This is a genomic window from Streptomyces durhamensis, from assembly GCF_000725475.1.
GTDB classification, from domain to species: domain Bacteria; phylum Actinomycetota; class Actinomycetes; order Streptomycetales; family Streptomycetaceae; genus Streptomyces; species Streptomyces filipinensis.
On sequence record NZ_JNXR01000024.1, the window covers coordinates 1 to 110565 of the forward strand.

A 110565-nucleotide genomic window follows, 5' to 3' on the forward strand; every position below is an offset into this window, starting at 1 on the left:
GGGCGACGGCACGGGCGAGCGGGGCAGGGCGGGCGGGTGGGAAGGCGTCGTCGGTGACGCCTGGCTCGGTGTGTTCACCTCCGGGACGCTCTCCCTGACCTCCTGGACGGCCCGGTCCCGGGACGGCGGATGGTACGAGAACAGCCCGCTCGCGAACCCGGCCGCCGCCACGAGCGTCATCCCGGCGCCCGTGACGGCCAGCAGGACCGTACGGCGCGACCGCCGGAGGGACGTCCCGTCGGCCGGTGGCTCCGCCGCACCGGGTTCGTCGGCGCCGCCGGCACCCGGCCCGCCCGTCCCGTGCCGCCCGCCGCCCCCGGACGTCCGCGGGCCGGCCGCGCTCGGCCCCGCCACTGGCCCCAGCGGCAGGGTGGCCTCGACAGCCGGCACCGGCCGGGTCTCCGCGTCGGACGGCACACGGGGCGCGCCCGGTACCGGGCGGCCCTCTTCGACCTCCACGTACGGCCGTATCCGCAGCGGGTCGAAGTCCTCCGCCGCTGCCGCCTCGGCCGAGCGGGTCTCGCGCAGGGCCTCGGCGGCGCGTTCGGTGCAGTCGCAGGACGGGCTGTGGTCCCGGCCCCTCGGTGCCCCGCACGCCGGGCAGGTACGACCCCCGGGATCCTCGGAATCAGTCATGTGTTCGCCCCTCCCCTCACGAACCTCCGAGACTATGCGCACGTTCTCCACATCCGTCGCCGGAAACGCGGGACTCAACAGGCCATAAACGGTGACACCGACCACGATGGAAGGTGCACCCGAGCCCCGGGAGGTCTCCATGGCCCTGGACACGCACGGCACGCACAAGGAGGCGGAGGCCGGCGAGCACGTCCCCGGCAATGTGTTCGTCCCGATCGGCGCGCTGCTCCTCGGGCTGCTGCTCGCCGCCCTCGACCAGACGATCGTGTCGACCGCGCTGCCCACCATCGTCAGCGACCTCGGCGGCCTGGAACACCTGTCCTGGGTGGTCACCGCCTATCTGCTGGCCTCGACCGCCGCGACCCCGCTGTGGGGCAAGCTCGGCGACCAGTACGGGCGCAAGAGGCTCTTCCAGACGGCCATCGTCATCTTCCTGATCGGCTCGGCGCTGTGCGGCATGGCGCAGAACATGCCCCAGCTGATCGGCTTCCGCGCGCTGCAGGGACTGGGCGGCGGTGGGCTGCTGGTGCTGTCCATGGCGATCGTCGGCGACCTCGTGCCGCCGCGCGAACGCGGGCGGTACCAGGGGTTGTTCGGGGCCGTGTTCGGGGCGACCAGTGTGCTGGGACCGCTGCTCGGCGGACTGCTCACCGAGCACCTGAGCTGGCGCTGGGTGTTCTACGTCAACCTGCCCGTCGGCGTGGTCGCGCTCGCCGTGATCGCCACCGCCCTGCGGATCCCGCGCCGCACCGCCCACCACGTCATCGACTACCTCGGCACCGCCCTGATCGCCGCCGTCGCCACCTGCCTGGTCCTGGTCGCCTCCCTCGGCGGTACGACCTGGGCCTGGGGCTCGCCCCAGATCATCGGGCTCGCCCTGCTGGGGGTGCTGCTCGCCGTGGCGTTCGTCGCCGTCGAGCGCCGGGCCGCCGAACCGGTGCTGCCGCTGAAGCTGTTCGGCATCCGCACCTTCACCCTCGCCGCCGTCATCAGCTTCATCGTCGGCTTCGCCATGTTCGGCGCGATGACCTATCTGCCGACCTTCCTGCAGGTCGTGCACGGCATCTCACCGACCCTGTCCGGCGTGCACATGCTGCCCATGGTGGCCGGCCTGCTGCTGTCCTCCACGATCTCCGGGCAGATCGTCAGCCGCACCGGCCGCTGGAAGGTCTTCCCGCTCACCGGCACCGCCGTGACCGCCATCGGCCTGCTCCTGCTGCACCGGCTCGACGAGCACAGCTCCACCGCCGGGATGAGCGTCTACTTCTTCGTCTTCGGCCTCGGACTCGGCCTGGTCATGCAGGTGCTCGTCCTCATCGTGCAGAACGCGGTGTCGTACGAGGATCTCGGCGTCGCCACCTCCGGCGCGACCTTCTTCCGCTCCATCGGCGCCTCGTTCGGCGTCGCCATCTTCGGCACGGTCTTCGCCGGCCGCCTCGGCGACAAACTCGCCGCCGCCCTCCGGGGCGTGAGCCTGCCGCCCGGCGTCTCCCCGAACGCCCTCAAGTCCGACCCGCGCGGCATCGCCGCCCTGCCGCCCGCCCTGCGCCCGGCGGCCCTGCACGCGTACGCCTCCGCCATCACCGACGTCTTCCTCTACGCCGCCCCCGTCGCCGTCCTCGGCTTCCTGCTGGCCTGGTTCCTGAAGGAGGACCGGCTGCGCGGCTCGGTCACCGCGCCGGACGTCTCCGAGACCATCCCGCCCAACCCGGTCGCCCGCTCCTCCTACGACGAGTGCTGCCGGGCCCTGTCCCTGCTGGGCACCCGCGAGGGCCGCCGCGAGGTCTACCAGAAGATCGGCGAACGCGCCGGGTACGACCTGCTGCCCGCCGCCAGCTGGATGCTGCTGCGCATCCGCAAGTACGGCTCCGTGGAGCCGGGCGTGCTCGCCGAGCGCAGCCCCGTCCCGCTGGAGGCGGTCCTCGCCGCCGCCCGCCAGGTCGAGGAGCGGCACCTCGCCGAACGCCGGGGCCTGGACCTGTATCTGACCCGGTCCGGCCGCGAGGTCGCCGAACACCTCGCCAAGGCGCGCGAGGAGTCCCTCGCCGAACTACTCGGCGACTGGTGGCAGCCCGGCCGCTCGACCGACCTGACACAGCTCGTCAGGGAACTCACCGGTGAACTGTGCGGCACCGACCGCGAACGCCCGCACAAGGCGGACGCCGCGAAGGTCAGCTGACCGCCAGCTCCTTGCGGAACCAGTGCTCGGCGTAGGCGTCGTCGTTGTGCGGTCCGGTCTCCGTGTAGCCGAGGCGGGCGTACAGGGCGCGGGCCTCGACCAGGTCGCCGCGGGTGTCGAGGACCAGCCGGCGGGCGCCGAGGGCCCGGGCGGCCCGCTCGGCGGCGCCGACGAGGAGGGCGGCGCCGCCCCTGCCGCGCCACTGCTCGTACACGAACACCCGGGTCAGTTCCGCCGTGTCCGGCGCCAGCAGCCGTACGCCCGCCGAACCGGCCGGCTCGCCGCCGTACCGTCCCACCAGCAACTGCCCGGTGGGCGGCGCGAGTTCGGTTCCGGGCAGGGCCGCGATCTCCCGCTCCAGCTCCTCCGGGTCCGTCCGGCGGCCCTCGTGCAGCAGATACCAGCGGTCGCTGACCTCCGTGTAGTACGCCCGCCACAGCGCGGCCGCGACCGGCGAGTCGTACGGTTCCGGGGCGATCGTCCACGTCATGCCGGACATTGTCGGCGGCCGGCGCCGCGCCGCCGAGCGATTTTGCGCAGACTGTCTGCCGTGAACCGCACCGACCGTCTCTACGCCCTCGTCGAGGAGCTGCGCGCCGCCGCTCCCCGCCCCCGCAGCGCCCGCGCGCTCGCCCGGCGCTTCGAGGTCAGCGTCCGCACGATCGAGCGCGACCTGGCCGCGCTGCAGCAGTCCGGGGTGCCCCTGCACGCCGAGCCGGGCCGCACCGGAGGGTACGTCCTCGACCCGGAGCGCACGCTGCCGCCGCTGACCATCACCCCCGCCGAGGCGACCGCCCTCGCCGTAGGCCTGCACGCGCTGGCCGCGACGCCCTTCGCGGCCGACGCCCGCAGCGCGCTGCACAAGGTGCTGGCCGTGATGCCGCGGCGGGAGCGGCGGGCGGCGGCCGAACTGACCGGGCGGGTAAGGCTGCTCGTCCCGGCGGCCCGGCCCGAGCGGCCCGCCGGGCCCGTGGTGCCCGCCGTGCTGCGGGAGGCGCTGACGGCGGGCCGGGTGCTGCGCCTGGAGTACGCCGACGCGGCGGGCCGGATCACCGCCCGGGACGTGGAACCGCTCGGCTTCCTCGGCGGAACGGAGCACTGGTACCTGGCCGGCTGGTGCCGGCTGCGGGACGCGGCGCGTGGCTTCCGCCTGGACCGGGTGCGTGCGGCGACGGCCCTCGACGAGCGGGCCCCGGACCGCGCCGTGGACCTCGCCGCCCTGGACACCCTCGGCTCCGACGTCGTGCCGCTCGACGCGGCGACCGCGATGTGACGGCAATCACCGACAGGGGGGTGTCGCGGGCGGGGCACAGGCTGGGCCCATGACAACGACTTCCCACTCCACCCACAGCACGCTGACCACCGCGACCGGTATCGCCCTGTTCGACCGCTGGACCGCCCTGTGGAACGGCGACCTCAGCGACCCGGAGGCCTTCCTGGCGCCCGGCTTCCGCATCCGCTTCGGCAACGACCCCGAGCGGGGCGCGGTCACCGACGAGGTGCACGGCCCGGCCGGGATCGTCCAGCTGGTCTCCGCCTTCCGCGAGGACCGGCCGGGACTGCGCTACGCCGTGGACGGGACGCCGCTGGTGGACACCACTCTGGGCCGGGTCGCCTGCTGCTGGTACGTCACCCTGGCGGACGGCTTCCAGAAGAGCGGGATCGACCTGCTGGAGGTGGTGGACGGGCGGATCTCGACGGTCTGGTCGGTGACCGGACTGCGCCGCTTCGCCGACTGACCGCCGTTTGTGGCTCCCCTTCCGGGTGACCCGGAAGGGGAGCCGGCCAGTGGGGCCGGCCCGAGCGGAAGGCAACCATGTCCACTGGCATGATCGTGTTGATCGTGATCGTGGCGGTCGTGGTCGTCGGCGCGGCAGCCGCCCTGATCCTGCGCGGCCGCGACCGGCGCGGCGGTCCCGCCCTGAAGCGGCGCTTCGGGCCCGAGTACGAGCGGGCCGTGGCCCTGCACGACGGTGACGCCAAGGCCGCCGAACGGGAACTGACCGAGCGCGTCGAACGCCACGGAGACCTGCGGGAACGGCCGCTGGATCCGGCCGGGCGCGAGCAGTACACGGCCCGCTGGACGGCCGTACAGGAACACTTCGTCGACGCGCCGCGGCAGGCGGTGGCCGAGGCCGACCGGCTGCTCGCGGAACTCGCGGTCGCGCGCGGCTACCCGGACGGCGGGCGCTACGAGGAGCAGCTCGCCGCGCTGTCCGTGCACCACGCCGACCACGTCGACGGCTACCGGCAGGTGCACCGGGTGGCCCGCACCGGGGCGAGCGACGGGGTGACCGAGTCGGGCGCCGGGACCGAGGAGATGCGCACGGCCCTCATCGGCGCCCGCGAACTCTTCGACGACCTGACCCACCCCGACCGGGAGACGGGCCGCCACCGCGCGACCCCCGCCGGCAGCCGCTCACACGCCCCGTGGGTGCTCGACAGAAGCCGTCCGAAGGAGAGCTGAGCGTCATGTCGGACAGGACGAGCGGTACCGGCGGCCGCTTCACTCCGCCACCGGACGAGGACTGGACCCCCGAGGACGACACGGCACCGGGGCGCCACACGGCGCGGGAACCCCGGCCGGAGGAACGGCTGCCCGGCGAGCCGCCGCCCCCGGCGCCGACACCCTCCCGCGGTGCGGGCTCGACCGGCCCCGGACGAGAGGGCCTGACGGCCGACGACCGCACCCCCGAGGACACACCCCCGCGTCCGCCGGGCCCGGCGGGCGCCGGCAGCGGGGGTCGCGGGACGCCTGACGAGGAGACACCGTGGACCGGGCCCGATTCCGGAACCCGGGCCGAGACCGGGTCCGAGGGGCTGCGGCCCGGTACGGAGGACCTGGCGTCCGGGACGGGCGGCGCCGGCGGGATGCCGGGGGAGGGGCGGATGACAGGGGGGAGCGGCACGGTGTCGGAGAGCCGGATGCGAGGGGAGAGCGGCATGCGCGGGCAGAGTCCGGCGAGGCGCGACGACGGGCTGCCCGGCGAGAGCCCCATGCCGGACGACGGGCTGGGCGTTCCCTCCCCTGACGAGAGGGGCGCACGCGAGGCGTCCTCGGCCGAGTCCCCGGCGCCGGACACCTGGCCGACCGCACCGGCACCCGGTGGCCGCTCCGGCGGCGTCGGTGAGACGGCTCCCGCACCCTCCGGTGCCGGTGCCCCCCTCCTGCCGCACGACGAGACCGATCGGTGGGAGCGGCGGATGCGGCAGCTGGCCGCCGGGTTCGTGGACGAGCCCCGGGGCGCGGTCGAGGAGGCCGATCGGGCGCTGGAGGAGATCGTGGCCCGCTTCGGCGACGCCGTGGACCGGCGGCGGCGTACGCTGCGCCGCTCCTGGGAGGCCTCCGAGGACCGCGGCCCGGGCTCCGAGACCGACACCGAGCAGCTCAGGCTGGCCCTGCGCGACTACCGGGAACTGGCCGGGCGCCTGCTACACCTGTGACGACCCCGGCACCCCGCCCTCGGCGGCGGCCCTGAGCCGCCGCCACTCGCGTACGACCTCCTCGACGTCGTACGGCTTCTTCCCCAGCGGGGGGCCGGGCGGCGGCTTGAACATCATGTCCTTGATCTTGACGTTGACGTCCTCGATCAGCTTCCGGGCGATCCGCTCCGAGGGCGCCGCGTAGGCCGCCGCGAGCGCGTCCTCGGCCTCCTTGCGCAGGGCGAGGGCGGGAGGCAGCATCGACAGGCCCTCGCGCGCCATCTTCCGCTTGATCCACCACAGTTCGTCGTAGGTGGAGTCGACTCCGGTGGGCAGTGGCTCGCCCGCGCCCGGCAGTCGCTCGAACTCACCGCGCCCCTGCGCGTCGCGGATCTGTTTGTCGACCCAGGTCTCGAACGGCACGCCCGGTGGCTTTCGTTCGGTCATGAGCCCATTGTGCCGGACGCGGCCCCGCGGAGCGTTCTATCATGCGGCGGCGGCACGACAATCCGGCCGCCGTGCAGGGACGTCACAGGGGGAACGCACGTGCTCGAACTCACCATGGCCACCGTCTCCGGGGCCGACGCGGGCGCCACGGCCGGCATGACGATGGCCGACGCGCCGAGCGAGCCGGGCGCGGTGCTCCGGATCGGCAGGGACGCGTCCGTGTGCCGGCTGGTCACCCCCGAGGACTGGCTGTTCGTCTCCCGGGCGCACCTGGAGTTCCTGTGCGGCCCGGACGGCGGCTGGCAGTTGACCTGGCTGCGCGGTTCCCAGGCGGAGCCCTCCGCCGAAGTGCGGCTGGTGGTCGGGGAGTACGCGCAGACCGTCGGCTACGGCACGACCGTACGGCTGCCGCGCGGCGGGTCCGGCGAGGTCGTCGTCCAGGACCGCACCGCGCCGCGCAGCGTCAACGTCGGCTTCTACCACGAGGTCTGAGCCGCCGCGCCGGATCGCACCGGGCGGCGCTCAGTCCAGTACCCGGGCCACCGCGAACCCGTCGTAGCCCTTGCTGCCGACCGTCTGGATCGCCGTGCCGCTCAGCCGCGGATGCGAGGCGATCAGCTCGATCGCGGCCCGGGTGCCCACGATGTCGGGCTCGGCGCTGCCCGCGTCGAGGACCCGGCCGCCGCGCACCACGTTGTCCAGGACGATCAGGCTGCCGGTGCGGGTCAGTCGCAGCGCCCACTCCACGTAGTGGGCGTTGTTGGCCTTGTCGGCGTCGATGAACACCAGGTCGAAGGGGGCCGGGTTCTCGTCCGCGAGCTTGGGCAGCGACTCCAGGGCCGGGCCCACCCGCACCTCCGCGATCCGGTCCAGACCGGCCCGGGCGATGTTCCGGGTGGCCACCTCGGCGTGCCGGGCGTTGTACTCCAGCGAGATGAGTCTGCCGTCCTCGGGCAGGGCGCGGGCCATCCAGATGGTGCTGTAGCCGCCGAGTGTGCCGATCTCCAGGATGTGCCGCGCGCCCTGCACCTCGGCGAGCAGCTGGAGGAACTTGCCCTGTGCCGCCGTGACGGCGATGTGCGGCAGTCCGGCGGCCTCGTTCTCCCGCAGGGCCGCCCGGAGCGCCTCGTCGTCGGGTGCCAGGTGACCGGTGAAGTACGCGTCGACGTCGTCCCAGAGCTGGGAGTCGCTCATGCTCCTGCTGCCTTTCCCGAGTGTCTGCCCTTCCCCCCGCATCGTCTCAGCCGAGGGGCGCCGACGGGGCGATCGGCGGCGGAGGCTGCACGGGCGGCGGCGGAATCACCGGCCGCCGCGAGCGCCGTACGACGATCAGGGCGACGGCGGTGCCGGCCAGGAGGAGAAAGCCGCCGACCGTGAGCAGCCAGAGCGGGATCCCGGCGACCTCGCGCAGCTCGTCCTCGTACACCACCTGCTGGACCGGGGTGTCGGCGGCGGCGCGGCGCAGCTCGTGGTCGCCGGAGATGCGGGTGGGGTCGGGGAACCGCTGGGTGAGCGCGGTGAGGTACGGCGTCCCGGCGGTCAGCTTGCCCAGGCTGCTGCTGTCGTGTGTGCGCAGGCGGCCGGCGAAGACCACCTCGGGCTCCAGCCCGCCGATCGTCGAGCGCGTCCGCATGCGGTGCGCGGCGAGGACGTACAGGCCGAGGGACTGCGGGAGGCTCGCCAGGCGGGACAGCCGCATCGGGTACACCGGGGCGTTCGCGGCGAAGGTCAGGTGGATCGGGTCCAGCGCGCCGTGCAGCGCGGTGCCGGCCGTGTCCGGGGCGAGCCGCACGGCCACGTACTCCCAGTGCCGGTCGACGTACGGCTGCAGGGCCGTCTTCAGCCGGGCGGGCAGCGAGAAGCCGTGGGCGTGCAGCCAGTCGCCGAGGGCGGCCGGGTCGGTGGCGGTCAGCCGGGCCACGTCGAAGGGGCCGAGCCGCTGCCGGTCGACCACGCCGACGGCGCCGGCGGCGGGCGGTGCGGCGGCGTCGGCGGCGGTGTCGGAGTCGTCGAAGGGCCACTCACCGTTCTCCGGCCAGAAGTGGTACCGGGTGCGGTGGACCGGCTGGATGGCGTGGGCCAGCTGGTCGAAGAGGGCGGGATCACCGAGGCGGACGGCGGCCCGGTGCGGGACGGGCATGATCCAGGCGGCGTGATGCGCGTCGCCGTTCACCGTCAGCCGCATCACGATCTGCTCCTGGCGGCCGTCCCAGCGCAGTACCGACTGCTCCTCGGCGACGGATATCCGCGCCGAGGGGTCCGGCACCATCGCCCCGCAGCCACAGGCGTAGGCCGGGGCGATGAACCAGCTCAGCTGGATGCCCAGGAGGGCGAGGACGAGGGTGAGGATGCGTACGCGCGCGTGTTTCACAGGGCAACAGACGTGCGGCCCGGGTGATCGGTTCCGGCCCCGGCGAGACGCCTCTACGGCGCCTGGCGGCCCTCCACCGACGGCGCGGACCCGGGAAGCGGCCGCCCGGCGCACTCGGACATGCGCCACACCGCGAAACCGCCCACGACAGCGGCGGCCATCATGTAGTACGCGGGCATCATCATGTTCCCCGTCGCCCCGATCAGCGCGGTCACGACGAGCGGAGTCGTCCCGCCGAACAGGGACACGGACACGTTGAACCCGATGGACAGGGACCCGTAGCGCACCCGCGTCGGAAAGAGGGCGGGCAGCGCGGCCGGCATGGCCGCCGTGAAGCAGACCAGCAGCAGCCCCAGCGCGCCCATGCCCAGGGCGACGGCGAGCAGGCTGCCCTGGCGGATCAGGAGCAGGGCCGGGATCGACAGGAACAGGAAGCCCGCGCAGCCCGCCGCGATCACCGGGCGGCGGCCGACACGGTCGGTCAGCGCGCCCGCGAAGGGCTGGACGATCATCATCAGCGCCATCACGCCCAGCACGACCAGCAGGCCGTGCGTCTCGTCGTACTTCAGCTCACTGGTGAGGTAGCTCGGCATGTACGACAGCAGCATGTAGTCGGTGACGTTGAAGACCAGCACCAGACCCATGCACAGCAGCAGCGCCTTCCACTGGCCCGCCACCATCTCGCGCAGCGGTACCTTCGGCCGGGCGGCCTCCGCCTTCTCCACCTCCGCCGCGAACGCCGGGGTCTCCTCCAGCCGCATCCGCAGGTACAGGCCGATGAGGCCCATCGGACCGGCGATCAGGAACGGGATCCGCCAGCCCCAGGAGAGCAGGTCCTCGGAGGACAGCAGGGCGGTCATCACGGTGACCAGACCCGCGCCGCCGATGTAGCCGGCCAGCGTGCCGAACTCCAGCCAGCTGCCGAAGAAGCCGCGCTTCTTGTCCGGGGCGTACTCCGCGATGAAGGTCGAGGCGCCCGCGTACTCACCGCCCGTGGAGAAGCCCTGCACCAGCCGGGCGGCCAGGAGCAGCAGCGGGGCACCCACGCCGATGGACGTGTACGACGGGATCAGACCGATCGCGAACGTGCCCACCGCCATCATGATCATCGTGACGGCGAGGACCTTCTGCCGGCCCACGCGGTCGCCCAGCGGGCCGAAGACCATGCCGCCGAGCGGCCGGACCAGGAAGGCCGCCGCGAAGGCGCCGAACGTCGACAGCAGCTGCGCGGTGGGGTTGCCGGAGGGGAAGAAGACCTTGCCCAGCGTGACGGCGATGTAGCTGTAGACGCCGAAGTCGAACCACTCCATGGCGTTGCCGAGCGCGGCGGCCTTCACGGCCCGCTTGACGAGCGCGGGGTCGGTGACGGTGACGTCGCGGGCCTGGGTGGCGCGGCGGGTCTTCAGGGACGGGGAGACGGCTGTGGCGGTCGCCAAAATGGGGCTCGCCTACCTTTCGACGGGGACAGGGGCGCGGTCCGTGCGGCGGCGCTGCCGGAAAACGGGCCGAAAAGCGACCATAGGCGGCGTTCGGCCCCTTACGTCGCGTACGCGAGTAGCTGCACAGTGCAGCTAAATGGCGTGTACGCAGGTACGTCTGCCCCCTCCTGGCGAGGCATTCCGGTGCCCCGCTGTGATCCTTCTCGCGCTCCGGGCGGGCAACCGGGCGTCCGCACCGCACCGCACCGGGCGGCCGGCTACCGGCGCCCGGCCGCCCTGGAGACCTTCCCGGGCAGGGTGGAGGCCCTGCCCGTCGCCCGGCCGCACCCCGTGGTCACAGCCGCTGGATGATCGTCCCGGTCGCCAGGCCGCCGCCCGCGCACATGGTGACGAGTGCGAACTCCTTGTCCGCGCGCTCCAGCTCGTGCAGGGCGGTGGTGATCAGGCGGGCCCCGGTCGCTCCCACCGGGTGGCCCAGCGCGATCGCGCCGCCGTTGACGTTGACCTTGTCCAGGTCCTGTTCGAAGACCCGGGCCCAGCTCAGCACCACGGACGCGAAGGCCTCGTTGATCTCGACCAGGTCGATGTCCTTCAGGGACATCCCCGCCTTGCCCAGCACCGCGCGCGTGGCGTCGATCGGCCCGTCCAGATGGAAGTGCGGGTCGGCGCCCACCAGCGCCTGCGCCACGATCCGGGCCCTCGGCCGCAGCTTCAGGGCGCGCGCCATCCGCTTCGACGCCCACATGATCGCCGCCGCGCCGTCGGAGATCTGCGAGGAGTTGCCCGCCGTGTGGACCGCCCTCGGCATCACCGGCTTGAGCCCGGCCAGCGCCTGTGCCGACGTGTCGCGCAGGCCCTCGTCCTTGTCGACCAGCCGCCACATGCCCTGCCCGGCGTGCTGCTCCTCCTCGGTGGTCGGGACCTGGACCGCGAACGTCTCGCGTTTGAAGCGCTCCTCGGCCCAGGCGGTCGCGGCCCGCTCCTGCGACCGCAGACCGAGGCCGTCGACGTCCTCGCGGGTCAGTCCCCGGTGCCGGGCGATCCGTTCGGCCGCCTCGAACTGGTTGGGGAGGTCGACGTTCCACTCGTCGGGAAAGGGCTTGCCCGGGCCGTGCTTGGAGCCGGAGCCCAGCGGCACCCGGGACATCGCCTCGACACCACAGCTGATCCCGACGTCGATCACGCCCGCCGCGACCATGTTGGCCACCATGTGCGAGGCCTGCTGCGAGGAGCCGCACTGGCAGTCGACGGTCGTGGCGGCCGTCTCGTACGGCAGCCCCATGGTCAGCCAGGCCGTGCGCGCGGGGTTCATGGACTGCTCGCCGGCGTGGGTGACCGTGCCGCCGACGATCTGCTCGACCGCGTCGGCGGGGATGCCGGTGCGGCCGAGGAGTTCTCGGTAGGTCTCGCCCAGGAGATAGGCGGGATGCAGATTGGCGAGCGCGCCGCCGCGCTTGCCGATCGGGGTGCGGACGGCTTCGACGATCACGGGTTCGGCGGCCATGGGTGCGGGTCCTCTCCGAGAGGGCTCTCCTCCAGAACTAGTACGCGTTCTAGTTCTGTGTGCAGTCTGCTGACGTGATGTCCGTCACCGCAAGGGTCTTGCAGGCGCGGAAGCCGCGATCTGCACGAACTCCGCACGGATTGGCGGTGCCGTACCCCTTGCCACTTCTAGAACCCGTTACTACGTTCACGACAATCGCTGATGGACCGTCAGATGGCTGGGAGTCACCGATGCCCTGTCCAGCGCTGCCCGACGGGTTCGACTTCACCGACCCCGACCTGCTGCACCACCGCGTGCCCCTGCCGGAGTTCGCCGAGCTGCGCCGCGCCGAGCCGGTCCGCTGGATCCCGCAGCCGGACGGCCTCGCGGGCTTCGCCGACGCCGGCTACTGGGCCGTGACCCGGCACGCCGACGTCAGGTACGTCTCCACGCACCCGGAACTCTTCTCCTCCACCCTCAACACGGCGATCATCCGCTTCAACGAGCACATCCAGCGCGACGCGATCGACGCCCAGCGGCTGATCCTGCTCAACATGGATCCCCCGGAACATACGCGGGTGAGGCAGATAGTGCAGCGCGGGTTCACGCCACGCTCCATCCGGGCCCTGGAGGATCGGCTCCGGGCGCGCTCGGAGGCGATCGTGGCGGGTGCCCGCGCCCGCTCGGGCCCCTTCGACTTCGTCACCGAGGTCGCCTGCGAACTGCCCCTGCAGGCCATCGCCGAGCTGATCGGCGTCCCCCAGGAGGACCGGTCCAAGATCTTCGACTGGTCCAACAGGATGATCGCCTACGACGACCCCGAGTACGCCATCACCGAGGAGGTCGGCGCGCAGTCGGCCGCCGAGATCATCGCCTACGCGATGAACATGGCCGCCGAGCGCAAGCAGTGCCCGGCGCGCGACATCGTCACGACCCTCGTCGCGGCGGAGGACGAGGGCAACCTCAACTCCGACGAGTTCGGGTTCTTCGTGCTGATGCTGGCGGTGGCCGGGAACGAGACCACCCGGAACGCCATCACACACGGGATGCACGCCTTCCTGACCCACCCCGCCCAGTGGGAGCTGTTCCGGCGGGAGCGGCCCGGGACGACGGCCGAGGAGATCGTGCGCTGGGCCACTCCGGTCAACGCCTTCCAGCGGACGGCCACCCAGGACACCGACCTGGGCGGGGTCCGGATCAGGAAGGGCGATCGCGTCGGCCTCTTCTACGCCTCCGCCAACCACGACCCCGAGGTCTTCACCGACCCCGACGCCTTCGACATCACCCGCGACCCCAACCCCCACCTGGGCTTCGGCGGGGGCGGCCCGCACTACTGCCTCGGCAAGTCGCTCGCCATCCTGGAGATCGACCTGATCTTCACCGCGATCGCCCGCGCGATGCCGGACCTGCGGCTCGCCGAACCGCCCCGCCGGCTGCGCTCGGCCTGGATCAACGGCGTCAAGGAGCTCCGGGTGACCACCGGCTGACCAGGGCGGTCGGCCCACCCCGAGGGAGGCGGGAGCACCCCTGTCCCGACGCCCCGTTCCCGCCTCCCCCGAGGTCCGGGCCCCCGCGGCTCACTCCCGGCCGGATGCCGCCACCGCCAGCACGCCCGACGCCGCCGCCGCGATCAGCAACGGGATGCCGAGACCGCGGTGGAGGACCAGCCAGGCGCCCAGGCAGGCGCCGGCGAGCATGGCGATCACCGCGGCCGCGCGGCGCGGCGAGCGCCGGCTGGTGGCGTCGCCCAGGCGGGACTCGGCGGCCAGGCCGGTCAGGGTCATGGTCAGCACGGTGGTCGTGGTGAGGTCGGCGACGCCCAGCTTGCGGACGGTGGCGTTGCGCAGGCCCATCGCGAACGCCGTCAGGGCGATCAGGGCGTACCGGGTGCCGGTGGTGTGCGGCCAGGCGAAGGCCACCGCGGCCGAGGCGCCGACCAGGACCGCCTCCGCGGCCAGCGTCAGCCGGGTCCACCGGCGCCGGGAGCCGGCCGCGACATGGGCCGCCACCCGGCCGCCCGCCGCCGCGCCGAGCAGGAAGCAGGCCAGCGAGGTGGCCGTGTGCGGGACGGAGAAGCCGGGCGCGCCGGCCGCGGCGAAGCCCAGGACGACCACGTTGCCGGTCATGTTCGCGGTGAAGACCCGGCCCAGGCCCAGATAGCTGACGGCGTCGATGAGACCGCTCACCACGGTCAGGACCAGCAGCACGACCACCAGCCGCAGCCCCCGCACCTCGGGATCGCGCCTCCCGGCCGCCGATGCCTCCTCCGCTGCGCTCACCGCTCCAGTTGACCATGCGCGGGTGCGGGAACGCCGAAGGCGGCGGCCCGGGATCGGGCCGCCGCCGTCAGGGGCTTTGGGTGTCGGCTCAGTACCAGCCGTTGGCCTGCCAGAAGCTCCAGGCCTTGGCCGGGCTGCCGTAGCGGGAGTTCATGTAGTCCAGGCCCCACTTGATCTGGGTGGCCGGGTTGGTCTTCCAGTCGGCACCGGCGGAGGCCATCTTCGACCCCGGCAGGGCCTGGACCAGGCCGTAGGCGCCGGAGGAGCTGTTGGTGGCGGCCGGGTTCCAGCCGCTCTCCCGCTCGACGATCTTGCTGAACGCGTTGAACTGCGCGGCGTCCGGGATCATCTTGTGCGCGATCGCCTGGGCGGAGGAGGCCGCGGCCGGGGCGGCCTGGGCGGGCGCCGCGGACAGCGCCATACCGGCGGTGGCGGCGGCCACGGCGGCGGCGGTGAGGGCCTTCTTCGGGGAAGCGATGCGGCGGATGAAGGAGACGGACACGGAGAACCTCTTGCGTCGGGGACAGGGGATCGCCCGCATGGGAGGGACCACGTGCTGTGGCCGCATGCGTCGGCGCCGCGGCCCTGAGGGCTCGTGGCGCCTGGCGACGTCATCCAGACAAGCAGCCGCGCAGCCGGTCCGCAATGACCCCTTTTACTAGTTGTGGCCGGATCCGCGGCAATCGTCGGCCCTGTGGCGTGGCTCTCAAAGCCCAGGTCGGAAGGGGTGCACGAAGGGACGTATCGGACATTTGGCACTACGGCCCTGTATCGTAGGTGACGTGCGTCATGTGGGGTGCTTCACCGGCTCCCTCACCCCGCGGACACGACCCCTCACCCACCGCGTTCGTCGAATGTGACCGCGGTCTCGAACGCGGCCCGCCGGGTGGCCCGGCGCAGCGCGCGCAGCACGGCCGGGCCGAGCGCGAGGGTCAGCGCCACCGTGCAGACGGCCCGGCCCAGGTCCCAGCCGAGGGAGGTGGCCAGGCAGTAGGCGACGAAACGGGCCAGGTTGGCCGGGACGGAGGCATGGGCGTCGAAGGAGATGCCCGAGGCGGAGGCGCCCATGAACGGCCAGCCCGCCAGATTCATGACCGTGCCGTAGGCGAAGGCGGCGAGGAAGCCGTAACCGGCCAGCAGCAGCAGTTCACCGCGCCCCCGCAGCCGCACCGGCCCCGGCAGCAGCCCCGCGCCCATGGTGAACCAGCCCATCGACAGCATCTGGAACGGCAGCCACGGCCCGACCCCGCCCGTGAGCAGCGCGGACGCGAACATCGTCACCGAGCCCAGCGTGAAGCCGAAGCCGGGGCCCAGCACCCGCCCGCTGAGCACCATCAGGAAGAACATCGGCTCGATCCCGGCCGTACCCGCGCCGACCGGCCGCAGCGCGGCCCCGGTCGCGGCCAGCACGCCCAGCATGGCCACGGCCTTCGGACCGAGATCCGACTCGGAGATCGTCGCCGCCACGACCGCGACCAGCAGCACCAGCAGACCCGCGAAGAGCCAGGGCGCGTCCTCGGCGTGGGCGCTCAGGCCCGAGCCGGGCGGAGCGAGGAAGGGCCAGCAGAAGGCGACCACACCGACCGCGCTCACCAGCGCCAGCGCGGCGAGCGAGCGGGAGCCGAGACGGACGGCGTGCAGCCGTGCGCCACTCATCCGAGGGCCTCCCGTACCTGGGCCACGGTGAGCCACTGCTGCGGGGCGAGGATCTTCGTCACCTGCGGCGCGAAGGACGGCGAGGAGACGACGATCTGCGCCGTCGGCCCGTCGGCGATCACCTCGCCCTCGGCGAGCAGCACCACCCGGTGGGCGATCTCGGCCGCCAGCTCCACGTCATGCGTGGCCAGCACGATCGCGTGCCCCTCGGCCGCGAGCCCGCGCAGCACCGTCACCAGGCGGGCCTTGGCCGCGTAGTCCAGACCGCGCGTCGGCTCGTCGAGCAGCAGCAGGGGCGGCTGGGCGGTCAGGACGACCGCCAGGGCGAGCGCGAGGCACTGGCCCTCGGACAGGTCGCGGGGGTGGGTGTCGTCCGTGATCCCCGGCAGCAGCCCGGACACCAGGGTCCGGCAGGTGCCGGGCGGGGCTTCCGCGTCCCGGTCGGCCGCCGCGCACTCGTCGGCCACCGTGTCCGCGTACAGCAGATCGCGGGGTTCCTGCGGGACGAGGCCCACGCGGCGGACGAGGTCGCGGGGGGTGGTGCGGTGGGGGGTGGCCCCGCCGACGGTGACGGATCCGGCCGTCGGCGCCACCAGGCCGACGAGCGAGCCGAGAAGGGTGGACTTTCCGGCGCCGTTGCGGCCCATGAGGGCGATGGTCTCGCCCGGGGTGACCGTCAGGTCCACCTGCCGCAGGGCGTCGATGCGGTCGCGGCGGACGGAGAGGGAGTGGACCTCGGCGATGTGCGGGTGCGGCGTCGGTGGGGCGGGCGCGGGGCGGCGGCCGAAGAGGCGCCGGCGGCCCGCGGCCACGGCGGTGGGGGCGGCGTCCGCCACGGGCGCGGAGCCGTAGCGACAGGCGGCTGCGCCGCGGGGCGCGTCCGGCCCCGACGCGACAGAACCGCCCCCAGCGGAGGCGATCAGGCGTTCTCGCAGGTCACCGGCTCTGCGGCGGGCCTCGCGCACGGTCAGGGGGAGCGGGGACCAGCCCGCCAGGCGACCCAGGTCGACCACCGGCGGGAAAACGGGGGAGACGGTCATCACCTCGGCCGGGGTGCCGACGACGGGCGCTTCGCCGGGGCCGGGCAGCAGGACGACCCGGTCGGCGTACTGGATCACGCGCTCCAGCCGGTGCTCGGCCATCAGGACCGTCGTGCCCAGGTCGTGCACCAGGCGCTGGAGCACCGCCAGGACCTCCTCCGCCGCGGCCGGGTCCAGCGCCGAGGTCGGCTCGTCCAGGACCAGCACCTGCGGGTGCGGGGTGAGGACCGAGCCGATCGCCACCCGCTGCCGCTGCCCGCCGGAGAGGGTCGCGATGGGACGACCCCGCAGTCCGGCGAGGCCCAGCAGATCGAGGGTCTCCTCCACCCGGCGCCGCATCACCTGCGGGTCGAGCCCCAACGACTCCATGCCGTAGGCGAGTTCGTCCTCCACCGTGTCGGTCACGAAGTGGGCGAGCGGGTCCTGCCCCACCGTGCCCACGACATCGGCGAGTTCGCGCGGCTTGTGGGTACGGGTGTCCCGGCCGGCCACCGTGACACGGCCGCTCAGGGTGCCGCCGGTGAAGTGCGGCACCAGCCCGCTCACCGCGCCGAGCACGGTCGACTTGCCCACCCCCGACGGGCCGGCGAGCAGCACCAGTTCGCCGTCCGGGACCTCGAAGCCGACACCCCGGACGGTGGGCTCCGCGGCCCCGTCGTACGTCACGCTGACATCCTCGAAGCGGATCACGACGGCTCCTCGGGGGCGGAGGCGGAGACGGGGGGTACGGCGAACGCGGGGACGAGCGCGAGCAGGACGGCCGCGGCCGGCCACAGGGGGAGGGCCGGGGTGACGAGCGGGACGACACCGGGATGCAGGGCCTCCGGGTCGCGGGCCGAGGCGAGCGTCAGCAGCGCGGCCACGGCGGCGCCGGAACCGGCGACCAGCCAGGCCCGCGCGTCCCACGGGTCCGGCCGGTACCGCGTGCGCAGCGAACGCCGGCCGCCGAGCCGTAGCCCCGCGAGCGCGGCGACGACACCGGCGAGCAGCAGCGGGACGCCGTACGTGCCGCCCTCCGCGGTGAGCAGCCCGTAGGTGCCGGCACACACGCCGAGCAGGCCGCCCAGGGTGAGCGCGGCCGTCGTCCGGCGGACGCGGGCGGGGACCTCGGCGGTGCGGCCGTAGCCGCGGGCCTCCATCGCGGCGGCCAGGGCCACGGAGCGTTCCAGCGCGCCTTCCAGCACCGGCAGTGCGACCTGCAGCAGGCCGCGCAGGCCCCGGTCCGGCCGGCCCCGCAGGCGGCGGGCGGCGCGCAGGCGCTGGACGTCGGCGATGAGGTGCGGGGCGAAGGTGAGGGCGACGACCACCGCGACACCGGTCTCGTACAGCGCGCCGGGCAGGGACTTCAGCAGCCGGGTGGGGCCGGCGAGCGCGTTCGCCGCGCCGACGCAGATCAGGAGGGTGGCCAGCTTCAGTCCGTCGTAGGCGGCGAAGACGAGCGCCTCGGCGGTGACCTTTCCGCCCAGGCGGATGCCCTGCGCCCAGTGCGGGAGCGGGACTTCGGGGAGGGTGAGGAGGACGTGGGTGCCGGGGATCGGGGAGCCGAGCGCCACGGCGAAGAGAAGGCGGACGAGGAGGACGGCGAGGGCGAGCCGGGCGAAGGCGGTGTAGGCGTGGGAGGCGGGGGTGGCACCGCGGTGCGTGGCCACGACGTAGGCGGAGGCGGATATGAGGAGGGCGAGGAGGAGGGGGTTGGTGGTGCGGGTGGCGGCGGTACCGAGGGAAAGCGACCACAGCCACCAGGCACCGGGGTGAACGACGGTCCGGTGCGGTGTGCGGGCGGGGGTGGGGCGCCGCGCCGCGCGGCGGTACCGCGGCTCCCCGGGGGCGAGGGGCACCGCGCGGTCGGCTCCCGCCGGACCGCGGTCAGGCGGAGCCATCGCGTCGCCGCCGTGCCTGCCACGCCGCCGCGCCCGCCAGCGCTGCGACCGCTCCCGCGCCGATGGGCAGACCCAGCGAGGGGCCGTCGTCCGAACCGCCGTCGTCCGAACCACCGCTCTTTTCCAGCGACTTCCCGCCCGACGACGCCGACACCTGCTCACCGCACCCCTTCTTCGGGTACCCGGCGATCGCGCACAGCAGCGCGTTGGTGTCGTAGCGCAGGGGTGGGGCGACCGCGGCCAGCGCCTCCGCGCTCGTCGCGTCGGCGGACACCCGCGCGCAGGCCGTGCGGCGCGCCGGTGGTGTCTCGCCGGACGGCGCGTCCGCCGGGGTGCCGAAGTCGAGGACCAGGGCCACCCGCTTCGTACCGGACCGGGCGGGCGTCCCCGCGCAGATGGTGCCGAAGTCCGCCGCGCCGCGCGGCCGGTTCGCGTCCGCCGAGTCCGCGCTCACCGCGAAACGGAAGCCCTCCACGGCGCCGTCGTCGGGGCGGGCCGTCGACGGGCCCTGCGTGGCGTACGTCCAGTGCCCGCCCGTCCGCTCCCAGAAGGACCAGTAGCGGTAGCCGGTGGCGTGCGCCTGTCCGGCCCCGGCCAGCACGACCAGCGTGGCGCACAGCAGACTCGCGGCGCGGCGGACCGCCGTCACGGCTGGCGCTTCTTGCGGCCGCTGAGCAGGAAGCCGACGCCGATGCCGGCGACGAGGCAGACACCGACGAACCACCACACACCGAGACCCGAGCCGGACTTCCCGGAGTCCTCGGACTTCTTGGTCGCCTGTGCGGAGGAGTCCATGCTCGGGGCCGGGCCCAGCTCGTTCAGCGAGCGGACCAGGCTCGTGCCGCCGAAGTCACCCGGCTGCGCGCCGACCGCGTGCGCGGCGAGGATCAGCTGGGCGTACGCCGCCGGACCGCTCTGCACGGCCCACTGGGAGGCGTTCTTCTCCAGCCAGGCGTACGACGCCTTCGCCTGCTCGGTGCGGCCGTCCGCGGCGAGCGCGACGACCGTGTCCGCCGTGTTGCCGAAGTCCGGCTGGTCCTTGGCGCCGGGCAGCGTGGACTGCAGATGGCCGGACTTGGCGACGGTCGCCGCCAGGTACGCGCCGGCGTTGTCCGCGATCTGCGCGGGAGCGGGGTGGGCGGCGTCGGTGCAGGCGGCGTGCGCGGGCGCCTTGCCGGCCTGGGCGACGAACCCCTTGCCGAGCGCGCCGAGCACACCGGCCGCCGAGGCGTCCGCGTTGGCGGCCTTCTCGCCCTTCTTGTCCGGCTGGAAGGCGAGGGCGCCGCCGTCCCGGTCGCAGGACAGGGACATGGCGGCCAGCAGGTCGTAGGGGGACTTGCCGGACGTGCGCACGTCCGCCGGGTCGGTGCCGGCGGCGGCCAGTGCGCCGATGACGACGGAGGTGGAGTTGGTGTCGCTGGCCCCGCCCGGGTAGTAGCCCCAGCCACCGTCCTTGTTCTGCACGGACTTCAGCCAGGCCACCGCCTTGCCGACGGCGGCGTCGTGCCCGCCGGCCGCCTTCAGGGCCTGCGCGGCGCCGGCCGTGCTGTTGGTGTCCACCGTGACCTTGCTGTCGCAGGCCTTCGCGGGAGCGGCGCGGAAGGCGGCGAAGGCGCCGTCGGCACACTGCTGGCCCGCGAGCCAGTCCACGGCCTTCGCGGCCGGCCGGTAGCCGAGGGTCCGCTGGGCGACCAGCGTCAGCGACTGGCGCCACACACCGTCGTACGTCGGGTCGGACGTGCCGTACAGCCCGGACGGGATCGCGACCTTGGGAGACGGGGACGGGCCGGCGGCCGTGGCGGGCGCGGCGGCGGCCAGCACGCCTACGGCGGCGAGAGCCGCGGCACTGCGGCGGACGTTCATGGTCGGCGACTGCCTCTCCTGCGGGGAACCGGCAGCGCACGGGGACCCCCGGGCGGCTCGGCTCCGTAAACCTCGACGGTGCCGTACCCGGCGGACCGCCGGGTACGCGAGCCGGTCAACGTCCCGCCCGGGGCGGTCCGGCTCACCATCCTCGGGATGGTTGACGGTTGCGGGTCAGCGCCGGAATTGCACCGGCTTCCCCCCGTACGGGTGTGATGACGACGCCGCCACTTTACCGGCAGCCCCGAGCGCCCTGAGGAGTGGCTGTGGGCACAGGACGGCGGTGACCGGGGTCACGGTCCCGACGGAGGCGGGCGGCCCGCCGGGCGGCCGGCCGCGCCCTTGCGCCGTGGGCGGCGGAACGTCCCGGGACCGGCGGGCACTTGACGCGGCGAGCGCTCGGGACGAACGGCGGGCCGGCCCGCTCATCGGGCACAGGGCCCTACGATCCGCGGCACCGCTGGTGCTGCGGCCGGAAAGGTTCACCGGCTCGCGACGCCCGGTACGGCACCTCGCCGTGTTGTCGCACCACCCGAGTACATCCGGTACGCGGGCGATGCTCCGCCTTGCGATGCTCCCCCGCAGCCCGAAAGGTGTGGGAGGTGCCCCAGCACCGGACGCCGCGAGCTTTCCGGCAGACCTTTCCGGCCACAGCACTAGGCGGCGGCCCCGGCCACCCCCTCAAGCGCCCGCTCGCACTGATGCGCGTCGTCACCCTCGACCGCCCAGTACCCGCGCCGCCCCGACCCCGCCGGCTCCGCGAAGCGGATCGCCGCCGCCCGCTGCCGGGTGGGCGTCACGTCCGGCACCGTCCCGCACGCGAGTGCCAGGGCCGCCCCCACCAGATCCACCCCCGTCGCCCGTTCCACGAGCCAGGGAATCAGGTCACCCGGCAGATGCGGCGCGACGCCGGTGACCCGCGGCCCCCGCCGGGTCAGCCGCACACCCACGTGCGCGACGGTGTGCGTGAGCCCGAGCGCCCGTACCGTGCGTTCCACGGTCTGCCGGAGGAACCGGTTGTGCAGCAGCCCGTCATGAGCGTGGACCGAGTGGCGCAGCGGGGTCGTACGGGTCAGTGCGGTGATGCGGACCTCGTCGTCCAGGACGACCGTCTCGGCCGACACCAGCGGCCCCTCCGTGTCCTCCGGCCCCGCCGGCAGCACCCGGTGCCGGACCAGCAGCGCCCGTAACGCCGGTGGATCGGCGCAGGCGGCGGCCGTCTCGTACGGCAGACCCGGCAGCCCCAGCCGCCCGGCGACCCGCGCCGCCACGGCCAGGTGCGCCCTGCTCCAGGTCAGGACGCCGGCGACCGGATGACGGGCGGCGTACCGCGCCACCGTCTCGGCCGTCTCCGCCTCCCGCGCGGGGTCAGCGGCGAGAAGGCCGGACAGGAACGGCCGCGCCCAGCCGGGCGCCGACGCGCCGACCAGCACCACCGGGCGTACGGCGGCGATCCGTGCCAGGGGGTAGCCGCCGTGCGCGGCCCGGCCGGCCCCGAGCAGAAGGACGGGCTGCGGCATCGCGCGTCACCCTTCGCGGGAGAGGCGGGACAGAGATCACCCCGGATGCCGCTCCCCCATAGACGGCACCCGGGGCGGGTCTGGACAGCACCCAGGCGGGGTGAATCTTGCTCTCTGTGTCGTGATCCTCACCCGGTCCGCCCTCAACTGTCAACGATTGCTGCCACATTGGGCAGGAAGTATTGTCACGTCTGGTAGGCGAACGAGCGACCGGGTAGCCTCGCCGTCAGCCCAGCCGCCGAACGGACGACACGCCCAGGGGGGACCTCGGTGAGTGACGCCTACGCCTCGCTGGCCGCTGTCCTGGACCAGCTCGGCGAGTTGACCGGCCGGTCCGGCCGGCTGCCGGAAGTCCTCGACGTGGCCGACCTGTCCCATCGCACGGGCATCCCCGTGGGCGTCGTCGTCGAACTGCTCGCCGGCGGCCGGGCCACGGAGACCTGTCTGGCCGAACGGGTGCGCCAGCGGCTGGACTTCATCCGCGAGACCCGGCGCCGGCCCGACGGCAAGCGGTACTCGCTGGACGAGCTGGCGAGGATCGCCGGAACCAGCCGGCAGTGGCTGAGCGAGTGGCGCAAGAGCGGCATGCCGGGCCTGCAGCACACCGACCGGCTGCGCCGCTTCTTCGGCCTGCCCGCCGGGTTCTTCACCGCCGACGAACCGGAAGCGCTGCACGAGGCGTTGCGGCCGGTGCTGCAGGCCCTGGAGGCCAAGGCGGACCCGCTGCTGCGGCTGCGCGAGAGCGGCCTCGTACGACTCGCCGCCCGCGCACCGGAGATGAACGCCCGCCAGCTCGCCACGCTGGCCGACCTCGCCGAGATGATCATCTCCGCGGAGCGCGGGCTGGACTGACCCCCGGGGTGCCACCGCCGAAGGGCAGGTGCAGCGTGCGGGGGCGATCAGCCGGCTGCCGTCGACCCGGCGGAAGGCCCTCGATCCGGCGCCCGTCCCCCGGCGGGGCCACTCCCAGCTGCGCAAGGGGTCCCTAGGCCTGTCCAACAGTCAGGCCCTCTCGGACGCGACGGGATCACACCCCGTACACCGCTTCCACCACTCACACCCCTTCCACCGCTCACACCGCGAGGTAGGCCACCGGCTCGCTCCCCGCCACCGGTTCCGCACGGCCCTGCTCGACCAGGCGGCGCAGATGGGACTCGGCCTCCGAGACCGCGATGTTCCGGGAGCCGTACGGGATCTCGGCCCAGGGGCGGTTCCACTCCATGCGCTCGGCGAGCTGCCAGGGCGTGAGCGGCTCGGCGAGCAGGGCGAGCAGGCCGGCCAGGCGCTCCTCGTGGTGGCCGAGCAGCTCCCGTACCCGGCCGGGGGCGTCGGTGAAGGCGTGCTGGTGCGCGGGGAGCACCTCGGCGGGGGCGAGCCGGCCGATCCGCTCCAGGGAGTCGAGGTAGTCGCCGAGCGGGTCGGTCACGGTCGCGTCGTCGGGATCCTCGTACAGACCGATGTGCGGGGTGATCCGCGGGAGCAGGTGGTCTCCGCTGAACAGGCGGCCGTTGCCCGGGAGCCGGGCGGGGTGCTCCTCCTCCAGGTGCAGACAGACGTGGCCGGGAGTGTGGCCCGGGGTCCAGATCGCGCGCAGCCGGCGGCCGGGCAGGTCGAGGAGGTCACCGGGGACGATCTCCCGGTCCGGCAGGGCGGGGGAGAGGCCGGGCAGGGTACGGGGGGTGCGCAGCGGAGCCAGGTGCTCCGCCGGGGCGCCGGCCGCGGCGAGTTTGGCGCTCATGTAGGTGAACCAGCGCTCGGGCCGGGCCTCCCGGGTGCGCCGTACGACCGCGGTGTCGGCGGCGTGCATCGCCACCCACGCGCCCGAGGCCTCGCGCACCCGGTCCGACAGGCCGTGGTGGTCGGGGTGGTGATGGGTGATCACCACCCCGTGGACCTCATCGGCCGAGGTGCCGCAGGAGCGCAGGCCTGCGGCCAGCGTGTCCCAGGAGTCCGGGTCGTCCCACCCGGTGTCGACCAGCACCGGGCCGCGGTCGGTGTCCACGACGTACACGAGCGTGTGGCCGAGGGGGTTGTCCGGGATGGGAACCGCCACGGACCGCACACCACCGCCGTGATCGAACGCCTCCACCATCGCCCCTCCACCCCTCCACCCGCCGGCCCGCGGCCATTGCCCACTATAACTAGAACTGGTTTCAGTGGATGCTCAAGTCGACTAAAGTGATGGGGCGGCCCGGCCGTTCTCGGTCTCGATGGACTGCGCTGCAGGGGGAGAGGGCGCTTCCGGCGCAACAGGCCTCGCCGAGGTGGCGCCAGACGTCCCTGCCCCTGGCACCTCGTCCACCACGCGGGTTCGCGCCACCGCCAGGAAACCTAAGGGCGTCCTCGCTTCCTCGCCCAACAGCAGCTTGCGTCTTCTCGCTCGAAGCAGACGGTCCACGGCGATACGTGCCGCCGCCATGAAGGCATCGAGGCGATCATCCGGGTGAGAGCGGATCTGGAACCACTCCGCGTCGGGCCCGTGGGGACCTCGGCCGCCCCTTACAACGCGGCCCACAAGGGTGGCTTCACCCATTGCCTCAAGGGGCACACGGCCAGTGAGACCCACGGAGGTACCGAGATGAGCGCCGGAGAACGGGCCAAGGCAAAGGCCGAACAGATCGTCGGAAAGGCCGTGCGGACGGCGGCCCACGCCATGCACAAGGAAACCCTCGCGGCGAAAGGCGCCGCTCTCGAAGCACGAGGCAAGATGCGGGGCACGAAGGAACAGACCAAGGGCTCCTTCAAGCGCTGAGAGCGCTGCGCCGCTTGCTGCCCGATCGGACACGCGAGGGGTACGGGCCGGCCTTGCCTGCCGTGGGGTGATCTATGGCTCACCCCACTCGGGGACGCACATCATGCTGTGAGCCGGCACGACGGGTTCGCTCGGCAGTGGATCGATTCCACGGACCCGTACGGCCACGCCTCATTTCGCGATCACGACCTACCTTCTCGATGCGAACTACAGGCGCGACGGTCGCTGAGGCCAAGCACGCTGGTCACGAGGTCGCCAGCGGTTTGCGTCGATCGGCCGTGGTCGGTGTGGTTGCTGTTACTTCCCTGCTGTCCAGCACAGACCGGCCGCCCACGGTCCCTGCTTACGAGCGAGGTGGGGTGTTCGCCCGGTAGCCCAACTGGTGGGATGCGGCTGTGCCGATCAGCGGTCGACGCGCTCTTCCGTGCTTCCATCGCGTGAGGAGGCGTAGCGCATGAATGATGAGCGACAGCAGGACACCAGCCCCCGACTTACCGCGTCCCGGCGCGGTGTGCTGGCCGCGGTAGCCCTTGCGCCGGCGTTTACCAGCGTGCCAGCCAGGGCCCACGCCCTGTCCTTCGGGCCGAAAGGCCGCGATCTGGTCGAACCGGTGATGACCAAGCTGGCAGACTGGGCGGACGTGGGTAAGGCTCTTGGTCGCCCCGGTGACATGAGGCGGTTCATGTACCACACGGCCTTTCCGCGCCGCGACCTCACTGTCTTTTCCCAAGGCATCCTGATCAAGCCTGCACTCGCCCTGGGCACGCACGTGTCCTTCGTCCGGTACGCAGACCACAGCGCGCTCATGATAGGGGACACTGTCGTCACCGAGCGTGAACTACAGCATTTCTGTGACGTCCTGCAGGGTCGGGGGATCATGCTGACGGCCATCCATAAGCACCTGCTGGCCCAGAGTCCGGATATCTGGTGGGTGCACCTGCATGCTCACGGCCACGATCCGGTCGCCGTTGCTCGCGGTCTGCGCGCGGCATTGGACTGCACCAGCACCCCGCCTGCCGAACCCATCAATCTCTCGCTGTCTGGCGACCTGGACACTGCCTCGATCGATGCCGCCATGGGCGTCAAGGGGGCTGCCAACGACGAGATCTACGCGTGCACCTATGTCCGCCGTGAGACCATTGCCGACGGCAATTTGGCCTTGCCTCCGGGACTGGGTGCCACCACCTCCGTCAACTTTCAGCCGCTCGGTGGCGGAACGGCCGCGGTCAGCGGTGATCTGGTCATGATCGCCGACGAGGTTCAGCCTGTCCTCGTGGCCTTGCGGCGCGGCGGGGTCCAACTCGTCGAGGTGCATCACCACCACCTCAACGACGAACCTCACCTGTTCTTCGTCCACTACTGGGCTGTCGGCGATGCCGTCAGGCTCGCCGAGGCCATTCGCCGGGCCGTGGACGTCACCAACGTTGTGCCGATGTCTGCAATGGGACTCTAGCTTTTGTCTTGACAGACTCGCATAAAGCTCTGTCCCCCTGACGGCCCACACCTTCTGCATCCGCCTCTGATCACCGGGAAACCGCTGGTCAGGGGCATTCTCGTCCTGCCCGTGGACTACTTTAACTAGAACTGGTATCAGTTCTGAGGCTGCGTCAGAAAGTTGCTCTGTGGTGGGAGGCGGTAGGTCATGGCCGAGCTCGTGGAACACGGACAGCTGTTCGTCGGCGGGGAGTTGACCGATCCCCTGGGCAAGGACGTCATCGAGGTGATCTCGCCGCACACCGAGCGGGTCATCGGCCGGGTGCCGCACGCCTCCCGTGGGGACGTGGACCGGGCCGTGGCCGTGGCGCGCCGCGCCTTCGACGAGGGGCCGTGGCCGCGGACGACCCTTGAGGAGCGCATCGAGGTCGTCACCCGGATCAAGGACGGGATCGCCACCCGGCACGAGGAGATCGCCCGGGTGATCTCCTCGCAGAACGGCTCCCCGTACTCCTGGAGCGTCCTCGCCCAGGCGCTCGGCGCGATGATGGTGTGGGACGCGGCGATCAGGGTCGCGCGGGACCACACCTACGAGGAGCGCAGGGACGGCGTCCTCGGTCCGATCCTCGTCCGCCGGGAACCGGTCGGTGTCGTCGCCGCCGTGGTCCCCTGGAACGTTCCGCAGTTCGTCGCCGCCGCCAAGCTCGCCCCCGCGCTGCTGGCCGGCTGCACGGTCGTACTCAAGCCGTCCCCCGAGTCCCCGCTGGACGCCTATCTGCTCGGTGAGATCGCCCGCGAGGCCGGTCTGCCCGAGGGCGTGCTCTCCATCCTGCCCGCCGGCCGCGAGGTCAGCGAGTACTTGGTCGGCCACCCCGGCGTCGACAAGGTCTCCTTCACCGGCTCGGTCGCGGCCGGCAAGCGGGTGATGGAGGTCGCCGCCCGCAACCTCACCCGGGTCACGCTGGAGCTGGGCGGGAAGTCGGCGGCCGTCGTCCTGCCGGACGCGGACGCGGGGACGGCGGTGTCGGGCATCGTCCCGGCGGCCTGGATGAACAACGGGCAGGCCTGCGTGGCCCAGACCCGCATCCTGGTCCCGCGCGCCCGCTACGACGAGTTCGCCGACGCCTTCGTCCAGGCCGCGAGCGCGCTGCGGGTCGGCGACCCGCTGGACCCGGCGACCCAGGTCGGCCCGCTGGTCGCCCGGCGCCAGCAGCAGCGCAACCTCGACTACATCCGCATCGGCCAGGAGGAGGGCGCCAAGATCCTCACCGGTGGCGGCCGGCCGCCGGGTCTGGAGCAGGGCTGGTACGTCGAACCGACCCTCTTCGGCGACGTCACCAACGCCATGCGCATCGCCCGCGAGGAGATCTTCGGCCCGGTCATCTGCCTGCTCCCGTACGGCGACGAGGCCGAGGCCGTGAAGATCGCCAACGACTCCGACTACGGCCTCTCCGGCAGCGTGTGGACCGCGGACGTGGAGCACGGCATCGAGATCGCCCGGCAGGTCCGCACCGGCACCTACTCCGTCAACACCTTCAGCCTGGACATGCTGGGCCCGTTCGGCGGCTACAAGAACTCCGGACTCGGCCGGGAGTTCGGCCCCGAGGGCTTCGGCGAGTACCTCGAACACAAGATGATCCACCTGCCGGCGGGGGCGTGAGCATGGGCGACCGCTGGCACGTCGAGGTCGACCGATCGGTGTGCATCGGCTCGGCCCAGTGCCTCCACCACGCCCCGCGCGCCTTCCGCCTCGACCCGGGCCGCCAGTCCCATCCGGTGGACCCGGACCCCGACGCCGCCGAACCCATCCTCGCGGCGGCCGAGAGCTGCCCGGTGGAGGCGATCCTGATCACCCTGCCGGAGAACGGGGAGGCGGTGTTCCCGCCGGAGGACTGACCGTCCCGCGGGCGGGGAGGACGCGGCCGGAGGCCGTGCTCTTGTGGTCGGCCGTACGGCCGCGTCCGCCCGGGACGCCCAGTCCTTCGTGGCCGGCCGGACACCGGTGCCGTCCTGACCCACCCGCGCCCGGCGCCGTCGAGAGGCCCTACGGACGTGCCCGGCGCGTCCGCACTCACTGCGGTCTGCCCGACTCCGCCGAGAGGCCTACGGCCGCCTGACGCCGTCCCGCCGCCCCTACGATCCGTCCGGCTCCGTCAGGTCGATCAGGCGGCAGACCGTCTCGATGTCGATCTTCACCTGGGCGATGGAGGCGCGGCCCGAGAGCCAGGTGATCAGGGCCGAGTGCCAGGTGTGCTCGATGACCCGGACCGCCGAGAGCTGCTCGGGCGTGGGGTCCTCCAGGCCCATCGCGTCCAGGATGATCAGGGTGGTCTGCCGGGAGACCTGGTCGACCTCGGGCGAGACACTGCGGTCGGCGAAGGTCAGCGCGCGGACCATCGCGTCGGCCAGGTGCGGCTCGCGCTGGAGGGCGCGGAAGGCGCGCATCAGGGTCTCGGCGACCCGCTCGGCGGCCGTGTCGCCGGCCGGGGGCTTCTTGCGCAGTGTGCCGTGCATGTGCTCCAGCTGGTCCTGCATGGTCGCGACCAGCAGATGCACCTTGGAGGGGAAGTAGCGGTAGAGGGTGCCCAGGGCGACCTGGGAGGACTCCGCCACCTCGCGCATCTGTACGGCGTCGAAACCGCCCCGGCTGGCCAGCTGGGCGCTCGCGTGCAGGATCCTGCGGCGGCGGGCCTCCTGGCGCTCGGTGAGCGGAGACGACGGAGACGGCGAAGGCCGGACCGAACTGGCTTCCACCTTGGATTCCGCAGGCATGGGTCCCGTTCCGTGACAGTCGGTGAAGGCGTCTGTGGGGCACGTGATCAGACAGCATGGCAGGACGACTCGCCGTGGCGCGAATCACCTGATCCACTGCTCACAGCGCCCCTACCTGCCGGTAGATTCAGAGCCTCTTGAACGATCAAGTCTGAAACTTGTTCTAGATTACCGTCCCGTCGTAGTCTCGCGGGACAGTGCAGGCAGAAGGGGGCACGGAGTGACCGCTGAGGCCCGGGACGCGGGTGCCCAGGAGGACCCCGCGGCCGACGGCGAGCGACCGCTCGACATCGCGCTCCTCACCTATAAAGGGAACCCGTTCTGCGGCGGCCAGGGCGTCTACGTCCGCCATCTCTCGCGCGAGCTGGCCCGCCTCGGCCACCGCGTCGAGGTCATCGGCTCGCAGCCGTACCCCGTCCTCGACGAGGGATACCCCGGCCTCACCCTCACCGAGCTGCCCAGCCTCGACCTCTACCGCCAGCCCGACCCCTTCCGCACCCCCGGGCGGGACGAGTACCGGGACTGGATCGACGCCCTCGAAGTCGCGACGATGTGGACCGGCGGTTTTCCCGAGCCGCTGACCTTCTCGCTGCGCGCCCGCCGCCATCTGCGGGCCCGGCGCGGCGCGTTCGACGTCGTCCACGACAACCAGACGCTGGGGTACGGCCTGCTCGGCGACATCGGCGCCCCCCTCGTCACCACCATCCACCACCCCATCACCGTCGACCGGCAGCTGGAGCTGGACGCGGCCGAGGGCTGGCAGCGCCGCTACTCGGTGCGCCGCTGGTACGCGTTCACCCGGATGCAGAAGCGCGTCTCGCGCCGGCTGCCCTCGGTCCTCACCGTCTCCGGCAGCTCCCGGCAGGAGATCGTGGACCACCTCGGCGTCCGCGACGACCGCGTCCACGTGGTCCACATCGGCGCCGACACCGATCTGTTCGCGCCGAATCCGGCCGTGCCCGAGGTGCCGGGCCGGATCGTCACCACCTCCAGCGCCGATGTGCCGCTCAAGGGGCTGGTGTTCCTGGTGGAGGCGCTGGCCAAGGTGCGCACCGAGCACCCGGCCGCCCATCTCGTCGTCGTCGGCAAGCGCCCGGCCGAGGGCCCGGTCGCCCAGGCGGTCGAGCGCTACGGCCTCGAAGACGCCGTCGAGTTCGTCAAGGGCATCTCCGACGCCGAGCTGGTCGACCTGATCCGTTCGGCCGAGGTCGCCTGCGTGCCCTCGCTGTACGAGGGCTTCTCGCTGCCCGCCGCCGAGGCCATGGCCACCGGCACCCCGCTGGTCGCCACGACCGGCGGCGCGATCCCCGAGGTCGCCGGACGCGACGGCGAGACCTGCCTGGCCGTACCGCCGGGCGACGCGGGCGCGCTGTCCGCCGGGCTCGGCCGGCTGCTCGGCGACCCCGAGCTGCGGGCGCGGCTCGGCCGGGCCGGCCGGGAGCGGGTGCTGCGGAAGTTCACCTGGGCCCGCGCCGCCGAAGGCACCGTGACCCACTACCGCGAGGCCATCGCCCGCTCCGCGGGTCCCCGCCGCCCCGCGGCCCAGGTTCCCGGCCGCTCCGCGGTCCCGGCAAGTGTTGCAGGCGTCTCTTCCGAAAGCAGGGCCACGTGCTGACCGTCGACTTCTCCCGGTTCCCGCTCGCCCCGGGCGACCGAGTCCTGGACCTCGGCTGCGGGGCCGGCCGGCACGCCTTCGAGTGCTACCGGCGCGGCGCCCAGGTCGTGGCCCTCGACCAGAACGCCGAGGAGATCCGCGAGGTCGCCAAGTGGTTCGCGGCGATGAAGGAGGCCGGGGAGGCACCCGAGGGCGCCACCGCCACGGCCATGGAGGGCGACGCGCTGGCCCTGCCCTTCCCGGACGAGTCCTTCGACGTCGTCATCATCTCCGAGGTGATGGAGCACATCCCGGACGACAAGGGCGTGCTCGCCGAGATGGTCCGCGTGCTCAGGCCGGGCGGACGCATCGCCGTCACCGTGCCGCGCTACGGCCCCGAGAAGGTCTGCTGGGCGCTGTCCGACGCCTACCACGAGGTCGAGGGCGGCCACATCCGCATCTACAAGGCCGACGAGCTGGTCGCGAAGATCCGCGAAGCCGGCCTGAGGCCGTACGGCAGCCATCACGCGCACGCCCTGCACTCGCCGTACTGGTGGCTGAAGTGCGCGTTCGGCGTCGACAACGACAAGGCGCTGCCCGTGCGGGCGTACCACAAGCTGCTGGTCTGGGACATCATGAAGAAGCCGCTCGCCACGCGGGTCGCCGAGCAGGCGCTGAACCCGCTGATCGGTAAGAGCTTCGTGGTCTACGCGACCAAGCCGCACCTGCCGCGTCTCGCCGAGACGGAGACCGCGACCGGGACCGGGACCGGGACGGCGACCGTGACCTCCGAGGCGGCCGACCGGTGACCACTCCCCGGACAGAACACCTCGTCCTGCCCGGGGTCCTCACCGCCGAGCAGGCCGTCGCGACCGTCCGCGGCATCCTCGCCGTGCAGCGGGAGGACGGTGCGATCCCGTGGTTCCGCGGGCACCACCTGGACCCCTGGGACCACACCGAGGCCGCGATGGCCCTGGACGCGGCCGGCGAACACGAGGCAGCCGAGCGGGCTTACGACTGGCTGGCCCGGCACCAGAACGAGGACGGCTCCTGGTACGCGGCCTACGCCGACGGCGCCCACGACGACGTCACGGACCGCGCCCGCGAGTCGAACTTCGTCGCCTACATAGCCGTCGGCGTCTGGCACCACTACCTGTCCACCGGCGACGACACCTTCCTGGACCGCATGTGGCCGACCGTCTACGCCGCCATGGAGTGGGTGCTGGCACTGCAGCAGCCCGGCGGCCAGATCGGCTGGCGCCGTGAGGACGACGGCACACCCACCGCGGACGCCCTGCTCACCGGCAGCTCCTCCGTCCACCACGCGCTGCGCTGCGCGCTCGCCATCGCCGAGCAGCGCGAAGAGCCGCAGCCGGACTGGGAGTTGGCCCTCGGTGGGCTCCGGCACGCGATCCGCCGGCACCCCGAGCGCTTCCTCGACAAGGACCGCTACTCGATGGACTGGTACTACCCGGTCCTCGGCGGCGCGCTGACGGGCGAGGAGGCCAGGTCCCGCATCGAGGAGTCCTGGGACCGCTTCGTCGTGCCCGGTCTCGGAGTGCGCTGCGTGGTGCCCAACCCCTGGGTCACCGGCGGCGAGTCCAGTGAACTGGCCCTGGCCCTGTGGGCGGTGGGGGAGTCGGACCGCGCCCTGACGATCCTGCAGTCCATCCAGCATCTGCGCGACCCCGGGAGCGGCCTGTACTGGACGGGCTACGTCTTCGAGGACGACGCGGTCTGGCCCCGGGAACTCACCTCCTGGACGGCCGGCTCCCTCCTCCTCGCCGTCGCCGCGCTCGGCGGCCACGAGGCCACGTGCGCGGTCTTCGGCGGCGAACACCTGCCGACCGGCCTGGCGCCCGACTGCTGCTGAGCGCTGCGGGGCACTGACGCGCTCCCGTGGGGCGCGTCAGTGGCGGTGCATGCGGTTGGCGATGGCGTGGCCGACGAACAGGTAGACCACCGCGGCCAGGCCGTAGCCGGCCACGACCCGGGCCCAGGCCCTGTCGAAGGTGAACAGATCGTGCGACCAGCCGGCGAGCCATGCGGCGGCGTCGTGGACGAACTGGACCAGGCTGTTGGCCCGGTTCGCGTCCAGCAGGTACATCAGGATCCACAGGCCGAGGATCAGGGCCATGATGTCGGCGACGACCGCGATGACCGTCCCGGCCTGATTCGCACCGTTGCGATATCGAGGGGACATACCTTTCGGATTGCCGGGCGACGCCCGGTGAAACCCGGACGGCGTCCCCCGAGTGGCGGAACCGGCCCTCACGGGTGAGGCTGCCGGAGGAAGCAGATCGCTCGGGGAGGACATGTCCGGAGGACTTCCGTGCCCGTACCGATACGGCGCCTGTGCGTGGCGCTCACGCTGTGCTGCGCCCTGCTGGCCGGCTCCACCGCCTGCGGCAGCGGCGAGAAGGCCGGCGAGAAGAGCAGTACGAAGGACACCACCGCGGTCCAGGCCGTCCCCGCCGCCGGGACCCCCACCCCGACCACCTCCGCGGAACGGCGCAAGTTCGCCAAGACCCGTTTCGTGCTCGACGCCGGTCTCGCGGCCGGCGCCACCTACCAGTGGATCGTCAAACCCTGGAAGGCCGGCAAGTTCAAGAAGGGCGCCAAGGGCCGCAAGACGGCTCTGGTGAAGGCCGGTCTGGCCGGCGCCTTCGCCTACAACCGGCTCAAGGCGGCCCAGAAGAACGCACAGGGCGACCCGACGCTCGCCAAGGCCCTCGCGCCGCTCACCGCCGGCATCGCCGCCCTGAAGAACCTGCCGTCCAAGCTGCGCCAGGGTGACACCGGCGCGGCCTCCGCCTTCGACGACGTCATCAACAACGTCAAGGACGCGGGCGCGAGCGCCGGCGCACCGGTCAAGAACCAGGTGCCCTCGGCGTCCCAGCTGGCCAAGGGCAGCTAGGAGTTCAGCTCCGCCAGCACCCTGAGGGTGTGCGGGTCCGGTGACAGGGCCAGCAGGTCCGTCACCGGGCCCGCCCGCCACAACTCGAGCCGCTCGGCGATGCGTTCGCGCGGGCCTACCAGAGAGATCTCGTCGGCGAAGGCGTCCGGCACTGCCAGCACGGCCTCCTGTCGCCGCCCCGCGAGGAACAGCTCCTGGATCCGCCGCGCCTCCTCCTCGTACCCCATGCGCGCCATGAGGTCGGCGTGGAAGTTGCGGGCGGCGTGCCCCATCCCGCCGATGTAGAACCCGAGCATCGCCTTGACCGGCAGCAGCCCCTCGGCGACGTCGTCGCACACCTTGACCCGCGCCATCGGAGCCACCCGGAACCCCTCCGGCACCTTGCGCACCGCCTCCCCGTACACCTCGGGCCGGCTCGGCGCCCAGTACAGCGGCAGCCAGCCGTCGGCGATCCGGACCGTCTGCGCGACGTTCTTCGGCCCCTCGGCCCCGAGCAGGAGGGGCAGGCCGGGTCGCAGCGGATGCGTGATCGGCTTCAGCGGCTTGCCGAGCCCCGTGCCGTCCGGCCCCCGGTAGGGCAGCGGATGGAACCGCCCGTCCACCTCCACCGGCGCCTCACGCCGCAGCACCTGCCGTACGACGTCCACGTACTCCCGGGTCGCGGTCAGCGGCGACTTCGGGAACGGGCGGCCGTACCACCCCTCCACCACCTGCGGCCCGGACAGGCCGAGCCCGAGCATCATCCGCCCGCCGGAGAGGTGGTCCAGGGTGAGCGCGTGCATCGCGGTGGTGGTCGGCGAACGGGCGGCCATCTGGGCAACCGCGGTACCCAGCCTGATCGTCGACGTCCGCGCGGCGATCCAGGTGAGCGGTGTGAAGACGTCCGACCCCCAGGACTCCGCCGTCCACACGGAGGCGTAGCCGAGCCGCTCCGCCTCCTGGGCGAGCGGCACGTGACCGGCGTCCGGACCGCGTCCCCAGTACCCGAGTGCGAGACCGAGCCGCATGTGCCTGCCTCCTGACGCTCCGTCAGTTCACCGGTGGGAGGCGACTGTACGACAACGGCCCCCCGCCCGGAAGGGCGAGGGGCCGGGGTACGGCAGGTGCGGGCTCAGCCGCGCTGGATGCCGGAGGTGTCCTGGAGCACGCCACGGCGGCCGTCCTGGGTCTGCGCGACCAGCGCGGCACCGCGCTGCTCGACGGCCAGGTACCAGGTGCCCGGCGCCAGTTCGGCGATCGGGGCCGGCGAGCCGTCCTCCGCGAACAGCGGCCGGGCGACCGGGACGGCGAACCAGAACGGCGAGAAGTCCGCGGCAGCCGGGGCCGGTTGTGCGGCCGGAGCGCCCTGCGGCTGCTGCCCGAACGGCTGACCCGGCTGCGGCTGGGCACCGTACGGCTGCGCCGGGGCACCCGGGTAGCCGTAACCACCCTGCGGCTGAGCCCCGTAGGGCTGCGGGGCGACCGGCTTGGGGGCCGGGAGCAGGGCGACCTGCAGCGGCGGGGAGAGCGGGGTGGCGATGGCCGCGCCCGCGAGAACCAGGGCGGCGATGAGACCGAGGATGAGACCGGCGCCGGCGTCCGCACCGTCAGGCGTGTCGATCAGCGTCCACAGCAGCGTCCAGGCAGTCAGGACCGGGAAGGCCGTGCCGACCTGGCCGAGGTCGAGCCCGAGCACCTTGCGCTGCTGCGGCAGGGAGCGGTTGACGACGATGAGGACGGCACCGATCACCGCGCCCATGTAAACACCCAGGCCCATGCCCAGGTTGTCCCACGCGTTCCCGCTGGCCGAGGCGAACAGGACGGTGTAGCTCTGGAAAGTGAGGAACGACGCGATGAACAGCACCACCGCTGCCACGATCACCACGCCATCGCCTCTAGTGAGGGAGCGGATATTCACTTCAGGTCCTTCGTAAGTCGTCTCGTCGTCGGTAGACACTACCGTCCGCAAGATCCGGCTGTCCGGCCGGTTCCGCCCGCCGGTCACGACTCGCGCAGGAAACTCACGATTCCCTCAGAGATCCCTTGCGCCGCCTTCTGCCGCCATGCGCCGCTGGTCAGTAGTGCCGCGTCCTTGCTATCGCGCATGTTGCCGCACTCGATGAACACCTTGGGAACCGTTGACAGATTGAGACCGCCCAGGTCCGTACGTGTGACGAGACCGGTACCTTCGCCCAGGTAGTTGGACGGCGGCTCGCCGGTGTCGCGCAGGAAGGTGCCGGCGATGCGCGTACCGAGGTCGTGCGAGGGGTCGACGATCGGGCGGGTGTCGGCGGCACCGGCGTGCACCGACCCCGGCAGGATCACATGGAAGCCGCGGTTGCCCTCGGCGGAGCCGTCGGCGTGGATCGAGATGGCCGCGTCGGCGTGCGCGGCGTTGCCGATCCGGGCCCGCTCGTCCACACACGGCCCCCAGGCGGGGCTGTCGCCGTCACGGGTCAGCTTCACCGTGGCGCCCTGCGCCTCCAGCAGCGTGCGCAGCCGGTGGGCGACGTCGAGCGTGAACCGGGCCTCCGTGTAACCGTCGTTGGTGGACGTCCCGGTGGTGTCGCACTCCTTCCAGTTGGTCCCGATGTCCACCTTCTGGTTGATCTCGGTCGTGTGCTGGAAGTTGCCCGGGTTGTGGCCGGGGTCGACGACGACGACCTTGCCCTGCAGCGAACCGGCCGCGGGCGTGGCCCCCGAGTGCTGTTCGCCGTCGTCCGCGGGGGAGGCGGAGCGGGTCGAGGGCGCGGGGGAGGCGGCGGAGCCGCGCGGGGCCGGGGCGGCGGAGGCCCCGTCACCGCCGCCCACCGTCTGGTACACCACCCAGCCGAGCAGCGCGCCGGGCACCAGTGCGGCGAGCGCCACGGTCAGGGGGCCGCGCCGGGGACGGCGGGGCTGCGGGGGATCGAAGTCCGGGCCTACGTACGACACGTCTGTGACTCTAACCGGGGCGTCAGGTCCCGGCGCCGGTTCGCCGCAGGACACGCAGGGAGCCGGTCACCGAGACCTCCGTGAACGCCCCGGACGCGAGAGCCCGCAGGTACACGCGGTACGGCGCCTGACCGGTGAACTCGTCCTCGGGGTCCGGGAACACGTCGTGGATGACGAGGAGGCCCCCCTCGGCCACGTGCGGCGCCCAGCCCTCGTAGTCGGCGGTGGCGTGCTCGTCCGTATGGCCGCCGTCGACGAACACGAGACCGAGCGGCGAGCCCCAGACGGCCGCGATCTGCGGCGAGCGCCCCACAAGGGCGACCACGTGCTCCTCCAGCCCCGCCCGGAACAGCGTGCGGCGGAAGGCCGGCAGGGTGTCCATCAGCCCGATCTCCGGGTCGACCGTCTCCGGGTCGTGGTAGTCCCAGCCCGGCTGCTGCTCCTCGCTGCCCCGGTGGTGGTCGACGGTCAGCGCGCTGACCCCGGCCGCCCGGGCCGCGTCGGCGAGCAGCACGGTGGAGCGTCCGCAGTAGGTCCCGACCTCCAGCAACGGCAGCCCCAGCCCGCCGGCCTCCACCGCGGCCGCGTACAGCGCCAGCCCCTCGTCCACGGGCATGAACCCCTTGGCCGCCTCGAACGCGGCCAGGATCTCGGGCTGGGGGGCGGGGACGGGCATGGGGCGCCTTCCGGTCGTACGGCTGTTCAGGTGCCCCATGCTGCCGCACCCCCCGCCACGGGTGTGACAGGGGGTGCGGACGGCGCCCGAGGTGCTCCGGGGCTCCGGGCCTTAAGCGCTCACCGTCTCGCCGGGCAGGGAGAGGTCCAGTTCGACCGCCCGCTCCTCACCGGAATGCGTGGCGGAGGAGGCGAGCGGACCATGGCCGGAGGCCTTCGCGGCGAGCACGTACGCCCCCTGTGCCGGCACGGCGAGCGCATAGCCGCCGTCCTCGCCGGAGACGGTCGCCCCCGCCTGCCGCCCCCGCCGGTCGATCAGCGTCACCTTGGCCCGGGCGACCGGCGCACCGCCGGCGTCCAGGACCCGTCCCCGGAAGCCGCGCAGGACCTCCTCGGCCCGCTCCAGCACGGCGTCCTCCTCGCTGCTCGCGCGCAGCCGGGTGTGCTGCTCCTGAGCCGGGCGGCCGGCCTTCGGCAGGAACAGGGCCAGCAGCAGGCCCACCGCCACCGCGGCCGTGGCGATCAGGAAGGACACCCGGAAGCCGTGCATGGTCGGGATCTCGATGCCGCCCACGTCGTTCGCCGTGTTGGCCAGCACCATGCCGATGACGGCGCTGGACACCGAGGTGCCGATGGACCGCATCAGCGTGTTGAGGCCGTTGGCCGCGCCGGTCTCCGAGGCCGGGACCGCGCCGACGATCAGGGCGGGCAGCGAGGAGTAGGCGAGACCGATGCCGGCGCCGAGCACCACGGACGTGACGATCGTCTGCCAGGCCGCGTCCATCAGGCCGAGGCCGCCGCCGTAGCCGAGGGCGATGATCAGCAGGCCGATGATGAGGGTGGTCTTGGGGCCGTACCTGGCGGACAGGCGGGCGTAGACCGGTGCGGTGAACATCATCGTCAGGCCCAGCGGGGCCACGCACAGACCGGCGACGACCATGGACTGGCCGAGGCCGTAGCCGGTCGCCTTCGGCAGCTGGAGCAGCTGGGGCAGGACGAGCGAGACGACGTAGAACGCCACCCCGACCATGATCGACGCGAGGTTGGTGAAGAGGACGGCCGGGCGGGCGGTGGTGCGCAGGTCGACCAGAGGCGCCTGGACGCGCAGCTCGTACAGGCCCCACAGCGCGAGGACCGCGACCGACGCGGCGAACAGACCGAGCGTGGTCCCCGACGACCAGCCCCAGTCGCTGCCCTTGGTGATGGGCAGCAGGAGCAGGACCAGGCCGGTGGACAGGCCGAGCGCGCCGAGCAGGTCGAAGGAGCCCTCCGCCCGCATCGGGGACTCGGGCACCACGAGGAGGGTCAGGACGATGGACAGCGCGCCGAGGCCGGCGGCGCCGTAGAACAGGGCGTGCCAGTTCGTGTGCTGCGCGACCAGGGCCGCGGCGGGCAGGGCGAGGCCGCCACCCACGCCGATCGAGGAGCTCATCAGTGCCATGGCCGAGCCGAGCCGCTCGCGCGGCAGCATGTCGCGCATCAGGCCGATGCCCAGGGGGATCGCGCCCATCGCGAAGCCCTGCAGGGTACGGCCGGCGATCATGGTGAGCAGCTGGCTGGTGACCGCGCTGACCAGGGCGCCGACCACCATCACGGCCAGGCTGAGTATGAGCATCCGCCGCTTGCCGTACAGGTCGCCGAGCCGGCCCATGATCGGGGTGGCGACGGCGCCGGACAGCAGGGTCGAGGTCAGTACCCAGGTGGCGTTGGAGGGCGTGGTGTCCAGCAGCTGCGGCAGGTCCTTGATGACCGGCACGAGCAGGGTCTGCATCACCGCGACCACGATGCCCGCGAAGGCGAGCACCGGGACCACGGCGCCGGCGGCCCTCCGGCCGGGCTGGTCGGTCGTCGTGTGGGTCATGAAGTCCAGGCCTCCCCGTAGTGATAAGTGCCAGGTAAACCTCGTATGCACAGGCAACTATTCCGTTGCTTCAGGCCTCTAATGAATCCTTGACCAGTTCATGGGATTCTGATCGCCCGTCACGGGCTGGTGGATTTATGGAACAGGTTCTACTCTGCGCGCCATGAAGGCCTATGTCGCCGGGGTCGGGATGACCAGGTTCGAGAAGCCCGAGACCCGTTCATGGCAGTACTGGGACATGGTGCGGGAGGCGGGTGGCGAGGCTCTGGCGGACGCGGGCGTCGCCTACACCGACGTGGAACAGGTTCCTGTCGGCTACTGCTTCCAGCCCTCGACCGCCGGCCAGCGCGCCGCCTACGAGCTGGGGCTCACCGGCGTCCCCGTCTACAACGTCAACAACAACTGCGCGACCGGCTCGACCGCGCTGATGCTCGCCCGGCAGCTCGTGCAGGGCGGCGCCGCCGACTGCGTACTGGCGCTGGGCTTCGAGAAGATGAAGAAGGGCGCGCTGGGCGGAGGGGCCGACGGCGGCGACTTCGCCACGTCTCCGGTCGCCCGGCACTACGGCGTCATGGCCGCCCGGCACGGCTTCGAGCAGACCCCGCCCACCGCGCAGATCTTCGGCGGCGCGGCCCGCGAGCACATGGAGAGGTACGGCACGACCGAGGCGCAGCTCGCCGCGGTCGCCGCCAAGAACCACCGGCACTCCGCGCACAATCCCCGCGCCCAGTTCCGGGACGTGTACGACGTCGCCGGCGTCCTCGCCTCCCGCATGGTCCACCGGCCGCTGACCAAGCTCCAGTGCTCGCCGACCTCGGACGGCGCGGCGGCGGCCGTGGTGGTGTCGGAGCGGTTCGCCTCCCGGCGCGGGCTCACCGGTCTCGTGGAGATCGCCGGGCAGGCCATGACCACCGACACCGAGGAGTCCTTCGCGTCCGGCTCCTGCATCGACGTCGTCGGGCAGCCCATGTCCCGGGACGCGGCCCGGCAGGCGTACGAACGCGCCGGGCTCGGCATCGACGACGTCGACGTGATCGAGCTGCACGACTGCTTCTCGGTCAACGAACTGCTGACGTACGAGGCCCTCGGCATGTGCGCCCCGGGGGAGTCCGGGAAGCTGGTCGAGTCGGGCGCGACGACGTACGGCGGCCGGTGGGTCGTGAACCCGTCGGGCGGCCTGATCTCCAAGGGGCATCCGCTGGGCGCGACCGGGCTGGCCCAGACGGCCGAGCTGGTGTGGCAGCTGCGCGGCCGGGCGGGGAAGCGGCAGGTGCCGCGGGCGCGGGTCGGACTCGCGCACAACATCGGGCTGGGCGGGGCGGCGGTGGTGACCGTACTGCGCGCGGTGTAGGCCGCGCCGTGCGGCGGCCTGGGCCGCGGGACCTAGGACCGGTGGGCCGCACCGGTGGTCCGAAATGATGATGCAAGGACCGTAACCCGGTTGAGAGCATGACACCCATGCTGGAAGCCGCCGACACCACACCCCTCATATCCCGCCGTACGACCACGCCGACCTGGCTGGTGGTGGCGCTCGCCTGCGCCGGACAGTTCCTGGTCGTCCTCGACGTGTCGGTCGTGAACGTCGCCCTGCCGTCCATGCGCGGCGGTCTCGGCCTCACGCCGTCCGGCCTGCAGTGGGTGGTGAACGCCTACGCCATCGCCTTCGCCGGGTTCATGCTGCTCGGCGGCCGGGCCGGCGACCTGTACGGGCGCAAGCGGATGTTCCTGGTCGGCCTCGGCCTGTTCACGCTGGCCTCGCTGGGCGGCGGCCTCGCCCAGGAGGGCTGGCAGCTGCTGCTGGCCCGGGCCGTGCAGGGACTGGGCGCGGCCGTGCTGGCCCCCTCGACGCTGACCCTGCTGACCTCCGCGGTGCCGGAGGGGGCGGCGCGGGCGCGCGCGATCGCCACCTGGTCCGCGGTCGGTGCCGGTGGCGGGGCCGCGGGCGGGCTCGTCGGCGGGGCGCTCGTGGACCTGCTGTCCTGGCGCTGGGTGCTGCTGATCAACGTGCCGGTGGGCGCGCTGGTGCTGGCCGGCTCGATGCGCTGGCTCACCGAGAGCCGGGCCGGTGACGGCCGGCGCCTGGACCTGCCCGGCGCGCTGCTGGTGACGGCGGGCCTGGCGACCCTGGCGTATGGCATCTCGCAGACCGAGGCGGAGGGCTGGACGGCCGCCGCCACCCTGCTGCCGCTGCTCGCCGGGCTGCTGCTGACCGGCCTGTTCCTGCTGGTCGAGGCGCGTACGGCGGCGCCGCTGATGCCGCTCGGGCTGCTCCGGCTGCGCTCGGTCGCCTCGGCGAACGCCGCGATGTTCGTCTCCGGCTCGGCCATGTTCTGCATGTGGTACTTCATGACGCTCTACGCCCAGAACGTCCTCGGCTACTCGCCGCTCCAGGCCGGAGTCGCCCTCGTGCCCAGCTCCCTGGCGGTGGTCGTCGGCTCCAAGCTGGCGCCGCGCCTGATGCGGGCCGCCGGCGCGCGGACCACGGCGACGCTGGGCACGCTGGTGGCCGCGGCGGGCTTCGGCTGGCAGTCGACGATGAGCGCCCACGAGGCGTACCTCACCGCGATCATGATCCCGGGGATCCTGATGATGCTGGGCGCGGGCCTGGCGGTGACCCCGCTCGCCTCCCTCGCCACGTCGGGGACGGCGCCGGGCGAGGCCGGGGTGGTGTCGGGGCTGGTCAACACCTCGCGCACCATGGGCGGTTCGCTGGGCCTCGCCGTGATGTCCACCGTCGCCGCGGCCGGCACGGGCGGCGGCCACGGCCCGCAGGCGCTGACGGACGGCTACGCGCTGGCCTTCCGGGCCAGTACGGCGGTGCTGCTGGGCGGCGCGCTGCTGATGCTGGTGTGGCTGCCGCGAGGAAATTCCGCGACTTCCCGGGGATGAGGCAACGGTCCGGGCGCCCCGTGGACTCCTTCTGACATCAAGGGAGGTGCCCATGGGGGACGGGAAGAACGCTCGGAACGACGAGTTCCAGAGCTTCATGGTCGGCCGCTGGCCGCGCCTGATGCGTACGGCGTTTCTCCTCACAGGGGAGCAGCACGCCGCCGAGGACCTGGTCCAGTCCACGCTTGAGCGGGTCTACGTGGCCTGGCGGAAGGTCGGTGCGGCCGACGACCCCGAGGCCTATGTACGGCGCGTGATGATCAATCTGCATGCCCGCAGACACAGAAGAAGGCTCAAGGAGTTCCTGGCGCCGAAGGACGACTCGGGCCTGGTGCGCGAGGTGGCCGACGCGGGGGACCGGATCGCGCAGGCCGACGACCGCAGCGCGCTGCTCACGGCGCTCGCCCGGCTGCCCGCGCGGCAGCGGGAGGCGGTGGTCCTGCGCTACTGGGAGGACCTGACGGAGACCCAGGCGGCGGAGGCGATGGGCTGCTCGGTCGGCACGGTGAAGAGCAACGCGGCCAAGGGCATCGCGAAACTCCGGGCCGTACCGGGGCTGGCCGACATGGTGACGTACGGAGGGCGGAAGTGATGGGCGCGGAGCGGGAGAACCACGACATGACGCAGACGGACATCGCCCTCCTCCTCGCGGACGCCGCGGACGAGGTCGAGATCGGTACAGCCCCCGTCCAGGCGGTCATCCGGGGCGGCCGGCGCCGCAGAGCCCGCCGGTGGGCGGTCGTGACGGCGACGGCCGTGGTGCTGACGGGGTCGACGGGGGCGACGCTGGCGGTGACGGGCCTGCCGGGCGGCGGCCACGGGGACCGGCACGGAAACATGACGACGGAACCGACCTCGCCCGAGGACCGGCATGTGTACGAGCCCCAGCAGACCGAGCTGTCCCGCGGCCTGTACAAGGGCACGTCCTGGTACGTCGACCTCCAGGTGTGGGGAGCGCCGCGGAACAGGACCGAGGCGGACCGGCAGTACGTCGCCATGCAGGAGCTGAACCTGATGCCCGCCGTGGACAAGCCCACCGACCTGATCGGCAAGACCTCCTACTTCGTGACCCGGAAGTTCGGCGACCAGCCCCCGCGGCAGGTCATGTTCGACGCCAGGCGGAAGCTGGAGCGGCTCACGGGCAGGGACATGCAGTCGGCCAGCAACCCCCTGGACGACACGAGCGCGACATGGGACCACCTGGTGGTCGGGAAAGTCGCCGAGACCGCCCGGGAGGTCACCTGCACCTGGAAGGACGGCACGACCGCCAAGGCCAGGAGCGGCCCGGTCGTCTACGAGCACAACCTGCCCCGTCCGGCGATCGTGCCGGCCGCGGGCTATCCCGGGGCGAAGTGGTTCGTGTGCGTCGCGCCCGAGGGCACGGCGTTCAAGGACGCCGAAGTGACGCGATGACACCGCAGCCGGCAGGGGGGCCAGGAGGCCCGGTCACAGCCACCCCTGTTGCCGGGCCTCCCTTACCGCCTCCGCCCGGTTGCGGGTGCCCGTCTTGCCGATCGCCGAGGACAGGTAGTTGCGCACGGTGGACTCGGACAGATGCAGCTTGCCGGCGATGTCGGCGACCGTCGCCCCGTCCACCGACGCCTTCAGCACCTCGCACTCACGGGCCGTCAGCGGATTGGGCCCGGCGCTGAGGGCGGCGGCGGCCAGCGCCGGGTCGACGACGGTCTCCCCGGTGAGCACCCGCCGGATCGCCGCGGCCAGTTCCTCCACGGGGCCGTCCTTGACGAGGAAACCGGCCGCTTTGGCCTCCATGGCCCGGCGCAGATAGCCGGGCCGGCCGAACGTGGTGAGGATCAGCACCCGGCAGTCGGGCGCCTGCACCCGCAGCTCGGCCGCCGCGTCCAGTCCGCTGACGCCCGGCAGTTCGATGTCCAGCAGGGCCACGTCCGGCCGGTGGGTGAGCACGGCGTCGACGATGCCGTCGCCCGAGCCCAGCTGGGACACCACCTCGATGTCCTCCTCCATGCCGAGCAGCAGAGCGAGCGCGCCGCGCATCATGCCCTGGTCCTCGGCGAGCAGCACCCGAATGGACTTCGTGGTCCGGTGCTCCCGGGGCATCTCGTTCATGGAGTCAGGTTACGGCGGACCCGCCGGTGCGGAACGGCGCTGATCCCGGGCGCGTGCGCCCCCGCACCGGGCGGGGGTGGGTACGGCCGGCTGTCGATTAAAGACTTGGCATGGTCCGGTGCAGCGGGGGTTGACGCTCCGAGACGGTAATCAAACAATCGCCCCTGCATTTCCAGGAATCCATGCCATTTCCGCCGTCGAATAGGTTCGGTATTTCGATCGAACGGCGTCCGAGATATCGACCAACGGAGTCGACCAGAGAATCCGAGGTGCACCGTGCTCACGAGATCCCCCCACATCCGCCCCGGGCGGCTGAGAAGCGCCGCCCTGTCCGTCCTCGCGGTCTGCGCGACCCTCGCCGCGCTGCTGCTCGGCACCGGTGCGCCCCAGGCCGCCGCGGCGGGTTCGCTGCCCTGTGACATCTACGCCGCCGCGGGCACCCCCTGCGTCGCCGCGCACAGCCTGGTCCGGGCGCTGTACGGGTCGTACGACGGCCCGCTCTACCAGGTGCAGCGCGCCTCGGACGGGGCGAAGAGGAACATCGGGCTGCTGTCCGCCGGCGGCTACGCCGACGCGGCGGCCCAGGACTCCTTCTGTTCCGGCACGACCTGCGTCATCACCGAGATCTACGACCAGTCCACCCGGCACAACGACCTCACCGTCGAGGGCGCCGGCGGCGCCGGAGCGGCCGATGTCGGGGCACCCGCCGACGCCCTCCCGGTGACCGCCGGCGGCCATCAGGTCTACGGCCTGGAGATCTCCGCCGGCATGGGCTACCGGGACAACTCCACCTCGGGCGTCGCCGTGAACGGGCAGGCCGAGGGGATGTACATGGTGACCTCCGGCACCCACGTCAACAACCGCTGCTGCTTCGACTACGGCAACGCCGAGACCAACAACAAGGACACCGGCAACGGCCACATGGACGCCATCAACTTCGGCACCGAGTGCTGGTTCGCGCCGTGCTACGGACAGGGTCCCTGGGTGCAGGCCGACCTGGAGAACGGCCTGTTCCAGTCGGATGCCGGATACAGCAAGAACACGTCCGACACGGGCACCGGACCGCTGCCGTTCGTGACCGCGCTGCTGAAGAACAACGGGCAGAATCATTTCGCGCTGAAATACGGCAATGCGCAATCGGGTGGGCTGACCACCACCTATTCCGGGGGTGAGCCGACCACGAGCGGCTACTCGCCGATGCACCAGGAGGGCGCGATCGTCCTCGGCACCGGCGGTGACAACAGCAACGGCTCCATCGGCTCCTTCTTCGAGGGCGTGATGACCTCCGGCATCCCGACCGACGCCGCCGACACCGCCGTCCAGGCCGACATCGTCTCCGTCGGCTACGGCGGCGCGAGCGGCAGCGCCGGCACCCTGAACCCCGGTGCGGAGATCTCGCTGCGCGCCACCACCTCCTGCTGCACCACCGACTACGTCCGACACCAGAACAACGCCGGCGTGCTCTCCTCGATCACCTCGGGCAGCTCCGCCCTGGACAGGAACGACGCGACCTGGATCGTCCGCCGCGGCCTCGCGAGCAGCTCCTGCGTCTCCTTCGAGTCACGCAACTACCCCGGCGACTTCCTGCGCCACTACGACTACAGGCTCTACCGCCAGCCCATGGACGGCACCGCCCAGTTCCGGGCCGACGCCACCTTCTGCCCGCAGACCGGCAAGAACGGCACCGGCACCTCGTTCGCCTCGTACAACTACCCGACGAGGTACCTGCGCCACTACGCGTACAACCTCTACGCAGCGAGCGACGGCGGCTCCCACGACTTCGACAGCAGCACGTCCTGGACCGACGACGTCAGCTGGGCGGTCAGCCCGCCCTGGGCGCCGTAGCCGCCGCGTCCGCGAACTCCGCCGACACCACCGGGAGTTCGGCGGTCACCGTGAAGCCGCCGCGCGGCGACGGGCCGGCCGTGAGCGAGCCGCCCGCCGCCGCGAGGCGTTCGGTCAGGCCCTTCAGTCCCGTGCCGCCGATGCCCTGCTCGGGCCGGCTCACGGGCCTGCCGCTGCCGTTGTCGGTGACGGTGAGCCGGGCCTGCTCGGCGCCGCTCTCGACGGTGATCTCGCAGCGGCCGGCATCGCTGTGCCGGACCACATTGGTGACCGCCTCGCGTACCACCCAGCTCAGCAGCGCCTCCGTCTGCGGTTCGAGCGGCACGCCGCACTGGCGCACCACCGGCTCCACGCTCCCCGCGGACAGCGCCGAACGGGCCCGGGTCAGCTCGGTGGCGAGGCTGCCCTCCCGGTAGCCGGTCACCGCCTCACGGATCTCGGTGAGCGCCTGCCGGCCCACCGACTCGATGTCCGCGATCTGGCCCAGCGCCGCGTCCATGTCGCGCGGGGCCAGCCGCCGGGCCGCCTCCGACTTCACCACGATCACCGACAGCGTGTGTCCGAGCAGGTCGTGCAGGTCCCGCGAGAAGCGCAGCCGCTCCTTCTCCACCGCGCGCCGGGCCAGCTCCTCGCGGGCGGCGCGCAGTTCCCGCACGGCCTCGGACAGACCGAGGATCGCCGCGGTCACCATGCTGGAGATGAAGGTGGCGTAGCCGATGGTGGACGCGTCCCCCCAGCCGCCGCGGACGTACGAGACGGCGCCCGCGTACACCGAGAGCAGCAGGCCCGTCCGGCCCAGCCACGGACCGCGCAGGGACGCGCCGGTCGCGAGTCCGAGCAGCGGGAAGAAGGTCAGCCAGTCACCGCCGTAGCCGAGTGCCAGGCCCGTGGTCACCAGGGCCATGGTCAGCAGCGCCACCCGGGTGGAGGGCGCCTCCCGCCTGTCCCGTTCGAAGGAGCGGAAGGTGACGTAGATGTAGAGCGAGTTGAAGGCCAGCAGGCCCAGGCCGCCGACCCACGGGTTCGGGGTCCTGCCCTGGAGGAGGTTGGAGAGGGACCCCATCCCCATCAGCAGCCAGGGCAGCAGGGCGAAGCCGGTGGGCGGCGGGCCCGGATGGTCGACGTCCGGATCCTTGCCCTGTTCGCGGGCGGCGCGCTGCGCGGCCTTGAAGCGCTCGTGCGCGGCCCGCCACTGGTGCCGTTCGGCCTGCAGGGCCTGTATCCGGCACTGAACTCCCCGAACCCATGTCATCTGTGTTTCCCCCGGTCAGATGGTCCCCGCCCGACGGCGGTACGACAGCACAGCGTACGAACCGAACACAACGAGCCAGGCCGTCAGGACGATGATGGCACCGGCGCCCGGCGCCTGACCCTCTGCTACGGCGGTACCCAGCTGCGCGAACCGGTGGGTGGGCGTGTACGCCGACAGACCGCGCAGCCAGCCGGGGAACAGGCTGACCGGGAACCACAGTCCGCCGAGCACCGCGAGCCCCAGGTTGCACGCCATGTTCGCGACGCCGGTGGCGGGCCCGGTCAGCCGGTAGCCGTTGCCGAGGCCGAGCAGGGTGAACGGGATCGAGCCGAGCCACAGCAGCAGCGCGATCGCCGGCCACCGCCAGGCCGCCAGCCGCACCCCGTCGACCAGCCCGCCCGCCGCCAGTACCGCGACGATCGACGGCAGCACGGTCACCGTGCCCGTCAGGACCCGCCCTGTCACCACCTCGCGCGGGGTCATCGGGGTCACGCGCAGCTGCCGCAGCCAGCCGACGGCGCGGTCCTCGGCGACGGCGCCCCCGGCGTTCAGGGCGGATCCCACGGCGCCGTAGGCGGCCATGCCGATCATCGCCGCGGTCCGCCAACCCCCGTCGTCCTCCCCGAGGTTCGTGAACAGCAGGTACATCAGCACGGGCATCGCGACGCCGCCGGCCACGAAACCGGCGTCGCGCAGGGTGCGGCGGACTTCCAGGCGTACATAGGCGAGCATCACACGGCCGTCCTTCGGGTGCGGGTCGTCCGCGACCGGTCGCGCCCGTCCGGCGGCAGCCGCGGACCGGACACGGACCCGCGCCCCGCCGCGGCGCCCCCTGCGGCGGTGATCGCCAGGAAGGCGTCGTCCAGGGACGCCGGAGCCACCTCCAGCCCCCTGATCGCGCCCAGCCCGGCCAGCGCGATCACCGTCGCGTCGGAGTCGTCCGTACGGAGCCGGGCCCGGTCGCCGGCCACCTCGACCGACCGGACGCCCGGCAGCGGGGCCAGGTCCTTCGGCTCCCGGCCTGCCAGGTCCACGGTGACCAGGTTGCCGCCCGCCCGGCGCCGCAGCTCGTCGCCCGTGCCGTCGGCGACGATCCGGCCCCGGTCGATGACCACGATCCGGTCGGCGTACGCGTCCGCCTCCTCCAGGTAGTGCGTGGAGAACAGGACGGTGTGGCCCCGGCGGGCATAGGTGCGCATCGACGCCCAGAAGGCGTGCCGGGCCTCCACGTCCAGCGCCGCCGTCGGCTCGTCCAGCACCAGCAGCGCCGGGTCCCCGGCCAGCGCGAGGGCGAAGCGCACCCGCTGCACCTGCCCGCCGGACAGCCGGTCCACCCGCCGCCCGGCCAGGTCCCTGATCCCGGCCAGCTCCAGGGCCCGCGCCACCGGCATCGGGGCCGGATAGCGGGAGGCCATGAAGGTGACCAGCTCGCCGACCGTGACCCGGGGCACCGGCCGTGCCTCCTGGAGCATCGCGCCCACCCGCCCCGCGCGCACCGACCGCTCGGGCGTCGCGCCGAACAGCCGCACGGCGCCGGCATCGGGCTCGCACAACCCCAGTAGCAGCCCGATCGTGGTCGACTTGCCGGCGCCGTTGCGGCCCAGCAGCGCCACGGTCTCGCCGTGCCCGATCTCCAGGTCCACCCCGTCCACCGCGCGTACCGCACCGTATGTCCTGACCGCCCCCGAGAAGGAGACGGCGCTTCCCCGTTGCGTCATGCTCACGACGCTAAGGGGCCCGGTCCCCCCGCCGGCAGATGCGCATGTACGGACCCGGGCAGTACAAATGTCACCGCGCCAGCGGAACTGACACGGCGTCAGGAGCCTTCACATGTGGGGGGCGCTGGGCTATACAGAGGGCGCCGGACTGGAACGCGTTCTAGATCGGCCCGTAGCGACCTCGGTGCGGCCGACGGTGCGGACGTCCGCACCGGGGTCTTGAACCGCCAGTGTCAGGAGCCGTATGCCCATCGACGCAGCGAAAGCCCTCGCGGCCGGACCCCGGACCGGCGAGATCTCCTGGACCACCAAGGACGTCCAGCTCTACCACCTCGGCATCGGCGCCGGTCTGCCCGCCACCGACCCCGACGAGCTGCGCTACACCCTGGAGTCCCGGCTGCACGTCCTGCCGAGCTTCGCCACCGTCGCGGGCTCCGGCGCGCCGGGCGTGATCGGCGGGCTGTCCCTGCCCGGTGTGGAGGTCGAGCTCGCCAAGGTCCTGCACGGCGGGCAGACGCTGGAGATCCACCGGCCCATCCCGGCCCAGGGCACGGCGACCGCGACCCGCCGGCTCGCCGCCGTCCACGACAAGGGCAAGGCCGCCGTCCTGGTGCTGCGCACCGAGGTCACCGACGACGACGGCCCGCTGTGGACCGACGACGCGCAGATCTTCGTCCGGGGCGAGGGCGGCTTCGGCGGCGACCGCGGCCCGTCCCGCCGCCTCGACCCGCCCGCCGGCGAACCCGACCGGACCGTCGAACGCCCCGTCCGCGAGGACCAGGCTCTGCTCTACCGCCTCTGCGGCGACTGGAACCCGCTGCACGCCGACCCCGAGTTCGCCAAGCTCGCCGGGTACGAGCGGCCCATCCTGCACGGCCTGTGCACCTACGGCATCACGCTCAAGGCGGTCGTGGACACACTGCTCGGCGGCGATGTCACCCGCGTCCGCGGCTACAGCACGCGGTTCGCCGGGGTGATGTATCCCGGCGAGACCCTGCGCATCCGCATGTGGCGGGAGCGGGGCCGCGTCCGGGTGGCCGTGAGCGCGGTGGAGCGCGGCGACGCGCCCGTCCTCACCGACACCGTCGTCCACCACTCCTGAGCCAGCCCGCCTTCGAGGGGAGAGCCGCACCATGCGCGCAGCCGTACTGCACGAGATCGGCCAGGAAAAGCTGGAGGTCCTCGACGACGTCGAGGCCGTGGGGTTCGGCCCCGGCCGGGTCAGGGTCCGGGTGCGGGCCACCGGGCTGTGCCACTCGGACCTGTCCGCGATGAACGGGGTGCTGCCCCAGCCCGCGCCGTTCGTGCCGGGCCACGAGGGCGCGGGCGAGATCCTCGAAGTGGGGGAGGGCGTACGGCACCTGAAGCCGGGCGACCGGGTCGTCATCTGCTGGCTGCCCGCCTGCGGCGCGTGTCCGGCCTGCGGACGCGGCCAGAGCGAACTGTGCCTGGCCGGCTTCATGAACGCGGGCACCCCGAACTTCAGGCGCTCCGGCACGGACGTCTTCGGCTTCGCCGGCACGGGCACCTTCGCCGAGGAGGTCGTGGTCGACGCCGGCTGTGCCGTGCCGATCCCCGAGGACGTGCCCTTCGACATCGCCGCGCTGATCGGCTGCGGGGTCACCACCGGGCTCGGCGCCGCCCTCAACACCGCCGACGTCCAGGCCGGTTCGTCGGTCGCCGTCATCGGCTGCGGAGGCGTCGGCGTCTCGGCGGTGCAGGGGGCGCGGCTGAAGGGCGCCGCCGAGATCGTCGCCGTCGACCCGGTCGCCTCCCGGCGCGAGTCGGCGCTCAGGTTCGGTGCCACGAAGGCCGTCCCGCCCGAGGAGCTGGCCGACGCCAGGCAGCAGGTCACCGGCGGCGAGGGCTTCGACTACGTCTTCGAGGTCGTCGGCCGGTCCGCCACCGCCCGCACCGCCTACGAGAACACCCGGCGCGGCGGCACCCTCGTCGTGGTCGGCGCCGGCGCCATGGACGACTTCCTGCAGCTCAACATGTTCGAGCTGTTCTTCGACGAGAAGCGGATCCTGCCGTCCATGTACGGCGGCGGGGACGTGCTGCGCTCCTACGAGCGCACCATCGCCCTGTGGCGGGCGGGCCGCGTCGACCTGGCCGGGCTGATCACCCACCGGGTGCCGCTGGCCGGGATCAACGAGGCACTGGACCAGATGCGTACCGGGACGGCCCTGCGTACGTGCATCGAGATCTGAGGGCGGGGACCGGCATGGCACTGCCGCAGGAGGGGGCACCGGAGCGGCCGCTGGAAGGGCTGGCCGCCGTCGTCACCGGCGCCGGACGCGGCCTCGGCCGGGCCGAGGCCCTGGAACTCGCCCGGCTGGGCGCGGCCGTCGTCGTCAACGACTACGGGCGGCCCGGGCGGGACGGTTCCGGCGCGGCCTCGGCGGGACCCGCCGAGGAGGTCGCCGCGGAGATCCGCGACCGAGGCGGCCGGGCGGTCGCACACACCGCCGACGTCTCCGACTTCCGGCAGGCGCGGGAGCTCGTGCGGTCGGCGGTCGAGGAGTTCGGCAAGCTGGACATCCTCGTCAACAACGCGGGCATCCTGCGCGACCGCATGGTCTTCTCCATGACCGAGGACGAGTGGGACTCGGTGATCCGCGTCCACCTCAAGGGCCACTTCAACACCACGCACTTCGCCGCCGCGCACTGGCGGGAGCGGTCCAAGGCGGCCGGCGGGGCGAAGGTGTACGGGCGGATCGTGAACACCTCGTCGGAGGCCTTCCTCGCCGGATCCGCGGGACAGCCCAACTACGCGGCCGCGAAAGGCGGAATCGTCGGGCTCACCACCTCCACGGCCCTCGCCCTCGCCAAGTACGGCGTGACCGCCAACGTCATCTGCCCGCGCGCCCGCACCCGGATGACCGAGGACGTCTTCGCCGGCTTCCAGCGGCCGGACCAGGGCCTGGACCCGCTGGCCCCCGAGCACGTCGCCCCGCTCGTCGGCTACCTGGCCGCACCGGCCGCAGCCCGGGTCAACGGCCAACTGCTCGTCGTCCACGGCGGCATGGTCGCGATCGTCGAACGGCCCCGGGTGCAGGCCAAGTTCGACAGCAAGCAGGAGACGTTCACCTACGACGAACTCGACGCGCTGCTCACCCCGCACTACGCGGACCGGCCCGCGGGGGAGACCTTCGCGGCGGCGGAGGTCCTGGGGCTCACCCGCGGATAGGGCGGCGGACAGCACAAAGGGGCGCTCGCCGAAGCGAGCGCCCCTCTTGTTCTACGACCTTCGGGCAGCCGCCTCGGTGGTCTCCTCGGCGGGCTTGCGGTGCCGGCCGTGCGGAACCGCCTCGCTCTCCTGGGCCGAGACCGGCCCCCGGTGCCTGCCGTGGCCGGCAGCCTCCAGGGAGTCGGCGGACAGCTGCTCCATCGTGCTGGTGTCGCTCATCGGACGTCTTCACCCCGTCATATGATCTTTCGTACAGCCGGGCGAGTGTAACCGGCGCAGCACGGACCGAATCCAGGCGCACACGCCAACCGGCACTACTTCGTTACAAGACGTCCCAGAGGCGCCTGCTGCAACGGCACCGGACGTGCCACCACCGGCTGCCCGGCCCCGGGTTCCGCGGACTCCGGAGGGTCCGGTTCCGCCGGCGGCCGCGGCGCCTCGGGCACCCCGGCCGCCGTGCCGTCCCGGACCGGACCCTCCGGGCCCTCGCCCCCCGGCCCCCCGCATCCCCCCGAAGGCCCGGCGAAGCCGCTCCCCGCGACCACCGTGCCTCCGGTCCGCCCCCAGGGCGCCGTCAGCTCCGCCACCCCGCACGGCGTCTCCCGCGTGGCGTACGGCAGCCGCAGCACCCCGTCCCGTGTCCACAGCCCCGCTCCGGCCAGCCAGCCCTGCGGCGCCGGGAGATGGCTCACCTGCCGCCCGGCCGGCCGCCAGGTGCTCACCCAGCTGCCGAACGGCCCGTCGACGCGCAGCGCCACCGCGCAGTTCTCCGGCATCAGCACCTGTCCCGGCTGGATCGCGAACGGCGTCACCGAACAGTCCGGCATCCGCAGGCTCTCCGGGAAGCGCACCGGCAGCGTGCTGCCGAGCACCCCCCAGCCCAGCCGTGCCTCCCCCGGCGAGGGGGCGTCGGAGGAGATGAGCAGCAGCCCGCTGTCGGGATCGGCGAGCAGCAGCCGGTCGTCGCTCGTCGCCGCGATCTGCAGCAGCGGCGACACCTCGGCGCGCTCCAGGTCCACCACGACCGTCTTGACCGGCCCGCCCCGTTCCCGGTCCAGCGCCAGCATCCGCCCGGCGCGGTCCAGCCAGACCCCGCCCGAACAGCGCCCCGGCACCTCGACGAGCCGCTCGGGCCCGAAGGCACCGCCCGCCACCAGCCACACCGCGCTGGAATGCGGACCGACGGCGAGGGCGCAGGCCCGCCGGCCGTCCGGCGCCGGCGGCAGCAGCGTGAGCCGGGAGCCGGGCTCGGGGCACTCCACCGCGCCCAGCGGCAGCTCACCGGTGCCGGGGCCGGTCGGGTACAGCAGCGAGAAGGCGTGCCGGTGCTCGACCAGCCGGTGGATCAGCACCCGGCCGTCCGCCAGGGGCTGCACCTCGGTGCCGGGCTCCTCCGGCTGGTTGCCGGGCAGCGGCACCGCGTACGGCTCCGGGCCGTCCAGCGTCCAGCGCTCCGGGAACCACGACTCGCCGTCCCGCGCGAGCCGCGCCGCGTACGCGCCGTCCGCCGTGATGGCGCACCCCGTCCCGCCGTCCCCCGCACCGGTCGACGGGGGTTCGATCGCACAGGCCGTCATCGTTCGGTCACCTCCGGCGACGAAGCTAGTTTTCGCACGCACAGGCGGGGGACCGGCCGCCATCCGCTTCACACATACGGGTGGCGCAGAAGCGATTCACCTGAGGAAAGCGGGGCCTTTGTGCTGAGCGGGGCCAGACCGGACGGATGCGGTACGGCCGCGCAGGCCAGCCAGGTAGCCTTTGCTTCGTGCCCCGTCTGTCTGAAGTCATCGCCGCGCTGGAGAACCTGTGGCCCGCCGAGCGGGCCGAGTCCTGGGACGCGGTCGGCACGGTCGTGGGCGACCCCGGCCAGGAGGTCACCCGGGTCCTGTTCGCCGTCGACCCCGTGCAGGAGATCGTCGACGAGGCGGTGAAGCTCGGCGCCGACCTGCTGGTCACCCACCACCCGCTCTATCTGCGGGGTACGACCACGGTCGCGGCGACCCACTTCAAGGGCCGGGTCGTGCACACCCTCATCAAGAACGACATCGCGCTGCACGTCGCCCACACCAACGCCGACACCGCCGACCCGGGCGTCTCGGACGCCCTCGCCGGCGCGCTCGACCTGCGTGTCGTACGCCCCCTCGTCCCGGACCCCACCGACCCGCAGGGCTGCCGGGGCCTCGGCCGCGTCTGCGAACTCGACCACCCGGTGACCGTCCGCGAACTGGCCGCGCGCGCCGCCGCACGGCTGCCCGCCACCGCGCAGGGCATCCGCGTGGCCGGCGACCCCGACGCCGTCGTCCGCACGGTCGCCGTCAGCGGCGGCTCGGGCGACAGCCTCTTCGACCAGGTCCGCGCGGCCGGCGTCGACGCCTTCCTCACCGCCGACCTGCGCCACCACCCGGCCTCCGAGGCGGTGGCCCACAGTCCCCTGGCGCTGCTCGACGCGGCCCACTGGGCCACCGAGTGGCCCTGGTGCGAGCTGGCCGCAGCCCAGCTCGACGAGATCTCCGACCGCCACGGCTGGGACCTCCGGGTCCATGTCTCCAAGACGGTCACCGACCCCTGGACCGCCCACGCGGCGTCCACCACCACGACGAACCACATGGGAGCCCCCAACTGAACGCCGCGCCCGCCGACCAGATCCGACTCCTCGACGTCCAGGGCCTCGACGTCCGCCTGCAGCAGCTGGCGCACAAGCGGAAGTCGCTGCCCGAGCACGTCGAGATCGAGTCGCTGAACAAGGACCTCACGCAGCTGCGGGACCTGCTCGTCGCCGCGCAGACCGAGGAGAGCGACACGGCCCGCGAGCAGACCAAGGCCGAGCAGGACGTGGACCAGGTGCGCCAGCGCGCCGCCCGCGACCAGCAGCGCCTGGACTCCGGCGCGGTCACCTCGCCGAAGGACCTGTCCAGCCTCCAGCACGAGATCGCCTCCCTCGCCAAGCGGCAGGGCGACCTGGAGGACGTGGTCCTGGAGGTCATGGAGCGCCGCGAGGCCGCGCAGGAGCGGGTGACCGAACTGACCGAGCGGGTCGCCTCCGTCCAGTCGAAGATCGACGACGCGACCGGGCGCCGGGACGCCGCGTTCGAGGAGATCGACGGCGAGACCGCCTCGGTGACGAAGGAGCGCGAGGTCGTCGCGGCCGCCATCCCCGCCGACCTGCTCAAGCTCTACGACAAGCTGCGTGCGCAGCAGGGCGGCATCGGCGCGGCGAAGCTGTACGCCCGCACCTGCCAGGGCTGCCGGCAGGAGCTGGCGATCACCGAGCTGAGCGAGATCCGCGCGGCGGCGCCGGACGCCGTGGTGCGCTGCGAGAACTGCAGCCGCATCCTGGTGCGCACGGCCGAGTCGGGTCTGTAAGAGTCGGTAAGGGGCTGGCGGGGTGCGGGAGTTCATCGTCGAGGCGGACGGCGGGTCGCGGGGCAACCCGGGGCCCGCGGGCTACGGGGCGGTCGTCCTCGACGGGGCCACGGGCGAGCCCCTGACGGAGGCGGCGGAGTACATCGGCGTCGCCACCAACAACGTGGCCGAGTACCGCGGCCTCCTGGCCGGCCTGCGCGCCGCCCACGCCCTCGACCCCTCGGCCCGGGTCCACGTCCGCATGGACTCCAAGCTGGTCGTCGAGCAGATGTCGGGCCGCTGGAAGATCAAGCACCCCGACATGAAGCCCCTGGCGGCCCAGGCGAGGGCGGTCTTCCCCCCGGCCCAGGTCATCTACGAGTGGATCCCCCGCGAACAGAACAAGTACGCGGACCGCTTGGCGAACGAGGCGATGGACGCCGGTGCCAAGGGCCGGCAGTGGTCCCCGTCGGAGTCGAGGGCGGCCCTGGACACCCCGCCCGCCGTTCCCGAGCCGTCGGGCCCGCCGGGCGACGCGGCGGCGGGCGCGGCCCGGGCGCGTGCCGCGCTGGCGCAGGGGCGGACGGCCGAACCGGCCGCCGCGACTGCGGACGGTCGGGCCGCCGGGGCGGCCCGGGCGGGCGAGGGGGCTGCCCCCGCGGTGGGGGAGAAGCCGGGCGCAGAGCAGGCACCTGCCGGTGAGCGGCGGCCCGCCGCTCCCGCCGAGGAGCGCCGCTCGACGCCGGGCTGGAGCAGCGCCCCCGACCTCGGCGTCCCCGCCACCTTCGTCCTCCTGCGTCACGGCGAGACCCCCCTCACGCCCCAGAAACGCTTCTCCGGCAGCGGCGGCACCGACCCCGCCCTCTCCGAGGTGGGCCGCGAACAGGCCCGCCGGGTCGCCGAGGCACTCGCCAGGCGCGGCACCATCCAGACCGTCCTGGCCTCCCCGCTCACCCGTACCCGCGAGACCGCCGCCGTGGTCGCCGCCCGCCTCGGCCTCGACGTGACGATCGAGGACGGCCTGCGCGAAACGGACTTCGGCGCCTGGGAGGGGCTGACCTTCGGCGAGGTCCGCGAGCGCTACCCGGACGACCTGAACGCCTGGCTCGCCGACCCGGAGGCCCACCCCACCGGCGGCGGCGAGAGCTTCGCCGAGACGGCCACCCGGATCGCCGCCACCCGCGACAAGCTCGTCGCGGCCCACGCGGGCCGGACAGTCCTGCTGGTCACCCACGTCACCCCGATCAAGACCCTCGTCCGCCTCGCCCTCGGCGCCCCGCCCGAGTCCCTGTTCCGCATGGAGCTGTCGGCGGCCTCCCTGTCGGCGGTGGCGTACTACGCGGACGGCAACGCGAGCGTGCGGCTCTTCAACGACACGTCTCCTCTGCGTTCCTGACCCCGGCGCCCCCGCCGAGCGCCGCCGCACCCCGCGCCAGCTCCTCGATCCGCGCCCAGTCGCCGGCGGCCACCGCGTCCGCCGGGACCATCCAACTGCCGCCCACGCAGCCCACGTTGGGCAGGGCCAGATACTCCGGCGCGGTCGCCGGCCCGATCCCGCCGGTCGGGCAGAAGCGGGCCTGCGGCAACGGCCCGGCCAGCGACTTCAGAAAGGCCGTACCGCCCGCCGCCTGTGCCGGGAAGAACTTCATCTCCCGCACCCCGCGCTCCAGCAGCGCCACGACCTCCGAGGTGGTCGACACCCCGGGCAGGAACGGCACCCCGGCCCCGCGCATCGCCACCAGCAGCGCCTCCGTCCACCCCGGGCTGACCAGGAACCCCGCCCCCGCCGCCGTACCCGCGGCCACCTGCTCCGGCGTGATCACCGTGCCCGCGCCGACCAGGGCCCGCGGCACCTCGGCGGCGATCGCGCGGATCGCGTCCAGTGCCGCCGGCGTCCGGAGCGTCACCTCGATCGCCGGCAGCCCGCCCGCCACCAGCGCCCGCGCCAGCGGTACGGCGTCGACGGCGTCGGCGACGACCACCACGGGCACGACGGGCGCGAGATCCAGCACGGAGGCGGCCGAGGAGGAGGGCAGCGGTGAGGTCATGCTCCACATCGTGCCCACGGGGTGCAACATGCGCAAAAAGCGTTGCGTATGTTGCAATGGGCTCGCCGGTGGGCGGCGACGCCTAGTGGATCTCCTCCACCAGCACATCCAGCGCCCACGGCTTCCCGGCCTTCACCGGCGCCTGGGCCTCCACCTCGTACCCGAGCCCCCGCAGCGCCTCCACCAGCTCGGCCGGGTCCCTCGGCGCCGCACCGGCCGTCAGCAGGCTCCGTACCATCCGGCCCTTGGTCGCCTTGTTGAAGTGGCTGACGACCTTCCGGGTCGGCGCGTGCAGCACCCGTACGGTCGCCGTCCGCCCCGCGACCTCCCCCTTCGGCCTCCAGGCCGCCGCGTAGGCGGAGGAGCGCAGGTCCAGCACCAGCCCGTCCCCGGCCGCCTCCGGCAGCACCTCGGCCATCGGCGCCCGCCAGTGCCCGGCCAGCGCGCCGAGCGCCGGCAGCTTCACACCCATCGAGCAGCGGTAGGAGGGGATGCGGTCCGTCACCCGCACCGCCCCCCACAGGCCGGAGAACACCAGCAGCGAGTCCGCCGCGCGCCGCCGCGCCGCCGCGTCCAGCGTGGCCAGGCCGAGGGCGTCGTAGAGCACCCCGGTGTAGATCTCCCCGGCGGGGCGGGCGCCGGCCGTACGCAGCCGGGCGTTCTTCGCGACCTCGCCGCGCAGTCCCTCGCTCAGCCCGAGCACCTCGCGCGCCTTCTCGTTCTGGTCAAGGTCCCCGGCGCACAGCTCGACCAGCTCGGTGAGCACGGCCTCGCGCGCGGCGGTCAGCCCCGGCAGGGACAGCGCCGCGAGCTCCAGCGGGGCTCCTTCACCCGAGTTCGCCTTGCCTTCCGAGGGCGGCAGCAGGACCAGCAACACGTACTCCTCACGTAGACCTCCGCGACAGCGTACGGCGTGCCGCCCACCCGTCCGCGCCCTACGCTCGCTGTATGCCCCGCCGCAAGATCCGCGTGACCGGCGCCCCCGAGGCCCCGTTGCGGGCCGCCCTCGCCGCACTGCGCGCCGAGCTCGGCCTCCCGGCGGACTTCCCGCCCAAGGCCCGGGACGAGGCCGAGCGCGCGGCGAAGGCACCCGCCCTGCCGTCGTACGACGCCACGGACATCCCCTTCTTCACCCTCGACCCGCCGGCCTCCCTGGACCTCGACCAGGCCACCCACCTGTCCCGGCGGGGCACCGGTTACCGGGTCCGGTACGCCATCGCCGATGTCGCCGCCTTCGTCGTACCCGGCAAGGAGCTGGACGCACAGGCGCACCGGCGGGTGAACACCCTGTACTTCCCGGACGCGAGGATCCCGCTGCACCCGGCCGTGCTCGGCGAGGGCGCGGCCAGCCTGCTGCCGGACCAGGTCCGGCCCGCCGCCCTCTGGACGATCGACCTGGACGCGGAGGGCCGGACCGTCGCCGTCGACGTGCGCCGTGCCCTGGTCCGCAGCCGCGCCAGGCTCGACTACGCGCAGGCGCAGAAGCAGATCGACGCCGGCACCGCCGAGGAACCCCTCGCGCTGCTCAAGGAGATCGGCGAGGCCCGGGAACGGCAGGAGACCGAGCGCGGCGGCATCTCCCTGAACGTGCCCGAGCAGGAGATCACCGAGCAGGACCACACCTATGTCCTGGGCTACCGGTCACCGCTGCCCGCCGAGGGCTGGAACGCGCAGCTCTCGCTGCTCACCGGCATGGCCGCCGCCGAGCTGATGCTCGCCCACGGCACCGGTGTCCTGCGCACCCTCCCGGCCGCCCCCGACGGCGCCGTCGCCCGGCTGCGCCGCACCGCGACCGCCCTGCGCGTCGACTGGCCGCACCATGTCTCCTACGCCGCGCTGATCCGCACCCTCGACCCGCACGACACCCGTCACGCGGCCTTCCTCCAGGAATGCACGACTCTGCTGCGCGGTGCCGGCTACACGGTGTTCCGTGACGGGGTCCTCCCCGCGATCACCACCCATGCCGCGGTCGCCGCCCCCTACACGCACTGCACGGCCCCCCTGCGCCGGCTCGCCGACCGCTACGCGTCGGAGATCTGTCTGGCCGCCGTCGCCGGCCTGCCGCCGCCCGACTGGGTGCTCGCCGCGCTCGACGCGCTGCCCCGGCGCATGGCCGACGGCTCCCGCATCGCCGGCACGGTCGAGCGTGAGTGCGTGGACATCGTGGAGGCGGCCCTGCTCAAGGACCGGGTCGGGGAGGTCTTCGACGGCTGTGTGGTGGAGGTCGACGAACGCCGGCCCACGGTGGGGACCGTGCAGGTGGACTCGCCCGCGGTCATCGGCCGGATCGAGGGCGACCGGCTGCCGCTCGGCGAACGCCTGCGGGTACGGCTCAGCCGGGCTGACCCGGGCACGACGAAGATCGTCTTCACCGTGGCGTGAGGGCCCGGACGAGGCCGCCGGGGTCGTCGGCGTGCAGCCGCACCACGCTCACCTGCCGGGACCCGCCGAAGAACGACCGGTGTGCGACGGGCGCGGTCAGCTCCAGCTCGACCGACGTCTGTGAACCGACCGCGAGGTCGAGCACGCCGTCCGCCGGCTCGTGCGTCATCCGCGTACGGCGGCGTACGGCGGCGATCGCGTCCAGCGGGATCCGCAGGTCCACATGGGCGCCGTACCGCACCCGCAGGGCCTTGTCGGTCAGCACGTGCGGGCGGACCACACAGGCCGCGTGCAGGCCGACGACGAACAGCACGGTGTAGACGTCCAGCACCAGCAGGACGTCGTGCGCGGTGGGCATGTCGCGGAGCATCACCGACACGCCGGCCGTCTCGACGACGCACACGAAGACCAGCCCCGCCATCGTGGCGCCCTGCCCGCGCGTGTACCCGAACGCCCGCCCACCGGCGGTGCCCTCGGTGCGCCGGGCCAGCCACAGCACCAGGCCGGCGAAGAGACGGGCCTCGTGCCGCGCCAGACGCCCCACTGTCCTCAGCATCCTCATCGCCCCTCCTCCGCAACGATGTTGAGCGCACGGCGGATCACCTCGGCCTGGGCGGGCGCGAAGTCCGCGTACAGGGCGCGCAGGACGGCGTGGTCGGGGTGGACCGGACCGGCGGGCAGCAGTCCCGCGGGAATGCAGCCGGCCAGGGTCCGTGCGGCCACCGCCGCGCGCGGGTCGTCCGGTCCGGCGTCCGCGAGCGCGTCGAGCAGCGCGTACGCCTCGCGGATCCGCGCCGGCGTGTCCGGGTCCTCCAGGACGCCGCGCAGCGCGGACAGCAGCCGCTCCCGCTCCTCGGGCGGTGCCCCGGTGTCGATCAGGGCGAGGAGCTCGCGGTCCTTGGCGGCCGTGGGCGAGTCGCCACCGGACAACGAGCCGAACAGCTCGGCCAGTTGTGGCGAGACGGGCCCCTCGGCGGGCAGTTCCCCGGCGTCCAGCAGCGTCCGCAGCCGCTGCCGGCGCTCCCGGATCTCCGCCTCCTGCCGGGCCAGGTCCTCGTCCAGCTCGGTGAGCACCTCGACCAGGTCCTTCCCGGCGTCGTCGGCGAGCACGTCCCGCACCTCGGCGAGACCCAGTCCCAGCTCGGTCAGTCGCCGGATCCGGGCGAGGACGACGGCGTGCCGGAGGGTGTAGTGCCGGTAGCCGTTGGGCCTGCGCTCGGGTTCGGGCAGCAGGCCCAGGTGGTGGTAGTGCCGCACGGTGCGCGTCGTGACGCCGACGGCGGCGGCGAGTTCTCCGATCCGCATGGGATCAGTACAGACGTTGACGTCGCGGCAGGGTCAAGCGCAGACCGCCGGGGCGCCGAGCCAGCGCTCCAGGGACTCCGGCAGGCCCTTGCCGCCCTCGTCCTCGGCGGCCCAGGCCACGAACCCGTCCGGCCGCGCGAACAGCGCCCTGAGGCCGGACCGGTCCGGACAGGCGAGCGTACGGACCTCCAGCCGGTCGCCGTACCCCTCGGCGCGGGCGCGCAGTCCGGCGTCGTCGGCGAGGTCGAGCAGCAGGGCGCGGCCGGAGTGCAGGTGGTCGCCGAGCCGGGTGCCGTCGGCCAGCACCAGGTCGGGGGCGCTGGCGCCGGTCAGCGGGTGGTCGCCGGGCAGGTCGTAGCGCTGCCATATGCCGGAGATCCGCGTGACGAGGTACGTCGTGCCGGTGGTGGTCAGCGCCAGGTCGGTGACCACCCGGCGCAGGGCGCGGGCGTGCCGGTCCGGGCGCATCACCGCGATCTGGGCGCGGGTCCAGTCGAGCACCCAGGCGCCGATCGGATGCCGCTCGGCGGTGTAGCTGTCCAGCAGGGACTCGGGTGCCGTGCCGCGTACGACGGCGGCCAGCTTCCACCCCAGGTTCATCGCGTCCCCGATGCCCAGGTTGAGCCCCTGCCCGCCGAACGGCGAGTGCACATGCGCGGCGTCGCCCGCGAGCAGCACCCGCCCCTTGCGGTAGTCGGTGGCCTGGCGGGCGTTGTCGGTGAAGCGGGTGGCGCTGACCACCTTGTCGACCGTGACCTCCGGCACGCCCGTGACCCGGCGCAGGCCGGCCTGCAGTTCCTCGGCGGTGATGGGCGCCGAGCGGTCGGCCGGGGGCCTGTCGAACTCCACGGTGAGGATCCGGCCCGGGAAGGGTCCGTGCGCATAGGTGCCCACGTCGGTCGTGTTCCAGCCGGTGCCCAGCCGTTCGGCGCCGGTCAGCTCCACCACCGCCTGGTAGGCGGTGATCTCCGGGTCCGTGCCCGGGAAGTCGAAGCCGGCGAGCTTGCGGACGGTGCTGCGGCCGCCGTCGCAGCCGACCAGCCAGCCGGCGCGGACCGTTCCCTCGCCGGTGTGGACGGCGACCCCGTCCGCGTCGGCGTCGAAGCCGGTGAGCTCCACGCCCCGGCGCACCTCCACCCCGAGCCGCGCGGCCCGCCGGCCCAGGATCCGCTCCAGCTCGGCCTGGGGCACACCGAGCCCCAGGTCGGCCGCCGGGCCGGCGTCCGCCCAGGCCGGGTCCGAGCCGTCGAAGAGATCGGAGTCCATGGGGATCCCGGCGAAGTGCCCGGCGAACTTGGGCGGGAGCTTGTCCCAGCGCTGCGGCCCGCCGCTTCCCCGGAAGGCCCGCAGCCGCTCCCGCGCCGCCTCCCACACCGCCGCCAGCTCGGGCAGCATTCCCCGGCGGTAGAAGGCGATCGCGCTCGGGATGTTGATCGCGCCCGCCTTGATCGTCTCGTCCACCTCGGTCAGCCGCTCCACCACCAGCACCCGCGCACCGCCGAGCCCCAGCTCACAGCCGAGGAAGAGCCCCACGGGCCCGGCACCCGCCACCACCACGTCGTACTCGGTCGTCGTCGTCATGGCTGCTCACTATAGTCACTAAAAATTTTGAGCGGCTATAGTTTTCTCATGTATGAGGAACTCTCGCTGAGGGAGCGCAAGAAGCGCGAGACGCGGCAGCGGATCTCGGACGTCGCCACGGGCCTGTTCGTGGAGCGCGGCTTCGACGCGGTGACGGTCGCGGAGGTGGCGCGGGCGGCCGGGGTCTCCGCGATGACGGTCTTCAACTACTTCCCGCGCAAGGAGGACCTCTTCCTCGACCGTATCCCGCAGGCCGCCGAACTCCTCGCCTCGGCGGTGCGCGACCGCGCCCCCGGCGAGCCCCCGCTCGCCGCCCTGCGCCGCCTCGCGCTGCGCCTGCTCGACGAGCGGCACCCGCTCGGCGGGGTGGGGGAGACCTTCGCCCCCTTCTGGCGGATCGTCGTCGACTCGCCGGCGCTGCGCGCCCGCGCCCGCGAGGGTGCCGAGGAGGTGGAGCGGGCCCTGGCCGCCGCCCTCGCCGGGACCGCCGCGCCCGACCCCCGCCTGCTCGCGGCGCTGGTCGTGGCGGCCTACCGGACGGTCTTCACCGCCTCTGTGCGGCGGCTGATGGCGGATGACGCGGTGGCGGAGGTGGCCCGGGACCACCGGGCGGCCCTGGAGGCGGCCTTCGCCGCACTCCAGCGCACGGGCCTTGACGGCTAACGGTGTTAGCCGTACGGTCGGAATGTGGCTAACGGCGTTAGCCGCATCCTCGCCCGAGACCGCCGTACGACACCGGAGGCAGCCATGACCGCAGCGGCCGGCATCACCCGCGCGCCCCGCTCCGCCCGCACCGTCCTGCGCCGCACCGCCTGGCTGGCGCTCGCCCTGTTCTGGTCGGCCTTCGCGGTGCTGGAGGGCGTCAACCACGGCTGGCTCGCCGGCACCCTGGCCCTGGCCCTCCTCGTCCTGCCGGACCTGACCTTCCTGGTCGCCCTCGGCGACGCGCCCCGCATGGCCAAGGGGCAGCTGCCGCCGCGCGCGGTGCCGTACTACAACGCGATGCACCGCGCCCTGGTCCCGCTCGCACTGATGGTCGCCTACAGCGTCCTGCCCGTCTCCTGGCCGCCCGCCTTCGCGGCCCTGTGCGGCTGGCTCGCCCACATCTCGTACGATCGCGCCTCCGGCTACGGACTGCGCACGAAGGAGGGCTTCCAGCGTGCCTGAGCGTCCCCCCGCCACCGACCGGCTCACCCCCCGCGCCCGCGAGATCGTGGCGGCCGCCCGGGACCTCCTGGAGGAGTCCGGGCCCGCTCTGCTCACCATGCGCACCCTCGCCGACCGCCTCGGCATCAGGGCGCCGTCCCTCTACAAGCACTTTCCCGACAAGCACGCCGTGGAGGTCGAACTGACCGCGCGGATGCTCCAGGAGTCGGCCGAGGCCCTGGAGGCGGCCGAGACCCGCGCGCCCGGCTCCCTCGCAGCGCTCGCCGAGGCCTACCGCGCCTACGCCCTCGCCCACCCGCACCTGTACTGCCTGGCCACCGAACGCCCGCTGCCCCGCGCCGAACTCCCCGCGGGGCTGGAGGACCGGGCCGCCCTGCCGCTGCTGCGCGCCTGCGGCGGCGACCTCGACCTGGCCCGCGCGACCTGGGCCTTCGCCCACGGCATGGTCGTCCTGGAGATCCACGGCCGCTTTCCCGCCGACGCCGACCTGGACGCGGCATGGAAGCGGGGCCTGAAAGCGTTGCACCCCTAGGTGAACGGGGTGGAGGGCGAATGGCTGAACAGGCGCTGTGGACGCGGGCCCGGCTGGGCCACGGCGGGCCGCCGCTCGACCTCCTGACGGCGGACTTCCGCCGGCACACCTACGCTCCGCACGCCCACGAGGAGTACACCGTCGGCGTCTGCGTCGGCGGCTGCGAGGTGATCGACTACCGGGGCGGCCACATCCGCACCGGACCGGGCACCATCGTGGTCCTCGACCCCGGCGAGATGCACACCGGCGGCCCCGGCAGCGCCACCGACGGCTACGCCTACCGCGCCCTGTACGCCGAGCCGTCGCTGCTGACCGACGGCATCCTCGGCGGGCTGCCGTACTTCCGCGAACCGCTCCTCGACGACCCCGAGCTGGCCATGGCGCTCCGCCGCTCCCACACCGAGCTCACCACCTGCCCGGACCCGCTGGAGGCCGAGTCCGTCCTGCCGTGGCTGCTGACTGCCCTGGCCCGCCGCCACTCCACGGCCCGGCCCACGTCCGACGTGATCCCCGGCGCCGGCGCGATCGCGCTGACGGTCCGCGACCGACTCGCCGACGAACTCACGGCACCGCCCCCGCTCGCCGGCCTCGCCGCCGACCTCGGGCTGTCCCGCTACCAGCTGCTGCGGGCCTTCCGCACGACCATGGGCATACCGCCCTACGCCTGGCTCGCCCAGTACCGGGTGACCCGGGCCCGTGCGCTGCTCGCCTCCGGACTGCGCCCCGCCGAGGTGGCCCCGCTCGTCGGCTTCGCCGACCAGGCGCATCTGACCCGCTGGTTCCGCCGCGTGCTCGGGGTGACGCCGGCGCAGTACCGCAACAGCGTTCAAGACACCCCGTGAGGACACGGCCGAGACTCACGGCATGACTGCACGTGGCTGGTTCCTGTTCTCCCTCATGGGAGTGATCTGGGGCGTTCCCTATCTGATGATCAAGGTGGCGGTGGACGAGGTGTCCCCGCCCGTGGTCGTGTTCACCCGCTGTGCGCTCGGCGCGGTGCTGCTGCTCCCCTTCGCCCTGCGCCAGGGCGGCCTGCCCCGGACCGTGCGCACCCACTGGCGCCCCCTGCTGGCCTTCGCGTGCCTGGAGATCATCGTCCCCTGGTTCACGCTCACCGACGCCGAACGGCACCTGTCCAGCTCGACGGCCGGTCTGCTGATCGCGGGCGTGCCGATCGTGGGACTGGTCGCCGCCCGCACGCTGGGTGACACGGAACATCTCGGAGCCCGCCGCATCACCGGCCTCGCCCTGGGCCTGGGCGGCGTGACGGTCCTGACCCTTCCCCACCTGACCGGCGGCGACGCCCGCTCCCTGGCCGAGGTCCTGCTGACGGTCCTGGGCTACGCCACCGCCCCGGTGATAGCCGCGCGCCGGCTGAAGGAGGTCCCGTCCCTGCACCTGACGGCGGCCTGTCTGACCCTGGCGGCCGTCGTCTACGCCCCGGTGGCGATCGTGGCTCGGCCGGCGTCCGTCCCCTCGTCCACCGTCCTGGCGGCCCTGGCCGGCCTGGGCGTGCTCTGCACGGCGGTGGCGTTCGTGGCGTTCCTGGAGCTGATCAAGGAAGCGGGCCCGACGCGGGCGACGGTGATCACCTACGTCAACCCGGCGGTGGCCGTGGCCGCGGGCGCGGTCTTCCTGCACGAGCCGCTGACCCCCACCATCCTGGTGGCCTTCGCCCTCATCCTGGCGGGCTCGGTCCTGGCCACGGCCGCCGGTCCGCGCCGGCCCCGGCGCCCGGTACCATGGTCGACACGGCAGACGAGCCGGGCGGGCGGCCGCGTGGAGTCCCCCTAGGGGGCTTCCCGAGGAACGTCCGGGCTCCACAGGGCAGGGTGGTGGCTAACGGCCACCCGGGGTGACCCGCGGGACAGTGCCACAGAAAGCAGACCGCCGGGGATCTCGTCCTCGGTAAGGGTGAAACGGTGGTGTAAGAGACCACCAGTGCCCAGGGTGACCTGGGCAGCTAGGTAAACCCCACCCGGAGCAAGGTCAAAAGGAGGCACCTCGGTGTCTCTGCGCGGACGTTCGAGGGCTGCCCGCCCGAGTCCGCGGGTAGACCGCACGAGGCCGGTGGCAACACCGGCCCTAGATGGATGGCCGTCGCCCCGGCGCCCGCGAGGGCACCGGGGAACAGAACCCGGCGTACAGCCCGACTCGTCTGCCCCACCCCCCGGGCGGGCCGCTCAGCGGCGGGCGGCCACGCGGGCCAGATGACGGGTGAACACCTCCCGCGCGTCCGGTGTCAGCGTCCGCAGGGCCACCAGCGCCGTGATCGCCACATCGCACAGCTCCCCCTGTACGTCCTCCCAGGTGTGGGTGACGCCCTTGCGCGGGTTCTGGCCGGTCGTACCGATGACCGCCTCCGCGACCTCGCCGACCTCCTCGGAGAGCTTGAGGACGCGCAGCAGGAGCCCCTCGGTCCCGGTGTGCGTGCGGGCGGACTCCAGGCGGGTCCAGAGGTCGTCGACGGTCGGCCACAGAGCGGCGGGGGTGTCCGGATCGGTCATACCGGCCAGCGTCCCACGCCGCCCGGACCGGCCGTCGGCCACTCTCGCGAAGACCACCCCCGTTCCTCGCCACCCTCTCCCTACTCCTCGAACAGCACCTCCTGCTCGCCCTCCCGCCGCGCCCGCACCCGCTGGGTGCGCAGGCCCACGACCAGCGCCGTCGCCGCGGCCGTGGCGCCGAGGGCCGCCGGGACCATCCAGCCGCGGTCGAAGACATGGCCGAGGGCGTGGTCCAGGGAGATCCGGCCGGGGCCCGTGACCGCCAGGCCCGCTGCGGCGAGACCCAGGCTCGCCGCGTGCTCGTAGCCGCCCTCCTGGACGAAGAAGCCGTTGGGCAGGTGGACCGCCGCCGCCCCCGCCATCGCGCCGGCCGCCGCCGCGCCCGCCGCCGGGGTCGCCAGGCCCAGGGCGAGCAGGGTGCCGCCGCCGGCCTCCGCCAGCCCGGCCGCCGTCGCGCTCGCCTTGCCGGGCGCGTAGCCGACGGACTCCATGAACTGGCCGGTGCCCTCCAGACCGTGCCCGCCGAACCAGCCGAACAGCTTCTGCGCGCCGTGCGCGGCCAGCACCCCGCCGGTCCCCAGCCGGAGCAGCAGCAGGCCCAGATCACGTCGGTCGTAACAGCTCACGGTGACTCCCATGCAGACAGGCGGACGGGTTCCTCCCGTGTTTCCACCGTCGCAGCTCGCACACCGGCGGGCCCGCCGTGGCGGGCGTTCGGGTGGCGGGTCCGGGACGGCGATGTGAACCTGGCGCCATGACGATTCAGCCAGCCAAGCTCAGCGATCCGGCCGTCCGGGCCTTCGTGAACGCCGTCAACTCCCATGACAGGGAAGGCTTCATGGCGTTGCTCGCGCCGGACGCGACCATGGCGGACGACGGCTCCGACCGCGATCTCGCCGACTGGATCGACCGGGAGATCTTCACCTCCCACGGCCACCTGGAGGTCGACAACGAGTCCGCCGGCGGCCGCGCCCTGCTCGCCCGCTACCGCAACGACACCTGGGGCGAGATGCGCACCAGGTGGACCTTCACCGTCGAGGACGACGGACGGATCTCCCGCTTCGAGACCGGGCAGGCCTAGCCGGACGGGAGAAGCGGCCTCGGTCCACGTCGACCTGCACGGTTCCACGACCGGACGCCGCCCCGGTGCGGGCCGCCGAGATGTGCAAGACCCGGAAAACCAGGGGAGCTCATCGGATTTTCATAACGCGGCAAATTCCGCGCCGTACCGGTCGCCCTGAAGGAATCCCCTGCTGGGCGCGGTGTACGGTCCCCGGGTGCGTGAATGTTCCCGGCTCAGCCGGCGTGCCGTCCTCGGGCTGACGGCCGCTGCCCTTCCCGTGTCCACGGCCACCGCGGCCGCCGCCGTCGATTCCACTGTCATCGGGGGCGAGCAACTGGCCCGCTCCGGCGTCCAGGTGCGCGGCGCCTCGGGCCTGCCCAAGAAAATCACCGCCCGCTCCTGGCTGATCGCCGACCAGGACAGCGGAGAGGTGCTCGCCTCGTTCAATGCGCATCAGCGGCTCGCGCCCGCGTCCACACTGAAGATGCTGTTCGCGGACACGGTGCTGAAGAAGTTCGACCGCACCGAGCGGTACACGGTCAAGGACGCCGATGTCGCCGACGTCCCGGCCGGCTCCAGCCTGGTCGGCATCAAGCCCGGCATCACCTACAGCGTCGACCAGCTGTGGCAGGGCGTGTTCCTGCGCTCCGGCAACGACGCCGTTCACGTGCTCTCCCACATGAACGGCGGGATCGCCAGGACCGTCGCCGAGATGCAGGCCAAGGCCGAGGACCTGCAGGCCCTGGACACCCATGTGGTCAGCCCCGACGGCTTCGACCACCCCGGCCAGATGTCCTCGGCGTACGACCTCACGCTGTTCGCCCGGTACGGTCTGAAGGACGCCGACTTCCGCGGCTACTGCGGCACGCGGACCGCCGACTTCCCGGCGGGCGGCAAGAAGACCTTCCAGATCCAGAACACCGACCGCCTGCTGACCGGGGCATGGGGCCTGAGGACGTACGACGGCCTGATCGGCGTCAAGAACGGCTACACCAGCCACGCCGGCAACACCTTCACCGGCGCGGCCACCCGCGGCGGGCGCACCCTGCTGGTGACGGTCATGCACCCCGCCGAGGGCAGCAACGCCGTGTACGAGCAGACCGCCGCGCTGCTCGACTGGGGCTTCGGCGGCGGGCGTTCGGCGCAGGCCGTGGGCACGCTGGTGGATCCGCTCAGCGAGGGCGGGGCGAGCGCGGGTCCGGCGCCCGCGGGCAAAGCGGCCCGGGCGGCGGCCGGCGCGCCCGGGCGGGGCCCCGCCAAACCGTCCACCGGACGGCTGGTGGAGGGCGCGGCCGGTACGGCGCTGCTGCTGACGGCGGCGACGGCGCTGGTGATGAAACGGCGCCGCAGGGCCGTCGCCGCGGCCGCGACGGCCGAGGTGTCCCAGGAGGCCGTTCAGGTGGCGGAGCCGGGCGGCCGGCACCGGCGCTGAAGCATGCGGCGGCCGTTCCACCGACCGGTGCGCACCCCGCGTCCCGCGGGGTCCACCCCCAACTCCGGCCCGGTGGAACGGCCGCCGCCTCCCCCCTCTGATGTGGCCATGGAATCCACGTGCTCCAACTGTGAAGCTATCGTGGAGGAAAGTTGAGCATATGCGCTCGACCGGCCGCAATACCACGGATGTTCAAATTCCGTTTGTGGTAATGAGGTGGGCCCCGTCCCGGATCCGTCCTCAGCCCCGGCCGATGTACGGCATCGCCGTCGCCAGAACCGTCGCGAACTGCACGTTCGCCGCCAGCGGCAGCTCGGCCATGTGCCGCACCGTGCGCGCCACATCGGCCACGTCCATCACCGGCTCCGGGACCACCTCGCCGTTCGCCTGGAGCGCGCCCGTCTCCATCCGGGCCGTCATGTCGGTGGCGGCGTTGCCGATGTCGATCTGCCCGACCGCGATGCCGTACCGCCGCCCGTCCAGCGACAGCGACTTGGTCAGGCCGGTCAGCGCGTGCTTGGTCGCGGTGTAGGCGACCGAGTGCGGGCGGGGTGTGTGGGCCGAGATGGAGCCGTTGTTGATGATCCGGCCGCCCCGCGGATCCTGCTCCTTCATCCGCCGGTACGCCGCCTGCGCGCACAGGAACGCCCCGTTGAGGTTGGTGTCCACCACGTGCCGCCAGGCGTCGTAGGACAGCTCCTCGACCGGGACCCCGCCGGGCCCGAAGGTCCCCGCGTTGTTGAACAGCAGGTCCACCCGCCCGAACCGGTCCGTCGTCGCCACGAACAGCGCGTCCACGTCCTCGGGGCGGGACACGTCGGTGCGCACGGTGAGCGCGGCGGCCTCCGGGGCCAGTGCCGCCGTCGCCTCCAGCGGCTCGGTGCGCCGGCCGGCCAGCGCCACCGACCAGCCGGCCCGCAGCAGCTCCACGGCGACGGCCCGCCCGATGCCGGAACCGGCGCCCGTCACCACCGCGATCTTCGATTGCCTGTCAGTCATGGCTCCGCAGCGTAGGCGGAACATCCGTCATGCGGAATCGGCTGTCCGCCATACGGTTCGGCGGGGATGGCGGCCGGGCCGACCGGCCTCCGCCGTCACCCCGCCCTCGCTCGTGTGCCCCGGCAGTCTGTGCGAGCTGAGAACATGGGGGCCGGCCGTTTCACCAGCCGGCCGCTTCACCCAGCCGGTCGGTGCACCAGCCGGTCGGTCCACGAGCCGGTCGGTCCATCAAGGGAGGGGACAGATGCCCGAGCACGCGGCGGCGCCGACACCGGACACCCACCACTCGCCCACCCCGGACCGGACCTCCACCGCCACCCGCCGCACCGGCCTGCTCGTCACCCTCGTCCTCGGCGGCCTCACCGCGACACCCCCGCTCGCGATGGACATGTACCTCCCGTCCCTGCCCGAGGTCACCACCTCCCTGCACGCGCCCGCCGCCACCGTCCAGCTCACGCTCACCGCCTGCCTGCTGGGCATGGCGCTCGGGCAGCTGGTCGTCGGCCCGATGAGCGACCGCTGGGGCCGCCGCCGCCCGCTGCTCACCGGCCTCGCCGTCTACATCCTCGCGACCGCCCTGTGCGCGGTGGCCCCGGACGTCGCGACGCTGGTCGCCTTCCGGCTCGCCCAGGGCCTCGCGGGCGCGGCCGGGATCGTCATCGCCCGCGCCGTCGTACGCGACCTGTACGACGGGGTGGCCATGGCCCGCTTCTTCTCCACCCTGATGCTGGTCTCCGGGGTCGCGCCGGTCGTGGCACCCCTGATCGGCGGGCAGATCCTGCGGGTGACGGACTGGCGGGGCGTGTTCGTGGTCCTCACGGCCGTCGGCGTGCTGCTCGCCGCGCTCGTCTGGCTGCGGCTGCCCGAGACCCTGCCGCCCGCCGAACGGCACGGCGGGGGAGCCGGCGAGGCGCTGCGGGCGATGCGCCAACTGCTCGCCGACCCGCCCTTCACCGGCTACATGCTGGCCGGCGGCTTCGCCTTCGCCGCCCTGTTCGCCTACATATCCGCGTCCCCCTTCGTCGTCCAGGAGATCTACGGCGCCTCCCCGCAGACGTTCAGTCTGCTGTTCGGCCTCAACTCGGTCGGCCTGGTGGTCGCCGGACAGGTCAACGGCAAGCTGCTGGTCGGCCGGGTCGCCCTGGACAAGGTCCTCGCCACCGGCCTGACGGTGATCGTGCTCGCCGCGACCGCCCTGCTGCTGATGTCCACCGGCGCCCTCGGCGAGGTCGGGCTCGCCCCCGTCGCCGCCGCGCTCTTCGTCCTCATGTCCGCCATGGGCATCACGCTCCCCAACGCCCAGTCCCTGGCCCTGCTGCGCACCCGGCACTCCGCCGGCTCCGCCTCCGCGCTGCTCGGCACCTCCTCCTTCCTCGTCGGCGCGGTCGCCTCACCGCTCGTCGGAGTCGCCGGAGAGCACACCGCCGTGCCGATGGCCCTGGTCCAACTGGCGGGGGCACTGGTCGCGGCGGCCTGCTTCGTGGGAATGTGCCGTCCTTGGGGCACACGTGGAACAGACGTGCGGCACACCTGTGCGGGGCCGGAGGGAGAGCGGAACTGAGCGCACCCAGACTGCGCGCCGACACGCCTGAACGGGCCGGGCTCGACCCCGTCGAGCTCGGGCACCTGGTCGGCGCGGTGCACGCCCTCACCGCAGGCGACCGCCCCTGGGCGGCCGGCGCCGTCGTGCTGGCCGGCCGCGGCCCCGTGATCGCCGTGGCCGAGGCGTCGGGCTGGGCGGTCCGCTACGCCTCCTACGACCCCGAGACCGACACCGGCGTGGAACTGCCGCCCGCCGCCCGGGTCCCGGCCACCGTCGGCACGCCCTTCGACCTGGCCTCCCTCACCAAGCTGTTCACCTCCGTCGCCGCCGTGCAGCAGATCGAGCGCGGCACCCTCGGCATGGACGCCCGGGTCGGCGACTACCTGCCCGACTTCCACGCCGCGGCCGCCCACGGCACCACCGTGCGGCAGCTGCTCACCCACACCTCCGGGCTGCGCCCCGAGCTGCCGCTGTACGACTGCCCGGACGACGCCGCCCGGCTGGCCCTGCTGCGCGCCGAGGCCCCGACCGGCGAGCCGGGCCGCTACCGGTACTCCGACCTGAACATGCTCCTGCTCCAGGCCGTCCTGGAACGCCTCACCGGCCGTGCCCTCGACGTCCTCGTCCAGGACGGCATCACCCGCCCCCTCGGCATGACGGCCACCGGCTTCGCGCCCTGCCCCGGCGCGGCCGCCACCGAGGACCAGCGGCGACCGTGGGCCAAGGCGGACCGCGGGATGCTGCGGGGCGTGGTCCACGACGAGAACGCCTGGGCGCTCGGCGGCGTCGCCGGGCACGCGGGCCTGTTCTCCACCGCCCGCGACCTGGCGGTCTTCTGCCGGACCCTGCTCGCCGGCGGCTCCTACGGGCCCGCCCGCATCCTCGGCCCCGACTTCGTGGAACTGCTGCTGACCCCGCCGGGGCTGGGCTTCGCCGTCGACCAGCCGTGGTTCATGGGCGAACTGGCGGGCCACGGGGCGGCGGGCCACACCGGCTTCACCGGCACCTCGCTGGTCCTCGATCCCAGGACGGACACGTTCCTGGTGCTGCTGGCCAACACGGTGCATCCCCGGCGCAGGGCACCGGACAGCAGACCGAGGGCGGCCCTGGCGACCCTGCTGGCGAGAGCGGTGGTCTGAGGGCCGTCCCAGCACACCGGGCGCCTTAGAATCACCGGGTGAACGACCCCGTATCCCCGGCGGAAACCCTGCGCAGGAGCCTCGCCGAGCTGCTCGACGGACTCCCGCCCAGGCAAGCCGCCGGAGCGGTCGAACGGCTGATCGCCAACTACCGGGGGCAGACCCCCACCCACGCCCCGATCCTGCGCGACCGCGCCGACGTGGCCGCCTACGCCGCCTACCGCATGCCGGCCACCTTCGAAGCGGTCCGCTCGGCGCTGGAGGCGTTCGCGGCGACCGCGCCCGACTTCACGCCCCGCAGCCATGTCGACGTCGGCGGCGGTACCGGCGCCGCCACCTGGGCCGTCACCGCCACCTGGCCCGGCGAGCGCGGCGTCACCGTGCTGGACTGGGCCGAGCCCGCGCTCGCCCTCGGCCGGGAGATCGCCGCCGCCAACCCCGCCCTGCGCGACGCCCGCTGGCAGCGCGCCCGGATCGGCGCCGACCTCACCCTGGCGGACACCGACCTCGTCACGGTGTCGTACGTCCTCAACGAGCTGTCCGAGCCCGACCGCGCCGCGCTCGTGGACGCCGCCGCGGCCGCCGCGCAGGCCGTGGTGATCGTGGAGGCCGGCACCCCGGCCGGTTACGCCCGCGTCATCGAGGCCCGCGACCGCCTCGTCCGCGCCGGACTCCACGTCGTCGCCCCCTGTCCGCACAGCGCCGCCTGTCCCATCGAGCCCGGCAAGGACTGGTGCCACTTCTCCGCCCGGGTCAGCCGCTCCTCCCTGCACCGCCAGGTCAAGGGCGGCACCCTGCCGTACGAGGACGAGAAGTTCTCGTACGTCGTCGCCACCCGCCTGCCCGCCGGGCCGGCCCCCTCCCGGGTGGTCCGCCGCCCGCAGATCCGCAAGGGCCAGGTGCTGCTGGACCTGTGCGAGGCCGACGAACGGCTGTCGCGCACGACGGTCACCAAACGCCACGGCTCCCTGTACAAGGCGGCCCGGGACACCGAGTGGGGCGACACGTGGCCGCCCGGGGAGCCGTCCGCGTAGGCGCTCCGCCCCTGGGGGCACGGCCGTGCTTGTTAACGTCTGGGCATGGTCAGCAAGCCGCCCCCCGACGCCACCCGCCGCAGCGAGAAGTCCCGCAGAGCGATCTACGCCGCCGCCCTCTCGCTCGTCGGCGAGGCCGGGTATCCCAGGACCACCGTCGAGGGGATCGCCGCCCGGGCCGGCGTCGGCAAGCAGACGATCTACCGCTGGTGGCCGTCCAAGGCGGACGTCCTGCTGGAGGCGTTCCTCGACCTCTCCCGGCAGGCGGCACAGGAAGCGGGCCAGGAGCCGTACGCCATCCCGGACACCGGGGACCTCGCCGCCGACCTCAAGGCCGTGCTGCGGCTCACGGTGGACCAGCTGCTCGACCCGCGCTTCGCGGCGCCCTCCCGGGCGCTGGCCGCCGAGGGCCTCGTCAACGAGCCGCTCGGCCGCGAGTTCGTCACCAAACTCCTCGAACCCCAGCTCCAGCTGTACGTCGACCGGTTGCGCGCCGCGCAGGACGCCGGGGAGGTACGGGCCGGCGTCGACTGCCGTATCGCCCTGGAACTGTTCGTCTCACCGCTCGCGCAGCGCTGGCTGCAGCACACGGGGCCGATCTCGTACGACTACACGGACACCCTCGTCGAGTACGCGTTGCACGGAATCGCATCCCAGCCACCCCGAAGCGCATGAAGATGGGACGATAAGGCACACTGTCCGCACACCAGCGAGGCGACCACCAGACTGCGGGGATAGATGAGCGCGACGTTCGGCGGCCGGTCGGGCCGGCAGGGCAAACTCTCCCAGTGGCTGCTCGGACGGCGCCCGAAGGAGGCCGCCGACGACGGCGGACGGGAGACCCTGCTGCTCGCCGCCGCCGCGGCGGGACTGCCGCTCGCCCCCGCCGCGCACCCCGCCCCCGGCTACCGCTGCTCCTGCGACCGCGTCGGCTGCCCCACCCCGGCCCGGCACCCGGTGTCGTTCGCGTGGCAGACCCAGTCCACCACCGACCGCGCCCAGATCGAGCGGTGGGCCCGGCACCAGCCGCAGGCCAACTTCATCACCGCCACCGGCATGGTCCACGACGTGCTCGACGTCCCGCTGGAAGCCGGGCGGGAGGCCCTGGAGCGGCTGCTCTCCTCCGGTGTCGAGGTCGGTCCGGTCGCCGAGAGCGACGACGGCCGCATGCTGTTCTTCACCCTCACCCGCGGCACCCCCGACGACGAGGACGAGTGGTGGCCGTGCGAGCTGGACTGCCATCCCGAGACCATGGACGAGCACCCCGGGCTGCGCTGGCACTGCCGCGGGTCGTACGTGCTCGTGCCGCCCGCGCGGCTGCCCGGTGACGATCAGCGGGTGCGCTGGGCGCGGGGGCCGGAGCACCCGCTGCCGGACCCCCTGAGCCTGCTGGAGGTGCTCACCGACGCCTGTGCGCGCTTCTCCGGCGCCGAGGGCGTGGCCTGGCCGTTGCGGCACTGAGCGCGGCACGGGACGGCGGGGAAGGGCCGTGTGGCGGCTGCGGGTTCGTGATGGCTGCTCGCGCGGTTCCCCGCGCCCCGAGGGGCGCGGCTCACTCCCCTTGTGCCGAAGTGAGCCCCGGCACCCGGCCCAGCAGTGACACCCTGCCGCTCCCCGCCGGGTCCAGGGCGATCTCCGCCGACATGAACTCCAGGGTCAGCGACTGCTTCACCTCGCCCTCGGTCAGGGCCCGTACGTCCTTGTTCGGGATCGGCACGGTGGTGCCCGGGGCGGAGGTCTGCTTCTCGTAGTGGTGCGTGGTGAAGAACACCAGCGCTCCGCCGTCCGCCGTGCGCAGCGCCAGCGGGGCGTAGTCGCCGCTGGTCAGCGGGCGGTCGATGAACTGCGTGACCAGGCCCGGCTTGCGGGCCCGCCCGGCGCGGTCCGCGCGTTCGCCGCTGGTGTACCGGCCGTCGGCGAAGGTCTTCCCGCCCTTCTTCAGGTACGCCGCGTAGTCCGCACTGAGCTTTCCGGGCGCGACGGCGAGCTGCGCGGAGTCGGCCGGTACCGCCTCGGCCCAGCCGTCGTCGTCCGTCCTGAACTCGGGTACGGCACCGGGCGCCACGAGGGTGACGTACGCCACCCGCCAGTGCTCGCCGAGGCCGTTGCGGGTGAACACCATCAGCCAGCGTTGCCTGCCGGTCTTGTTGCCCTGGGCGTCGGCGACGAACCAGCGCGGCCAGCCGGCCTTCTGGGGGATCGTGATCTTCACGTCCGACAGCTTCAGCGGCACGTACCGCGGGTTGCCGGACGGGCTGTTGGCGTGCCCGGCCTTCAGCCGTGCGGCGGTGATGTCGCCGAACGGGCCGGTGAGATAGGGCGCGTCCAGGGAGCTGTCGTAGGCCTTGTCGGCCTTGTTGTACGCGGTGGTGAACGCGGTGAGCGCCTTGGCGGCCTCGGCGCGGGTGGCGGCGGGGAGCACCTCGCGCTCCCCGTGCACCACCACGCATCCGCTCGCCGTCAGCGACAAAGCGGTCAGCGAGGCCGCTATGAGTGCGTTCCGGTCACGCCTGCGGAGCCTGCGCGGGCTGCGATCCCTGCTCATCGGGTCCCTTCACCTTCCCCTTTCCGGAGGCGAACCCTACCGGGGCGAGGAAGATCGTGAGCGTCGGGATCAGGTACAGCAGCCACACCGTGACCTGGAGGACCGTCGGGTCGGGCTGGAAGTTGAGGACGCCCTTGAGCAGCGTGCCGTACCAGCTGTCCGGCGGGATGGTGTCGCTGATGTCGAAGGCCAGGTGCGTCAGCCCGGGCAGCCAGTCCGCCTCCTGCAGGTCGTGGAAGCCGTACGCCAGCACGCCCGCCGCGACGACGACCAGCATGCCGCCGGTCCAGGTGAAGAACTTCGCCAGGTTGATCTTCAGGGCGCCCCGGTAGAACAGCCAGCCGAGCAGGACGGCCGTGGCGAGGCCGAGGGCGACCCCGACCAGCGGACGCGGGGTGCCGTCGCTCGCCGCGTGCACCGACGCCCACACGAACAGCGCGGTCTCCAGGCCCTCCCGGCCGACGGCCAGGAACGCGGTGGCGACCAGCGCGCCCGTGCCCAGGGCGAGGGCCGCGTCCAGCTTGCCGTGCAGCTCCGACTTCAGGTGCCGGGCGGTGCGCCGCATCCAGAACACCATCCAGGTCACCAGGCCGACGGCGACGACGGACAGCGAGCCGCCGAGCGCCTCCTGCGCCTCGAACGTCAGCTCCTGGGAGCCGAACTGGAGGGCGCAGCCGAAGCCCATCGCGATGGCGATCGCGGTGCCGATCCCCATCCAGACCGGCTTCAGGGCGTCCCTGCGTCCCGTCTTGACCAGATAGGCGATCAGGATGCAGACGACGAGCGACGCCTCCAGGCCCTCGCGCAGGGCGATGAGGTAGTTGGAGAACACGGGCTACGCCTCCTTCGAGAACAGCGTGCGGCCCCACCAGTCGCCGGCGTCCCGGACGCCGGGCGGTACCGCGAAGACCGCCGAACCCACGTGCTGGATGTACTCGTTGAGCGCGTCGTGGGCGGACAGCCTGCGCTGCAGCGGGATGAACCCCTGGCGCACGTCCCGCTGGTAGGCCAGGAAGAACAGGCCGGCGTCCAGGCGCCCGAGGCCGTCGGTGCCGTCGGTGAAGGAGTAGCCGCGACGCAGGATGGTGATGCCGTCGTTGGAATCGGGATGCGCGAGCCGGACGTGCGCGTCGGGCTTCATCGCCTTCAGGAACGGCTTGTCGTGCTCCTTGGCCTTGCCGACCGGCGCTCCCTCGCGCTTGTCGCGCCCGAACACGTCCTCCTGCTCCTGCAGGGAGGTGCGGTCCCAGGTCTCGATGTTCATCCGGATGCGCCGGGCGACCAGGTAGGACCCTCCGGTCATCCAGTGCGGCCCGTCCCCGTCGGCGGCCCACACGAACTTCTTCAGCCGGTCGGTCTCGGTGCCCGCGATGTTGCGGGTGCCGTCCTTGAAGCCCATGAGGTTGCGCGGGGTCTGCGCGTCCGGTGTGGTCGACGAGGTCTTGCCGAAGCCGAGCTGCGACCAGCGGATGGCGACCTTGCCGAAGCCGATGCGGGCGAGGTTGCGGATGGCGTGCACGGCCACCTGCGGGTCGTCCGCGCAGGCCTGGACGCACAGGTCGCCGCCGGTGCGGGCCGCGTCCAGGTTGTCACCGGGGAACTTGGGCAGGTCGACCAGGGCCGCCGGCCGCTCGTCCTTCAGGCCGAACCTTTCGAACAGCGAAGGCCCGAACCCGATCGTCAGCGTCAGCCGGGACGGCTTGAGCCCGAGCGCCTCGCCGGTGTCGTCCGGCGGGGCCTCGGCGAGCCCGCCGTACGCGCCCTCGCCGACCGGCTTGCCCGCGGTCATCCGCCGGGCCGCCGCCGTCCAGTCCTTCAGCATCTGCACGAACTCGGCGCGGTCGTCGGTCTTCACGTCGAACGCGGCGAAGTGCAGCCGGTCCTGCACCGGGGTGGCGATGCCGGCCTGGTGGGCGCCGTGGAACTCCACCGCGCCGCCCGCCTCGGCGGCCACCGGGTCCACGTCGTCGCCCGCTTTGGCCATGGCCACCGCGCCCCCGGCCGCCGCGGCCCCGAGCGCGAGCCCGGCACCGCCCCAGCCGATCAGCGCCCGGCGCGAGGGACTGCTGCTGCCGTTGGTGTCGGTCATGGTCACTTCACCACCGCGGCGGCGAGCTTGGACAGCGGCTCGGCGAGCGCGTTCACCGCGTCCGACAGCTCCTTGCGCTGGTCCTTGGTGACCTTGTCGTAGGAGACGAAGTCGTAACCCGTCTTGTCCGAGCGGTACTTGTCGAGCAGCGTGTCCAGCGCGGCGAACTGCTTGTCCAGTTCCGCGGTCAGCGCCGGGTCGTTCTTCGCGGCGACCGGCTTCAGCAGCTCGTACGCCTTCTGCGCGCCCTCGACGTTGCCCTTGAAGTCGACCAGGTCGGTGTGCGCGTAGCGGTCCTCCTCACCGGTGACCTTGCCGGTGGCGACCTCGTCCAGCAGCTCCTTGGCGCCGTTGGCCATGGAGGTCGGGGTGATCTCGGCCTTGCCGACCCGGCCCTGCCAGTCCTTGAGGTCCTTCACCAGCTGGTCGGCGAGGCCCTTCTCCGCGGCGCCGATCTTCTTGTCCTGCCAGAGGGCCTTCTCCAGCCGGTGCCAGCCGGTCCACTTCTGGCCGTCGTCCAGGCCGTCCTCGCGGACGTCGACCTTCGGGTCGATGTCACCGAACGACTCGGCGACCGGCTCGGTGCGCTCCCAGCCGAGGCGGGAGAGCCCGTAGGCCTTCTTCGCGGCCTCCAGGTCGCCGTCCTTCACCGCCTTCACGAAGGTCTCGACCCGCGGCAGCGTCTCGTCGGCCTGGTCCTGGGCGTACTGCCGGTACCGGGCGACGGCCTGGTCCAGCCTCGGGTCGCGCTGGGACGCCGCGGTGCCGGAGCCGGTCACGGTCAGCTTCTGCCGGACGCCGTGGCCCTTCATGCCGGGGCGGCAGGCGATCTCGTACGATCCCGCCTTCACCTCGGCGGTCAGCGTGTACCGGGTGCCGGGCCCGATGTTCTCCTTCTCGGAGACGATCCGGTCGTCCGGGAAGAGGATCTCGACCTCGGTGGCCTTGGCGCCCTTGTTCTCTATCTTCAGCGTGACCTGGCCGGCCGGGACCGACGTGGCGGAGGTGTCGCACTTCGAGTCGGCGGCGGTGACCCGGATGGCGTCGCCGTCCTTGGCGTCGCTCTTCGCGGTGCAGGCCGAGAGGGCGGTCAGGGCCGCCACGGTCGTGGCGGCGGTGACGGTCAGTCGGGCGGCTCGCATGCGGGCTCCTGGCGGATCTGGTGTGGTGAGGCTGGCCTAACTTACCTGAGGCTTACCTCACCCATACCCCCCGGGGTGGTGATTCAGATCTCAAAAGAGTTCGCGGGGCGGCGGGCGGCGATGGGAGGGTGACCGGCATGGGGAACGCGCGCAGGGAGTTGCTGGGAGCCGGCCGGCTGGTGCTGGACGTCCAGGGCCGCCCGGGCCCGCCGCCGCTCCGCTTCGAGACGGCGGACGGCGGCAGGCTGCTGCTGCGCCAGGACGGACGACCGCTGATGCTCGGCCGGTCGGTGGGCACCTGCTGCCCCGACCTGCACCTGCACCGCCTCGACGGCTACCGCTCGCCGCTGCCGCCCCCGCGTGCCGCACGGCAGCGGTCGGCCGTCAACTGGCCGCACGAGTACGCGCGCAGGCTGGAGGAGGCGACCGGGACCCCGCTCGCCGACGGGCGCTGGGAGCTGGCCCTGTGCACCGGCTTCCCGCCCGGCATCTGGGACGAGGACTTCGTGCGCGAGTGGCCGGGCGGCAGCCTCGGGCTGTACTGCGGCGGCGGCTGGCACGGAGTCGTCCCGCTGCGCCCGCTGTCGCCGCCGGACTCCGGCCGGGTCAAGGCCTACCGCAGACTCGTCCGTGAGCGCACGATCGCCCCGGTCCTGCTGTGGTGGGTGAGCTTCCTCGACGGCTGGCTCCTCCTCGACGGCCACGACCGGGCGGTGGCGGCACTGGCGGAGGGGCGGACGCCGGAGTGCGTCCAGCTGACGCGGCTGCCCGACGCCGACACGCTGGGGCGGAGCGCCGAAACGGTCGTCCAGGCGCACGAACACCACATGGAGCGGCTCGCGGCGCGCCCCCCGGGGCCGGGTGTCGAGCGCCAGCGGGCCACCCTGGAGAAGGCCCATGGCGACACCCTCGCCGAACTCCCGTACGCCGTCGTGCCGACCGGCACCCACCCCCTTGCCGGCGGCGCCCCCGCCTGGGACGCGCTCGCCGCCGCCGCGGTGTTTCAATTCCCCTGTGACTGACTACGACGTACTCCGTGTCTTCTGCGGACCGAACGGCGGTTACGGCAACGAACTCGGTGTCGTCCGCGACGGCTCGGTACTGCCCGAGCAGGCCGAGCGGCAGGCGCTGGCGGCCAAACTGGGCTTCAGCGAGACCGTGTTCGTGGACGACCCCGAGCGCGGTGTGATCGACATCTACACACCCACCCTGCGGCTGCCCTTCGCCGGTCACCCCTGCGTCGGCACCGCCTGGCTGCTCGACGTGCCCGAGCTGGTCACCCCCGCCGGAGTGGCCGGCGCCCGTCTGGACGGCGAGTTCAGCTGGATCGAGGCGCGTGCGGAGTGGGCACCGCCGCGCACCCTGCGCCGGTACGCCACCGCCGCCGAGGTCGACGCGCTCGACGTGCCGCCGCCGGGGGAGTGGCTCTACGCCTGGGCCTGGGAGGACGAGGCGGCCGGCCGGATCCGCGCCCGCGCCTTCCCCGGACGCGACGACGGCATCGACGAGGACGAGGCCAGCGGCGCCGCCGCGCTGCTCCTCACCGACCAGCTGGGCCGCGCCCTGAACATCACCCAGGGCAAGGGCTCCCAGATCCTGACCGCCCCGCAGCCGCACGGCTGGGTGGAGATCGGCGGCCGGGTGTTCCTGGAGCGCTGAGCGCGGCCTCGCGCCCCTCGGCCGGGTGCGCGCGTCAGGCGCTCAGCGGGAACTCCTCGCCCAGGGCCCGGAAGACGGCGGTGTTCAGGGCGAACGCCCGCGTGCACTCCGCCGCGACCCGCTGTTTCTCCAGGTCGTCCGCCCGTATCGCGTCCAGCAGCTCCCGGTAACCCCGCTTGAACGCGGCGGGGTTGGAGATGTCCTCGAAGACGTAGAAGCGGACGCCGTCGCCCTTCTTCGGCAGGCCCCAGGCCCGCTCGGCCCGGTCCCGGATGACCTGCCCGCCGGACAGGTCGCCCAGGTAGCGGGTGTAGTGGTGGGCGACGTATCCGCCGGGCCAGCGCTCGGCGCACTCCCGGATCCGGTCCGCGTACGCCCGCGTGGCCGGCAGCGCGCCCAGTCCCTCCCGCCACGCGGGACCCCGCAGATGCGCCAGGTCCCGCTCCAGCGCGCCCAGCCGGAACAGCTCGGGCCGGACGAACGGCCCCGCCACCGGGTCCGCCGCCAGCCGCCCGGCGCCGCTCTCCAGCGCCTCGTACACGAACCACAGCTGCTCGGTGTAGCGCGCGTAGGCGGCCACGCCCAGCCGGCCACCGAGCAGGTCGCTCATGAACGACGAGCTCTCCGCCTCCCGGTGCGCCTCGTGGGACGCGGTGCGGATGAGGGTCGAGAACGACTCCATGGCCACTCCTCGGTTTTCCGACGTCCTGTCGGTAAGTTTACCGACAGGACGTCGGAAAAAACGTCAGGAGGGCGAGAGCGCAGCGAAAAGCCCGCCCTCCGAAGAGAGCGGGCCGGGCCGGGCGCGGCGTCAGGGCAGGGTCAGGATCTCCGCGCCGGTCTCCGTCACCACCAGCGTGTGCTCGAACTGCGCGGTCCGCCTGCGGTCCTTGGTCACGACCGTCCAGCCGTCCTCCCACATGTCGTACTCGTGGGTGCCCAGCGTCAGCATCGGCTCGATCGTGAACGTCATGCCCGGCTGCATGACCGTCGTCGCGTGCGGGCTGTCGTAGTGCGGGATGATCAGGCCCGAGTGGAACGCCGAGCTGATGCCGTGGCCGGTGAAGTCCCGCACCACCCCGTAGCCGAACCGCTTGGCGTACGACTCGATGACCCGGCCGATGACATTGATCTGACGGCCCGGCTTGACCGCCTTGATCGCGCGGGTGAGGGACTCCCGGGTCCGCTCCACCAGCAGCCGCGACTCCTCGTCCACGTCGCCGACCAGGTAGGTCGCGTTGTTGTCGCCGTGCACCCCGCCGATGTACGCGGTCACGTCCAGATTGACGATGTCACCGTCCCTGAGGACCGTCGAGTCCGGGATGCCGTGGCAGATGACCTCGTTCACCGACGTGCACAGCGACTTCGGGAACCCGCGGTAGCCGAGCGTGGACGGGTAGGCGCCGTGGTCGCACATGTACGCGTGCGCGACCTTGTCCAACTGGTCCGTGGTCACGCCGGGCGCGATGGCCTTCGCGGCCTCCTCCATCGCCTGTGCGGCGATGCGGCCGGCGATCCGCATCGCCTCGATGGTCTCCGGGGTCTGCACCTCCGGCCCGGTGTACGGCGCCGGCGCGGGCTTGCCGACGTACTCGGGGCGGCGGATGTTTCCGGGTACCGGACGGGTGGGGGACAGCTCCCCTGGTACGAGCAGCGACTGGCCAGACATGCCAGTGAGTCTATCGAGCGGACATGGGGGAACATGTCGGTGGCGAGAGGAGCTGTCCATGGCCCTGTTCAAGAAGCGCACCGTCGGCAAGCCGGGCGAGTGGTACTACTGCCTGGAGCACAAGAAGGTCGAGGAAGGCCCGGACTGCCCGGGCAAGGACCGCTTCGGGCCGTACACCTCCCCGGAGGAGGCCCAGCGCGCGATGGAGACCGCCGCCGAGCGCAACCTCCAGTGGGAGAACGACCCGCGCTGGCACGACGCCGCCGCGGGAGGCGACACCGACGACGAGTGAGGCCGCGTCGCCCACCCGAGGGATCACGCCCGGACGGTGGCGCGCCGCTCGCGCATCCGTACCGCGTGCTCGTTGGTCCGGGCGTCGTACGCCATCAGCCCCGGCAGGCACAGCGCGAGCAGGCCCATCGCGCCCGCGCACGCCAGCCCGCCGGCGGCGACGGAGGTCCGTACGCCCGCCCAGGCGGCCAGGCCGCCCGCCCGGACCTGGCCCAGCTGCGGGCCGACCGAGTAGGACAGCAACTCGATCCCGGCGAGCCGGCCGCGCAGCTCGTCCGGGATCGTCTGGTTCCACATGGCGGCCCGGAAGATCCCGCTGACCATGTCGAAGCCGCCGCCGACGGTCAGGAGGACGAGGACCAGCCACACGTTCCCGCAGACGCCGGCCGCCGCGACCGCCAGGCCCCAGCCCGTGGCCGACAGCAGCACCATCAGCCCGTGCCGGTGCACCCGGGAGGTCCAGCCGCCGGTCAGGCTCACCAGCATGGCCCCGGCCGGCACGCCGGCGTACATCAGGCCCAGCGCCCAGTCGGCGTGCAGTTCGTCGGCGAGGAACGGCAGGATCGCGAGCGGCATGGCCAGGAACATCGCGGCGAGGTCGACGACGTAGGTGCCGAGGAGTTCCTTGCGGCTCCAGGCGTACCGGGCGCCTTCCAGGACCGCGCCCAGCGACGGCTTCGACGCCTCGCGGGAGGCGGGGGAGGGGGCGATCCGCACGATGTACGCCAGCGAGACGGCGAAGGTCAGCAGGTCGGCGGCGTACGCCCAGCCCAGGCCCGCGTAGGCGACGACCACGCCCGCGACCGCCGGTCCCGCGACTCCGCCGACGGTCCAGCGCAGCGAGTTCAGCGAGGCCGCGGCGGGCATGTCGTCGTGGGCGACGATCCGGGGCCACAGGGAGTCGAGCGCGGGGCGCTGGACGGAGACCAGGGCGGAGGAGAGCGCGGCGACGGCGTACAGCGGCCACACCACCGGGTGCGGGAGCAGCGCGTCGAGCAACAGGACCGCGCTCAGCAGCCCTTGGCCCGCCTCCGTCCACACGATGAGCCGCCGCTTGTCCAGGGCGTCCGCGAGGGCCCCGCCGTACAGGCCGCAGACGATGAGCGGCAGCAGCTCCACGGCCCCGATCGCGCCCACGGCCGCCGCCGAGCCGGTGAGGTCCTTCAGCTGGACCGGCAGCGCGACGAAGGTGAGGAAGCTGCCGAAGTTGCTGATCAGACCTGATGTCCACAGCCGTCGGAAGTCTGCGGAGGCTTTCCAGGCGGCCAGGTCGGGGAGGAGTGCGCGGGTCACTGAGGCATGTTCGGCCGCGGCGCGGGGCGGGGCAACCGCTTTTCCCCTCCCCTGCGTTCCCCGGCCACGTCACCAAGGGGCGGGCGGCGGTGCCGTCAGGATCTCCGTCAGCCGTGCCAGCCTGTCCCTGAATCCCCGCCGCGCCCGCGGAGAGCCGCCGTTCTCGCCCGCCGCCGCGCTGACCAGGTGCTGGACGGTGTCCAGGTCCAGCTCCGCACCCTTCGGCACCGCCAGCGTGTCGTGCGCCATGGCGGCGAGCTCGCCGGCGCCCGCGCCGAGCGCCAGCACCGTCACCCCGGCCCGGCGGGCGTCGTGGACCCGCTCCAGCAGCGGTGTGGGCTCCTCGGGGGCCACGACCAGCAGGGTCTCACCGCGTCGCGCCGCCTCGATCCGGCCCGGTCCGACGGCCAGGTGAGGCGGGTCGCAGGGGCGGATGTGATGCCGTACCAGGGTCGGGGCCAGTTCGGGAGTCCCGGACCACGCGGCCTCGTCCACCAGGTGCGCGGCCAGATGCCACGGCTCGTACGCCGGCGTGCCCACCAGCAGCAGCCCGCCCCCGTGCGCCACCACCGACCCGCGCAGCACCCCCGCGAATCTCCGCGTCGCCCCCAGCCACTCGGTCCCGGCGAGCACTTCGCGCAGCAGCGCGACCCGTACGGCGTCCATGCGCCCGCATCCTGCCGCAACCGGCCACTCGTGACGCGGAGTTCACCCGGAATTCGCCCGCTCCGGGGACATACACCACCTCACCGTCCCCCCGCCCACCCAGGGAGCCGCCCGATGACCGACGTCACCGTCCCCTTCCGCGCCGGACACGAGAGCTACGCGTGCTTCCGGATCCCGGCCGCCGTGTGCACGCACCAGGGCACCCTGCTCGCCTTCTGCGAGGGCCGGGCGGACTCCGCCGCCGACCACGGGCGGATCGACATCGTGCTCAAGCGGTCCCCGGACGGCGGCCGTACCTGGGGGCCGCTGCGGGTCGCCGCGCGGGGCGGCCGGAACCTCGCCGGAAACCCCGCCCCCGTCGTCCTCGACACCGGCCGGATCCTGCTCGTGCACATCCGGGCCGCCGCCACCGCCACCGAGGACGCCATCCTGCGCGGCACGGTCAAGGCCGCCGACGGACGGCGCGTATGGGTCCAGCACAGTGACGACGACGGCGTGACCTGGTCCGCGCCGAGGGAGATCACCGCGCAGGTGAGGAAACCCGGCTGGCGCTGGTACGCCACCACCCCCGGGCACGCCCTCCAGCTCAGCGGCGGACACGGCGGCCGTGTCCTCGTCCCCGCCAACCACACCCTCCCGCCCGCCGGCACCGACACCGGCGCCGAGCCGCGCTACAACAGCGGCCACTGCCTGCTCAGCGACGACCGGGGCGAGAGCTGGTACCTCGGCTATCTGGACGAGAACACCGACGGGTACATCAACGTCAACGAGACCACCGCGGCCGAACTCCCAGACGGCCGCGTCTACTTCAACACCCGCAACGACTCACCCTCGCCCGGCAACCGGGCCGACGCCCACTCGGCGGACGGCGGGAGGAGCCTGGTCAAGCCGTTCCGGCCGCAGGCCGGGCTGACCGCCCCCGTCTGCGAGGGCTCCCTCCTCCAGCTCCGCGACCCGGATCTGCTGCTCTTCTCCGCCCCGGCCGACCCCGCCTTCCGCGCCGTGATGACGATCCGCGCCTCCGCCGACGGCGGCGCCACCTGGCGCACCGCGCACACCGTCGACGGACTGCCCGCCGCCTACTCCGACCTGGTCCGCGTCGACCGCGACACGGTGGGACTGCTGTACGAGACCGGTGACTTCGGCGCCTACGAGACGATCACCTTCCGCCGGGTACCCGTGGACCGGCTCACCTGAGCCGGTGGCGCCCGCACCACGCACGTAGAGTCGCCCCATGACCTCTACCGACAGCGCACAGACCCCCGCCAAGGCCCCGGCCAAGGACCCCTGGGACCTGCCCGACGTCTCCGGGTACGTCGTCGGCGTGCTCGGCGGCACCGGACCGCAGGGCAAGGGCCTGGCCCACCGGCTCGCCCGGGCCGGCCAGAAGGTGATCATCGGCTCCCGTGCCGCCGAGCGCGCGCGGGCCGCCGCCGAGGAGCTCGGCCACGGCGTCGAGGGCGCCGACAACGCCGAGACCGCGCGCCGCAGCGACATCGTGATCGTCGCCGTACCGTGGGACGGCCACGGCGACACGCTGAGGTCCCTGCGCGAGGAGCTGGCCGGCAAGCTCGTCGTGGACTGCGTCAACCCGCTCGGCTTCGACAAGCAGGGCGCCTACGCCCTCAGGCCGCAGGAGGGCAGCGCCGCCGAGCAGGCCGCCGCCCTGCTGCCGGACTCCCGCGTGACCGCCGCCTTCCACCACCTGTCGGCCGTCCTGCTCCAGGACCCGGAGATCGAGCGGATCGACACCGATGTGATGGTGCTGGGCGAGGAGCGGGCCGACGTCGAGATCGTGCAGGCCCTCGCCGGGCGCGTCCCCGGGATGCGCGGCGTCTTCGCCGGGCGGCTGCGCAACGCCCACCAGGTCGAGTCGCTGGTCGCCAACCTGATCTCCGTCAACCGCCGCTACAAGGCCCACGCCGGGCTCCGCGTCACGGACGTATGACCCCATGGGGGACACTGGTGACCTCAGCAGTGTCCCCCGACAGGATCCGGAGCCGACCCCATGCCCCGCATCGCCCTCTACGCCCTCGTCGTCTGCGTCCTCTCCGTGGCCGCCGCCGTCGTCTCCTTCGTCCAGGGCAGCTGGCTGGGCCTCGTCTGGGTGCTGCTGGCGGGCCTGACGTCCAACATGACCTGGTACTACCTCAAGCGCGGCCGGGCCGCCGCGCGGGGCGGGTCCGTCACGGGGTGACCTGGCAGATGTCGGGCGTGCCCTGCCAGAAGCGGTACAGCTCCTGGCCGCAGTAGCGCGGGAAGTCGCCCACGCCCAGGTGCTTCAGGAGGGCGTCGATGACGTCGAAGAACACGCTGTTGACCGACGGCACCCACAGCAGCGCGAACACGAACAGCAGGCCGAACGGCGCGAACGGCTCCACCTGGCGCTTCACCTTGTACGACAGCCACGGCTCGATGACGCCGTAGCCGTCCAGGCCCGGCACGGGCAGGAAGTTCAGGATCGCCGCCGTCACCTGGAGCAGGGCCAGGAACGCCAGCGCGTACTGGAAGTCCGCGGGCACGCCGTCCAGCGCGTGCAGCCAGAACGGCGCGGTGCACACGGCCGCGAACAGCACGTTCGTCAGCGGGCCCGCCGCCGAGACCAGGCTGTGCCGCCAGCGGCCCCGGATCCGGCCGCGCTCGATGAACACCGCGCCGCCCGGCAGACCGATCCCGCCCATGATCACGAAGAGCACCGGGAGCACGATGCTCAGCAGCGCGTGCGTGTACTTCAGCGGGTTCAGCGTGAGATACCCCTTGGCGCCGACCGTGATGTCGCCGCTGTGCAGGGCGGTGCGCGCGTGCGCGTACTCGTGCAGGCACAGCGAGACGATCCAGGCCGCCGTCACGAACAGGAACACCGCGACGCCCGGCTGCGCCGCGTACCCGGTCCAGGTGGCCCAGCCCGTCACCGCCGTCACGGCCAGGATCCCGACGAACACCGGGCTGACTCGGCGTTCGCCGCGGCGGGTGGTGGCGGTGGTCATCGGCGGCTCCTGTGCGGACGAGGACGGTCAGGTGTGCGACCGTACCGGCCGCGCACTCCTGGGGGAAACGTCTCGCGCTCGCCGTCCGGTTCCTGGAAACCTGGGGGGATGCCACGGATGAGGGTGTTCTACGAGGACTGGCAGATGGGGTGCTGCGGCACCCCCTTCGCGGTGGGCGACGAGGTGGCCTGGAAGCTGGTCGCCTACGACGCCGAAGGTGTCCGGGAGGGCTACGGACACGGCGCCGAGGCATGGGTGGAGAACCACGGCGGCCCCGACCACCCCACCACCGGCCGGGTGCACGCCGTCGACCTGGTCCACCAGGAGTACAGCTTCCACCTGCCCGACCCCAGGCCCGCGCCCATGGAGGCGGGGGAGGGGCTGGTCCCGCGGGGCACGGGACGGTGCCTGGAGCCGGTGCCCGGAGCCGTCACGCTGGAGCCTGCCGACAGCTGCCCGAAGTGGTTCGGGGAGGTCGAGCGCGGCCCGGTGGACGGCCTCGGCCGGGTCCGCCGCACCTGCGGCGCCCTCGTCACCCTGGACGCCCCGGACACCACACACGTCCTCCAGGCCCCGTGCCTCGCGGACGGCATCGAGGACGACGAGTGCGACGACCTGCCCTGACGCCGCCCGAGCCCCCGGAGACAATGGACCCCGTGCGCTATCGCCTGCTCGGCACCACCCAGGTACTCCGCCCCGACGGTACGGCCGTCCCGGTCGGCGGGGCGCGGCTGCGTGCCCTGCTGGGCGTGCTCGCGCTCAGGGCCGGGCGGGCGGTGCCCGTGGGCATACTGGTCGACGAGGTGTGGGGCGCCGAGCCGCCCGCCGACGCCGCCGGTGCGCTCCAGGCGCTCGTCGGCCGCCTGCGCCGTGCCCTCGGCGCGGACGCCGTCGCCTCCGCCGACGGCGGCTACCGGCTCACCGCGGCCCCCGACGACGTCGATCTCACCCGCTTCGAGCGGCTGACCGGCGACGGCCTCGCCGCCCTCGCCGACGGCGACCCGGCCAAGGCCGCCGCCGTCCTGGACGACGCCCTCGCCCTGTGGCGCGGCCCCGCGCTCGCCGACCTGCCCGACCACACCGCCGAGGCGGCCCGCTGGGAGACCCGCCGCCTGGACGCCGTGCGCGCCCGGCACACCGCCGCCCTCGCCCTCGGGCACGCCGAGCGGTCCCTGCCCGAGCTCACCGCCCTGTGCGACGACCACCCGCTGGACGAACCACTGCAGGCGCTGCGGCTGCGCGCCCTGCGCGACACCGGCCGCCCCGCCCGGGCACTGGCCGCCTACGAGGACGTACGGCGGCTGCTCGCGGACCGGCTCGGCTCCGACCCCGGCCCCGAACTGCGCGCCCTGCACGCCGACCTGCTGCTCACCGAGGCCGCGCCGGAGCCCGAGCGCCCGGTGCCCGGCAACCTCCCCGCCCGGCTCACCTCCTTCGTCGGCCGGGAAGCCGACATCGAGGCCATCGGCGCCGATCTCGCCACCGCCCGCCTGGTCACGCTGCTCGGGCCCGGCGGCGCCGGCAAGACCCGGCTGTCCCAGGAGGCCGCCGAGGCCGTACGGCACACCGTGCCGGACGGGGTATGGCTGGCCGAGCTGGCCCCCGTGGACGACCCCGACGCCGTACCGCAGGCCGTGCTCACCGCGATCGGCGCCCGTGAGACCGTGCTGCACGGCGCCGGCGCGGAGAGCATGCGCGCGGTCGCCGACCGGCACGACGACCCCCTCGAACGGCTCGTGGAGCACTGCGCGCGGCGCCGGATGCTGATCGTGCTCGACAACTGCGAGCACGTCGTCGGGTCCGCCGCCCGCCTCACCGAGCGGCTGCTGGCCCGCTGCCCCGGGCTGACCGTCCTCGCCACCAGCCGCGAGCCCCTCGGTGTGCCGGGGGAGGTGCTGCGCCCGGTGGAGCCGCTGCCCGAGCCGGTCGCGCTGCGGCTGCTGGCCGACCGGGGGGCCGCGGCCCGCCCCGGATTCCGCGTCGCCGACGATCCCGGGGCCGGCGCCGAGATCTGCCGCCGGCTCGACGGACTGCCCCTCGCGATCGAGCTCGCCGCGGCCCGGCTGCGGATGCTCACCCCGCGTCAGATAGCCGACCGCCTCGACGACCGCTTCCGGCTGCTCACCTCCGGCAGCCGTACCGTGCTGCCCCGCCAGCAGACCCTGCGGGCCGTCGTGGACTGGTCCTGGGAGCTGCTGGACGCCGACGAACGGGACGTCCTCGCCCGGCTGTCCGTCTTCGCCGGCGGCTGCGACCTGGCCGCCGCCGAGGCCGTGTGCGGCCCCGTCGCCCTGGACGCCCTCGGCTCCCTGGTCGACAAGTCCCTGGTGGTGGCCGCCCCTCTGCCCGGCGGGGCGGCCGGCGGCGGGATGCGCTACCGGCTCCTGGAGACCGTCGCCGAGTACGCCGGCGAACGGCTGGACGAGACCGGCCGCCGCGCCGACGCCGAGCGCGCCCACCTGACGTACTACCGCGAACTCGCCCGCACCACCGACGCGTTGCTGCGCGGCCGCGCACAGCGCACCGCCGTCGACCGGTTCCAGCTGGAGTACGAGAACCTGCGCACCGCCCTGCGGCACGCCGTCGCCGCGGGCGACGAGCAGGAGGCGCTGTGCCTGGTGCTGTCCCTGGTGGTCTTCTGGCAGATGCGGGACCAGCGTATCGAGACCCGCACCTGGTGCGAGGAGGTCATGGCGCTCGGCCCCGACCCCTTCACCGCGCCCGTACGGACCGCCCGGCCGCTGTGGCAGCGCTGCACCGACGCCCCGCCCCCGTACACCGGCGAGGTCCTCGCCGAGGCGCGGCGCGGTGTCCACCTCGCCCATCTCTCCTGCATGGACCACGACCTGGACACGTGGCAGGCGCCCGAGGCGCAGGCCAAGCTGCGCGCCATCGCGCAGGCCTACGAGCCCGGGCTGCCGCAGACCTGCCGGGTGCCCGGCCTGTTCTGGTTCTTCGCCGTCATGCTGACCGGCGGCCCCGACCGGATGTGGGCCGTCATCGACGCCTGTGTGCGGACCTGCCGCGACACCCCCGGGTTCGAGTGGGAACTGGCCATGACGCTGCAGATGCGCGCCAACCTCCGTGCCAACCGTGCCGAATGGGCCGGCGACGCCTCCCGCGACGCCGAGGAGTCGCTGGAGATCTTCCGCCGCCTCGGGGACACCTGGGGCATCGCGGAGGCGCTGTCCGCCCGGGGCGAGGCCCATGAACGCCAGGGCGTCTACCGCGAGGCCGCCGAGGACTACCGGGCTGCCATCGAACACGCAGAACACCTCGGCGCCCGCGGTCAGACGGCCGTCCTCCGCGCCCGCCTCGGCAGCGTGCTCATGCAGGCGGGCGAGGCGGAGGCGGGCGAGCAACTGCTCCGGGACGTCGTCGCCAGCCAGGAGGGCTCCCTCAACGAGGCGATGCCCGCCGCCCGGCTCTTCCTCGGCTGCTGGCTGGGCCTGACCGGTCGCGTCGCCGAGGCGCGGGAGCAACTGCGCCTGCTGCGCGAGGAGTTCCAGATCGCGCACTTCGTCGTCTTCGACGCCATGATCCTCTGCCAGGAGGCCTGGCTGGACGCTCTCGACGGGCAGGCCGAGGCCGCGCTCGACCGGTGCCGGCGGGCGATGCGCCTCGCCCGCGATCCGCTGTCCCAGACCATCGCCCCGCACCTGGACTCCGTCTGCCTCAACACCGCGGCGATGGCCCTCGCCGGAGTCGAGGGCGGCAGCCGCGCCGTCGACGCCGCCCGCTGCCTGGGCGCCGCCGACGCCCTGCTGCCGGCCGGCCACATCCTCTCCGGCGTCGAGCGGCGGTGCCACGACCTGACCGAGGACCGGATCCGTCAGGTCCTGGACGAGCCCGTCTTCCGGACCGCGTACGCCGAGGGCGGTGGCCTCTCCCTCGCGGAGGCCACCGCCCTGGTCTGAGCCACGGCTCAGCTCTTGGTACGGAACTTGTGGATGGCGATCGGTGCCATCACCGCGGTGAGCGCCACCGACCAGCCCACCGTCATCCACAGGTCGTGGGCGACCGGACCGCCGTTCATGAGGCCACGGGCCGCGTCCGCGAGCGTCGACAGCGGGTTGTAGTCGGTGAAGTGCCGCAGCCAGCCCGGCATCGACGTGGGCGGGGCGAAGATGGACGAGCCGAACTGCAGCGGGAAGAGCACCAGGAAGCCCACGCCCTGCACGGACTGCGCGTTCTTCAGCATCACGCCGAGGGTGAGGAACACCCACATGATCGAGGAGGCGAACAGCGCGGACAGGCCCACGGTCGCGAACAGCCCCGCCCAGTGGTGGATGTGGAACCCGACCAGGACGGCGACGACCATCAGCACGGCCGTGGCGAACAGCATGCGCGCCAGCTCGACGGCGATCTTCGCGAACAGCACGGACCCGCGCCCGATCGGCAGCGTGCGGAACCGGTCCATGACGCCGCTGTTGAAGTCCTGGCTGAAGCCGGTGCCGACCCCCTGCGACAGGGTCATGCTCATCATCGCGATCATGCCGGGGATGACGTACTGCACATAGCGGTCCTGGCCGCCGCCCAGCGCCTGGCCGATCGAGCCGCCGAAGACGTACACGAACAGCAGCGTGAAGACGATCGGCATGAACAGCGCGTCGAACATCGACTCCGGGTCCTGGCGGATCCAGAGCAGATTGCGGCGGATGAGCGCGCCGGTGTGCCGCAGGTGCCCGCGCAGCGGGATGCGGACGTCGGTGGCGGCGGTGGCGGTGGCGGTGGTGGCGCTCATACGGCGACCTCCTGGCGGGCGTCGGCGGGCGTGGCGTCCTGCGGGGCACCGGCGCGATGGCCGGTGAGGGACAGGAACACCTCGTCCAGGCTGGGCAGTTCGGTGGTGATGGAGGAGATCGTGATGCCGCGCGCGGTGACCGCGCCGACCACGGCCGTCAGCTGCTCGTCGCTGAGGATCGGCACCAGCAGCGTGCCGGTCTCGGGGTCCACGGTGGTCGCCGCGAGCCCGGTGATGCCCAGCTCGTCCAGCATGTCGGCGAGCGGGCGCAGCTGCAGCGGGTCGACCGGGCGGACGCGGAGGGTGCGCCCGCCGACGCGGGCCTTCAGCTCCTCGATGCCGCCGGTGGCGATGACCTTCCCGCGGTCCACCACGGTCAGCTCGGAGGCCAGCTGCTCGGCCTCCTCCATGTACTGGGTGGTCAGCAGCACGGTGACACCGTCGCCGACCATCGCCTTGACCTCGTCCCACACCTCGTTGCGGGTACGCGGGTCGAGCCCGGTGGTCGGCTCGTCGAGGTACAGCACGGCGGGCCGGCCGATCATGGAGGCGGCGAGGTCCAGCCGCCGTCGCATACCGCCGGAGTACGTGCTCGCCGGCCGCTTGGCCGCCTCCGTCAGCGAGAACCGCTCCAGCAGCTCGTCGGCGCGGGCGCGGGCGTCCTTGCGGGACAGGTCCAGCAGCCGGCCGATCATGTACAGGTTCTCCCAGCCGGGCAGCTTCTCGTCGACGGAGGCGTACTGCCCGGTGAGCCCTATGACCCGGCGCAGTTGCCTGGGCTGCCGTACGACGTCGTAGCCGGCCACGGTGGCCCGGCCCGCGTCCGGGGTGATCAGGGTGGACAGGATCCGCACGAGGGTGGTCTTGCCGGCGCCGTTCGGACCGAGCACGCCCATCACGGTGCCCTCGCGCACGTCCAGGTCCACACCGTCCAGCGCCTTGGTCTCGCCGTAGTGCTTGACCAGTCCCCGTACCGTCACCGCGTGGCTTGCGCCGACGGGGGTGTCATCGATTCGCTTCATGGGGAAGACGGTGCCAGCGCCCACCGACAAACCACCGACAGCCCGCCGACAGCCACCGACAACTTCCCGACGATCACCGCGACCATCGATCGAGGAACCACGACGGCGAGCACGAACTCCACGAGAGCGGCGCCGGCTCAGGCGCGAAAAAGCGGCAGCCCCGCTGACGGGGGACGATCAGCGGGGCTGCCGGGGTGTTGCCGCAGTGGCTCAGTGGACGGAGTGCTCCTCCAGCGGGAACGCCCCGGAGACGACCTCCTCGGCGAACGACTTCACCGCGTCGCCCATGACCTCACGCAGGGCGGCGTACTTCTTGACGAACTTCGGGACCCGGCCGGAGGTCAGCCCCAGCATGTCGGTCCAGACCAGCACCTGTGCGTCGGTCTCCGGACCGGCGCCGATCCCCACCGTCGGAATGTGCAGCACCCGCGTCACCTCGGCGGCCAGCTCCGCCGGCACCAGCTCCAGGACGACCGCGAACGCTCCCGCGTCCTGGACCGCCTTCGCGTCGCGCAGCAGCTGCTGCGCCGCCTCCTCGCCGCGCCCCTGGACGCGGTAGCCCATCGCGTTGACGGACTGCGGGGTCAGCCCGATGTGGGCCATGACCGGGATGCCGGACTCCACCAGCAGCCGGATCTGCTCGTGCGAGCGCTCGCCGCCCTCCAGCTTGACCGCGCCGACCCCGGCGTCCTTCACCAGCCGGGTCGCCGAGCGCAGCGCCTGCACCGGACCCTCCTGGTAGGAGCCGAAGGGGAGGTCGCCGACGATCAGGGCGCGCTGGGTGCCGCGGACCACGGCCGCCGACAGCATCGTCATCTCGTCGAGGGTGACGGGCACGGTCGACTCGTACCCGAGGTGGCAGTTGCCCGCCGAGTCGCCGACCAGGATCACCGGGATCCCGGCCTCGTCGAAGACGGACGCGGTCATCGCGTCGTAGGCGGTGAGCATGGGCCACTTCTCGCCCCGCTCCTTGGCGAGCGTGATGTCGCGGACGGTGATGCGGCGGGTGCCCTTCCCCCCGTACAGCGCCTTGCTGCCGTCGGAAGGCTTGTTCTGGGCAGCCGAAAGCTGCGTCATGGCAACGGCTCCTTCAGTCATCTCGAGGCGCCCTTACGGCGTCCCCGGATCGTCTCCATGGTGGCACCTCGTGCCAGCCAGGACCAGAGGGGCCCCTTGTGATCCCCGCCCACGGCCGGAGGCGGGCCGTACAGGGCCGGTGTGTAAGGCCTTGGTAAAGAAGTAAGATACGAGACCGTTCCGTATCGAAATGGCCGTAGGGTCGAACACATGACAAGTCCTGTCCCTGCCTCCCGGATACCCGAAGCGGTGCACCGGCGCCGCTGGGCGATCCTCGGCGTGCTGATGCTGAGCCTGCTCATCGTGGTGCTCGACAACTCGATCCTGAACGTCGCCATCAAGACCATCTCCAGCCCCGCGCCGACCGGCCTCGGTGCCACCCAGGGCCAGATCGAGTGGGCGATCAACGCCTACACCCTCGTCTTCGCCGGCCTGCTGTTCACCGCCGGCCTCATCGGTGACCGCCTCGGCCGCAAGAAGGTGCTGCTCGGCGGCATCGCCGTGTTCGGCATCGGCTCGATGCTGGCCGCCGAGTCCGGCTCGCCGGCCCAGCTGATCGCCTACCGGGCCCTGATGGCCCTCGGCGCCGCCTTCGTCATGCCGGCCACCCTCGCCGTCCTGATGAACGTCTTCGAGCGCGAGGAGCAGCCCAAGGCCATCGGCATCTGGGCCGGCGGCGTCGGCCTCGCCATCGCCATCGGGCCGATCACCGGCGGCGCCCTCCTCGACCACTTCTGGTGGGGCTCGGTCTTCTTCGTCAACGTGCCGATCGTGATCGTCGCGCTGGTCCTGATGACCTGGCTGGTGCCCGACTCCCGCGACCCCCGGCCGGGCCGCCTGGACCCGGTCGGCGTGGTCCTGTCCGTCGTGGGCCTCGTCCTGCTGGTCTACGGCATCATCAAGGGCGGCGAACTCGCCGACTTCACCGACCCGAAGGTGCTGGCGACGATCATCGCCGGTCTCGTCGTGCTGGCCGGTTTCGTCGTCTTCGAGAAGCGCAGCGACCACCCGTCGCTCGACGTGACCTACTTCAAGAACAAGGTCTTCTCGGCCGCCATGAGCGCCATCGCGCTGGTCTTCTTCGCGCTGATGGGCGTCACGTTCTTCGGCGTCTTCTACACCCAGAGCGTGCGCGGCTACTCCCCGCTGGAGTCCGGTGTGCTGATGCTGCCGCTCGCCGCCGCCCAGCTGATCTTCGCGCCGCGCGCCCGGCTGCTGGTCGACCGGTTCGGCAACAAGGCCACCACCACCGCCGGCCTGGTGCTGATCGCGGCGACGCTGGCCATGTTCGCCACCTTCGAGGCCGACACGCCGATCTGGCTGCTGGAGGTCGTCTTCTTCCTCATGGGCACCGGCATGGCGCACATCATGACGCCGACCTCGGTCGTCATCATGCAGGCGCTGCCGCGCGAGAAGGCCGGCTCCGCCTCGGCGCTCAGCAACACCTTCCGCCAGGTCGGCGGCGCGCTCGGCATCGCCGTCCTCGGCTCGGTGCTGGCCACGTCGTACCGCAACGGCATCGAGGGCAAGCTCGGCGTGCTGCCACCCGCCCTGCGCGACAAGGCCGCCGAGTCCATCGAGGCCACCCTGGGCATCGCCGACAAGCTGGGCCCGCGGGGCAAGGCCCTGGTCACGCCCGCCGACGACGCGTTCCTGCACGCCATGCACGTCACCGCACTGTGCGGAGTGGGCGTCGCGCTGATCGGCGCCGTGGTGACGGCCCTGTTCCTGCCGGGCAGGCCGCCCGCCGCGCAAGGGGGCGAGAAGGAAACGGAATTGGTCGCGGCCGCGGACTGACGCGGACCACGGCTCCACGGGGGAAGGAGGCGGCTGCGGGACAATTCCCGCAGCACAGTGAGAGGACGGATCGACGTGAGCCTTGCCGAAAGCCGGCCGCGCCCGGACGGCCCCGTACGGGGCAGGCCCCGCAGCGAGGCCGTGGAACGCGCCATCATCGAGGGCGTGATGAAGCTCCTGGAGGACGGCGTGTCCCTCGCCGAACTCTCCATCGAGCGCATCGCCCGCACCGCCGGGGTCGGCAAGGCCACCATCTACCGCCGCTGGAGCGGCAAGGAGGAGCTGTTCATCGACGTCGTGCGGGCCGTCGAGCCCGCCGACCCCGAACTCCCCGGCGTCTGCATGCGTGACGACCTCGTCGTCCTGCTGGAGAACCTGCGCCAGCGCGGCCTGGCCAGCCGGACGTCGGCGATGCTGCACAACGCCCACGCCCAGATGAAGAGCAGCCCCAGGATCTGGGCCGCGTACCACGCGAACGTCGTGGCGCCGCGGCGCGCCCTCGGCCTGGAAGTGCTGCGCCGCGGGCAGCGCGACGGCGAACTGCGCACCGATGTCGACCTGGAACTGGCCAACGACATGCTCGTCGGCCCCATGCTCACCCGGGCCGTGCTGCGCCCGGACGCCGAGCTGCCCGAGGGCCTGGCCGAGCAGATCGTCGACACGGTCCTGCAGGGCCTACGGCCCGTCAGGTCGACAGCCTCGTAGCACTCATGTGCGCATTTCGTCACAGACCTCACGTGTCCCGGGGGTAGGCGGAACTCCCCGCCCCGGCTCGTTCGTCCTCGTCTTCCGTACGGCCGTCATGGGACGGCGGGAACGGAGCCGATCATCCCCTAGGGTCGGAAGAGCACGGGGGAACGACGGTGTGCACGGCAGGCAGTGAGGCAGACGGTATGGCGCAGCAGGCATACATGACGGAGACGGCGGACGGCGGCTCGGGGCCCGAGCGACCGGGATCGCGGCTTCGGCGCCTGTGGCACCGCCTGCTCGCGGGCTGGCGCGGGGATCCGGGGATCTGGCGCCGGGGCATCGTCCTGGCCGTCCTGGCCCTGCTGCTGGCCCTGGTGATGCTGCTGCACTCGCGCATCCCGAACCGGGTGGGCAACCTCGGCAGCCTGACCGAGACGTTTCTGCCCTGGCTGGGCTTCGCCATCCCGGTCCTGCTGCTCCTCGGCATCCTGCGGAAGTCGGCGACGGCGCTCGTCGCCGTACTGCTCCCGGCGATCGTGTGGCTGAACCTCTTCGGCGGGCTGCTCAGCGACAAGTCGGGTTCGGGCGGCGACCTGATGGTGGCGACCCACAACGTCAACGCCGACAACCCGGACCCCGCCGCGACCGCCCGTGACGTCGCCTCCTCCGGCGCCGACGTCCTGGCCCTGGAGGAGATCCCCGGCACGGCCGTGGCCGTCTACGAGAGGGCGCTCGCGCCGACGTACAGGTACCACGCGGTCGTCGGCACGGTCGGCCTGTGGAGCAGGTACCCGATGACCGACGCGCAGGCCGTCGACATCAAGCTCGGCTGGAAGCGGGCCATGCGGGCCACGGTCGCCACCCCCGAGGGACCGGTCGCCGTGTACGTCGCCCACATGCCCTCGGTGCGGGTGAAGGTGGAGGCCGGCTTCACCGCCCGGCAGCGGGACAAGAGCGCCGACGCGCTCGGCGAGGCCATCGCCGCCGAGCCCCTGAAGCGGGTCGTCCTGCTCGGCGACCTGAACGGCACGATGAACGACCGTTCGCTCAACGCCGTCACCTCCCAGATGCGCTCCACGCAGGGCGCGGCGGGCAGCGGCTTCGGGTTCAGCTGGCCGGCGTCGTTCCCCATGGCGCGGATCGACCAGATCATGGTCCGGGGCGCGGAGCCCGAGAGTTCCTGGACGCTGCCGCGCACCGGCAGCGACCACCTGCCGGTGGCCGCCCGTGTGAAGCTGGACACGTCCTCGTAACCCTGGAGAATACGGGCCAGAGAGGCTTTGTTCCGATGCTGAACATAAGCTGACACGGAACTCCGCTCTCTTACGTTGAAAGGCACAGGCCCTTCATGCCCCTGGCCCTGCTCGCCCTGGCCGTCGGCGCTTTCGGTATAGGCACGACCGAGTTCGTGATGATGGGGCTGCTCCCCGACGTCGCGGACGACCTGCACCTCTCGATCCCCGCCGCTGGGCACCTGGTCTCGGCCTACGCGCTGGGTGTCGTCATCGGCGCCCCGCTACTGGCCGCCGTGACGGCCCGGATGTCCCGCCGCACGGTCCTCATCGCCCTGATGGCGCTGTTCGTCGCGGGCAACGCCCTGTCGGCGTTCGCCCCCGGCAACGGCTCCCTGCTCGCCGCCCGCTTCCTCAGCGGCCTGCCGCACGGCGCCTTCTTCGGCGTGGGCGCGGTCGTCGCCACGGGGATGGTCCCGCCGGAGCGCAAGGCCCGCTCGGTCTCCCTGATGTTCCTCGGCCTGACCGTGGCCAACATCGCGGGTGTGCCGGTGGCGACACTGGTCGGCCAGCACCTCGGCTGGCGTGCGACCTTCCTGGGGGTGAGCCTGATCGGCCTGGCGGCGATCGCGTCGCTGGCCCTGCTGATCCCGCGCGACCGGGCGCACGCCGCCGCGTCGGCCGGCCTGCGCGGCGAACTGGCCGCGCTGCGGTCCCTGCCGGTCTGGCTGGCGCTCGGTACGACGGTGGCGGGCTTCGGCGCGCTCTTCGCGGCCTACAGCTACGTCACCCCGATGCTGACGGACGCGGCGGGCTACGCCGAGTCGAACGTGACGCTGCTGCTCGCGCTGTTCGGCGTGGGCGCGACGGCGGGCAACCTGCTGGGCGGCCGGCTGGCGGACCATGCGCTGCGCGGGACGCTGTTCGGCGGCCTGGCCTCGCTGGGACTCGTCCTGCTGCTCTTCCCGGTGCTGATGCGGGCGGAGTGGAGCGCGGCCCTGGCGGTGGCCCTGCTGGGCATGGCGGCCTTCGTCACCGGCTCCCCGCTCCAGCTGATGGTCATGGAGAAGGCCGCCGCGGCCCCGTCCCTGGCCTCCTCCGCCAACCAGGCGGCCTTCAACCTGGCGAACGCCGGCGGCGCCTGGATCGGTGGCCTGGCCCTCGCGGCGGGCTTCGGTACGACGTCCCCCGCGCTCGCCGGAGCGGCGCTGGCGGTGCTGGGACTCGGCGTGGCGGGCGTGGCGTACGCCGTGGACCGACGCCGGGCGACTCCGTCGGCGGGGCGGGTCGTCACGTCCCGCGTTCCCGGCGAGTCGGGGGCGCTGCACCACTGACAGGGGGTCTTTGCCCCCTGGGCCCCGGCCCACGGCAGCTTCACAACTCGCACCAGACCGTGAAGTCGAGGTCGGCGTGACGCAAAGGGACCCGGGGTCTTCATGACCCCGGGTCCCCTGCCGCTCAGCGGAGCGTCAGTGCTTCTTCGCGTACGACGCGACGTAGCCGTTCGCGGGCGAGCCCACGCCCGTCACGTCGTCGTAGCCCTTCACCGCGGACAGCGAGCTGTCCTTGCCGAGGCTGCGGACCGAGGTCGCGAGGCCGCCGGAGGCGTCGAGGCCGTTGACGAAGTCGATCCGGACCACCGCGAGGTCGGTGCCGGTCGGCTTGTCCGTGACGTCGTGGTAGACGCCCTGCTTGCCGTACTTGGCGTAGATCGCCGGGTTGGCGAAGCCGAGCGCCTTGCCGCCCTGCGCCTCCTGGGCCAGGGCCTGGACCGCCGCGATCACCGGGGCGGCGAGCGAGGTGCCGCCGATCCGGTACTCGCTGTACTGCTGCGAGCCGTCCGGGAAGGTCTGGGTCTGGCCGACCAGGAAGCCGGTGTTCGGGTCGGCGATGGCCGCGATGTCCGGGACGACGCGGTTGCCGGCGGCGTTGTTGGCCGTGGCCAGCGCCTGCGGGACGATGCCCTTCTGGTAGTACGGCTGCGGCACGGTCTTGCTGGTGCCGCCGCCCGCGCCCGAGGTGAACGCGCCGGGGAAGTTCGTCCAGCTCTTGCCGTCCGCCGACAGGGTCGCCTTCTCGGTGCCCCAGCCGGTCTCCCACTGGTACGAGTTGTCCTTGCCGACGGCCAGCGAGGTACCGCCGACCGCGGTCACCCAGGCGGAGTTGGCCGGGGTGTCGACCTGCTTCGTACCGGACTTCGCGGCCTGGTCGCCGTCGTCACCGGAGGAGAAGTAGAAGCCGATGCCCTGCACCGCGCCCAGCTGGAACACCTGGTCGTAGGCGGCCGCGAGGTCCGGCGTCTGGTTGGCCTCGATGTCGCCCCAGGAGTTGGAGACGATGTCGGCCAGGTGGTTGTCGACGACCTTGCTGAGCGAGTCGAGCAGGTCGGCGTCGTAGCAGGAGGCCGCACCGACGTAGGTGACGTCGGCGGACGGGGCGACCGCGTGCACGGCCTCGACGTCGAGGGTCTCCTCGCCGTACCAGCCGGCGGCGCCGCACTCCTTGGTCTTGGTGTAGTTCTTCGGCAGCACCTGGTGCAGCTGACCGGTCTTCCAGGCCGCGTCACCGTGCTTCTGCGCGTAGCTGCCCGCGTCGAAGGCGATGGTCGGCGAGGCGTAGGCGTCCGTGATGGCGATCCGGACACCCTTGCCGGTGTAGCTGCCCGCGCCGTAGGCGGAACGCAGCTGCTTGCCGGTGTAGCCCTTGATGGCGTACGGGATCTTGCCGCCGTACGCGTCCGGGAGCGTGGTCGCGATGTTCGAGCCGTAGTACGACGAGAACGGGCCCGAGTTCTTGAACACGGCGTCCGGCGGCGGCAGCTGGTCGTCGTGGTTGGACTTGTGCGGGGCGTTGTCCAGACCGGTGACGGTCAGGACGGCGCCCTTCAGGCTGTCCGGCACGGAGGCCGTCTGCGCCGGGGCGCGGTAGGTCGCCGAGCCCTTGGCGAAGTTGTGCAGCTGGGTGCCGAACGCCTTCTCGGCCGCGGCCACGTCACCGGAGACGGCGACGTAGTGCGCGGTGACCTGGGTGACCTTCAGACCGGCCGAGGTCAGCCAGGACTTGACGGCGGCCACCTGGGCCTTGGTGGCCCCGAAGCGGGCCTGCGCCTTCTTGGCGTTCAGGTACTTGCCGTACAGCGGCGAGCTGGGGTCGGACACGGCCTTGGCGTAGGCGGCGAGGCCCGCCGCGTCCTTGCCGGCCAGGTAGACCCGGGCGTTCACCAGGGCGCTGTTCGAGGTCGCGCCCTTGTCCGCCTTGGCCGTGGCCCAGAGCGGCTTGGTGCCCTTCAGTACGTCACGAGCGGGGCTGTCCGCGGCGTGTGCCGCGGGTATGCCCAGCGCCAGCGCGCCGGCGACCATGGGCAGTGTCGCTGCCATGCTCACGGCGCGCAGCTTGGCGCGGTTGGATCTCATAGAACCCCCTGCGATGCGGTTCGCATGCATGTAGTGGTCGGAACGTCACGCGTCCGCGCGCCGGCCCGCGGCGGTTCGGCCGGTCGAATGGATCACATGATGGGGGTCACTCTGTCGATGAACCGTTCATGCCAGGGGAACGTAAAGGTCAAGAGAAGCTCAAGTGCCCGTCAGATAGGGCGAATTGCGCCTTTCATTCCTCACGGTTGCGTAACGGAACCGTCCGGCGGCTGTTCACATTCGTTGTTCACAGTCGCCCTGCGCGAACCGGTTCACGAACGCGGCCCGGTGCCCCGTTCCTTGAGCATGTGGGCCATCACCTGAAGCTCCGACTGCTGCGCGTCGACCATGCCCTGCGCGAGCCGTTTCTCCACGCCGACGGTGCACTTGGTCACGCACCCCTCGGCCATGTGGATCCCGCCCTTGTGGTGGGCCGTCATGAGCTGCAGGTAGAGGATCTCGGCCTGCTTGCCGCTGAGTGACTGGAGCTTCCTGAGATCCGTGTTCGTCGCCATGCCCGGCATCAGCGCGCCGTCCTTGCCGGAAGCCATGCCGCCCATGCCCATCCAGGTCATCGGCGGCTCGGCCGACACCTTCGGCAGCCCCCACAGGTCCAGCCAGCCGAGCAGCATGCCGCGCTGGTTGGCCTGCGTCTGTGCGATGTCGTAGGCGAGCCTGCGCACGTCCTCGTCCTTGGTGCGGTCCCGGACGATGTACGACATCTCGACGGCCTGCTGGTGATGGACGGCCATGTCCCGCGCGAACCCGGCGTCCGCCGACTCCGGACCCGGTGTCCTCGGGGCCGGGCCGCCGGAGTCCTCGGCGACCGCGTAGGTGATGGCGCCGGACGCGAAGAGTGCCGCCGCCGCGGCCCCGGCGATCCAGCCGACGTACCGCCGCCTCACTTCATGATCCCGCCGGTGCAGGGGGCTCCCGGCTCGGGCGTCTGCTGCCCCTGGACGTACGTGGCGAAGAACTTGTCCACTTCCGGGTCGGTCGCGCTCTTCACCGTCACCTGGTGGCCCCACGCCGACAGGATCAGCGGCGCCGCCTGGTTCTGGTACGGGCTCATCAGCGAGTACGGCGTCCTCTTCACCTTCGCCGCGAGCGCGTCGACGTCGGCCTTCTTCGCCTCGCTCGTGTACGTCACCCAGACCGCGCCGTGCTCCAGCGCGTGCACGGCGTTCTCGTCCGGCACCTGCGCGGTGTAGACGTCGCCGTTGCAGTCCGCCCAGACCGGGTTGTGGTTGCCGCCGACCGGCGGGTGCATCGGGTACGTCACCTTCGTCGTCACATGGATCCGCGACAGCTTGCCGCTCCAGGTCTGCACGCCCCCGGCGCCGGTGACCCAGTGCCCGGAGTCGCCAGAGCTCTTGGAGTCGCCGGAGCCCTGGGAACTGGCGGAACTCTTCGGGCTGCCGGAGCCCTTGGCGTCGCTCGCGGTGTTCTCCTTGTCGTCCGACCGGGAGTTCACGAGGATCACACCGCCGACCACGAGACCGGCGACGACCACCACGCTCGCGGCGACGGCGAGCACACGGTTGCGGCGCTCGCGGACGCGCTCGGCGCGGCGCATCTCCTCTATGCGCGCCTTGCGCGCCGCGGTGCTGTTCTTGGCGGAACCCATGAGGTGTCCTTCGGGGGAAAGGGACGGCATCGGGAAGGGGCGGGCCCGCTGATCGTAATCGGGAAGGGCCGGCTTCCGTAGGGAGGGCACGGCAAACTTCCGTAGGGCGGGCGGGACGCCGGTGGGACGGCGGGATAATTTGAACCACGGATGCGCATTACCTACGCTCGTGGTATGCGGCTCCTGCGCTCCACCGACCTGGCCCTGCGCGTCCTGATGCGACTGGCCGTCGCCGCCGACGCCACGCCCACCACCCGCCAGGTCGCGGCGGACATGAATGTGCCCTACACGCACACCGCGAAGGTCGTCGCCGAACTCCAGCACCTGGGCCTCGTCGACGCGCGGCGCGGCCGGGGCGGCGGTCTGAGCCTCACCGCGAAGAGCCGTACGGCCTCAGTGGGCGCGGTGGTGCGCACCTTCGAGGGCGACGGCGACGTGGTCGACTGCGAGGGCCCGACCCCCTGCCCCCTGAACTCCGGCTGCCGCCTGCGCGGCGCCCTGCGCCGGGCCCAGGAGGCCTTCTTCGCCGCTCTGGACCCCGTCACGGTCGCCGACATCGTCTCCGACCCCACGGCTTCCCTGCTGCTGGGCATCTCCCGGGGGCCGGGGCCCGGCTGACGCGGCGGTCGCCGGGCGGCTTCCGGGCCCGGGACGGACGAGGCCACCGGCCGGAAACGCCGTTGATCGTCGGGCGGGCCTGGTGAAGGCTGGAGGCCGACTTCAGGACCACGACGGGGTACGTCATGAAGGCCCTCATCTCAGGCGCGAGCGTGGCCGGTCCCGCGCTCGCCTTCCTCCTGCACCGCGCCGGGCACGAGGTGACCGTGGTCGAGCGCGCCCCGGCCCTGCGGGACAGCGGCTACGCCGTCGACTTCCGGGGCGCGGTCTTCGAGGTGCTGGCGGACCTGGGGATCCTGGAGGAGGTGTGCGGGCACGCCACCGGGATGACCGGCACCGACCTGCTGGACGCCGACGGCAACCGCACGGGCGAGCTGCCCGCCGAGGTCTTCGCCGGTGAACTGGAAGTAGCCAAGCGGGAGTTGACCCGCATCCTGCGCGCGCACGGCCGCCGCGGTGCGCTACGTCTTCGACGACTCGATCAACGCGGTCGAGCAGGACGCCGACGGGGTCCGGGTCGGCTTCGAACGCGCCGCCCCGGACACCTACGACCTGGTCGTCGGCGCCGACGGCATCTACTCGGTGGTGCGCCGCCTGGTCTTCGGCCCGCACGGCGAGGCCGTCCGGCACCTCGGCATGTCGGGCGTGGGCTTCAGCGCCCCGAACCGGCTGTCCCTGGACCGCCGGGCCCTGGGGGCTCAGCCCTGGGCCAGCCACAGGTCCGGGCCGAACACCTCGTAGTGGATGTCGGCCGGGGCCACGCCTCGCTCGACCAGCTGGGCGCGGACCGCGCGCATGAACGGCAGCGGCCCGCACAGGTACGCGCGCGTGCCGGCCGGCACGGTGATGCCGGCGAGGTCGACCAGGCCGGTGCGGGTGCCCTGCTCCGCGTCCCGCTCGTAGAAGAAGTGCACGGACGCGTCCGCGAGCTTGCCGGCGTACGTCTCGTGGTCGGCGCGCAGGGCGTGGTCGGTGGGGGAGCGGTCGCCGTGGACGACGGTGACCGCTCCCTGGTGGCCGGCGGCGGCGAGGTCGGCCAGCATCGCGATCATCGGGGTCACGCCGATGCCCGCGGAGGCGAGCAGCAGGGGGGTGCCGGCGTCGGCGTCCAGGACGAGGTCGCCGTACGGCTCGGACAGCTCCAGGACGTCGCCCACCCGCACGTGCGCGTGCAGATGGTTCGACACCTCGCCGTCGGGGGCGGCGGCGCCGCCGGTCACGCGCTTGACGCTGAACTGGCGCACGCTCTCGCTCGGCCCCCCGGACAGGCTGTACTGCCGTATCTGACGCGCGCCGTCGGCCAGCACCACCTGGACGGAGACGTACTGGCCGGCGCGGACGTCGCGCACCGGGCCGCCGTCGGCCGGGCGCAGCCGGAAGGTGACGACGTCCGCCGTCTCCTCGACGCGTTCCACGACCTCCCACGGCCGCCGGTCCCGGGTGCCGCTCTCCTCGTACAGCCGCTTCTCGATCGCGACGAGCGCGTTGGCCATCAGCCAGTAGACCTCGGTCCAGGCGGCGGCCACCTCGGGTGTGACGGTCTCGCCGAGCACCTCGGCGATGGCGCCGAAGAGGTGCTCGTGCACGACCTGGTACTGCTCGGGTGCCACGCCGAGCGAGGCGTGCTTGTGGGCGATGCGGCCGAGCATCGCGTCGGGCCGGGTGTCCGGGTGCTCCAGCAGGTGCGTGGCGAAGGCGGTGATCGATCCGGCGAGGGCCTGCTTCTGGGCGCCGGAGGCCTGGTTCCCGCGGTTGAACAGGTCCCGCAGCAGTACGGGGTGGGAGGCGAACAGGCGGGCGTAGAAGCGCTCGGTGATCTCGCCGATGGCCGCGCCGACGGCGGGAAGGGTGGCGCGGACGGTGGCTGCGGACTGCTCGGACAGCATCGGGACTCCTCACGACTCGGCTGATCAGGACGCTATGAAAACTTGCATCTGAGATGCAAATTAAAGGGGCGTGGCGTCCCTCACGTCGGGGATCGGTCCGGCCCTGACGGATGCCGGTCCGAGCAGGCAAGATGGGCCACACAGCAGTACACCTGCCGTACGCGAGGCGTTCAGACCCGGGACGCTCGGGCGATCAAGGTCCGCAACGCGCATGAAATGCTGTTGTGGTGGGATGCTCAGGTGCCCGACCGCCTCCCACGGGATGGGGGACAGGCGGCCTGACCAGCAAGGATGGGGTAGCGGAAGATGGACAAGCAGCAGGAGTTCGTGCTCCGGACACTGGAGGAGCGTGACATCCGGTTCGTACGGCTGTGGTTCACGGACGTGCTGGGCTTCCTCAAGTCCGTCGCCGTGGCCCCCGCCGAACTGGAGCAGGCCTTCGACGAGGGCATCGGCTTCGACGGCTCCGCCATCGAGGGCTTCGCCCGGGTCTACGAGTCCGACATGATCGCCAAGCCGGACCCCTCCACCTTCCAGGTCCTGCCGTGGCGCGCGGAGACCCCCGGCACCGCCCGCATGTTCTGCGACATCCTCATGCCGGACGGCTCCCCGTCCTTCGCCGACCCGCGGTACGTCCTCAAGCGTGCCCTGGCACGCACCTCCGACCTGGGCTTCACCTTCTACACCCACCCGGAGATCGAGTTCTTCCTGCTGAAGGACCGCCCGCTCGACGGCTCCCGCCCCACCCCGGCAGACAACTCGGGCTACTTCGACCACACCCCGACCAACGTCGGCATGGACTTCCGCCGCCAGGCGATCACCATGCTGGAGTCCATGGGCATCTCGGTGGAGTTCTCCCACCACGAGGGCGCCCCCGGCCAGCAGGAGATCGACCTGCGCTACGCCGACGCCCTCTCCACGGCCGACAACATCATGACGTTCCGCCTGGTCATGAAGCAGGTCGCGCTGGAACAGGGCGTCCAGGCGACCTTCATGCCGAAGCCTTTCTCCGAGCACCCCGGCAGTGGCATGCACACGCACCTCTCACTCTTCGAGGGTGACCGCAATGCGTTCTACGAGTCGGGCGCCGAGTACCAGCTCTCCAAGGTCGGCCGCTCCTTCATCGCGGGCCTGCTGAAGCACGCGGCGGAGATCTCGGCGGTCACCAACCAGTGGGTGAACTCCTACAAGCGCATCTGGGGCGGCTCCGAGCGTACGGCCGGCGCCGGCGGCGAGGCTCCCTCGTACATCTGCTGGGGCCACAACAACCGCAGCGCCCTGGTCCGCGTCCCGATGTACAAGCCCGGCAAGACCGGCTCCGCGAGGGTGGAGGTGCGTTCCCTCGACTCGGGCGCGAACCCCTACCTGGCCTACGCCCTCCTGCTGGCCGCCGGCCTGAAGGGCATCGAGGAGGGCTACGAACTGCCGCCGGGCGCCGAGGACGACGTCTGGGCGCTGTCCAACGCCGAGCGCCGCGCGATGGGCATCGAGCCCCTGCCGCAGAACCTCGGCGAGGCCCTGACCCTCATGGAGAGCAGCGACCTGGTCGCCGACACCCTCGGCGAGCACGTCTTCGACTTCTTCCTGCGCAACAAGCGCCAGGAGTGGGAGGAGTACCGCAGCGAGGTCACGGCCTTCGAGCTGCGGAAGAACCTGCCGGTGCTGTAGGGGCTGGTCCGAGCAGCTCCCCTCCGAATCGATTCCGTGGGGCCGGCGGTCGCGGACCGTCGGCCCCACGGCGTCTCGCAGGCTCCGGGCCGGTCTCCGGTCCGCACCCGGCGGCCGTCCGGGTGGAGCCTGGGCCTTCAGCGAGGCAGGCTTGGTGCATGAAGGCGCCCTTGCACCCGCCCTCGTGGCCAGGAGCAGGCGGTCATAACCGGATCCTCTTCACGCTGATGCAGTGTGTGCCCTTCCTGATCGCGCTGGCTGTGCTGGTCATCGAGCTCACCCCTGCGCACTTCATCTACACCGGCCCCTTCCTCACCGCGGTCCCGGCGCTGGCGGCGGTGACGTTGGGGCCCAAGGGCACCACCGCGGCGGCGGCCCTCGCGCTGGCGATCAGCGTGATCACCGCCACGTACAACGGGGCATGGGGCAGTCTGCAGGTCTACAGCAACTTCCTGGCTCTGGCCTCGGTCTCCGTGGCTGGTTTCCTCACCAGCCGTGCGATGCAGGAGCGGAGGCGAAGAGAGCTCGACCAGGTCCGCAGCATCGCCGTGGCGGCCCAGGACGTCGTGTTGCGGCCCGTGCCCGCGCGCCTGGGCCCCCTGCGGGCCGCCAGCCTGTGCCTTGCGGCCGGGACGGGGGCACGGGTGGGCGGTGATCTGTACGAGGCCGTGCAGACGCGGTACGGCGTCCGGATGATCGTCGGTGACGTCCGGGGCAAGGGACTGGTCGCCGTGCGAGCCGTCGCGGTGGCGCTGGGCGCGTTCCGGGAGGCCGTGCACTACGAGGAGGACCTGGTGGAGGTCATGAACCGCTGCGCGGCTGCGTTGCGACGGGAAGTGGCGGTGCCGGGTGCGTATGGTCCTGAGGTTCTGACGGAAGGGTTCACCACGGCGCTCATCGCACAGGTGCCGGACCAGCCCGTGGTCCAGCTGGTCAACCGTGGGCATCCCCCACCGCTGCTGCTGCACCAGGGCAGGGCCGTACCGCTGGCGCCGAGCGTGCCGTCGCCGCCTCTCGGCCTCGAAGACCTCGTCACGGACCTCCCCGAGAAGCCTGAGACCTATGCGTTCACGCCCGGCGACCGTCTGCTGCTGTACACCGACGGTGTGATCGAGGCCCGTAACCGCGTCGGCGAATTCTTCGCTCTGCCGGAGGCCATGGAGGCGATGGGCGTCGGCCCCGGCCCACCGGTGTTCCTGGAGCGGCTGCACCAGGCGTTGACCCGCCACACGGACGGCGACTTGGCGGACGACGTGGCGGTGATCCTCGCCGACCGGCTCAGAGATCTACCGGGGTCACCTCTTGGCGGGGCAGAGGTGGGGTGACCGGGTACCGCAGCGAGGTCACGGCGTTCGAGCTGCGGAAGAACCTGCCGGCGCTGTACGGGCGGGTCTTCCGCCGGATCGATCCCTTGGGGCCCACGGTCAGGGAACCGTGGGCGGTCACCGGGGGATCGAGGTGCCGACGCGGGCGATGAGGAGGGCGATGTCGTCCTGCGCGGGGGTGGGGGCGAGGCTCTCGATGAGGGTGTCGGCCAGCTCGTCGAGGGACGGATGGGTGCCGGTGAGGAGGCGGGTGAGCTCCTCCAGGCGCTCATCGAGGTCGTACTCCCGGCCTTCGACGAGCCCGTCGGTGTAGAGGACGAGCACGGTCCCGGGAGCGACGGGGATCTCGACGGTCGTGTACGAGATGCCACCGATACCGAGCGGTGCGCCGGAGGGCAGGTCGACGAGGCGGGCCGTGCCGTCGGGGGTGATCAGGGCAGGCGGGGGATGTCCGGCCCGGGCGAGCCGGCAGCGGTTGGCCGCGGCGTCACAGACGCCGTACAGGCAGGTGGCGAGGATCGAGCCGTCGAGGTCCTGCATCGTCTGGTCAAGGTGGTGCAGCAGCTGGTCGGGGGGCAGGTCCAGGCGGGCGAGGGCGCGGAGCGTGCTGCGCATCTGCCCCATGACGGCGGCGGCCGGGATGCCGTGCCCCATGACGTCGCCGATGGCCAGGGCGGCCCTGCCATGGGTCATGGCGGCCACGTCGTACCAGTCGCCGCCCACCTCGTTGGCGTCGGAGGCGGGCAGGTAGCGGTGGGCGATCTCGATGCCGCCGGGAGGGCTGAAGCTGCGGGGCAGCATGCTGCGCTGCAGCGTCAGGGCCGTGTCGTGCTCGCGGGCGTAGCTGAGGGCGTTGTCGATCGCCACGGCGGCCTTGGCCGCGATCTCCTCGGTGTCGGACAGCTCGTCCTGCGCGAACGGGCTGGGGTTCTGCG

Annotated in this window: 108 protein-coding genes, 1 other RNA gene, 3 pseudogenes and 1 riboswitch (1 of these 113 only partly in view); of the genes and pseudogenes, 58 read left to right on the forward strand and 54 right to left on the reverse strand. The window is 72.8% G+C overall.

Annotated features, from left to right (window positions below; translation table 11 throughout):
* Positions 1-636: pseudogene (locus IO33_RS0130845) on the reverse strand (peptidoglycan-binding protein); the annotation flags it as partial.
* 139 nt (positions 637-775) lie between these two features.
* Here IO33_RS0130845 and IO33_RS0130850 point away from each other — a divergent pair.
* On the forward strand, positions 776-2815 hold the full coding sequence (locus IO33_RS0130850) for an MDR family MFS transporter (RefSeq protein ID WP_031171020.1): 2040 nt from the start codon (positions 776-778) through the stop codon (positions 2813-2815).
* Here IO33_RS0130850 and IO33_RS0130855 read toward each other — a convergent pair.
* Positions 2808-3305 carry a GNAT family N-acetyltransferase gene (locus IO33_RS0130855; RefSeq protein WP_031171022.1) on the reverse strand — a complete coding sequence of 166 codons (498 nt, stop codon included), beginning with the start codon at positions 3303-3305 and terminating at the stop codon, positions 2808-2810. The genes IO33_RS0130850 and IO33_RS0130855 overlap by 8 nt on opposite strands.
* A 60-nt stretch (positions 3306-3365) precedes the next feature.
* On the opposite strand from IO33_RS0130855, the gene IO33_RS0130860 reads away from it, so the two are divergent.
* From IO33_RS0130860 to IO33_RS54200, 4 genes are all read left to right on the forward strand, one after another.
* The gene (locus IO33_RS0130860) at positions 3366-4088 is read left to right on the forward strand and encodes a helix-turn-helix transcriptional regulator (protein ID WP_037686404.1); all 723 of its coding nucleotides are present in this window, start codon (positions 3366-3368) and stop codon (positions 4086-4088) included.
* Positions 4089-4137: 49 nt separating this feature from the next.
* Positions 4138-4554: a nuclear transport factor 2 family protein gene (locus tag IO33_RS0130865; protein ID WP_031171026.1), complete on the forward strand. Its 417-nt coding sequence runs from the start codon at positions 4138-4140 to the stop codon at positions 4552-4554.
* Between the two features lie 77 nt (positions 4555-4631).
* Positions 4632-5282: a hypothetical protein gene (locus tag IO33_RS0130870; protein WP_031171028.1), complete on the forward strand. Its 651-nt coding sequence runs from the start codon at positions 4632-4634 to the stop codon at positions 5280-5282.
* Positions 5283-5287: 5 nt separating this feature from the next.
* A complete protein-coding gene (locus tag IO33_RS54200) occupies positions 5288-6259 on the forward strand; it encodes a hypothetical protein (RefSeq protein WP_390981986.1) in 972 nt (323 codons plus the stop codon).
* On the opposite strand, the gene IO33_RS0130880 is transcribed toward IO33_RS54200, so the two are convergent.
* Positions 6248-6685 (reverse strand): DnaJ family domain-containing protein, encoded by a 438-nt coding sequence (locus IO33_RS0130880; protein WP_031171033.1) that lies wholly within the window; start codon positions 6683-6685, stop codon positions 6248-6250. The two genes, IO33_RS54200 and IO33_RS0130880, sit on opposite strands and share 12 nt — an antisense overlap.
* Before the next feature lie 99 nt (positions 6686-6784).
* Between IO33_RS0130880 and IO33_RS0130885 the strand changes: the two genes are divergently transcribed.
* Complete coding sequence (locus IO33_RS0130885) at positions 6785-7177, forward strand: FHA domain-containing protein (protein WP_031171035.1); 393 nt, start codon at positions 6785-6787, stop codon at positions 7175-7177.
* A 30-nt stretch (positions 7178-7207) separates the two neighbouring features.
* Here IO33_RS0130885 and IO33_RS0130890 read toward each other — a convergent pair whose 3' ends face one another.
* The 4 genes from IO33_RS0130890 to IO33_RS0130905 all read right to left on the reverse strand — a co-directional run bounded on the left by IO33_RS0130890 (position 7208) and on the right by IO33_RS0130905 (position 11999).
* Positions 7208-7879 (reverse strand): O-methyltransferase, encoded by a 672-nt coding sequence (locus IO33_RS0130890; RefSeq protein ID WP_031171037.1) that lies wholly within the window; start codon positions 7877-7879, stop codon positions 7208-7210.
* A gap of 46 nt (positions 7880-7925) precedes the next feature.
* Positions 7926-9056: a DUF2330 domain-containing protein gene (locus IO33_RS0130895; RefSeq protein WP_031171039.1), complete on the reverse strand. Its 1131-nt coding sequence runs from the start codon at positions 9054-9056 to the stop codon at positions 7926-7928.
* Between the two features lie 53 nt (positions 9057-9109).
* A complete protein-coding gene (gene proP / locus IO33_RS0130900) occupies positions 9110-10492 on the reverse strand; it encodes a glycine betaine/L-proline transporter ProP (protein ID WP_031171041.1) in 1383 nt (460 codons plus the stop codon).
* 337 nt (positions 10493-10829) lie between these two features.
* The gene (locus tag IO33_RS0130905; RefSeq protein ID WP_031171043.1) at positions 10830-11999 is read right to left on the reverse strand and encodes a steroid 3-ketoacyl-CoA thiolase; all 1170 of its coding nucleotides are present in this window, start codon (positions 11997-11999) and stop codon (positions 10830-10832) included.
* Positions 12000-12229: 230 nt separating this feature from the next.
* Here IO33_RS0130905 and IO33_RS0130910 point away from each other — a divergent pair, with 230 nt between their 5' ends.
* Positions 12230-13465, forward strand: coding sequence for a cytochrome P450 (locus IO33_RS0130910; protein WP_031171045.1), 1236 nt, complete (start codon positions 12230-12232; stop codon positions 13463-13465).
* Positions 13466-13555: 90 nt separating this feature from the next.
* Here IO33_RS0130910 and IO33_RS0130915 read toward each other — a convergent pair whose 3' ends face one another.
* The 8 genes from IO33_RS0130915 to IO33_RS0130950 all read right to left on the reverse strand — a co-directional run bounded on the left by IO33_RS0130915 (position 13556) and on the right by IO33_RS0130950 (position 22216).
* Positions 13556-14257, reverse strand: coding sequence for a YoaK family protein (locus IO33_RS0130915; protein ID WP_051927077.1), 702 nt, complete (start codon positions 14255-14257; stop codon positions 13556-13558).
* An 88-nt stretch (positions 14258-14345) separates the two neighbouring features.
* Positions 14346-14759 (reverse strand): aggregation-promoting factor C-terminal-like domain-containing protein, encoded by a 414-nt coding sequence (locus IO33_RS0130920; RefSeq protein WP_031171047.1) that lies wholly within the window; start codon positions 14757-14759, stop codon positions 14346-14348.
* Positions 14760-15091: 332 nt separating this feature from the next.
* Positions 15092-15913, reverse strand: coding sequence for an ECF transporter S component (locus IO33_RS0130925; protein WP_031171048.1), 822 nt, complete (start codon positions 15911-15913; stop codon positions 15092-15094).
* Positions 15910-17643: an ABC transporter ATP-binding protein gene (locus IO33_RS0130930; protein WP_031171050.1), complete on the reverse strand. Its 1734-nt coding sequence runs from the start codon at positions 17641-17643 to the stop codon at positions 15910-15912. The genes IO33_RS0130925 and IO33_RS0130930 overlap by 4 nt, the downstream gene beginning before the upstream one ends.
* Positions 17640-18833, reverse strand: coding sequence for a CbiQ family ECF transporter T component (locus IO33_RS0130935; protein WP_107069420.1), 1194 nt, complete (start codon positions 18831-18833; stop codon positions 17640-17642). The genes IO33_RS0130930 and IO33_RS0130935 overlap by 4 nt, the downstream gene beginning before the upstream one ends.
* A complete protein-coding gene (locus tag IO33_RS0130940) occupies positions 18820-19482 on the reverse strand; it encodes an SCO2322 family protein (RefSeq protein WP_031171054.1) in 663 nt (220 codons plus the stop codon). Before IO33_RS0130940 ends, IO33_RS0130935 begins: the two co-directional genes overlap by 14 nt.
* On the reverse strand, positions 19479-20696 hold the full coding sequence (locus IO33_RS0130945) for an SCO2321 family membrane protein (protein ID WP_031171057.1): 1218 nt from the start codon (positions 20694-20696) through the stop codon (positions 19479-19481). The genes IO33_RS0130940 and IO33_RS0130945 overlap by 4 nt, the downstream gene beginning before the upstream one ends.
* Before the next feature lie 113 nt (positions 20697-20809).
* Positions 20810-20958: riboswitch (cobalamin riboswitch) on the reverse strand.
* A 394-nt stretch (positions 20959-21352) separates the two neighbouring features.
* On the reverse strand, positions 21353-22216 hold the full coding sequence (locus IO33_RS0130950) for an ATP-grasp domain-containing protein (RefSeq protein WP_031171058.1): 864 nt from the start codon (positions 22214-22216) through the stop codon (positions 21353-21355).
* 270 nt (positions 22217-22486) lie between these two features.
* Between IO33_RS0130950 and IO33_RS0130955 the strand changes: the two genes are divergently transcribed.
* The gene (locus tag IO33_RS0130955; protein WP_031171060.1) at positions 22487-23068 is read left to right on the forward strand and encodes a helix-turn-helix transcriptional regulator; all 582 of its coding nucleotides are present in this window, start codon (positions 22487-22489) and stop codon (positions 23066-23068) included.
* 220 nt (positions 23069-23288) lie between these two features.
* Here IO33_RS0130955 and IO33_RS0130960 read toward each other — a convergent pair whose 3' ends face one another.
* Positions 23289-24308 carry a Strvi_7410 family MBL fold metallo-hydrolase gene (locus tag IO33_RS0130960; protein ID WP_031171064.1) on the reverse strand — a complete coding sequence of 340 codons (1020 nt, stop codon included), beginning with the start codon at positions 24306-24308 and terminating at the stop codon, positions 23289-23291.
* Positions 24309-24794: 486 nt separating this feature from the next.
* Here IO33_RS0130960 and IO33_RS51350 point away from each other — a divergent pair, with 486 nt between their 5' ends.
* From IO33_RS51350 to IO33_RS0130980, 4 genes are all read left to right on the forward strand, one after another.
* Entirely contained in the window at positions 24795-24968 is a 174-nt protein-coding gene (locus IO33_RS51350; RefSeq protein WP_167349483.1) for a hypothetical protein, read from the forward strand.
* 454 nt (positions 24969-25422) lie between these two features.
* The gene (locus IO33_RS0130970; protein WP_031171068.1) at positions 25423-26421 is read left to right on the forward strand and encodes a DUF1259 domain-containing protein; all 999 of its coding nucleotides are present in this window, start codon (positions 25423-25425) and stop codon (positions 26419-26421) included.
* 189 nt (positions 26422-26610) lie between these two features.
* A complete protein-coding gene (locus IO33_RS0130975; RefSeq protein WP_031171069.1) occupies positions 26611-28062 on the forward strand; it encodes an aldehyde dehydrogenase in 1452 nt (483 codons plus the stop codon).
* Positions 28063-28064: 2 nt separating this feature from the next.
* Positions 28065-28298, forward strand: coding sequence for a ferredoxin (locus IO33_RS0130980; RefSeq protein ID WP_031171071.1), 234 nt, complete (start codon positions 28065-28067; stop codon positions 28296-28298).
* Positions 28299-28535: 237 nt separating this feature from the next.
* On the opposite strand, the gene IO33_RS0130985 is transcribed toward IO33_RS0130980, so the two are convergent.
* A complete protein-coding gene (locus IO33_RS0130985; RefSeq protein WP_031171073.1) occupies positions 28536-29174 on the reverse strand; it encodes a TetR family transcriptional regulator in 639 nt (212 codons plus the stop codon).
* 220 nt (positions 29175-29394) lie between these two features.
* On the opposite strand from IO33_RS0130985, the gene IO33_RS0130990 reads away from it, so the two are divergent.
* The 3 genes from IO33_RS0130990 to IO33_RS0131000 are packed head-to-tail and all read left to right on the forward strand — an operon-like array spanning position 29395 to position 32641.
* Positions 29395-30789 carry a glycosyltransferase family 4 protein gene (locus tag IO33_RS0130990; protein WP_031171075.1) on the forward strand — a complete coding sequence of 465 codons (1395 nt, stop codon included), beginning with the start codon at positions 29395-29397 and terminating at the stop codon, positions 30787-30789.
* Complete coding sequence (locus tag IO33_RS0130995) at positions 30783-31577, forward strand: class I SAM-dependent methyltransferase (protein WP_051927078.1); 795 nt, start codon at positions 30783-30785, stop codon at positions 31575-31577. The genes IO33_RS0130990 and IO33_RS0130995 overlap by 7 nt, the downstream gene beginning before the upstream one ends.
* A complete protein-coding gene (locus tag IO33_RS0131000) occupies positions 31574-32641 on the forward strand; it encodes a prenyltransferase/squalene oxidase repeat-containing protein (RefSeq protein ID WP_031171079.1) in 1068 nt (355 codons plus the stop codon). The genes IO33_RS0130995 and IO33_RS0131000 overlap by 4 nt, the downstream gene beginning before the upstream one ends.
* Before the next feature lie 36 nt (positions 32642-32677).
* Here IO33_RS0131000 and IO33_RS0131005 read toward each other — a convergent pair whose 3' ends face one another.
* Entirely contained in the window at positions 32678-32971 is a 294-nt protein-coding gene (locus IO33_RS0131005; RefSeq protein WP_031171080.1) for a hypothetical protein, read from the reverse strand.
* Between the two features lie 129 nt (positions 32972-33100).
* Here IO33_RS0131005 and IO33_RS0131010 point away from each other — a divergent pair, with 129 nt between their 5' ends.
* Positions 33101-33685, forward strand: a complete 585-nt coding sequence (locus IO33_RS0131010; protein WP_031171081.1) for a hypothetical protein — start codon at positions 33101-33103, stop codon at positions 33683-33685.
* On the opposite strand, the gene IO33_RS0131015 is transcribed toward IO33_RS0131010, so the two are convergent.
* From IO33_RS0131015 to IO33_RS0131040, 5 genes are all read right to left on the reverse strand, one after another.
* The gene (locus tag IO33_RS0131015; RefSeq protein WP_031171083.1) at positions 33682-34692 is read right to left on the reverse strand and encodes an LLM class F420-dependent oxidoreductase; all 1011 of its coding nucleotides are present in this window, start codon (positions 34690-34692) and stop codon (positions 33682-33684) included. The two genes, IO33_RS0131010 and IO33_RS0131015, sit on opposite strands and share 4 nt — an antisense overlap.
* A 104-nt stretch (positions 34693-34796) precedes the next feature.
* Positions 34797-35549, reverse strand: coding sequence for a membrane protein (locus tag IO33_RS0131020; RefSeq protein ID WP_031171085.1), 753 nt, complete (start codon positions 35547-35549; stop codon positions 34797-34799).
* A 116-nt stretch (positions 35550-35665) separates the two neighbouring features.
* Positions 35666-36598 carry an N-acetylmuramoyl-L-alanine amidase gene (locus IO33_RS0131030; protein WP_031171087.1) on the reverse strand — a complete coding sequence of 311 codons (933 nt, stop codon included), beginning with the start codon at positions 36596-36598 and terminating at the stop codon, positions 35666-35668.
* Between the two features lie 22 nt (positions 36599-36620).
* Entirely contained in the window at positions 36621-37274 is a 654-nt protein-coding gene (locus IO33_RS0131035; protein WP_031171089.1) for a class I SAM-dependent methyltransferase, read from the reverse strand.
* 111 nt (positions 37275-37385) lie between these two features.
* Positions 37386-39134 (reverse strand): MFS transporter, encoded by a 1749-nt coding sequence (locus tag IO33_RS0131040; RefSeq protein WP_031171090.1) that lies wholly within the window; start codon positions 39132-39134, stop codon positions 37386-37388.
* Positions 39135-39297: 163 nt separating this feature from the next.
* Between IO33_RS0131040 and IO33_RS0131045 the strand changes: the two genes are divergently transcribed.
* From IO33_RS0131045 to IO33_RS0131060, 4 genes are all read left to right on the forward strand, one after another.
* Positions 39298-40485, forward strand: coding sequence for a lipid-transfer protein (locus IO33_RS0131045; RefSeq protein ID WP_031171091.1), 1188 nt, complete (start codon positions 39298-39300; stop codon positions 40483-40485).
* A 107-nt stretch (positions 40486-40592) separates the two neighbouring features.
* Positions 40593-42023 (forward strand): MFS transporter, encoded by a 1431-nt coding sequence (locus IO33_RS0131050; RefSeq protein WP_031171093.1) that lies wholly within the window; start codon positions 40593-40595, stop codon positions 42021-42023.
* 52 nt (positions 42024-42075) lie between these two features.
* Complete coding sequence (locus IO33_RS0131055) at positions 42076-42615, forward strand: SigE family RNA polymerase sigma factor (RefSeq protein ID WP_031171095.1); 540 nt, start codon at positions 42076-42078, stop codon at positions 42613-42615.
* A gap of 26 nt (positions 42616-42641) precedes the next feature.
* Positions 42642-43436: a hypothetical protein gene (locus IO33_RS0131060; protein WP_245235925.1), complete on the forward strand. Its 795-nt coding sequence runs from the start codon at positions 42642-42644 to the stop codon at positions 43434-43436.
* A 33-nt stretch (positions 43437-43469) separates the two neighbouring features.
* On the opposite strand, the gene IO33_RS0131065 is transcribed toward IO33_RS0131060, so the two are convergent.
* Positions 43470-44111: a response regulator transcription factor gene (locus IO33_RS0131065; protein ID WP_031171099.1), complete on the reverse strand. Its 642-nt coding sequence runs from the start codon at positions 44109-44111 to the stop codon at positions 43470-43472.
* A gap of 276 nt (positions 44112-44387) precedes the next feature.
* Here IO33_RS0131065 and IO33_RS0131070 point away from each other — a divergent pair, with 276 nt between their 5' ends.
* Positions 44388-45956, forward strand: a complete 1569-nt coding sequence (locus IO33_RS0131070; RefSeq protein WP_037686409.1) for an alpha-L-arabinofuranosidase B — start codon at positions 44388-44390, stop codon at positions 45954-45956.
* Here the strand turns inward: IO33_RS0131070 and IO33_RS0131075 are convergent.
* From IO33_RS0131075 to IO33_RS0131085, 3 genes are read right to left on the reverse strand one after another with little or no spacing between them, the layout of a single operon-like run.
* Entirely contained in the window at positions 45934-47208 is a 1275-nt protein-coding gene (locus tag IO33_RS0131075) for a sensor histidine kinase (protein WP_031171104.1), read from the reverse strand. The genes IO33_RS0131070 and IO33_RS0131075 overlap by 23 nt on opposite strands.
* Before the next feature lie 15 nt (positions 47209-47223).
* A complete protein-coding gene (locus tag IO33_RS0131080; protein WP_031171106.1) occupies positions 47224-47940 on the reverse strand; it encodes an ABC transporter permease in 717 nt (238 codons plus the stop codon).
* Positions 47940-48926: an ABC transporter ATP-binding protein gene (locus tag IO33_RS0131085; RefSeq protein WP_078963971.1), complete on the reverse strand. Its 987-nt coding sequence runs from the start codon at positions 48924-48926 to the stop codon at positions 47940-47942. The genes IO33_RS0131080 and IO33_RS0131085 overlap by 1 nt, the downstream gene beginning before the upstream one ends.
* A gap of 244 nt (positions 48927-49170) precedes the next feature.
* Between IO33_RS0131085 and IO33_RS0131090 the strand changes: the two genes are divergently transcribed.
* The 3 genes from IO33_RS0131090 to IO33_RS0131100 are packed head-to-tail and all read left to right on the forward strand — an operon-like array spanning position 49171 to position 52116.
* Complete coding sequence (locus IO33_RS0131090) at positions 49171-50028, forward strand: MaoC/PaaZ C-terminal domain-containing protein (RefSeq protein ID WP_031171111.1); 858 nt, start codon at positions 49171-49173, stop codon at positions 50026-50028.
* A gap of 31 nt (positions 50029-50059) precedes the next feature.
* Positions 50060-51136, forward strand: coding sequence for a Zn-dependent alcohol dehydrogenase (locus IO33_RS0131095; RefSeq protein ID WP_031171113.1), 1077 nt, complete (start codon positions 50060-50062; stop codon positions 51134-51136).
* 14 nt (positions 51137-51150) lie between these two features.
* Positions 51151-52116 carry a 3-oxoacyl-ACP reductase gene (locus IO33_RS0131100; protein ID WP_031171115.1) on the forward strand — a complete coding sequence of 322 codons (966 nt, stop codon included), beginning with the start codon at positions 51151-51153 and terminating at the stop codon, positions 52114-52116.
* 51 nt (positions 52117-52167) lie between these two features.
* On the opposite strand, the gene IO33_RS51355 is transcribed toward IO33_RS0131100, so the two are convergent.
* Together IO33_RS51355 and IO33_RS0131110 are read right to left on the reverse strand one after the other, a co-directional pair.
* Positions 52168-52335, reverse strand: coding sequence for a hypothetical protein (locus IO33_RS51355; RefSeq protein ID WP_167349484.1), 168 nt, complete (start codon positions 52333-52335; stop codon positions 52168-52170).
* A 95-nt stretch (positions 52336-52430) separates the two neighbouring features.
* Positions 52431-53693, reverse strand: a complete 1263-nt coding sequence (locus IO33_RS0131110) for a hypothetical protein (protein WP_031171117.1) — start codon at positions 53691-53693, stop codon at positions 52431-52433.
* A gap of 188 nt (positions 53694-53881) precedes the next feature.
* Between IO33_RS0131110 and IO33_RS0131115 the strand changes: the two genes are divergently transcribed.
* Genes IO33_RS0131115 through IO33_RS0131125 form a run of 3 tightly spaced genes read left to right on the forward strand, consistent with a single transcriptional unit; the run spans position 53882 to position 56854 of the window.
* Positions 53882-54739 carry a Nif3-like dinuclear metal center hexameric protein gene (locus IO33_RS0131115; protein ID WP_031171120.1) on the forward strand — a complete coding sequence of 286 codons (858 nt, stop codon included), beginning with the start codon at positions 53882-53884 and terminating at the stop codon, positions 54737-54739.
* Positions 54736-55479 carry a zinc ribbon domain-containing protein gene (locus IO33_RS0131120; protein ID WP_078963976.1) on the forward strand — a complete coding sequence of 248 codons (744 nt, stop codon included), beginning with the start codon at positions 54736-54738 and terminating at the stop codon, positions 55477-55479. The genes IO33_RS0131115 and IO33_RS0131120 overlap by 4 nt, the downstream gene beginning before the upstream one ends.
* Before the next feature lie 22 nt (positions 55480-55501).
* Positions 55502-56854: a bifunctional RNase H/acid phosphatase gene (locus tag IO33_RS0131125; RefSeq protein WP_031171124.1), complete on the forward strand. Its 1353-nt coding sequence runs from the start codon at positions 55502-55504 to the stop codon at positions 56852-56854.
* On the opposite strand, the gene eda is transcribed toward IO33_RS0131125, so the two are convergent.
* Complete coding sequence (eda, locus tag IO33_RS0131130; protein WP_031171126.1) at positions 56826-57506, reverse strand: bifunctional 4-hydroxy-2-oxoglutarate aldolase/2-dehydro-3-deoxy-phosphogluconate aldolase; 681 nt, start codon at positions 57504-57506, stop codon at positions 56826-56828. The genes IO33_RS0131125 and eda overlap by 29 nt on opposite strands.
* An 82-nt stretch (positions 57507-57588) precedes the next feature.
* Complete coding sequence (gene yaaA / locus IO33_RS0131135; RefSeq protein ID WP_031171128.1) at positions 57589-58380, reverse strand: peroxide stress protein YaaA; 792 nt, start codon at positions 58378-58380, stop codon at positions 57589-57591.
* Between the two features lie 74 nt (positions 58381-58454).
* Between yaaA and IO33_RS0131140 the strand changes: the two genes are divergently transcribed.
* Positions 58455-59888 (forward strand): RNB domain-containing ribonuclease, encoded by a 1434-nt coding sequence (locus tag IO33_RS0131140; RefSeq protein ID WP_031171130.1) that lies wholly within the window; start codon positions 58455-58457, stop codon positions 59886-59888.
* Here IO33_RS0131140 and IO33_RS0131145 read toward each other — a convergent pair.
* From IO33_RS0131145 to IO33_RS0131155, 3 genes are read right to left on the reverse strand one after another with little or no spacing between them, the layout of a single operon-like run.
* The gene (locus IO33_RS0131145; protein ID WP_245235926.1) at positions 59875-60444 is read right to left on the reverse strand and encodes a hypothetical protein; all 570 of its coding nucleotides are present in this window, start codon (positions 60442-60444) and stop codon (positions 59875-59877) included. The two genes, IO33_RS0131140 and IO33_RS0131145, sit on opposite strands and share 14 nt — an antisense overlap.
* A gap of 2 nt (positions 60445-60446) precedes the next feature.
* A complete protein-coding gene (locus IO33_RS0131150) occupies positions 60447-61193 on the reverse strand; it encodes a MerR family transcriptional regulator (RefSeq protein ID WP_031171134.1) in 747 nt (248 codons plus the stop codon).
* 33 nt (positions 61194-61226) lie between these two features.
* Positions 61227-62774: an FAD-dependent monooxygenase gene (locus IO33_RS0131155; RefSeq protein WP_031171136.1), complete on the reverse strand. Its 1548-nt coding sequence runs from the start codon at positions 62772-62774 to the stop codon at positions 61227-61229.
* 48 nt (positions 62775-62822) lie between these two features.
* Here IO33_RS0131155 and IO33_RS0131160 point away from each other — a divergent pair, with 48 nt between their 5' ends.
* From IO33_RS0131160 to rnpB, 6 genes and pseudogenes are all read left to right on the forward strand, one after another.
* Positions 62823-63437, forward strand: a complete 615-nt coding sequence (locus IO33_RS0131160; protein ID WP_037686412.1) for a TetR/AcrR family transcriptional regulator — start codon at positions 62823-62825, stop codon at positions 63435-63437.
* A gap of 84 nt (positions 63438-63521) precedes the next feature.
* Positions 63522-63941 carry a DUF4260 family protein gene (locus IO33_RS0131165; protein ID WP_031171141.1) on the forward strand — a complete coding sequence of 140 codons (420 nt, stop codon included), beginning with the start codon at positions 63522-63524 and terminating at the stop codon, positions 63939-63941.
* Positions 63934-64473, forward strand: coding sequence for a TetR/AcrR family transcriptional regulator (locus IO33_RS0131170; RefSeq protein WP_031171143.1), 540 nt, complete (start codon positions 63934-63936; stop codon positions 64471-64473). Before IO33_RS0131165 ends, IO33_RS0131170 begins: the two co-directional genes overlap by 8 nt.
* A 20-nt stretch (positions 64474-64493) precedes the next feature.
* Positions 64494-65315, forward strand: a complete 822-nt coding sequence (locus IO33_RS0131175) for an AraC family transcriptional regulator (RefSeq protein WP_031171145.1) — start codon at positions 64494-64496, stop codon at positions 65313-65315.
* Positions 65316-65400: 85 nt separating this feature from the next.
* Positions 65401-66117 (forward strand): annotated as a pseudogene (locus IO33_RS54205) (DMT family transporter); the annotation flags it as partial.
* A gap of 115 nt (positions 66118-66232) precedes the next feature.
* Positions 66233-66634, forward strand: an RNA gene (gene rnpB / locus IO33_RS46150) — RNase P RNA component class A.
* Between the two features lie 22 nt (positions 66635-66656).
* Here the strand turns inward: rnpB and IO33_RS0131185 are convergent.
* Both IO33_RS0131185 and IO33_RS0131190 read right to left on the reverse strand, forming a co-directional pair.
* Positions 66657-66980, reverse strand: coding sequence for a MazG-like family protein (locus IO33_RS0131185; RefSeq protein WP_031171148.1), 324 nt, complete (start codon positions 66978-66980; stop codon positions 66657-66659).
* Positions 66981-67060: 80 nt separating this feature from the next.
* Positions 67061-67606 carry a DoxX family membrane protein gene (locus IO33_RS0131190; RefSeq protein WP_031171149.1) on the reverse strand — a complete coding sequence of 182 codons (546 nt, stop codon included), beginning with the start codon at positions 67604-67606 and terminating at the stop codon, positions 67061-67063.
* Between the two features lie 128 nt (positions 67607-67734).
* On the opposite strand from IO33_RS0131190, the gene IO33_RS0131195 reads away from it, so the two are divergent.
* Positions 67735-68061 (forward strand): nuclear transport factor 2 family protein, encoded by a 327-nt coding sequence (locus tag IO33_RS0131195; protein WP_031171150.1) that lies wholly within the window; start codon positions 67735-67737, stop codon positions 68059-68061.
* 196 nt (positions 68062-68257) lie between these two features.
* Positions 68258-69475, forward strand: coding sequence for a D-alanyl-D-alanine carboxypeptidase family protein (locus tag IO33_RS44630; RefSeq protein WP_245235927.1), 1218 nt, complete (start codon positions 68258-68260; stop codon positions 69473-69475).
* Positions 69476-69715: 240 nt separating this feature from the next.
* Here the strand turns inward: IO33_RS44630 and IO33_RS0131205 are convergent, their stop codons facing one another.
* Positions 69716-70474, reverse strand: coding sequence for an SDR family oxidoreductase (locus IO33_RS0131205; protein ID WP_031171154.1), 759 nt, complete (start codon positions 70472-70474; stop codon positions 69716-69718).
* 244 nt (positions 70475-70718) lie between these two features.
* On the opposite strand from IO33_RS0131205, the gene IO33_RS0131210 reads away from it, so the two are divergent.
* From IO33_RS0131210 to IO33_RS0131230, 5 genes are all read left to right on the forward strand, one after another.
* Positions 70719-72035, forward strand: a complete 1317-nt coding sequence (locus tag IO33_RS0131210; protein WP_031171156.1) for a multidrug effflux MFS transporter — start codon at positions 70719-70721, stop codon at positions 72033-72035.
* Positions 71963-73156, forward strand: coding sequence for a serine hydrolase domain-containing protein (locus IO33_RS0131215; RefSeq protein ID WP_390981903.1), 1194 nt, complete (start codon positions 71963-71965; stop codon positions 73154-73156). Before IO33_RS0131210 ends, IO33_RS0131215 begins: the two co-directional genes overlap by 73 nt.
* A 38-nt stretch (positions 73157-73194) precedes the next feature.
* Entirely contained in the window at positions 73195-74190 is a 996-nt protein-coding gene (locus tag IO33_RS0131220) for a small ribosomal subunit Rsm22 family protein (protein WP_031171159.1), read from the forward strand.
* Positions 74191-74235: 45 nt separating this feature from the next.
* The gene (locus IO33_RS0131225) at positions 74236-74865 is read left to right on the forward strand and encodes a TetR/AcrR family transcriptional regulator (RefSeq protein WP_031171161.1); all 630 of its coding nucleotides are present in this window, start codon (positions 74236-74238) and stop codon (positions 74863-74865) included.
* A gap of 63 nt (positions 74866-74928) precedes the next feature.
* Positions 74929-75651 (forward strand): bifunctional DNA primase/polymerase, encoded by a 723-nt coding sequence (locus tag IO33_RS0131230; protein WP_031171163.1) that lies wholly within the window; start codon positions 74929-74931, stop codon positions 75649-75651.
* Positions 75652-75742: 91 nt separating this feature from the next.
* On the opposite strand, the gene IO33_RS0131235 is transcribed toward IO33_RS0131230, so the two are convergent.
* Genes IO33_RS0131235 through efeO form a run of 4 tightly spaced genes read right to left on the reverse strand, consistent with a single transcriptional unit; the run spans position 75743 to position 79966 of the window.
* Positions 75743-76735, reverse strand: coding sequence for an SCO2278 family lipoprotein (locus IO33_RS0131235; protein ID WP_078963972.1), 993 nt, complete (start codon positions 76733-76735; stop codon positions 75743-75745).
* Positions 76695-77567 (reverse strand): iron uptake transporter permease EfeU, encoded by an 873-nt coding sequence (efeU, locus tag IO33_RS0131240; protein ID WP_031171166.1) that lies wholly within the window; start codon positions 77565-77567, stop codon positions 76695-76697. The genes IO33_RS0131235 and efeU overlap by 41 nt, the downstream gene beginning before the upstream one ends.
* A 3-nt stretch (positions 77568-77570) precedes the next feature.
* Entirely contained in the window at positions 77571-78824 is a 1254-nt protein-coding gene (efeB, locus tag IO33_RS0131245) for an iron uptake transporter deferrochelatase/peroxidase subunit (protein ID WP_031171168.1), read from the reverse strand.
* A 2-nt stretch (positions 78825-78826) separates the two neighbouring features.
* On the reverse strand, positions 78827-79966 hold the full coding sequence (gene efeO, locus IO33_RS0131250; protein WP_031171170.1) for an iron uptake system protein EfeO: 1140 nt from the start codon (positions 79964-79966) through the stop codon (positions 78827-78829).
* 137 nt (positions 79967-80103) lie between these two features.
* Here efeO and IO33_RS0131255 point away from each other — a divergent pair, with 137 nt between their 5' ends.
* Both IO33_RS0131255 and IO33_RS0131260 read left to right on the forward strand, forming a co-directional pair.
* Positions 80104-80988, forward strand: a complete 885-nt coding sequence (locus IO33_RS0131255) for a hypothetical protein (RefSeq protein ID WP_031171172.1) — start codon at positions 80104-80106, stop codon at positions 80986-80988.
* Positions 80981-81625, forward strand: a complete 645-nt coding sequence (locus IO33_RS0131260; protein WP_031171175.1) for a PhzF family phenazine biosynthesis protein — start codon at positions 80981-80983, stop codon at positions 81623-81625. Before IO33_RS0131255 ends, IO33_RS0131260 begins: the two co-directional genes overlap by 8 nt.
* A gap of 34 nt (positions 81626-81659) precedes the next feature.
* On the opposite strand, the gene IO33_RS0131265 is transcribed toward IO33_RS0131260, so the two are convergent.
* Positions 81660-82307: a biliverdin-producing heme oxygenase gene (locus IO33_RS0131265; RefSeq protein ID WP_031171177.1), complete on the reverse strand. Its 648-nt coding sequence runs from the start codon at positions 82305-82307 to the stop codon at positions 81660-81662.
* Positions 82308-82436: 129 nt separating this feature from the next.
* On the reverse strand, positions 82437-83294 hold the full coding sequence (map, locus tag IO33_RS0131270) for a type I methionyl aminopeptidase (RefSeq protein ID WP_031171179.1): 858 nt from the start codon (positions 83292-83294) through the stop codon (positions 82437-82439).
* 58 nt (positions 83295-83352) lie between these two features.
* Between map and IO33_RS0131275 the strand changes: the two genes are divergently transcribed.
* Entirely contained in the window at positions 83353-83586 is a 234-nt protein-coding gene (locus IO33_RS0131275; RefSeq protein WP_031171180.1) for a hypothetical protein, read from the forward strand.
* 23 nt (positions 83587-83609) lie between these two features.
* Here IO33_RS0131275 and IO33_RS0131280 read toward each other — a convergent pair whose 3' ends face one another.
* Both IO33_RS0131280 and IO33_RS0131285 read right to left on the reverse strand, forming a co-directional pair.
* Positions 83610-84878 (reverse strand): MFS transporter, encoded by a 1269-nt coding sequence (locus IO33_RS0131280; protein WP_031171181.1) that lies wholly within the window; start codon positions 84876-84878, stop codon positions 83610-83612.
* A 69-nt stretch (positions 84879-84947) separates the two neighbouring features.
* A complete protein-coding gene (locus IO33_RS0131285; RefSeq protein WP_031171183.1) occupies positions 84948-85544 on the reverse strand; it encodes a hypothetical protein in 597 nt (198 codons plus the stop codon).
* Positions 85545-85658: 114 nt separating this feature from the next.
* Here IO33_RS0131285 and IO33_RS0131290 point away from each other — a divergent pair, with 114 nt between their 5' ends.
* From IO33_RS0131290 to IO33_RS0131300, 3 genes are read left to right on the forward strand one after another with little or no spacing between them, the layout of a single operon-like run.
* Positions 85659-86741 carry a sialidase family protein gene (locus IO33_RS0131290; RefSeq protein ID WP_031171185.1) on the forward strand — a complete coding sequence of 361 codons (1083 nt, stop codon included), beginning with the start codon at positions 85659-85661 and terminating at the stop codon, positions 86739-86741.
* A gap of 37 nt (positions 86742-86778) precedes the next feature.
* Positions 86779-87492 carry an NADPH-dependent F420 reductase gene (npdG, locus tag IO33_RS0131295; protein WP_031171187.1) on the forward strand — a complete coding sequence of 238 codons (714 nt, stop codon included), beginning with the start codon at positions 86779-86781 and terminating at the stop codon, positions 87490-87492.
* 60 nt (positions 87493-87552) lie between these two features.
* Positions 87553-87741 (forward strand): hypothetical protein, encoded by a 189-nt coding sequence (locus IO33_RS0131300; RefSeq protein WP_031171189.1) that lies wholly within the window; start codon positions 87553-87555, stop codon positions 87739-87741.
* On the opposite strand, the gene IO33_RS0131305 is transcribed toward IO33_RS0131300, so the two are convergent.
* On the reverse strand, positions 87731-88531 hold the full coding sequence (locus IO33_RS0131305) for a site-2 protease family protein (RefSeq protein ID WP_031171191.1): 801 nt from the start codon (positions 88529-88531) through the stop codon (positions 87731-87733). The genes IO33_RS0131300 and IO33_RS0131305 overlap by 11 nt on opposite strands.
* 117 nt (positions 88532-88648) lie before the next feature.
* Here IO33_RS0131305 and IO33_RS0131310 point away from each other — a divergent pair, with 117 nt between their 5' ends.
* Positions 88649-89155: a DUF6578 domain-containing protein gene (locus tag IO33_RS0131310; protein ID WP_063765833.1), complete on the forward strand. Its 507-nt coding sequence runs from the start codon at positions 88649-88651 to the stop codon at positions 89153-89155.
* A 23-nt stretch (positions 89156-89178) separates the two neighbouring features.
* Entirely contained in the window at positions 89179-92448 is a 3270-nt protein-coding gene (locus tag IO33_RS0131315; RefSeq protein WP_031171195.1) for an AfsR/SARP family transcriptional regulator, read from the forward strand.
* Between the two features lie 8 nt (positions 92449-92456).
* On the opposite strand, the gene IO33_RS0131320 is transcribed toward IO33_RS0131315, so the two are convergent.
* The 3 genes from IO33_RS0131320 to panB form a co-directional block, all read right to left on the reverse strand.
* Positions 92457-93275, reverse strand: a complete 819-nt coding sequence (locus IO33_RS0131320) for an ABC transporter permease (RefSeq protein ID WP_031171197.1) — start codon at positions 93273-93275, stop codon at positions 92457-92459.
* The gene (locus IO33_RS0131325) at positions 93272-94297 is read right to left on the reverse strand and encodes an ATP-binding cassette domain-containing protein (RefSeq protein ID WP_031171199.1); all 1026 of its coding nucleotides are present in this window, start codon (positions 94295-94297) and stop codon (positions 93272-93274) included. The genes IO33_RS0131320 and IO33_RS0131325 overlap by 4 nt, the downstream gene beginning before the upstream one ends.
* Before the next feature lie 210 nt (positions 94298-94507).
* On the reverse strand, positions 94508-95374 hold the full coding sequence (panB, locus tag IO33_RS0131330; RefSeq protein WP_031171201.1) for a 3-methyl-2-oxobutanoate hydroxymethyltransferase: 867 nt from the start codon (positions 95372-95374) through the stop codon (positions 94508-94510).
* A 210-nt stretch (positions 95375-95584) separates the two neighbouring features.
* Between panB and IO33_RS0131335 the strand changes: the two genes are divergently transcribed.
* The 4 genes from IO33_RS0131335 to IO33_RS0131350 all read left to right on the forward strand — a co-directional run bounded on the left by IO33_RS0131335 (position 95585) and on the right by IO33_RS0131350 (position 100427).
* The gene (locus IO33_RS0131335; protein WP_209438945.1) at positions 95585-97171 is read left to right on the forward strand and encodes an MFS transporter; all 1587 of its coding nucleotides are present in this window, start codon (positions 95585-95587) and stop codon (positions 97169-97171) included.
* A gap of 75 nt (positions 97172-97246) precedes the next feature.
* On the forward strand, positions 97247-97876 hold the full coding sequence (locus IO33_RS0131340; protein ID WP_031171206.1) for a TetR/AcrR family transcriptional regulator: 630 nt from the start codon (positions 97247-97249) through the stop codon (positions 97874-97876).
* A 188-nt stretch (positions 97877-98064) separates the two neighbouring features.
* Positions 98065-99114: an endonuclease/exonuclease/phosphatase family protein gene (locus IO33_RS0131345; protein WP_031171208.1), complete on the forward strand. Its 1050-nt coding sequence runs from the start codon at positions 98065-98067 to the stop codon at positions 99112-99114.
* Between the two features lie 95 nt (positions 99115-99209).
* Positions 99210-100427: an MFS transporter gene (locus IO33_RS0131350; RefSeq protein ID WP_031171210.1), complete on the forward strand. Its 1218-nt coding sequence runs from the start codon at positions 99210-99212 to the stop codon at positions 100425-100427.
* Between the two features lie 135 nt (positions 100428-100562).
* Here IO33_RS0131350 and IO33_RS0131355 read toward each other — a convergent pair whose 3' ends face one another.
* The 3 genes from IO33_RS0131355 to IO33_RS0131365 all read right to left on the reverse strand — a co-directional run bounded on the left by IO33_RS0131355 (position 100563) and on the right by IO33_RS0131365 (position 104133).
* The gene (locus IO33_RS0131355; protein WP_031171212.1) at positions 100563-102506 is read right to left on the reverse strand and encodes a S53 family peptidase; all 1944 of its coding nucleotides are present in this window, start codon (positions 102504-102506) and stop codon (positions 100563-100565) included.
* Positions 102507-102778: 272 nt separating this feature from the next.
* Positions 102779-103411, reverse strand: coding sequence for a DUF305 domain-containing protein (locus tag IO33_RS0131360; RefSeq protein WP_031171214.1), 633 nt, complete (start codon positions 103409-103411; stop codon positions 102779-102781).
* The gene (locus IO33_RS0131365) at positions 103408-104133 is read right to left on the reverse strand and encodes a thioredoxin-like domain-containing protein (RefSeq protein WP_031171217.1); all 726 of its coding nucleotides are present in this window, start codon (positions 104131-104133) and stop codon (positions 103408-103410) included. Before IO33_RS0131365 ends, IO33_RS0131360 begins: the two co-directional genes overlap by 4 nt.
* A 174-nt stretch (positions 104134-104307) precedes the next feature.
* Here IO33_RS0131365 and IO33_RS0131370 point away from each other — a divergent pair, with 174 nt between their 5' ends.
* From IO33_RS0131370 to IO33_RS51820, 3 genes and pseudogenes are all read left to right on the forward strand, one after another.
* Positions 104308-104751: an RrF2 family transcriptional regulator gene (locus IO33_RS0131370; RefSeq protein WP_031171219.1), complete on the forward strand. Its 444-nt coding sequence runs from the start codon at positions 104308-104310 to the stop codon at positions 104749-104751.
* 125 nt (positions 104752-104876) lie between these two features.
* Positions 104877-105164, forward strand: a pseudogene (locus tag IO33_RS54210) (FAD-dependent monooxygenase); the annotation flags it as partial.
* Between the two features lie 43 nt (positions 105165-105207).
* Positions 105208-105492, forward strand: a complete 285-nt coding sequence (locus tag IO33_RS51820) for a hypothetical protein (protein WP_051927082.1) — start codon at positions 105208-105210, stop codon at positions 105490-105492.
* Here the strand turns inward: IO33_RS51820 and IO33_RS0131380 are convergent.
* Entirely contained in the window at positions 105450-106637 is a 1188-nt protein-coding gene (locus tag IO33_RS0131380) for a globin domain-containing protein (protein ID WP_031171221.1), read from the reverse strand. The genes IO33_RS51820 and IO33_RS0131380 overlap by 43 nt on opposite strands.
* Before the next feature lie 306 nt (positions 106638-106943).
* Between IO33_RS0131380 and glnA the strand changes: the two genes are divergently transcribed.
* Entirely contained in the window at positions 106944-108305 is a 1362-nt protein-coding gene (glnA, locus tag IO33_RS0131385) for a type I glutamate--ammonia ligase (RefSeq protein ID WP_031171222.1), read from the forward strand.
* A gap of 227 nt (positions 108306-108532) precedes the next feature.
* Complete coding sequence (locus IO33_RS0131390) at positions 108533-109630, forward strand: PP2C family protein-serine/threonine phosphatase (protein ID WP_245235929.1); 1098 nt, start codon at positions 108533-108535, stop codon at positions 109628-109630.
* A 117-nt stretch (positions 109631-109747) separates the two neighbouring features.
* On the opposite strand, the gene IO33_RS0131395 is transcribed toward IO33_RS0131390, so the two are convergent.
* Positions 109748-110565, reverse strand: the end of a protein-coding gene (locus tag IO33_RS0131395; RefSeq protein WP_051927083.1) for a SpoIIE family protein phosphatase. Its footprint extends 1198 nt past the window's final position; the window shows 818 of its 2016 coding nt (coding positions 1199-2016); the start codon falls outside the window, past its right edge; the stop codon is at positions 109748-109750.

What these genes read in the sequence shown, in the direction of transcription:
- IO33_RS0131195 (WP_031171150.1), top strand. Translation starts at nt 67,735, where the DNA reads ATGACGATTCAGCCAGCCAAGCTCAGCGATCCGGCCGTCCGGGCCTTC.
- IO33_RS0130870 (WP_031171028.1), top strand. Translation starts at nt 4,632, where the DNA reads ATGTCCACTGGCATGATCGTGTTGATCGTGATCGTGGCGGTCGTGGTC.
- IO33_RS0131390 (WP_245235929.1), top strand. Translation starts at nt 108,533, where the DNA reads ATGCAGTGTGTGCCCTTCCTGATCGCGCTGGCTGTGCTGGTCATCGAG.
- IO33_RS0131065 (WP_031171099.1), bottom strand. Translation starts at nt 44,111, where the DNA reads ATGAACGAGATGCCCCGGGAGCACCGGACCACGAAGTCCATTCGGGTG.
- IO33_RS0131080 (WP_031171106.1), bottom strand. Translation starts at nt 47,940, where the DNA reads ATGCTCGCCTATGTACGCCTGGAAGTCCGCCGCACCCTGCGCGACGCC.
- IO33_RS0131090 (WP_031171111.1), top strand. Translation starts at nt 49,171, where the DNA reads ATGCCCATCGACGCAGCGAAAGCCCTCGCGGCCGGACCCCGGACCGGC.
- IO33_RS0131160 (WP_037686412.1), top strand. Translation starts at nt 62,823, where the DNA reads ATGTATGAGGAACTCTCGCTGAGGGAGCGCAAGAAGCGCGAGACGCGG.
- IO33_RS0131320 (WP_031171197.1), bottom strand. Translation starts at nt 93,275, where the DNA reads ATGAGCGCCACCACCGCCACCGCCACCGCCGCCACCGACGTCCGCATC.
- IO33_RS0131355 (WP_031171212.1), bottom strand. Translation starts at nt 102,506, where the DNA reads ATGAGATCCAACCGCGCCAAGCTGCGCGCCGTGAGCATGGCAGCGACA.
- IO33_RS0130970 (WP_031171068.1), top strand. Translation starts at nt 25,423, where the DNA reads ATGAATGATGAGCGACAGCAGGACACCAGCCCCCGACTTACCGCGTCC.
- IO33_RS0131290 (WP_031171185.1), top strand. Translation starts at nt 85,659, where the DNA reads ATGACCGACGTCACCGTCCCCTTCCGCGCCGGACACGAGAGCTACGCG.
- npdG (WP_031171187.1), top strand. Translation starts at nt 86,779, where the DNA reads ATGACCTCTACCGACAGCGCACAGACCCCCGCCAAGGCCCCGGCCAAG.
- IO33_RS0131155 (WP_031171136.1), bottom strand. Translation starts at nt 62,774, where the DNA reads ATGACGACGACGACCGAGTACGACGTGGTGGTGGCGGGTGCCGGGCCC.
- IO33_RS0131285 (WP_031171183.1), bottom strand. Translation starts at nt 85,544, where the DNA reads ATGGACGCCGTACGGGTCGCGCTGCTGCGCGAAGTGCTCGCCGGGACC.
- glnA (WP_031171222.1), top strand. Translation starts at nt 106,944, where the DNA reads ATGGACAAGCAGCAGGAGTTCGTGCTCCGGACACTGGAGGAGCGTGAC.
- IO33_RS0131145 (WP_245235926.1), bottom strand. Translation starts at nt 60,444, where the DNA reads ATGCTGAGGACAGTGGGGCGTCTGGCGCGGCACGAGGCCCGTCTCTTC.
- IO33_RS51350 (WP_167349483.1), top strand. Translation starts at nt 24,795, where the DNA reads ATGAGCGCCGGAGAACGGGCCAAGGCAAAGGCCGAACAGATCGTCGGA.
- IO33_RS0131265 (WP_031171177.1), bottom strand. Translation starts at nt 82,307, where the DNA reads ATGGAGTCGTTCTCGACCCTCATCCGCACCGCGTCCCACGAGGCGCAC.
- IO33_RS0131345 (WP_031171208.1), top strand. Translation starts at nt 98,065, where the DNA reads ATGGCGCAGCAGGCATACATGACGGAGACGGCGGACGGCGGCTCGGGG.
- IO33_RS0131310 (WP_063765833.1), top strand. Translation starts at nt 88,649, where the DNA reads ATGAGGGTGTTCTACGAGGACTGGCAGATGGGGTGCTGCGGCACCCCC.
- IO33_RS0131205 (WP_031171154.1), bottom strand. Translation starts at nt 70,474, where the DNA reads ATGACTGACAGGCAATCGAAGATCGCGGTGGTGACGGGCGCCGGTTCC.
- IO33_RS0130975 (WP_031171069.1), top strand. Translation starts at nt 26,611, where the DNA reads ATGGCCGAGCTCGTGGAACACGGACAGCTGTTCGTCGGCGGGGAGTTG.
- IO33_RS0131085 (WP_078963971.1), bottom strand. Translation starts at nt 48,926, where the DNA reads ATGACGCAACGGGGAAGCGCCGTCTCCTTCTCGGGGGCGGTCAGGACA.
- IO33_RS0130905 (WP_031171043.1), bottom strand. Translation starts at nt 11,999, where the DNA reads ATGGCCGCCGAACCCGTGATCGTCGAAGCCGTCCGCACCCCGATCGGC.
- IO33_RS0130980 (WP_031171071.1), top strand. Translation starts at nt 28,065, where the DNA reads ATGGGCGACCGCTGGCACGTCGAGGTCGACCGATCGGTGTGCATCGGC.
- IO33_RS0130850 (WP_031171020.1), top strand. Translation starts at nt 776, where the DNA reads ATGGCCCTGGACACGCACGGCACGCACAAGGAGGCGGAGGCCGGCGAG.
- efeO (WP_031171170.1), bottom strand. Translation starts at nt 79,966, where the DNA reads ATGCGAGCCGCCCGACTGACCGTCACCGCCGCCACGACCGTGGCGGCC.
- IO33_RS0131140 (WP_031171130.1), top strand. Translation starts at nt 58,455, where the DNA reads ATGCCCCGCCGCAAGATCCGCGTGACCGGCGCCCCCGAGGCCCCGTTG.
- IO33_RS0131255 (WP_031171172.1), top strand. Translation starts at nt 80,104, where the DNA reads ATGGGGAACGCGCGCAGGGAGTTGCTGGGAGCCGGCCGGCTGGTGCTG.
- IO33_RS0131275 (WP_031171180.1), top strand. Translation starts at nt 83,353, where the DNA reads ATGGCCCTGTTCAAGAAGCGCACCGTCGGCAAGCCGGGCGAGTGGTAC.
- IO33_RS0130880 (WP_031171033.1), bottom strand. Translation starts at nt 6,685, where the DNA reads ATGACCGAACGAAAGCCACCGGGCGTGCCGTTCGAGACCTGGGTCGAC.
- IO33_RS0131100 (WP_031171115.1), top strand. Translation starts at nt 51,151, where the DNA reads ATGGCACTGCCGCAGGAGGGGGCACCGGAGCGGCCGCTGGAAGGGCTG.
- IO33_RS0131370 (WP_031171219.1), top strand. Translation starts at nt 104,308, where the DNA reads ATGCGGCTCCTGCGCTCCACCGACCTGGCCCTGCGCGTCCTGATGCGA.
- IO33_RS0130925 (WP_031171048.1), bottom strand. Translation starts at nt 15,913, where the DNA reads ATGAGTGGCGCACGGCTGCACGCCGTCCGTCTCGGCTCCCGCTCGCTC.
- IO33_RS0131050 (WP_031171093.1), top strand. Translation starts at nt 40,593, where the DNA reads ATGCTGGAAGCCGCCGACACCACACCCCTCATATCCCGCCGTACGACC.
- IO33_RS0131230 (WP_031171163.1), top strand. Translation starts at nt 74,929, where the DNA reads ATGAGCGCGACGTTCGGCGGCCGGTCGGGCCGGCAGGGCAAACTCTCC.
- IO33_RS0131175 (WP_031171145.1), top strand. Translation starts at nt 64,494, where the DNA reads ATGGCTGAACAGGCGCTGTGGACGCGGGCCCGGCTGGGCCACGGCGGG.
- IO33_RS0130945 (WP_031171057.1), bottom strand. Translation starts at nt 20,696, where the DNA reads ATGAACGTCCGCCGCAGTGCCGCGGCTCTCGCCGCCGTAGGCGTGCTG.
- IO33_RS0131210 (WP_031171156.1), top strand. Translation starts at nt 70,719, where the DNA reads ATGCCCGAGCACGCGGCGGCGCCGACACCGGACACCCACCACTCGCCC.
- IO33_RS54200 (WP_390981986.1), top strand. Translation starts at nt 5,288, where the DNA reads ATGTCGGACAGGACGAGCGGTACCGGCGGCCGCTTCACTCCGCCACCG.
- IO33_RS0131095 (WP_031171113.1), top strand. Translation starts at nt 50,060, where the DNA reads ATGCGCGCAGCCGTACTGCACGAGATCGGCCAGGAAAAGCTGGAGGTC.
- eda (WP_031171126.1), bottom strand. Translation starts at nt 57,506, where the DNA reads ATGACCTCACCGCTGCCCTCCTCCTCGGCCGCCTCCGTGCTGGATCTC.
- IO33_RS0131040 (WP_031171090.1), bottom strand. Translation starts at nt 39,134, where the DNA reads ATGACCCACACGACGACCGACCAGCCCGGCCGGAGGGCCGCCGGCGCC.
- IO33_RS0131300 (WP_031171189.1), top strand. Translation starts at nt 87,553, where the DNA reads ATGCCCCGCATCGCCCTCTACGCCCTCGTCGTCTGCGTCCTCTCCGTG.
- IO33_RS0131110 (WP_031171117.1), bottom strand. Translation starts at nt 53,693, where the DNA reads ATGACGGCCTGTGCGATCGAACCCCCGTCGACCGGTGCGGGGGACGGC.
- map (WP_031171179.1), bottom strand. Translation starts at nt 83,294, where the DNA reads ATGTCTGGCCAGTCGCTGCTCGTACCAGGGGAGCTGTCCCCCACCCGT.
- IO33_RS0131235 (WP_078963972.1), bottom strand. Translation starts at nt 76,735, where the DNA reads ATGAGCAGGGATCGCAGCCCGCGCAGGCTCCGCAGGCGTGACCGGAAC.
- IO33_RS0131035 (WP_031171089.1), bottom strand. Translation starts at nt 37,274, where the DNA reads ATGCCCGTCCCCGCCCCCCAGCCCGAGATCCTGGCCGCGTTCGAGGCG.
- IO33_RS0131075 (WP_031171104.1), bottom strand. Translation starts at nt 47,208, where the DNA reads ATGACATGGGTTCGGGGAGTTCAGTGCCGGATACAGGCCCTGCAGGCC.
- IO33_RS0131165 (WP_031171141.1), top strand. Translation starts at nt 63,522, where the DNA reads ATGACCGCAGCGGCCGGCATCACCCGCGCGCCCCGCTCCGCCCGCACC.
- IO33_RS0131015 (WP_031171083.1), bottom strand. Translation starts at nt 34,692, where the DNA reads ATGCGGCTCGGTCTCGCACTCGGGTACTGGGGACGCGGTCCGGACGCC.
- IO33_RS0131380 (WP_031171221.1), bottom strand. Translation starts at nt 106,637, where the DNA reads ATGCTGTCCGAGCAGTCCGCAGCCACCGTCCGCGCCACCCTTCCCGCC.
- IO33_RS0131335 (WP_209438945.1), top strand. Translation starts at nt 95,585, where the DNA reads ATGACAAGTCCTGTCCCTGCCTCCCGGATACCCGAAGCGGTGCACCGG.
- IO33_RS0130960 (WP_031171064.1), bottom strand. Translation starts at nt 24,308, where the DNA reads ATGGTGGAGGCGTTCGATCACGGCGGTGGTGTGCGGTCCGTGGCGGTT.
- IO33_RS0131365 (WP_031171217.1), bottom strand. Translation starts at nt 104,133, where the DNA reads ATGGGTTCCGCCAAGAACAGCACCGCGGCGCGCAAGGCGCGCATAGAG.
- IO33_RS0130935 (WP_107069420.1), bottom strand. Translation starts at nt 18,833, where the DNA reads ATGGCTCCGCCTGACCGCGGTCCGGCGGGAGCCGACCGCGCGGTGCCC.
- IO33_RS0131005 (WP_031171080.1), bottom strand. Translation starts at nt 32,971, where the DNA reads ATGTCCCCTCGATATCGCAACGGTGCGAATCAGGCCGGGACGGTCATC.
- IO33_RS0131305 (WP_031171191.1), bottom strand. Translation starts at nt 88,531, where the DNA reads ATGACCACCGCCACCACCCGCCGCGGCGAACGCCGAGTCAGCCCGGTG.
- IO33_RS0131325 (WP_031171199.1), bottom strand. Translation starts at nt 94,297, where the DNA reads ATGAAGCGAATCGATGACACCCCCGTCGGCGCAAGCCACGCGGTGACG.
- IO33_RS0131350 (WP_031171210.1), top strand. Translation starts at nt 99,210, where the DNA reads ATGCCCCTGGCCCTGCTCGCCCTGGCCGTCGGCGCTTTCGGTATAGGC.
- IO33_RS0131225 (WP_031171161.1), top strand. Translation starts at nt 74,236, where the DNA reads ATGGTCAGCAAGCCGCCCCCCGACGCCACCCGCCGCAGCGAGAAGTCC.
- IO33_RS0130950 (WP_031171058.1), bottom strand. Translation starts at nt 22,216, where the DNA reads ATGCCGCAGCCCGTCCTTCTGCTCGGGGCCGGCCGGGCCGCGCACGGC.
- IO33_RS0130855 (WP_031171022.1), bottom strand. Translation starts at nt 3,305, where the DNA reads ATGACGTGGACGATCGCCCCGGAACCGTACGACTCGCCGGTCGCGGCC.
- IO33_RS51355 (WP_167349484.1), bottom strand. Translation starts at nt 52,335, where the DNA reads ATGAGCGACACCAGCACGATGGAGCAGCTGTCCGCCGACTCCCTGGAG.
- efeB (WP_031171168.1), bottom strand. Translation starts at nt 78,824, where the DNA reads ATGACCGACACCAACGGCAGCAGCAGTCCCTCGCGCCGGGCGCTGATC.
- IO33_RS0131185 (WP_031171148.1), bottom strand. Translation starts at nt 66,980, where the DNA reads ATGACCGATCCGGACACCCCCGCCGCTCTGTGGCCGACCGTCGACGAC.
- IO33_RS0130910 (WP_031171045.1), top strand. Translation starts at nt 12,230, where the DNA reads ATGCCCTGTCCAGCGCTGCCCGACGGGTTCGACTTCACCGACCCCGAC.
- IO33_RS0131150 (WP_031171134.1), bottom strand. Translation starts at nt 61,193, where the DNA reads ATGCGGATCGGAGAACTCGCCGCCGCCGTCGGCGTCACGACGCGCACC.
- panB (WP_031171201.1), bottom strand. Translation starts at nt 95,374, where the DNA reads ATGACGCAGCTTTCGGCTGCCCAGAACAAGCCTTCCGACGGCAGCAAG.
- IO33_RS0130985 (WP_031171073.1), bottom strand. Translation starts at nt 29,174, where the DNA reads ATGCCTGCGGAATCCAAGGTGGAAGCCAGTTCGGTCCGGCCTTCGCCG.
- IO33_RS0131315 (WP_031171195.1), top strand. Translation starts at nt 89,179, where the DNA reads ATGGACCCCGTGCGCTATCGCCTGCTCGGCACCACCCAGGTACTCCGC.
- IO33_RS0130890 (WP_031171037.1), bottom strand. Translation starts at nt 7,879, where the DNA reads ATGAGCGACTCCCAGCTCTGGGACGACGTCGACGCGTACTTCACCGGT.
- IO33_RS0131060 (WP_245235925.1), top strand. Translation starts at nt 42,642, where the DNA reads ATGACGCAGACGGACATCGCCCTCCTCCTCGCGGACGCCGCGGACGAG.
- IO33_RS0131045 (WP_031171091.1), top strand. Translation starts at nt 39,298, where the DNA reads ATGAAGGCCTATGTCGCCGGGGTCGGGATGACCAGGTTCGAGAAGCCC.
- IO33_RS0131055 (WP_031171095.1), top strand. Translation starts at nt 42,076, where the DNA reads ATGGGGGACGGGAAGAACGCTCGGAACGACGAGTTCCAGAGCTTCATG.
- IO33_RS0130865 (WP_031171026.1), top strand. Translation starts at nt 4,138, where the DNA reads ATGACAACGACTTCCCACTCCACCCACAGCACGCTGACCACCGCGACC.